General features: G+C 51.8%; 103 protein-coding genes and 2 pseudogenes (1 of these 105 running past the window's edge). 35 read left to right on the top strand and 70 right to left on the bottom strand.

The annotated features are described in order from the left end of the window. Both PsAD46_RS13695 and PsAD46_RS13690 read right to left on the bottom strand, forming a co-directional pair. A protein-coding gene (locus tag PsAD46_RS13695; protein WP_208981843.1) for an adenylate/guanylate cyclase domain-containing protein crosses the window boundary here: on the bottom strand, positions 1–1,176 show its 5' portion. It extends 597 nt beyond the left edge of the window; 1,176 of the gene's 1,773 nt are visible here — the first part of the coding sequence; the start codon lies at positions 1,174–1,176; its stop codon lies off the left edge, out of view. A 186-nt stretch (positions 1,177–1,362) separates the two neighbouring features. Further along, complete coding sequence (locus tag PsAD46_RS13690) at positions 1,363–2,538, bottom strand: CaiB/BaiF CoA-transferase family protein (RefSeq protein WP_063307152.1); 1,176 nt, start codon at positions 2,536–2,538, stop codon at positions 1,363–1,365. A 270-nt stretch (positions 2,539–2,808) separates the two neighbouring features. Between PsAD46_RS13690 and pepN the strand changes: the two genes are divergently transcribed. Both pepN and PsAD46_RS13680 read left to right on the top strand, forming a co-directional pair. Beyond that, positions 2,809–5,445 carry an aminopeptidase N gene (gene pepN, locus PsAD46_RS13685; RefSeq protein WP_063307151.1) on the top strand — a complete coding sequence of 879 codons (2,637 nt, stop codon included), beginning with the start codon at positions 2,809–2,811 and terminating at the stop codon, positions 5,443–5,445. A 192-nt stretch (positions 5,446–5,637) separates the two neighbouring features. Next, on the top strand, positions 5,638–8,013 hold the full coding sequence (locus PsAD46_RS13680; RefSeq protein ID WP_063293218.1) for an ATP-binding protein: 2,376 nt from the start codon (positions 5,638–5,640) through the stop codon (positions 8,011–8,013). Between the two features lie 73 nt (positions 8,014–8,086). On the opposite strand, the gene PsAD46_RS13675 is transcribed toward PsAD46_RS13680, so the two are convergent. From PsAD46_RS13675 to PsAD46_RS13515, 33 genes and pseudogenes are all read right to left on the bottom strand, one after another. Beyond that, positions 8,087–11,116: a bifunctional [glutamine synthetase] adenylyltransferase/[glutamine synthetase]-adenylyl-L-tyrosine phosphorylase gene (locus PsAD46_RS13675; protein ID WP_063307150.1), complete on the bottom strand. Its 3,030-nt coding sequence runs from the start codon at positions 11,114–11,116 to the stop codon at positions 8,087–8,089. Next, positions 11,080–12,576 carry a HAMP domain-containing sensor histidine kinase gene (locus PsAD46_RS13670; RefSeq protein ID WP_063307149.1) on the bottom strand — a complete coding sequence of 499 codons (1,497 nt, stop codon included), beginning with the start codon at positions 12,574–12,576 and terminating at the stop codon, positions 11,080–11,082. Before PsAD46_RS13670 ends, PsAD46_RS13675 begins: the two co-directional genes overlap by 37 nt. Continuing rightward, positions 12,560–13,240: a response regulator transcription factor gene (locus PsAD46_RS13665; protein WP_057465903.1), complete on the bottom strand. Its 681-nt coding sequence runs from the start codon at positions 13,238–13,240 to the stop codon at positions 12,560–12,562. The genes PsAD46_RS13670 and PsAD46_RS13665 overlap by 17 nt, the downstream gene beginning before the upstream one ends. A 299-nt stretch (positions 13,241–13,539) precedes the next feature. Next, the gene (locus PsAD46_RS13660) at positions 13,540–15,090 is read right to left on the bottom strand and encodes a Do family serine endopeptidase (protein ID WP_063307221.1); all 1,551 of its coding nucleotides are present in this window, start codon (positions 15,088–15,090) and stop codon (positions 13,540–13,542) included. Positions 15,091–15,262: 172 nt separating this feature from the next. Further along, positions 15,263–16,021: pseudogene (locus tag PsAD46_RS13655) on the bottom strand (alpha/beta hydrolase); the annotation flags it as partial. Between the two features lie 167 nt (positions 16,022–16,188). Beyond that, positions 16,189–16,671: a cytochrome c-type biogenesis protein gene (locus PsAD46_RS13650; RefSeq protein ID WP_199914763.1), complete on the bottom strand. Its 483-nt coding sequence runs from the start codon at positions 16,669–16,671 to the stop codon at positions 16,189–16,191. A 5-nt stretch (positions 16,672–16,676) separates the two neighbouring features. Then, on the bottom strand, positions 16,677–18,692 hold the full coding sequence (locus PsAD46_RS13645) for a heme lyase CcmF/NrfE family subunit (protein ID WP_063307147.1): 2,016 nt from the start codon (positions 18,690–18,692) through the stop codon (positions 16,677–16,679). Between the two features lie 70 nt (positions 18,693–18,762). After that, on the bottom strand, positions 18,763–19,236 hold the full coding sequence (gene ccmE / locus PsAD46_RS13640; protein WP_082830659.1) for a cytochrome c maturation protein CcmE: 474 nt from the start codon (positions 19,234–19,236) through the stop codon (positions 18,763–18,765). A 155-nt stretch (positions 19,237–19,391) separates the two neighbouring features. Continuing rightward, positions 19,392–20,552 (bottom strand): c-type cytochrome biogenesis protein CcmI, encoded by a 1,161-nt coding sequence (ccmI, locus tag PsAD46_RS13635; protein WP_063293223.1) that lies wholly within the window; start codon positions 20,550–20,552, stop codon positions 19,392–19,394. 138 nt (positions 20,553–20,690) lie between these two features. Further along, entirely contained in the window at positions 20,691–22,157 is a 1,467-nt protein-coding gene (locus PsAD46_RS13630; protein WP_063293224.1) for a hypothetical protein, read from the bottom strand. Positions 22,158–22,365: 208 nt separating this feature from the next. Beyond that, positions 22,366–22,797 carry an RT0821/Lpp0805 family surface protein gene (locus tag PsAD46_RS13625; RefSeq protein WP_208980734.1) on the bottom strand — a complete coding sequence of 144 codons (432 nt, stop codon included), beginning with the start codon at positions 22,795–22,797 and terminating at the stop codon, positions 22,366–22,368. 222 nt (positions 22,798–23,019) lie between these two features. Continuing rightward, positions 23,020–24,441: an ATP-binding protein gene (locus PsAD46_RS13620; protein ID WP_063293226.1), complete on the bottom strand. Its 1,422-nt coding sequence runs from the start codon at positions 24,439–24,441 to the stop codon at positions 23,020–23,022. After that, positions 24,434–25,099 (bottom strand): response regulator transcription factor, encoded by a 666-nt coding sequence (locus PsAD46_RS13615; protein WP_057465896.1) that lies wholly within the window; start codon positions 25,097–25,099, stop codon positions 24,434–24,436. The genes PsAD46_RS13620 and PsAD46_RS13615 overlap by 8 nt, the downstream gene beginning before the upstream one ends. 191 nt (positions 25,100–25,290) lie before the next feature. After that, complete coding sequence (locus PsAD46_RS13610) at positions 25,291–25,584, bottom strand: PepSY domain-containing protein (protein ID WP_208981842.1); 294 nt, start codon at positions 25,582–25,584, stop codon at positions 25,291–25,293. 137 nt (positions 25,585–25,721) lie between these two features. After that, on the bottom strand, positions 25,722–29,600 hold the full coding sequence (locus PsAD46_RS13605; RefSeq protein ID WP_063307146.1) for a glycoside hydrolase/phage tail family protein: 3,879 nt from the start codon (positions 29,598–29,600) through the stop codon (positions 25,722–25,724). 18 nt (positions 29,601–29,618) lie between these two features. Next, positions 29,619–30,059 carry a peptidase P60 gene (locus PsAD46_RS13600; protein ID WP_063307145.1) on the bottom strand — a complete coding sequence of 147 codons (441 nt, stop codon included), beginning with the start codon at positions 30,057–30,059 and terminating at the stop codon, positions 29,619–29,621. Between the two features lie 2 nt (positions 30,060–30,061). After that, positions 30,062–30,949 (bottom strand): DUF2163 domain-containing protein, encoded by an 888-nt coding sequence (locus tag PsAD46_RS13595; RefSeq protein WP_063307144.1) that lies wholly within the window; start codon positions 30,947–30,949, stop codon positions 30,062–30,064. A gap of 22 nt (positions 30,950–30,971) precedes the next feature. Beyond that, positions 30,972–31,616, bottom strand: a complete 645-nt coding sequence (locus tag PsAD46_RS13590; RefSeq protein ID WP_193776949.1) for a DUF2460 domain-containing protein — start codon at positions 31,614–31,616, stop codon at positions 30,972–30,974. 210 nt (positions 31,617–31,826) lie between these two features. Then, a complete protein-coding gene (locus PsAD46_RS13585) occupies positions 31,827–32,372 on the bottom strand; it encodes a phage tail tape measure protein (protein WP_063307143.1) in 546 nt (181 codons plus the stop codon). After that, the gene (locus PsAD46_RS13580; RefSeq protein WP_063307142.1) at positions 32,369–32,596 is read right to left on the bottom strand and encodes a phage tail assembly chaperone; all 228 of its coding nucleotides are present in this window, start codon (positions 32,594–32,596) and stop codon (positions 32,369–32,371) included. Before PsAD46_RS13580 ends, PsAD46_RS13585 begins: the two co-directional genes overlap by 4 nt. Continuing rightward, complete coding sequence (locus PsAD46_RS13575; RefSeq protein WP_063307141.1) at positions 32,593–32,943, bottom strand: gene transfer agent family protein; 351 nt, start codon at positions 32,941–32,943, stop codon at positions 32,593–32,595. Before PsAD46_RS13575 ends, PsAD46_RS13580 begins: the two co-directional genes overlap by 4 nt. Positions 32,944–32,953: 10 nt before the next feature. Then, positions 32,954–33,370, bottom strand: a complete 417-nt coding sequence (locus PsAD46_RS13570; RefSeq protein WP_063307140.1) for a phage major tail protein, TP901-1 family — start codon at positions 33,368–33,370, stop codon at positions 32,954–32,956. Positions 33,371–33,394: 24 nt separating this feature from the next. Further along, complete coding sequence (locus tag PsAD46_RS13565; RefSeq protein ID WP_208981841.1) at positions 33,395–33,802, bottom strand: DUF3168 domain-containing protein; 408 nt, start codon at positions 33,800–33,802, stop codon at positions 33,395–33,397. Beyond that, positions 33,789–34,127, bottom strand: a complete 339-nt coding sequence (locus tag PsAD46_RS13560; RefSeq protein WP_063293235.1) for a phage head closure protein — start codon at positions 34,125–34,127, stop codon at positions 33,789–33,791. The genes PsAD46_RS13565 and PsAD46_RS13560 overlap by 14 nt, the downstream gene beginning before the upstream one ends. Further along, positions 34,124–34,696: a head-tail connector protein gene (locus PsAD46_RS13555; protein WP_193776948.1), complete on the bottom strand. Its 573-nt coding sequence runs from the start codon at positions 34,694–34,696 to the stop codon at positions 34,124–34,126. The genes PsAD46_RS13560 and PsAD46_RS13555 overlap by 4 nt, the downstream gene beginning before the upstream one ends. A 32-nt stretch (positions 34,697–34,728) precedes the next feature. After that, complete coding sequence (locus PsAD46_RS13550; protein ID WP_084404421.1) at positions 34,729–36,060, bottom strand: phage major capsid protein; 1,332 nt, start codon at positions 36,058–36,060, stop codon at positions 34,729–34,731. An 82-nt stretch (positions 36,061–36,142) separates the two neighbouring features. Next, positions 36,143–36,568, bottom strand: coding sequence for an HK97 family phage prohead protease (locus tag PsAD46_RS13545; protein ID WP_063307139.1), 426 nt, complete (start codon positions 36,566–36,568; stop codon positions 36,143–36,145). 25 nt (positions 36,569–36,593) lie between these two features. Beyond that, positions 36,594–36,773: a hypothetical protein gene (locus tag PsAD46_RS13540; protein ID WP_063307138.1), complete on the bottom strand. Its 180-nt coding sequence runs from the start codon at positions 36,771–36,773 to the stop codon at positions 36,594–36,596. Between the two features lie 51 nt (positions 36,774–36,824). After that, the gene (locus PsAD46_RS13535) at positions 36,825–37,013 is read right to left on the bottom strand and encodes a hypothetical protein (protein ID WP_063307137.1); all 189 of its coding nucleotides are present in this window, start codon (positions 37,011–37,013) and stop codon (positions 36,825–36,827) included. Then, positions 37,006–38,184: a phage portal protein gene (locus tag PsAD46_RS13530; protein ID WP_063307136.1), complete on the bottom strand. Its 1,179-nt coding sequence runs from the start codon at positions 38,182–38,184 to the stop codon at positions 37,006–37,008. The genes PsAD46_RS13535 and PsAD46_RS13530 overlap by 8 nt, the downstream gene beginning before the upstream one ends. 218 nt (positions 38,185–38,402) lie before the next feature. After that, positions 38,403–39,689 (bottom strand): terminase family protein, encoded by a 1,287-nt coding sequence (locus PsAD46_RS13525; protein WP_063307135.1) that lies wholly within the window; start codon positions 39,687–39,689, stop codon positions 38,403–38,405. Further along, a complete protein-coding gene (locus PsAD46_RS13520) occupies positions 39,667–40,179 on the bottom strand; it encodes a hypothetical protein (protein WP_063307134.1) in 513 nt (170 codons plus the stop codon). Before PsAD46_RS13520 ends, PsAD46_RS13525 begins: the two co-directional genes overlap by 23 nt. A 457-nt stretch (positions 40,180–40,636) precedes the next feature. After that, the gene (locus PsAD46_RS13515) at positions 40,637–41,116 is read right to left on the bottom strand and encodes a YcgN family cysteine cluster protein (protein WP_057465880.1); all 480 of its coding nucleotides are present in this window, start codon (positions 41,114–41,116) and stop codon (positions 40,637–40,639) included. 127 nt (positions 41,117–41,243) lie between these two features. Between PsAD46_RS13515 and PsAD46_RS13510 the strand changes: the two genes are divergently transcribed. The 3 genes from PsAD46_RS13510 to PsAD46_RS13500 are packed head-to-tail and all read left to right on the top strand — an operon-like array spanning position 41,244 to position 44,766. Next, on the top strand, positions 41,244–43,481 hold the full coding sequence (locus PsAD46_RS13510) for a PBP1A family penicillin-binding protein (protein ID WP_063307133.1): 2,238 nt from the start codon (positions 41,244–41,246) through the stop codon (positions 43,479–43,481). Next, positions 43,478–44,179, top strand: coding sequence for a DUF1214 domain-containing protein (locus tag PsAD46_RS13505; protein ID WP_063307132.1), 702 nt, complete (start codon positions 43,478–43,480; stop codon positions 44,177–44,179). The genes PsAD46_RS13510 and PsAD46_RS13505 overlap by 4 nt, the downstream gene beginning before the upstream one ends. Beyond that, positions 44,176–44,766 carry a hypothetical protein gene (locus tag PsAD46_RS13500; protein WP_063303624.1) on the top strand — a complete coding sequence of 197 codons (591 nt, stop codon included), beginning with the start codon at positions 44,176–44,178 and terminating at the stop codon, positions 44,764–44,766. Before PsAD46_RS13505 ends, PsAD46_RS13500 begins: the two co-directional genes overlap by 4 nt. Before the next feature lie 12 nt (positions 44,767–44,778). Here PsAD46_RS13500 and PsAD46_RS13495 read toward each other — a convergent pair whose 3' ends face one another. Then, the gene (locus PsAD46_RS13495; protein WP_063307131.1) at positions 44,779–45,621 is read right to left on the bottom strand and encodes a hypothetical protein; all 843 of its coding nucleotides are present in this window, start codon (positions 45,619–45,621) and stop codon (positions 44,779–44,781) included. Positions 45,622–46,265: 644 nt separating this feature from the next. On the opposite strand from PsAD46_RS13495, the gene PsAD46_RS13490 reads away from it, so the two are divergent. Then, complete coding sequence (locus tag PsAD46_RS13490) at positions 46,266–46,922, top strand: hypothetical protein (RefSeq protein WP_208981840.1); 657 nt, start codon at positions 46,266–46,268, stop codon at positions 46,920–46,922. On the opposite strand, the gene PsAD46_RS13485 is transcribed toward PsAD46_RS13490, so the two are convergent. Together PsAD46_RS13485 and PsAD46_RS13480 are read right to left on the bottom strand one after the other, a co-directional pair. After that, positions 46,896–47,282: a DUF1491 family protein gene (locus PsAD46_RS13485; protein ID WP_063293245.1), complete on the bottom strand. Its 387-nt coding sequence runs from the start codon at positions 47,280–47,282 to the stop codon at positions 46,896–46,898. The two genes, PsAD46_RS13490 and PsAD46_RS13485, sit on opposite strands and share 27 nt — an antisense overlap. Before the next feature lie 33 nt (positions 47,283–47,315). Further along, positions 47,316–48,194 carry a peptidoglycan-binding protein gene (locus PsAD46_RS13480; protein WP_063293246.1) on the bottom strand — a complete coding sequence of 293 codons (879 nt, stop codon included), beginning with the start codon at positions 48,192–48,194 and terminating at the stop codon, positions 47,316–47,318. A gap of 528 nt (positions 48,195–48,722) precedes the next feature. Here PsAD46_RS13480 and PsAD46_RS13475 point away from each other — a divergent pair. Together PsAD46_RS13475 and PsAD46_RS13470 are read left to right on the top strand one after the other, a co-directional pair. Then, positions 48,723–49,307 carry a DUF5330 domain-containing protein gene (locus PsAD46_RS13475; protein WP_057465874.1) on the top strand — a complete coding sequence of 195 codons (585 nt, stop codon included), beginning with the start codon at positions 48,723–48,725 and terminating at the stop codon, positions 49,305–49,307. 146 nt (positions 49,308–49,453) lie between these two features. Continuing rightward, entirely contained in the window at positions 49,454–49,885 is a 432-nt protein-coding gene (locus PsAD46_RS13470) for a SufE family protein (RefSeq protein WP_063293247.1), read from the top strand. On the opposite strand, the gene PsAD46_RS13465 is transcribed toward PsAD46_RS13470, so the two are convergent. From PsAD46_RS13465 to PsAD46_RS13420, 10 genes are all read right to left on the bottom strand, one after another. Next, positions 49,848–50,594: a DUF6456 domain-containing protein gene (locus tag PsAD46_RS13465; RefSeq protein ID WP_063293248.1), complete on the bottom strand. Its 747-nt coding sequence runs from the start codon at positions 50,592–50,594 to the stop codon at positions 49,848–49,850. The two genes, PsAD46_RS13470 and PsAD46_RS13465, sit on opposite strands and share 38 nt — an antisense overlap. Further along, positions 50,578–50,988, bottom strand: coding sequence for a helix-turn-helix domain-containing protein (locus PsAD46_RS13460; protein WP_063288158.1), 411 nt, complete (start codon positions 50,986–50,988; stop codon positions 50,578–50,580). Before PsAD46_RS13460 ends, PsAD46_RS13465 begins: the two co-directional genes overlap by 17 nt. A gap of 490 nt (positions 50,989–51,478) precedes the next feature. Then, positions 51,479–51,895: a MucR family transcriptional regulator gene (locus tag PsAD46_RS13455; RefSeq protein WP_008549808.1), complete on the bottom strand. Its 417-nt coding sequence runs from the start codon at positions 51,893–51,895 to the stop codon at positions 51,479–51,481. A 463-nt stretch (positions 51,896–52,358) separates the two neighbouring features. Further along, the gene (gene mnhG / locus PsAD46_RS13450; protein ID WP_063293249.1) at positions 52,359–52,721 is read right to left on the bottom strand and encodes a monovalent cation/H(+) antiporter subunit G; all 363 of its coding nucleotides are present in this window, start codon (positions 52,719–52,721) and stop codon (positions 52,359–52,361) included. After that, complete coding sequence (locus tag PsAD46_RS13445) at positions 52,718–53,071, bottom strand: cation:proton antiporter (RefSeq protein ID WP_057465869.1); 354 nt, start codon at positions 53,069–53,071, stop codon at positions 52,718–52,720. The genes mnhG and PsAD46_RS13445 overlap by 4 nt, the downstream gene beginning before the upstream one ends. Beyond that, positions 53,068–53,547: a Na+/H+ antiporter subunit E gene (locus tag PsAD46_RS13440; protein ID WP_063307130.1), complete on the bottom strand. Its 480-nt coding sequence runs from the start codon at positions 53,545–53,547 to the stop codon at positions 53,068–53,070. Before PsAD46_RS13440 ends, PsAD46_RS13445 begins: the two co-directional genes overlap by 4 nt. Continuing rightward, complete coding sequence (locus PsAD46_RS13435; protein ID WP_063307129.1) at positions 53,544–55,130, bottom strand: Na+/H+ antiporter subunit D; 1,587 nt, start codon at positions 55,128–55,130, stop codon at positions 53,544–53,546. The genes PsAD46_RS13440 and PsAD46_RS13435 overlap by 4 nt, the downstream gene beginning before the upstream one ends. Before the next feature lie 4 nt (positions 55,131–55,134). Further along, positions 55,135–55,512: a Na+/H+ antiporter subunit C gene (locus PsAD46_RS13430; protein WP_057465866.1), complete on the bottom strand. Its 378-nt coding sequence runs from the start codon at positions 55,510–55,512 to the stop codon at positions 55,135–55,137. Then, entirely contained in the window at positions 55,512–55,928 is a 417-nt protein-coding gene (locus PsAD46_RS13425) for a Na+/H+ antiporter subunit B (RefSeq protein ID WP_057465865.1), read from the bottom strand. Before PsAD46_RS13425 ends, PsAD46_RS13430 begins: the two co-directional genes overlap by 1 nt. Beyond that, positions 55,928–58,276, bottom strand: coding sequence for a putative monovalent cation/H+ antiporter subunit A (locus PsAD46_RS13420; protein WP_063293250.1), 2,349 nt, complete (start codon positions 58,274–58,276; stop codon positions 55,928–55,930). Before PsAD46_RS13420 ends, PsAD46_RS13425 begins: the two co-directional genes overlap by 1 nt. A 258-nt stretch (positions 58,277–58,534) precedes the next feature. Here PsAD46_RS13420 and msrB point away from each other — a divergent pair, with 258 nt between their 5' ends. From msrB to PsAD46_RS13400, 4 genes are all read left to right on the top strand, one after another. Further along, on the top strand, positions 58,535–58,942 hold the full coding sequence (gene msrB / locus PsAD46_RS13415) for a peptide-methionine (R)-S-oxide reductase MsrB (protein WP_063293251.1): 408 nt from the start codon (positions 58,535–58,537) through the stop codon (positions 58,940–58,942). Between the two features lie 295 nt (positions 58,943–59,237). Beyond that, positions 59,238–61,331: a S9 family peptidase gene (locus PsAD46_RS13410; RefSeq protein ID WP_063307128.1), complete on the top strand. Its 2,094-nt coding sequence runs from the start codon at positions 59,238–59,240 to the stop codon at positions 61,329–61,331. A 168-nt stretch (positions 61,332–61,499) separates the two neighbouring features. Then, positions 61,500–61,916, top strand: coding sequence for a hypothetical protein (locus PsAD46_RS28370; protein WP_208981839.1), 417 nt, complete (start codon positions 61,500–61,502; stop codon positions 61,914–61,916). A gap of 49 nt (positions 61,917–61,965) precedes the next feature. Continuing rightward, entirely contained in the window at positions 61,966–62,349 is a 384-nt protein-coding gene (locus tag PsAD46_RS13400; RefSeq protein WP_057465863.1) for a hypothetical protein, read from the top strand. A gap of 1 nt (position 62,350) precedes the next feature. Here the strand turns inward: PsAD46_RS13400 and PsAD46_RS13395 are convergent, their stop codons facing one another. From PsAD46_RS13395 to PsAD46_RS13375, 5 genes are all read right to left on the bottom strand, one after another. Continuing rightward, the gene (locus PsAD46_RS13395) at positions 62,351–63,409 is read right to left on the bottom strand and encodes a ferredoxin--NADP reductase (RefSeq protein WP_063307218.1); all 1,059 of its coding nucleotides are present in this window, start codon (positions 63,407–63,409) and stop codon (positions 62,351–62,353) included. Further along, positions 63,406–64,566 (bottom strand): aromatic ring-hydroxylating dioxygenase subunit alpha, encoded by a 1,161-nt coding sequence (locus PsAD46_RS13390; protein ID WP_082831083.1) that lies wholly within the window; start codon positions 64,564–64,566, stop codon positions 63,406–63,408. Before PsAD46_RS13390 ends, PsAD46_RS13395 begins: the two co-directional genes overlap by 4 nt. Further along, positions 64,553–64,858 carry a hypothetical protein gene (locus PsAD46_RS13385; RefSeq protein ID WP_063296262.1) on the bottom strand — a complete coding sequence of 102 codons (306 nt, stop codon included), beginning with the start codon at positions 64,856–64,858 and terminating at the stop codon, positions 64,553–64,555. The genes PsAD46_RS13390 and PsAD46_RS13385 overlap by 14 nt, the downstream gene beginning before the upstream one ends. Further along, positions 64,833–65,441, bottom strand: a complete 609-nt coding sequence (locus PsAD46_RS13380) for a TetR/AcrR family transcriptional regulator (RefSeq protein WP_063288153.1) — start codon at positions 65,439–65,441, stop codon at positions 64,833–64,835. The genes PsAD46_RS13385 and PsAD46_RS13380 overlap by 26 nt, the downstream gene beginning before the upstream one ends. A gap of 141 nt (positions 65,442–65,582) precedes the next feature. After that, the gene (locus tag PsAD46_RS13375) at positions 65,583–66,182 is read right to left on the bottom strand and encodes a superoxide dismutase (protein WP_057465860.1); all 600 of its coding nucleotides are present in this window, start codon (positions 66,180–66,182) and stop codon (positions 65,583–65,585) included. 260 nt (positions 66,183–66,442) lie between these two features. Between PsAD46_RS13375 and PsAD46_RS13370 the strand changes: the two genes are divergently transcribed. Continuing rightward, positions 66,443–67,633 carry a YbfB/YjiJ family MFS transporter gene (locus tag PsAD46_RS13370; RefSeq protein WP_208980728.1) on the top strand — a complete coding sequence of 397 codons (1,191 nt, stop codon included), beginning with the start codon at positions 66,443–66,445 and terminating at the stop codon, positions 67,631–67,633. 47 nt (positions 67,634–67,680) lie between these two features. Here PsAD46_RS13370 and PsAD46_RS13365 read toward each other — a convergent pair whose 3' ends face one another. After that, positions 67,681–68,550 (bottom strand): branched-chain amino acid aminotransferase, encoded by an 870-nt coding sequence (locus PsAD46_RS13365; protein WP_057465858.1) that lies wholly within the window; start codon positions 68,548–68,550, stop codon positions 67,681–67,683. A 566-nt stretch (positions 68,551–69,116) separates the two neighbouring features. Between PsAD46_RS13365 and PsAD46_RS13360 the strand changes: the two genes are divergently transcribed. Both PsAD46_RS13360 and PsAD46_RS13355 read left to right on the top strand, forming a co-directional pair. Next, a complete protein-coding gene (locus PsAD46_RS13360; RefSeq protein ID WP_063303613.1) occupies positions 69,117–69,779 on the top strand; it encodes a haloacid dehalogenase type II in 663 nt (220 codons plus the stop codon). A 188-nt stretch (positions 69,780–69,967) separates the two neighbouring features. Next, positions 69,968–70,873, top strand: a complete 906-nt coding sequence (locus PsAD46_RS13355) for a DMT family transporter (protein WP_063307127.1) — start codon at positions 69,968–69,970, stop codon at positions 70,871–70,873. A gap of 75 nt (positions 70,874–70,948) precedes the next feature. Here the strand turns inward: PsAD46_RS13355 and PsAD46_RS13350 are convergent, their stop codons facing one another. Both PsAD46_RS13350 and PsAD46_RS13345 read right to left on the bottom strand, forming a co-directional pair. Beyond that, entirely contained in the window at positions 70,949–71,530 is a 582-nt protein-coding gene (locus PsAD46_RS13350; protein ID WP_063288149.1) for a TIGR00730 family Rossman fold protein, read from the bottom strand. A gap of 97 nt (positions 71,531–71,627) precedes the next feature. Next, complete coding sequence (locus PsAD46_RS13345) at positions 71,628–73,016, bottom strand: dipeptidase (RefSeq protein ID WP_063307126.1); 1,389 nt, start codon at positions 73,014–73,016, stop codon at positions 71,628–71,630. A gap of 378 nt (positions 73,017–73,394) precedes the next feature. Here PsAD46_RS13345 and PsAD46_RS13340 point away from each other — a divergent pair, with 378 nt between their 5' ends. After that, positions 73,395–73,784 (top strand): DUF2780 domain-containing protein, encoded by a 390-nt coding sequence (locus tag PsAD46_RS13340; protein ID WP_082597153.1) that lies wholly within the window; start codon positions 73,395–73,397, stop codon positions 73,782–73,784. A gap of 122 nt (positions 73,785–73,906) precedes the next feature. Here the strand turns inward: PsAD46_RS13340 and PsAD46_RS28595 are convergent, their stop codons facing one another. Beyond that, positions 73,907–74,608 (bottom strand): LuxR C-terminal-related transcriptional regulator, encoded by a 702-nt coding sequence (locus PsAD46_RS28595; protein WP_057465853.1) that lies wholly within the window; start codon positions 74,606–74,608, stop codon positions 73,907–73,909. Positions 74,609–75,355: 747 nt separating this feature from the next. Between PsAD46_RS28595 and PsAD46_RS13330 the strand changes: the two genes are divergently transcribed. From PsAD46_RS13330 to PsAD46_RS13305, 6 genes are all read left to right on the top strand, one after another. Then, positions 75,356–77,350: a methylmalonyl-CoA mutase family protein gene (locus tag PsAD46_RS13330; protein ID WP_208981838.1), complete on the top strand. Its 1,995-nt coding sequence runs from the start codon at positions 75,356–75,358 to the stop codon at positions 77,348–77,350. Then, a complete protein-coding gene (gene scpA / locus PsAD46_RS13325; RefSeq protein WP_063307124.1) occupies positions 77,350–79,515 on the top strand; it encodes a methylmalonyl-CoA mutase in 2,166 nt (721 codons plus the stop codon). Before PsAD46_RS13330 ends, scpA begins: the two co-directional genes overlap by 1 nt. A gap of 304 nt (positions 79,516–79,819) precedes the next feature. After that, entirely contained in the window at positions 79,820–80,671 is an 852-nt protein-coding gene (locus PsAD46_RS13320) for an SDR family NAD(P)-dependent oxidoreductase (RefSeq protein WP_063307123.1), read from the top strand. A gap of 230 nt (positions 80,672–80,901) precedes the next feature. Continuing rightward, positions 80,902–81,222: a heavy metal-binding domain-containing protein gene (locus PsAD46_RS13315; RefSeq protein ID WP_057465850.1), complete on the top strand. Its 321-nt coding sequence runs from the start codon at positions 80,902–80,904 to the stop codon at positions 81,220–81,222. Between the two features lie 142 nt (positions 81,223–81,364). Continuing rightward, positions 81,365–82,363: a methylmalonyl Co-A mutase-associated GTPase MeaB gene (gene meaB, locus PsAD46_RS13310; protein ID WP_063307122.1), complete on the top strand. Its 999-nt coding sequence runs from the start codon at positions 81,365–81,367 to the stop codon at positions 82,361–82,363. A gap of 19 nt (positions 82,364–82,382) precedes the next feature. Beyond that, entirely contained in the window at positions 82,383–83,753 is a 1,371-nt protein-coding gene (locus tag PsAD46_RS13305) for a TIGR03808 family TAT-translocated repetitive protein (RefSeq protein ID WP_063307121.1), read from the top strand. Positions 83,754–83,790: 37 nt separating this feature from the next. Here PsAD46_RS13305 and PsAD46_RS13300 read toward each other — a convergent pair whose 3' ends face one another. Together PsAD46_RS13300 and PsAD46_RS13295 are read right to left on the bottom strand one after the other, a co-directional pair. Further along, positions 83,791–84,813: an asparaginase gene (locus tag PsAD46_RS13300; protein WP_063307120.1), complete on the bottom strand. Its 1,023-nt coding sequence runs from the start codon at positions 84,811–84,813 to the stop codon at positions 83,791–83,793. A 219-nt stretch (positions 84,814–85,032) separates the two neighbouring features. Beyond that, positions 85,033–86,205, bottom strand: a complete 1,173-nt coding sequence (locus PsAD46_RS13295; RefSeq protein ID WP_063307119.1) for an aminotransferase — start codon at positions 86,203–86,205, stop codon at positions 85,033–85,035. Between the two features lie 1,005 nt (positions 86,206–87,210). On the opposite strand from PsAD46_RS13295, the gene PsAD46_RS13290 reads away from it, so the two are divergent. After that, positions 87,211–88,050: a hypothetical protein gene (locus tag PsAD46_RS13290; protein ID WP_063307118.1), complete on the top strand. Its 840-nt coding sequence runs from the start codon at positions 87,211–87,213 to the stop codon at positions 88,048–88,050. A 335-nt stretch (positions 88,051–88,385) separates the two neighbouring features. Continuing rightward, positions 88,386–89,972: a SulP family inorganic anion transporter gene (locus PsAD46_RS13285; RefSeq protein ID WP_057462768.1), complete on the top strand. Its 1,587-nt coding sequence runs from the start codon at positions 88,386–88,388 to the stop codon at positions 89,970–89,972. Positions 89,973–90,048: 76 nt separating this feature from the next. On the opposite strand, the gene PsAD46_RS13280 is transcribed toward PsAD46_RS13285, so the two are convergent. Further along, positions 90,049–90,984, bottom strand: a complete 936-nt coding sequence (locus PsAD46_RS13280) for an EF-hand domain-containing protein (protein WP_063307117.1) — start codon at positions 90,982–90,984, stop codon at positions 90,049–90,051. A gap of 274 nt (positions 90,985–91,258) precedes the next feature. Between PsAD46_RS13280 and PsAD46_RS13275 the strand changes: the two genes are divergently transcribed. The 4 genes from PsAD46_RS13275 to PsAD46_RS13260 all read left to right on the top strand — a co-directional run bounded on the left by PsAD46_RS13275 (position 91,259) and on the right by PsAD46_RS13260 (position 95,009). Continuing rightward, complete coding sequence (locus tag PsAD46_RS13275) at positions 91,259–91,987, top strand: response regulator (RefSeq protein ID WP_057462770.1); 729 nt, start codon at positions 91,259–91,261, stop codon at positions 91,985–91,987. After that, entirely contained in the window at positions 91,984–93,432 is a 1,449-nt protein-coding gene (locus PsAD46_RS13270) for an ATP-binding protein (RefSeq protein WP_063307116.1), read from the top strand. The genes PsAD46_RS13275 and PsAD46_RS13270 overlap by 4 nt, the downstream gene beginning before the upstream one ends. A 112-nt stretch (positions 93,433–93,544) precedes the next feature. Continuing rightward, positions 93,545–94,213: a DUF1906 domain-containing protein gene (locus PsAD46_RS13265; RefSeq protein ID WP_063307115.1), complete on the top strand. Its 669-nt coding sequence runs from the start codon at positions 93,545–93,547 to the stop codon at positions 94,211–94,213. Positions 94,214–94,346: 133 nt separating this feature from the next. Then, complete coding sequence (locus tag PsAD46_RS13260; protein ID WP_063307114.1) at positions 94,347–95,009, top strand: DUF1906 domain-containing protein; 663 nt, start codon at positions 94,347–94,349, stop codon at positions 95,007–95,009. 71 nt (positions 95,010–95,080) lie between these two features. Here the strand turns inward: PsAD46_RS13260 and PsAD46_RS13255 are convergent, their stop codons facing one another. Then, positions 95,081–97,264, bottom strand: coding sequence for a malate synthase G (locus tag PsAD46_RS13255; RefSeq protein ID WP_063307113.1), 2,184 nt, complete (start codon positions 97,262–97,264; stop codon positions 95,081–95,083). A gap of 382 nt (positions 97,265–97,646) precedes the next feature. Here PsAD46_RS13255 and PsAD46_RS13250 point away from each other — a divergent pair, with 382 nt between their 5' ends. Together PsAD46_RS13250 and PsAD46_RS13245 are read left to right on the top strand one after the other, a co-directional pair. Next, on the top strand, positions 97,647–98,537 hold the full coding sequence (locus PsAD46_RS13250; protein ID WP_063307112.1) for a DMT family transporter: 891 nt from the start codon (positions 97,647–97,649) through the stop codon (positions 98,535–98,537). A gap of 224 nt (positions 98,538–98,761) precedes the next feature. Then, complete coding sequence (locus PsAD46_RS13245) at positions 98,762–99,625, top strand: hypothetical protein (protein WP_063307111.1); 864 nt, start codon at positions 98,762–98,764, stop codon at positions 99,623–99,625. An 8-nt stretch (positions 99,626–99,633) separates the two neighbouring features. Here the strand turns inward: PsAD46_RS13245 and PsAD46_RS13240 are convergent, their stop codons facing one another. Next, positions 99,634–101,100 carry an ATP-binding protein gene (locus tag PsAD46_RS13240; RefSeq protein ID WP_057462776.1) on the bottom strand — a complete coding sequence of 489 codons (1,467 nt, stop codon included), beginning with the start codon at positions 101,098–101,100 and terminating at the stop codon, positions 99,634–99,636. Positions 101,101–101,562: 462 nt separating this feature from the next. On the opposite strand from PsAD46_RS13240, the gene PsAD46_RS13230 reads away from it, so the two are divergent. Beyond that, the gene (locus PsAD46_RS13230; RefSeq protein ID WP_057462778.1) at positions 101,563–102,207 is read left to right on the top strand and encodes a hemolysin III family protein; all 645 of its coding nucleotides are present in this window, start codon (positions 101,563–101,565) and stop codon (positions 102,205–102,207) included. Positions 102,208–102,265: 58 nt separating this feature from the next. Here PsAD46_RS13230 and PsAD46_RS13225 read toward each other — a convergent pair whose 3' ends face one another. Further along, complete coding sequence (locus tag PsAD46_RS13225) at positions 102,266–102,580, bottom strand: hypothetical protein (protein ID WP_063307109.1); 315 nt, start codon at positions 102,578–102,580, stop codon at positions 102,266–102,268. 196 nt (positions 102,581–102,776) lie between these two features. Between PsAD46_RS13225 and PsAD46_RS13220 the strand changes: the two genes are divergently transcribed. After that, positions 102,777–103,844, top strand: a complete 1,068-nt coding sequence (locus tag PsAD46_RS13220; RefSeq protein WP_063293274.1) for a dipeptidase — start codon at positions 102,777–102,779, stop codon at positions 103,842–103,844. A gap of 48 nt (positions 103,845–103,892) precedes the next feature. Here PsAD46_RS13220 and PsAD46_RS13215 read toward each other — a convergent pair. Continuing rightward, positions 103,893–104,387: pseudogene (locus tag PsAD46_RS13215) on the bottom strand (Lrp/AsnC family transcriptional regulator). A gap of 138 nt (positions 104,388–104,525) precedes the next feature. Here PsAD46_RS13215 and PsAD46_RS13210 point away from each other — a divergent pair. Further along, positions 104,526–104,978, top strand: a complete 453-nt coding sequence (locus PsAD46_RS13210; RefSeq protein ID WP_063307108.1) for a DUF2000 domain-containing protein — start codon at positions 104,526–104,528, stop codon at positions 104,976–104,978. Positions 104,979–105,090: 112 nt separating this feature from the next. Here PsAD46_RS13210 and PsAD46_RS13205 read toward each other — a convergent pair whose 3' ends face one another. From PsAD46_RS13205 to PsAD46_RS13190, 4 genes are all read right to left on the bottom strand, one after another. Next, positions 105,091–106,701 (bottom strand): ABC transporter ATP-binding protein, encoded by a 1,611-nt coding sequence (locus PsAD46_RS13205; protein ID WP_063307107.1) that lies wholly within the window; start codon positions 106,699–106,701, stop codon positions 105,091–105,093. Between the two features lie 9 nt (positions 106,702–106,710). After that, a complete protein-coding gene (locus PsAD46_RS13200; protein WP_057462784.1) occupies positions 106,711–107,838 on the bottom strand; it encodes an ABC transporter permease subunit in 1,128 nt (375 codons plus the stop codon). Positions 107,839–107,850: 12 nt separating this feature from the next. Then, positions 107,851–108,774, bottom strand: a complete 924-nt coding sequence (oppB, locus tag PsAD46_RS13195; protein WP_057462785.1) for an oligopeptide ABC transporter permease OppB — start codon at positions 108,772–108,774, stop codon at positions 107,851–107,853. Between the two features lie 105 nt (positions 108,775–108,879). Beyond that, positions 108,880–110,466 carry a peptide ABC transporter substrate-binding protein gene (locus PsAD46_RS13190; RefSeq protein WP_063288129.1) on the bottom strand — a complete coding sequence of 529 codons (1,587 nt, stop codon included), beginning with the start codon at positions 110,464–110,466 and terminating at the stop codon, positions 108,880–108,882. A gap of 385 nt (positions 110,467–110,851) precedes the next feature. Here PsAD46_RS13190 and PsAD46_RS13185 point away from each other — a divergent pair, with 385 nt between their 5' ends. Beyond that, the gene (locus PsAD46_RS13185; RefSeq protein ID WP_063307106.1) at positions 110,852–112,672 is read left to right on the top strand and encodes an ABC-F family ATP-binding cassette domain-containing protein; all 1,821 of its coding nucleotides are present in this window, start codon (positions 110,852–110,854) and stop codon (positions 112,670–112,672) included. A 174-nt stretch (positions 112,673–112,846) separates the two neighbouring features. On the opposite strand, the gene PsAD46_RS13180 is transcribed toward PsAD46_RS13185, so the two are convergent. Both PsAD46_RS13180 and PsAD46_RS13175 read right to left on the bottom strand, forming a co-directional pair. Beyond that, positions 112,847–113,167, bottom strand: a complete 321-nt coding sequence (locus PsAD46_RS13180; protein ID WP_057462788.1) for a carboxymuconolactone decarboxylase family protein — start codon at positions 113,165–113,167, stop codon at positions 112,847–112,849. Positions 113,168–113,378: 211 nt separating this feature from the next. Further along, positions 113,379–114,065 (bottom strand): potassium channel family protein, encoded by a 687-nt coding sequence (locus PsAD46_RS13175; RefSeq protein ID WP_208981836.1) that lies wholly within the window; start codon positions 114,063–114,065, stop codon positions 113,379–113,381. A gap of 479 nt (positions 114,066–114,544) precedes the next feature. Between PsAD46_RS13175 and PsAD46_RS13170 the strand changes: the two genes are divergently transcribed. Then, positions 114,545–115,012, top strand: coding sequence for a hypothetical protein (locus PsAD46_RS13170; protein WP_063307105.1), 468 nt, complete (start codon positions 114,545–114,547; stop codon positions 115,010–115,012). The last annotated feature ends 331 nt before the right edge of the window (positions 115,013–115,343 follow it).

Genomic DNA, 115,343 nt, shown 5'->3' with positions numbered 1-115,343 from the left:
GATCCCCATAGCCATCAACTTGGAATAGAGTGACTTTGGGATATACCGGCTCATGGCTTGTAAGCCGCTGGTGCTGGCATTCATTGCAGACGTAATCTGATCTACTTCACGAATATGACTGCGTGGCAGTGGTTCGAGGTGCTCAAACTCCAGAGCACCGAACTTTTGAGCGCGTGCAGCAATGCCTTTCAGCGGCGATGACAGACGACGCGCGAAGAAGATCGCCACAAGTGCGGACAGGAACACAACAGCCACGCCAGCAAAGACCGAGTTAATCAGGCGAGTAAACTCATCATAACGCGAGTTTGCCAACTGATATTCACCGACGTAGTAGACCTCGCCATCTGGTGAAAAAAGCTTTTGTAAAACAAGAACATACATGTCCTCGCCATCATAAATGAGATGCAGTTCAACACCTCGTTTGCGCGCGCGCTGACTAAATGGTTGTGCTTTACTGCCCTCAAACTTTGCAAGAACGGGATCTCCAAACTCTGTGACATGCGCCAGCAGATTGTGCTGTTGCAGCTCATTGGTTGGAGAGGAATACGCGAGCACCCGATTTTTGTCAGTCAGGATAAAGCGAGTGACATCCTCTTCGTCTACTTCGTTTCCAATTCCATCTTCTTTTGAAGAGGCGAGGACCGAGCCAACACCCTTCATCGTGATAATTGCGGAAACGTAGCCGATCGTCTCTCCATCAAACTTGATAGCGCTTGTCGCCGTTGCAAATGGGTCTTCACCAGATGCGTAGAAGTCTCCCCAGAATGGGTCTTCAGCAGTTTGCGCATCGATGCTTTGCATTCTGGAGAATTCAAACAGATCTTGTTCAGGCTGGAATGGGATCAGATCTTGCCGGTTTTCGGCGTGACGCAAGCCCCAGACTGTTCCATTGGGCAGTGACAACACTAAGCCTTCGACACTTTTCACCCCGAACAGTACGCCACGAAACGTCTGGCGGGCACGAAAGATCGCATTTTGCGCCGTTGGCTGTTCTTCCGCATAAACTTTGATTGCATGTACCGAGGAGAATGCCGGGGTCATATAGGCACTCAAGGCATTGTTGATTGCCTCGGTGGACATGATCGACGCTTTTTCGATCAAGCTTCGGGTGTTCTTCAGATTGGTATGAACAGACATGTACAGCACAATACCGCCGCACAAGGTCACAACAGTCACGAAGGTTAGGCTCACCAACCACGTCAATGACAACTTGTAATAGCACCGCCGTATGCCGATTGCTTTACGCCTGATCCTATTCCAAAGTTTCAAACCGTGACCCACCTGTGTGAGGAATGCCAGCCCGTTAAACCACTCCCCGGACCGAGGGTCAAACTGCCTTCCTGCACATGGTGTCGCTAGTCTTTATTCTACTGCTTCTTTGCCTAATTCTCTCAATATCTCATTTCTATGCTCATCGAGAGCTGGTGCACCCTTCTCCAGTTTCAGCTTAGAATTAGTAAACCGAATTGGCGTACGGACATAGGTTTGCTCGCCTTGATGCTTAGATGTTGTTGGCAAGTTGACTTTCATTTGCCGGTGTTCAATTTGCGGATCCTGCAAAACATCAGCAACTGTATTGATCGGACCTGCCGGAACGCCGCGTTCTTCCATTTTTGACAGGAGTTCATCCCGATTGAAGTTCAGCACGAGAGCCTGAAGCTTTTCTGTTAATTCCTCGCGGTGCTTCACACGAGACGGGTTGGTGGCATAGCGCTCGTCCTCAGACAGTTCTTCCTGCCCGAGAATCTTGCAGAAGTTCGCAAACTGAGTGTCGTTGCCAACCGCCACAATGAGATGACCATCTTTCACTTCGAATACCTGATATGGAACGATGTTTGGATGAGCATTGCCCATACGGCTAGGGACATTGCCGCTGCTTAGATAATTCATCGCCTGATTGGCCAAAACACCGACCTGAGCATCCAGCAAAGCCATATCGATCCATTCGCCTTCACCGATCAGGTCACGGCGGCGCAGAGCTGCCTGAATACCTATGACCCCGTATAGGCCCGTGAAGATATCAGCAAAAGCAACGCCTACCTTTTGTGGCTCGCCGCCTTGCGAACCAGTCAGATCCATAATACCGCCCATGCCCTGGATCATGAAATCGTATCCGGCGCGGTGGGCATAAGGGCCATCCTGACCAAAACCAGTCACGGAACAATAGATCAGCTTCGGATTGATCTTCTTGAGGCTATCATAGTCAAGGCCAAACTTGGCTAGCCCGCCAACTTTGAAGTTTTCGATCAGCACATCACTTTGACGTACCAGATCATAAATCAACTCAAGGTCTTCCTGCTTTGAGAAGTCAGCAGTTATGGAGCGCTTGCCGCGATTGCAGGCATGGAAGTAGGCTGCACTTTTGCTTCCGCCCTCTTCTTCGACAAACGGAGGTCCCCAGGTCCGGGTATCATCACCGCGCGGGCTTTCCACCTTGATGACATCGGCACCCAAATCAGAAAGGGTTTGTCCAATCCATGGGCCTGCCAGAATGCGCGCCAGTTCCAATACTTTTATGTTTTCCAGGGGAGCTGTCACGGAAGCAACCTCAGCCTTTTTGTATAGATCTATTTCAGGAGCTCAGTGCTACCTGTTTTTTCGGGATAGTGCTTACGAGGATCTGTCATGATCTCCTTCCAGTCCTTCCCTTGCTTGATAATTTGATTTTTGGGTGCAAAAGTGATGAGGTTTTCATTCCCTGCATTTGACCGGAACCGTTTTCAACGGTACCGCCGATCTACATAAAAATTTAGAAGCGCTGCGCCAAGGGGTGATCAAGCTGCTTTAACACTTCTTGGGAGAACAGGTATGCGATCTGAAACTGCTCAGCTCATTAGACTGCAAGACTACACAGAAACACCCTACGTCATTGAGAGTGTTTCTCTTATCTTCAAACTTCTACCAGAAGCAACCGAAGTTATCTCCACCCTTACCATTTCCAAGCGTGATGGCACCGAAGACGGCGCTCCACTTGAGTTGGATGGCGACGAGCTTACACTTATTTCAGCCGCTATTGATGGCGTGCTATTGGCAGAAGACGCTTTCGAAGCCTCTACAGACAAGCTGACAGTTCATGCACCACCTGCTGAGCGCTTCCAGTTGGAAGTTATCACCAAGGTGAACCCAACCACGAACGCCAAGCTGGAAGGACTTTACCTTTCTCAGGGCATCTACTGCACTCAGTGTGAGGCAGAGGGCTTCCGCCGGATCACTTACTACTATGACCGCCCAGATGTGCTTTCAGTATTCACGACACGCATTGAAGCTGACAAAGCGACCAATCCGATTTTGCTTGGTAACGGTAATCCGCAGGACGCAGGTGACATTGAAGGCACTGATCGTCACTTTGCAGTGTGGCATGATCCGCACCCGAAGCCAGCTTATCTGTTTGCGCTTGTTGCTGGCGATCTTGCCTGCATTTCAGAAAAGTATACGACAGCTTCCGGCACACCAGTCGATCTGAACATCTTTGTCGAGAAAGGCAATGAGGACCGCGCAGACTGGTCCATGGACAGTCTGGTCCGGTCCATGCGGTGGGACGAGAAAGTATTTGGCCGCGAGTACGACCTCGAAGTGTTCAACATTGTTGCTGTTTCTGCGTTCAACATGGGTGCGATGGAGAACAAGGGCCTCAACATTTTCAATGACAAGTTCATTCTGGCGGATAGTGACACAGCGACCGACACAGACTATGAGAGTATTGAGACTGTTGTCGCCCACGAATACTTCCACAACTGGACTGGTAACCGCATCACCTGCCGCGAGTGGTTCCAACTTTGCCTGAAGGAGGGACTTACTGTATTCCGCGATCAGGAATTTTCTTCTGATGAACGTTCCCGCCCTGTGAAGCGTATTGCTGATGTAATCCGCCTGAAATCCCGTCAGTTCCCTGAGGATCAGGGGCCTCTTTCGCATCCAGTTCGCCCGACAGAATACAAAGAGATCAACAACTTCTATACGGCAACGGTCTATGACAAAGGTGCTGAGCTGGTTCGTATGATCAAGACAATTCTTGGTGCAGACAACTTCAGAAAAGGGATGGATCTTTACTTCAAGCGACACGATGGTGATGCTTCAACCATTGAGGACTTCCTCAAATGCTTTGAAGATGCGACTAAGATCGATTTGTCTCATTTCAGCTTGTGGTACCACCAGTCCGGTACACCAGTTGTGAAAGCAAAAGGTTCTTACGACGAAGCTGCAAAGACTTTCACTCTGGAGCTGGAACAGATTAATGCTCCAACACCTGGACAAGACCAAAAGAAACCATTCTTCATTCCAATTCGCTTTGGCTTGGTTGGCCCGAATGGAGATGATCTCGCCTATTCCAATGCCGAAGGTACTCAAGTCGATGGCGATTTGCTGTGTCTGAGCGAAAACAAACAAACCGTTGTCTTTCATGGTATCGGCAGTAGACCAGTTCCTTCCCTTCTGCGCGAATTCTCGGCTCCAGTTAAGTTGGAAACAGGTCTGTCCCGTGAAGATCAAATCTTCCTGATGCGCCACGACATCGACCCGTTCAATCGCTGGCAGGCTGCTCAGACGTTGATGACCGATCTGCTTATTGAGCTGACCAATGGTGCAGAGCCGACAGGCAAGGACGCCTTCATTGAGGCGCTCGGTCACATGGCAGAGGATGAGAACCTTGACCATGCGTTCCGTGGTTTTGGCCTGATGCTGCCTAGCGAGCAGGCAATCGCACTTGAAATCGGCAAAGACGTCGATACTGATGCGATCGGTGATGCCCGTAATGCGTTCTCCAAAGAGATCGGCGTTGCACTCTATGACACCTTCAAGCGTATCTATGATGCTTTGGAGATGCCAGCAACGTTTAGCCCGGATGCTCTTTCAGCAGGCAAACGTGCGCTGAAGCTGCGTTGTTTGTCCTACTTAGCGGCAAGTAATAGTGAAGGCAGCGCTACTCTGGCTAAGGCACATTTTGATGCTGCCGATAACATGACGGACCGGATCAGCGCCTTGAACTGCCTGGTCAAGTTCAAGCTGGCAGGGGCGCAAGAAGCCATGGCTTCCTTTGAGGAACGCCACAAGGACACTGCTCTTGCCATGGATAAATGGCTAGGTGTCGCGGCCAGCGCGCCGAGCAAAGACACGATTGGCGCTCTACGTACTCTCACAGAACATCCGGCATTTTCTTGGGATAATCCAAATCGTATCTACGCGCTCATTGGCGGCTTCCTCGGTGGCAATACAAGAGGTTTCCATGCGGTTGATGGTTCAGGATATGATTATCTTGCTGAAATCACGTTGCAATTGGACAAGATTAACCCTCAGGTTGCTTCCAGAATGGTCAAAAGCTTTGGCTCTTGGAAGAATATGAATACGGAACGCAGAGTAAAGGCAGAAGCCGCTTTGAAGAGAATTCTTGCAGCTGACCAGCAACTCTCTACTGATGTCAAAGAAATAGTTGAGCTGTGTCTAGACTAAGACAGTCTACTTTGCACCCAGCGAAGTCTCTGAGAGTCCTATGAAAATTAACGGCAGCAAAAAGCGCTGCCGTTAACCATTTTTTTGTGTCGAGACTCTGGACAAGTTGATTCGGATAGATTCAAATGAATGTGATTCGGGTGAATTGCAACCCGAGTTATTTGCGGCGGAATCTGACACATGGGGGCATTCATGGCACGAGCCTTTGCAGGGGGCGCGACCGCTCGACGACTCTTGAACTCGACCAAACGGACAGGCAAAAAAGACGCTCTGACCGGACATATCAAGTTGCTCGCTCAACCAGCCTACCAACGCCTCTTAACAACGGAACCAATGATGCGCAGAATTATTCCTGCTCTTTGCATCGTGTTCATTGCGTGTACCGCTATCTTCCGCGGACTTGAGATTGCTTACAATTATGAGAATGTCAGCCAGAAGGCTCAGGACGATCTCACACTTATTGCAACTGCCCTGACCGCCAGCATTGAAATTTCCGAGCAAGAAAAAGGCTCCGCCGGCCTGACTTCTGCTTTGCAGCGTGCACTTTCTGAGGCCCTGCCCCCCCGGGCCACCAGCCAAAGCCGCCAAATTCTGTTGACTGACCCGAACGGTACCATTGTTGCCAGTGCTCCGACCCGCCCTGATATGGAAGGGTTGAAAATTACCAGCTTCCTTGGTGACACTCAGCCAATGACGTTCTTTGGAAAGCGCGCAGGTGTGCTGACGCTCAATGAGGGCACCAAAGACGCAACCCGGGCAACAGTTCATCATCTACCAAACAAAATCGGCATGGTTGCTATCATGCAGCCAGAAGACGCGATTTTCTCTTCCTGGCGTGCTGAACTTTCCGCCAATGTCACGATCTTTGTTGCAACCTCCATGGTGCTGCTGGTCATCATCTATGCTTATTTTGCGCAGGCAACCCGAGCACAACAGGCAGATGGCATCTACTCGGCGACGCGCTCTCGTATAGACGCTGCCCTCAACCGTGGACGTTGTGGTCTGTTTGACTGGGACCTTTCCCGTGGCCGCGTGTTCTGGTCCGCTTCGCTCTATGAGATGCTGGGCATGGATCCGCGTAATGATATTATGGGCTTTGCTGAGATCCAATCCCTGACCCATGCCGATGACGTTGATCTTTATGATCTTGCAAAGAGCCTGCTGGATACCGGCAAGAGCAACGTGGATCGTCAATGGCGCATGCGTCACAGCGATGGTTCCTGGGTCTGGCTTCGGGTTCGTGCTGAAGTTCAAACTGATGCGGGCACCAATGAGCCTCACCTGATCGGCATCTGTATGGATGTGACCGAGCAGAAGCGCTTGGCAGAACAGAGCCGTACTGCTGATCTACGCCTGCGTGATGCAATTGAGAACATCTCCGAGGCCTTTGTCTTGTGGGATGCTGACAACCATCTGGTGATGTGTAACTCCAACTACCGCAAGCTGCATCAGCTGCCAGACCATGTTGTGCAGTCGGGCACGCCTTATGCAACTGTCATGTCTTCCGCGAGCCAACCGATTATTTCTGAGCCTGAGGAAGGCGACCACATCGACAGCGATATGGGCAGTTCCTACAAGGTTGAGATGGAAGGTGGTCGCTGGTTACAGGTCTCAGAGCGCCGGACCAAAGATGGTGGCTTCGTTTCCGTTGGCACCGACATTACAGAGCTGAAGCGTAAAGAAGAGAAATTGCTTGAGTCTGAGCGCGGTCATATGGCGACCATTGCCGACTTGCGCCAGTCCCGCCAGAAACTTGAACTACAGGCTCAACAGCTGGTAGAACTGACCGAGAAATATGCGGATGAGAAGACCCGCGCGGAAGATGCAAACCAGGCGAAGTCCGAATTCCTTGCAAACATCTCCCACGAGTTGAGAACACCACTGAACGCGATCATCGGCTTCTCTGAGATTATGGATCAAGGCATGTTTGGTGATCTTGGTTCCGACAAGTACAAAGAATACTGCAAGGACATTCATTCCTCCGGTAACTATCTGCTGAATGTGATCAACGACATTCTGGATATGTCAAAGATTGAAGCGGGCCGGATTGAGTTGTCTGTTGAAGATGTTCAGATCCAGCAGATCGTTCAGGATGCTGCCCGGATTATCTCTGCAACAGCAGCTGAGAAGAACATCAAGGTTGTTAGCGAAAATCTGCCTCACATGCATCTGCAGGCTGACCGCCGCGCTGTGAAGCAGATCCTGCTCAACCTGCTTGCAAACTCTATCAAGTTCACACCAGACAATGGTGAGGTTCGGGTTTCTGCCCGCAAGGTGGGTGCCTTTGCTGAACTCAAGATCTCTGACAACGGTATCGGTATCTCCAAGAAGGATATCGACCGTCTTGCCAAGCCGTTTGTGCAGGTGGAGAACCAATTCACCAAGACGCACAAAGGGTCTGGCCTTGGTCTGGCAATTGCACGATCTCTCAGCGAGCTGCATGGCGGTTACATGGAAATCGCTTCTGAAGTTGGCACAGGCACCGAGGTTACGATCAAGCTGCCCTTGAAAGCCAAGGGACGCGACAAAGGCCGCCTGACAGGCATCAGCAACCTGAACGCTGCTTAAGAGCAAGAAGACAATCTTCAAAGAAAAGGCCGCTTCATCAGCGGCCTTTTTTGTTACTTCAGACGAAGTCAGCTCAACTAGTCTTTTCAGCTTCTTCCACTTTGCCAATGAGGTGTTCAAAGGTTCTGCGGACCATGATCTGTTGTTCCTGCATGTAGATGGTCAGACGTTCAAAGTCTGGCTCACCTCCTGCATTTACAAGAAGGTCGAGCAAGCCGCCCGGAGCTGTTTTTGGATCAAAGTGTCCAGTTTGAGCGAGTTTCAGGATCTGTGTCAGGTCCTCATAGTTTCGAAGGGCTGGAATAAGCGTGTCAGCATCCTCTTCACGCAATACTCCAAAATCACGCGCCTTAAGCAATGCATCTTCGGTACGCGCCTGCAGGACTTCAGGATGCTCGACACCGTGAGCCAACTGCAAGAACTGGGCAATGAACTCAATGTCGATCAAGCCACCCGGAATACCCTTGATCTGCCATGGGCTCTTTGCTGGCTTTTCTTTCTGGATGCGCGCACGCATATCGCAGACATCACGGGCCAGTTTTTCAATGTCTCGCTTGTCCTGCAACAACTGAGAGACCGCACAGTCGATCTGCTGAGCAAACTCAGGGCTTGAGCTGGTGATGACACGAGCACGTGTCAGGGCCATATGCTCCCACGTCCAGGCATCGTTGGACTGATAGTCTTTGAAGGATGCAAAACGCGTTGCAAGAGGTCCAGAGTTGCCTGAGGGCCGCAAACGGAAGTCAACCTCGTAGAGGACGCCCTCTGCCGTCGGCGCAGTCAGGGCGGATACAAGGCGCTGAGTGAGGCGACTGTAGTACTGGCTTGGGGCCAACGGGCGTTTGCCGTCACTTTGCACGACATCCTCGGGGAAATCGTAGAGCAGGATCAGGTCAAGGTCCGATGCACAAGTGATTTCCTGTCCACCCAGTTTGCCCATGGCAACAAGAGCAAGTTCAGCTCCTGGAATTTTGCCGTGAGCATCTTCCAGTTCCTGCTGAACACGTGGCAACAGTTGACAGAGCACTGCGTCTGCAAGTGTTGAAAGCCCCTGCCCTAACTCTGCTGCTGTGATCGTTCCTGTGATCAAGCGCAGGCCGAGCAAGAATTGTTGCTCCTGTACAAAGATACGCGCCCGGTCAAGCGCTTCTTCATAGTACCCAGCCTGATCGAGCGTCACGGCAAGCGCTGTTTCAATCTGCTCTGCAGACGGCGCCCCACCAAAGAATGCCGGGTCGAGAAGTGCATCCAGAACGTGGACGCGTTTGGAGACGATCTCGGCCATACGTGGTGCGTTGCCCATCACCATCGTCAGCAAGTTGAACAGGTGCGGGTTAGACTTAAGCAATCCGAAGAGTTGCACTCCCATTGGCAGTTTGGAGAGGAAGGAGTCAAATGTGAGCAGTGCTTTATCTGCATTTTCAGTACGCGCCAATGCATCCAGCAGAATTGGGGTGAACTCGGTCAACCGTTCACGAGATTTTGGCGCACGGACCGCCGGATATCTGCCGTAGTGCCATTGGCGGATCGTGCGGATTGCATCAACGGGCCTTTGGAAGCCAAGCTGGCTGAGAGTTTCGAGCGTGTTGGGGTCTTCATCATCTCCTGTGAAGACCAAATTGCCAAGGTTGGTTGCCAGATCTGGCTCATGCTCAAACAGGCCTGAGTAGTGCTTTTGCACCAACTCAAACTTAGAGCGGATCATGTCAGCAAACTCAGAGCGGCCTTGAATGCCCATAAGATGATAGACACGTGCCAATGCCTCTTCATCCTTAGGCAGGATGTGGGTCTGCTCATCGTTGATCATCTGAATGCGATGCTCAACCTCGCGCAGGTAGCGATAGGCTTCTTCCATATCTTCTGCAGCGGATTGGTCGATCCAGCCACAGTCAGCCAGTCTTTCCAGTGTGATCAGTGTTCGCCGGTCGCGTAGTTGCGGGTTGCGGCCACCTGCGATCAGCTGTTGGGTCTGCGCGAAAAACTCAACTTCACGAATGCCACCTCGTCCCAGCTTTACGTTATGACCAGCAACTGTGATTTTGCTGAAGCCTTTGTGAGCATGGATTTGGCGTTTGATGGAGTGCACATCTGAAATGGCGGCATAGTCCAAATATTTGCGCCAGACGAATGGGCGTATTTCTTCAAGGAAGATCTCACCGGCTTCAATATCGCCTGCACATGGGCGTGCTTTGATGAGCGCTGCACGTTCCCAGTTCTGGCCCAGGCTTTCATAATAGACCAGCGCTGCAGGAACAGAGATTGCCAGCGGCGTTGCTCCAGGATCAGGTCGCAAACGCAAGTCAGTTCTGAAAACATATCCATCCCCGGTACGCTCGTTCATGAGCTTCACCAGTCGGCGGGTGATACGGACGAATTCAACAGGCGCTTCTGCACCACCAATCAAGCGGCTCCGCTCAGGATCATAAAGAACGATCAGATCGATGTCAGAGGAGTAATTAAGTTCACCTGCACCATGCTTGCCCATGGCCAGAATGAAGAAGCCTGCCTCTTTTTCCGGTTCATCATGATCAACCGGAATAAATTTACCTCTGACTTCAAGCTCGCGAAGGCAAAAGCGTAGGCAGGCGGTCAATGATGCATCTGCGAACTTGGTGAGAGCACCCGTTACATTTTCCAACGGCCATGCACCTGCAATATCCGCCAGCGCAACCGTGAGAGCCATTTCCTGTTTTGCCAGACGCAGCGACTGCATAAGTGCAGCTTCGCTTTCAGGTCGGGCATTCAGGCAGTCCTGTAAAAGGATCGCAATGGTCTCTTCCGGCGGTGTATTCAAAATACGCAGGAAGCGTTGAACATCGCGCAGCATGGTCTCGCGCAGGAACGGCGCACTGACCATGAAGCCTTTTACAAAGCTGCGCAGATGGGGGGCGCCCTGACAGAGCTGTTCAAACTCAGAAATGAGGTCCTTACGTTCCAGCTTCTCAGTAAGATCTTTCAGGTGCCGATCACCCAGATCATCATCTGCACAGATGGGCTGGCGTTCCAAGCGCTCAAATAAAGGAGCAAGAGCTCCTTCACGATGTTCGCGCTTCAGAATGCTGCTTTTTAGCTGGTGGCGTTCTTCTTCCGAGCCTTGTCCCATGCTTCGTTGCCCTCTCCCTCATCTCTTTGCCCTTTGTTTAAAGGCAGAACAATCCGGGCCCGCAGGCCAGATTGCTTATCACTTTCAGAATCATCTGCTGTCCCAGCCGATGTTAGCTGCAATTCTCCATGATGGAGAGTTACCACCGCCTTGATAAGTGACAATCCAAGCCCAGAACCCGGTGCATGGCGAGAGCTATCAAGCCGAACGAAGCGATTACACACCCGCTCACGATCAGCAGCAGCAATACCAGCACCATTATCTTCTATGCTGAGTATAGCCTGCTCATCATTTCCAGACAGTACGACTTTGATTGTGGGTTTGACATTCTCTTCGGTTGGGCGACCGTATTTGAGAGCATTTTCTATCAAGTTTGCGAGAGCTTGCGCCAGTAACTCCCGATCGCCTTCGATGACAGGCTCATCTTCCAGTAAAACAGAGAACTCGACACCATCATCTTCGGCAACGGGTTCATAAAGTTCGCACACGTCCTTGACGATGTTGCCCAGCTTGATTGATTGCAGCTCCGCTCCAGTGGAACCAGCTTCCACACGTGCAATGCGCAGCAGTGCGTTGAAGGTGTTGATCAGCTCATCGGTCTCAACCAGTGTCTCTTCCAGACATTCGCGGCCTTCATTTTCACTCAAGTTTTGCCGCAGTGCAGCTTCCACGCGCCCTCGCATACGTGTGAGCGGTGTTTTGAGATCATGGGCAATATTGTCGGAGACTTCCTTAAGGCCCTTCATCAGCTCTTCAATGCGATCCAGCATCACATTGAGGTTGCTTGCCAGACGATCGAACTCATCTCCGTTACCAGTCACATCGAGGCGACCGGCAAGATCACCTTCCATTATCAGACGGGAGCTCATGGACAAGTTATCGATGCGTTTCAGGATACGGCGATTGAGGAAGAACCATGTGATGCCAGCCAAAACGACCATTCCGACCAACCAGAGGGTCAAAGCGTCACCGAGCAAGCTTTTCAGATGGACCTGATCTTCCAGATCACGTCCGACCAGCAGCTTGAAGTTGCCGGGCAATTCGAAGATGCGGACGATCGCTTTGGCTTTGTTCTGGTCCGTCTCAGCAAACCCTAGTGGTGTGTAGGAGACAAACTGAATTCGGCCATCGGACACTGAGAGAACTTTCTCAGGAAGGTAGGCGATATTGCCCGTAATGACGTTTCCAGAGTAGTCCAGAATGAGGTAGAGGTTTGAGTTCGGGCTTCGGACGCGGCGCTCCACACCAACTACGAGCCCGTTGATGCCGTTTTGTGCATATTGTTCGGCAAGGCCCTGAATTTCTGCATCAACCGTCTGCACCACCTGCTTGTTCATCAGGTCATCGGTGTTCTGCGAGATGAAGATGAACAGAAACACAGAGAGCGCCGTAAACGACGTCAGGTAGATTGCGGCCAGCTTGAAGGCTGTGGTTGAGAGGATCCTAGTTAGAGCTGTCACGGATGGAATACCCTGCACCACGAACAGTATGAAGCAACGGGAAGTCGAACCCTTTGTCGATCTTTGACCGAAGCCTTGAGATGTGAACGTCAATCACGTTGGTCTGCGGATCGAAATGATAGTCCCAGACGTTTTCCAGCAACATGGTGCGTGTCACTACCTGTCCGGCATGCTTCATGAGGTACTCAAGAAGGCGGAACTCACGGGGCTGCAGCACGATCTCCTGCCCAGCACGGCTAACAGAGTGCGCGAGGCGATCCAGCACAAGATCAGCAACTTGCAACTTGGTTTCAACTTGTGGGCCAGCTTTACGGCGGCTCAGCACTTCAACGCGGGCGAGCAGCTCAGAAAAGGCGTAGGGTTTTGAAAGGTAGTCATCTCCGCCTGCGCGCAGACCGGTAACGCGATCATCTACTTGCGAAAGCGCGGAGAGGATCAATACGGGCGTTTCATCACCAGAGGCGCGCAGTGTTTCGATGATGGAGAGGCCATCACGTTTGGGCAGCATGCGATCAACGACGAGCACGTCCCACGTGTTGGAGATTGCCAGCTCAAGTCCGTCTTCGCCATTGTCTGCGTGATCAGGTGAGTGCCCTGCTTCTTTCAGTGCTTTGAGCAGATAGTCTGCCGCTTCCCGATCATCTTCAATAATCAAGATTCTCATTTTTTCATTTCCCAGAGCAAGGCATTGGTCGTTTCCTCACATTGACGGGAAACGATAAAAAAAAGCAAATGCTGTTGGGGGTAACCGTCAGCATTTGCATGAGTTTTATAGGTGAAGTTGGCAGATGATAAGGTCCCTGCCTTTTCTTCCAGCATTGGTTTTTAGGACTGACATCAAGTAGAGGGCTACCCTTGCTATCAGCCCCTCAAACAACCGAAACACCTGTGAGGGTATCTTTGGTGTTTCGACGAGGGATCACGAGAGGGGCGTTTCTCGTGATCCGCATTCTTGTAAGTGGCTTATTCTTCACCCTTTTCCAGCGGGATCGCTACAAAGAGTGTGTTCTCACCACGGGTGACACGCAGCAGAACTGCCTTGCGTCCTTGTTCACGTGCTGTTTCAACCTGTTCTGCAACATCCGTTGGTGTTTCAACTTTAACACCAGCAACTTCGGTGATGATCGCACCAGGTGCGAGGCCTTTGTCAGCAGCAGGTCCATCTGGATCTACTTTGGTGACAACAACGCCTTCTTCATCAACACCTGCCTGTTCAGCAGTTGCCAGTTCCAAGCCAAGGCTGTCTACCAATGCGGTATTCGCATCCTTGCTTTTGCTCGCTGAGGCTTGTTTTTTCTCTTCAGGAATAGTGCCGAGCTTCACAGTCGCGGTCTCGATTTCACCATTGCGCCAGTATTCGATCTTCACTTCGGTGTTTGGTGAATATCCGGCGATGACCTTTGCCAGTTCACGTGGGCCGTTCACTTCTTCACCATCGACCTTGAGGATGATATCACCAGCCTGGAAGCCAGCTGCTTTTGCAGGGGTATCGCCCTGAACTTCGGCAACCAGCGTGCCGTTTTCGTTTTCGAGACCGAGGGATTCAGCGATGTCCTTGGTCACAGGCTGGATCTGAACGCCAAGCCAGCCGCGGGTTACTGCGCCGTCTTCTTTCAGGTCAGAGATGATCTTTTTTGCAGTCTGCGCCGGGATCGCAAATGCGATTCCCACGTTGCCACCGCTTGGAGACACAATCGCAGAGTTCACGCCGACAACTTCACCCTTCACGTTGAATGCAGGACCACCGGAGTTGCCACGGTTTACAGAGGCATCAATCTGAAGGAAATCGTCATAGATGCCAGCGCCGATGTCACGACCACGGGCGGAGACAATGCCTGCCGTTACAGTGCCACCCAGACCGAACGGGTTGCCAACTGCGACGACCCATTCACCAACCAGTGGTGCATCATCTGTAAAGGCGACGTATTCAAACTTTTCTTCGCTTTCCACTTTCAGGAGAGCCAGATCAGAACGCTTGTCAGAACCAACCAATGAGGCTTCCAGTTCTTCGCCTTCACTGGTTACGATTGTGAACTCTGTTCCACCTTCAACCACGTGTTCGTTGGTCACTACATAGCCATCATCAGAGATGAAGAAGCCGGACCCTTGAGATTGATCGAAGCGCTTGCGTGGTGGGGCTTTCTTTTTTTGCTCACCACCTGGTCCACCAAACTCGCGGAAGAACTTCTGCAGTGGGTGATCATCCGGCATATCGCGGAACATTGGAGGAATGCCCGCCAGACGATCATTCTCTTTAACCTCAGAGCGAACACGCACAGAAACAACTGTTGGCTGAACGGCTTCGACCAAACCAACAAAGCTCGGCATTGCTGGCGCGTTTACGCGGACAGGCTCGGCTTGAGCGGTTGCCGGAACAAGTGTCAGCGGAGCAACCATTGCACCTGCAATTGCCAGTGCCATGGTGCCATTGAGAAGACGGGAACGACGTTTGGAAGTGGTTTTTGCAGCAGACAGGGAAACAACGCTGGAACTTGCGTTCTTGGTCAACTTCATTTGGCTCAACTCCATTTAGTCAATCTCAGCCCAACCGGGGAAAACGGGCTTTTGCATTTCGTTGAGAATGACTATGCCAGAGCGAACCTTACAAACACCTATCTGCCACATTAATCTTCTGTAATGATGGGAAAACTTCGTAGTTGCTCCCACCAGTCTTTTATTAGCCCTGCATGTAGCGGCTTGCCCATGCTGCAATCACGCGTGCTGCATAATCTGCATCTTTGTATTTAAACAGCAGGTGATCGGCATCATCCAAAGACACAAATGATTTCGGATGCTTCGCTGCTTCAAAAATCTGAGCAGCATTCTCAATGCCAACCGTGGCATCAATTGGCGAATGAAGAACCAACACTGCCTTTTTCAGCACAGCAACGCGCGACCGAACATCCTGCGCTTCAAGGTCTTCGATAAACTGGCGTTTAATCTTAAACGGTCGTTCACCGAGCTGGACGGTAGCTTCGCCCTTCTCTTTTATCTCATCAAGGGAAGCCCCAAAGTTATGAATCACATGATCTGCTGAGGCTGGTGCACCGATTGTTGCAACTGCTTTTACCTCTGGCACCTCAGAGGCTGCTGCAAGCACAGCTGCGCCGCCCAGAGAATGCCCTACAAGCAGCTTTGGTGCTTCATAATGCTCTCGCAGGTAATCAGCGGCGCGAACAAGATCCTGAAGATTTGATGAGAAGTTGGTGGAGGCAAAGTCGCCGCCGCTGTTGCCAAGACCAGTGAAGTCAAAGCGCAGAACAGCAATCCCGTCTTTGGTCAAAGCAGATGCAATGCGTCGTGCTGCGGAAAGATCCTTGGAACAAGTGAAGCAATGGGCGAACAGGGCATAGGCCTTTGGTTCACCGTCTGGTGTGTCCAGACGCGCTGCAAGATGCGCTCCCTGAGAGCCTTCAAATTCCAATTTAATGGGATCGTTTGCCATTTGAACTGTTCCTGTCATTTCCTGCGCAGCTGGCACATTCGGAATATATATTAAGAGACAGGTATCTAGTGCGCGCTTACAGGCGTCTTTACAATTCAACTGGTTGCAAGAAGATGTGATTAAACGTGAGCCCCGCAAACCATGTCTGCGGGGCTCTGTTATTGGTCTTATTTAGAAGACATGAGCTTGTCGAGTTCGGCCTGTTCTTCATCCGAGAGCGGTTTGACACCCGCTGTGCTGCTCTTCAGCGGTGCATGCTTTTTCTTTCGCGATGTACGCCACAGGAAAAAGCCTCCAAGCAGCAATGCGAGAGGTCCGCCGCCCCACAAAAACAGGGTGTGGAACGCAAAGCGCGGTTTGAGAAGGACAAACTCACCATAGCGGTCAACAAGATAGTCCATGACTTCCTTGTCACTGTCCCCTTCTACCAGTCGCTCACGCACCAGCAGGCGTAGATCCTTCGCCAGTTTAGCGTTGGAGTCGTCAATGGACTGGTTCTGGCAGACCACGCAGCGCACTTCCTTGGAAATTTCGCGTGCACGTTCTTCCAGAACAGGATCTTTCAACACTTCATCCGGGTTGACTGCATAAGCAGCTGGAGTTCCCAGAAGAACAGAAGAGATCAATACCAGTACGAACTTCATCTTCATGGTCATTACTCCGCCGGTGTTGGGGTTGCTGTTGCAACACCGCCTGCTACGCCTTTGCGCTTGCGGGCTGAAACAGGAGCACCAACACGCAGGCGACGATCAAAGAGAGCAATACAACCACCCAGAGACATAAGCAGAGTACCAATCCAGATCAGCGTGATCAGCGGTTTGAAGTAAATGCGGGTAACAATACCACCATTTGCGTCAGAATCACCTGTTGCAAAGTACACCTGCGAGAAGCCGAAGGTCGCGATGGATGTTTCACTCATTGGCATTCCACTGGCATTATAAGCACGCTTGGATGGCTCCATGATACCGACGACATTGCCACCTTTACGAAGAGTATACCGGGAGACCATCTCCTGATAGTTCGGACCATTTTGGGTCCAGCTCTTCTCATAGGTCACATTGTAACCGTTCTGTTCAAGCGTATCGCCTGGTCGCATCACTTCAACGCGTTCAGATTCAAACGCCATTGTCGTCACAATACCCAGAACCGTAATCCCAAGACCAGCATGGCCCAGAACAGTAGACCAGACGGTTGGTGCAAAGCCTTTGATACGGGCCATGGAACGACCAAAACCAATTTTGAACAGCTGGGAACGTTCAACGATTTCCCAGAGGGAGCCAAAGATCGCCCAGAATGCCAAACCGAAGCCAAGCGCTGTCATAATGCTTGTTGTGCTGACGCCCATGAACCAGATCAGGCCGAAAGTCGCGAGCATTGCGATCACAAAAGCAGAGGTCAATCGTTGGGCTACACCCCATGCATCACCACGCTTCCATGCCAAAAGCTGGCCAAATGGCATCAGGATCAGTACTGGCACCATGATTGGGCCGAATGTCAGGTTGAAGAATGGTGCACCCACGGAGATCTTGTCGCCAGAGAAGGCTTCCAGAACGAGTGGGTAAAGCGTACCGACAAAGACCGCAGCACAGGCTGTTGTCAGGAACAGGTTGTTCAGTACCAGCGAACCTTCGCGACTGATTGGTGCAAACAGGCCACCTTGACGAAGCAATGGTGCGCGCCATGCAAACAGTGTGAGTGACCCACCGACAAAGATTAGCAAAATCGCAAGGATAAAGAGACCACGTGCCGGATCAACTGCGAATGCGTGTACGGAGGTGAGAACACCTGAACGGACGAGGAAGGTCCCCAGCAGCGACAAGGAGAATGTCAGCAGTGCGAGGAAGACAGTCCAAACCTTCAGTGCATCCCGACGTTCCATTACGATTGCGGAGTGAAGTAGCGCTGTACCGGTGAGCCATGGCATGAAAGATGCGTTTTCAACCGGATCCCAGAACCACCAGCCACCCCAGCCGAGTTCGTAGTAAGCCCAGTAAGAACCCATTGCGATGCCGAGGGTCAGGAAGATCCAGCTTACGAGGATCCAAGGACGTACCCAACGCGCCCAGGCGGCATCAAGTTTGCCAAGAATGAGCGCAGCTGCAGCAAACGCGAACACGATGGAGAAGCCAACGTAGCCAATGTAAAGAATTGGCGGATGGATCGCCAAGCCGACATCCTGCAGCATTGGGTTGAGACCTGAACCTTGCAATGGTGCAGGGCTGATACGGGTAAACGGGTTTGATGCAACAATGACGAAGAGCAGGAATGCAAAGGAAACCCAGCCCTGAGCGCCAAGAGTAGCAGCCCGGAGGCGCTGTGGAATGTTGCGTGAAAACACTGCAACCAATGCACCGAACAGCACCAGAATAAGCACCCAGAGAAGGATAGAGCCTTCGTGGTTGCCCCACACACCGGAGATTTTATAGACCAGCGGCTTGTCACTATGGGAATTCTGATAGGTATTCAGAAGCGAGAAGTCTGAGTTCAGGTATGCCCAGGTCAATGCGGCAAAGGCAACGCAAGTCAAAAGGAACATAAGTACGGCAAGGCCAGGTGCCATCCCCATCAGACGGTGGTCTGAATTCACTGCACCCCACACTGGAAAGACCGACTGAACAGCCGCGACTACCAATGCCAGAATGAGTGCATAGTGGCCAAGTTCAATTATCATTACGATATCCTAGTATCCATTTGGCGCTGGATAACCGGCCCTTTTGGGCAGAGCCGGTTGATTTTACTTTTTAGTTTACTTTGGTGCTTTGCTCTGCGGAGGCGGCCTGTTCCTCCTCCATCCAGTGGCCATCTTCCTTCAAGGTCTCGTAGACCTCTTTTGGCATATAGCTTTCATCATGCTTAGCCAGAACTGTGTCTGCAATAAAGACACCCTTCTCGTTCATGTGACCTTCAGCGATGATGCCCTGTCCTTCACGGAACAGATCTGGCAAAATGCCCTTGTAAGAAACCGGAATAGCTTCAGCCTGATCGGTTACACGGAAGAGGATCACTGAGCCTCGGCTCTTATCAAGAGAATCATCTTCAACCAGACCACCAAGACGGATGCGTTGCCCAACTTCAACTTGCTGTTCAGCGATGTCGCTTGGGCTCTGGAAATAAGTCACGCTGCTGGAGAGTCCATAAAGAACCAAGCCGACAGCTGACCCCAGCACCAATCCCGCAAGACCAATAAGCCCGAGTCTTTTTTGTTTACGTGTCATACTCGTAGTTCCGTAGATACGTTGCCAACTAATGCCTTACGGCGTTTGTATTCTGCAGCTCAATAGAACATCAAAAGAAGCTCTATCTCTTTGTCCTAGGCATATCTTATTTCCGAAAACCGCTTGGCATTCATCAAAGATATGTAACCCCTGCTTTATTCGACAGGGCTCAAATTCAGGCTCGTGGCCAGTTGGTTGATCTGTTCCAGTGCAGCTGCATCGTCCTTGAGATTTTGCTTTGCGCGGGCGACTGCTTTTGCGGCCTCCACCTGCTCCCCGAGGATAATGCGGGCCTGTATCAAGCGTCCCCACTCGGAAACAGAACCACCTTGTTCATTAAGGCGTTCATCCAGCTGAACAACCATCTGGTTGATCATTTCATTGCGATCTTCCGCACTCATCTCAGCTGCTGCTTCAACTTCATCAGCAGAAGGTCCTGCAGGCTGTCCAAGTGCCGGGATTGCCGCAGCCTCACCAGATACAACAGCGCCTCGTGCGATCAGTTCATCACGCTGTGCTTTTGCCGCGTCCACCCAAGGAGCATTTTGATCTGCAGTCTTCAGCAGAGCATTCCAGGCAGCCAGCGCTTCGTTTATCTGGCCCTTCTGGCCCATAGCCATTGCCAGATAGTAGTAGGGTTGCAGCATTTCAGGCTTAGCAAGATTGATCCGACGCAAAACCTTTTCAACTTCATCGGACACTTGTCCTTCATTTGCGAAAATGCTTGCTTCAGCCCAACCAACCATAAAATCGAGATTTTCAGGGAACTGGCTCAACGCCTGCGCATAGGCGCGGCGAGCCTTATCAAACTGGCTCGTACGCATGTAAACAGGTGCGATTACAGCCCAACCCTGTCCGTCGTTGGGGTTTTCTTTGAGGTGATCCTCAGTCCTGGCAATCAGAACTTCAAGATCAGCCTGCCCTGCGGTTTCAGCCAAACGCTCAGCGCGTGGCTGGTCAGGGATTTCCGGAGAACCGTATTGTAAATACATACCTAGCGCTGCCAGAGGTATCAAAACAACCGCTGTCAGCTGCACAATGCGCATGCGCATTTTAGAGGGAGCTGACTGGTGGTCTCCCTGGTTTTGCTTGTGCGCGGCTAACAAGCGACGCGACACTTCAATTTTGGCGGCTTCTGCCATGTCCGGCGCGATTACACCGCGCTCAAGATCTTTTTGTATTTCTTCGAGCTGGGCACGAAACACAGCTTCATCATTGCGCTCATCAGGACTAACCTTGGGAGAGCGAGCCAATGGAACGAGTACGGCCAATGCGACCGCCGCCGTCAAAATTGCGAGAACTAACCAGAATGTCATAGTGGCTTAAATAGACAGGTTCTAAATGTGAAAGGCAACAGTTCCCCCCCTGCGACGGGCAGTCGCACAAGCCATATACCCACAAAATACCTATGAAGTTGCACTTATTTTCTAAAAGACGCATGCACTACTAGGGGGTTAGGCGGCATCTTTCAGATAAGTCTTCTGCCTGCGGATGAGGTTCGCGGTGTCTTCCGGCTCCAGCGAGATCTCACTCATCGAGATTAAACGGCTCAATTTTCTCGAAATTTCGCCATAATTCGGAAGGTTTTCAGTCTTGTTTTGCTCGTCTTTGGGAGCTGTCAAAAGCTTCTCGGAGTTGCGATCGATGAAACGTTCGACATGATCTCTGGTTGAGATTTGCAGCTCGTTCAAGCCAAGCACACCTGCATATTGCGACGCTAACTTGGCGAGTTTTAATCCCCTCAAACATTTGTGATATGCGCGCTGAATCTGCACCAGCCGATAACCACCCTGCAAATCTGCAAGGTCAGGTTTTGTTTCTGAAGCAATTGCCTCCTCCAGTTGTGCCGGAAGGTTGCGCAGTTCATCGCGTAGCAGAATACACAAACGGTTTTTGAGCTGTACTGCGCGTTGATTCCATTGACCACAAGCGCTGAAGCCTTCAAGGTCTTCCAGTTCCTCAAAATGCAGCAAGCAGGCGTTGGCTGCTTCCGGAAGCCCAACAATGGCCTCCTCTTCCATGCGCCAACCTTCAACGACAGACACACTTTGCTCCAAAGAAGACAAAGCAAACTCTATAAAGGCTGCGTAAGGGGTGCCCGTAACATCTTTCAGAGCAGGAACAGCAGCTAGGGTTTGAGCCAGTTTAATGAGATCAACAGGCGCTTCGTCCAGACGAAGGAATGACAGCGCTGCAAGATAATTGGCCTCAGCTCTGTACTGCTCCATATGGGCACGCATGTTTTCCAAACTGTTACCGGAGGTCATGGACAGGATGTCTTCTGCAAAAGGTGGAGTGTCTGCTATCACCTTTTCCCATGCAGGCGCTCTTTCCAAAATTACCAGAACGTCACAGAAGAAATCAAAATTGACATGGCCTCCAACCTTGCGGCGAAGCTTTGTCTTTATCTGAATGTCTTGATCTGCTGCTTCCAGCTCTTTTTTTGCAGCAGCAACCAAACGCAGACGGAGACCTTCAGCGCATGTATAGAGTGCTTTCTGGATAGTTTCGTGGGTCGTGGGCAAATCTTGTTGCTGACACAGCTCTTCCAAGGCCTCTACCGCTTCGGTAAACTCATTAGAAAGAAGCACCTGGCGCATGTAGGTCCAGAGCGGCTCCATTACTGTGGCATCGATCCGACCTTGTTGTGGCGTGCTCAGCGGTATTTGAATGAGGAATGGTTGAAGGGGGCTTAGAATTGCGCGCTTGAGTGGCGTATCCAGAGACAGCTTATTCTCAGGAATGTAGGAGGCTTCACCAAGGAGCCTGCGAATAGTGAGCAGCATGAGTTCGGCATTTGGCACGGATGTTCCGCTTTGCACGGTATCATCGACAGACCGTTCCAACATCCGCAAAGCAGATTGAGACAAGGCTCCTAACACCTTCTCCATTTGCAATGCTTTATGGTTGACCTCGTGCATCCAAATCTCTCTGGTACTCAGCTTTACACTGGTTGAGCTTATACACGCTCAACCCTCACAACTCGCAGCAGACGACAACTGCTAAAATTGTATTTGTTGATCAAAACTATCGGCGGAATTGCTTAATCAAATCTTGATAAGCAGCCTTTTCCGCATGCGAAAGGTGTGTTTCCTTCAGCAAAAACTGCTTATAGCGAGGGATTTTGGGCTAATTCAGCGCTGCCCAGCGCTCACCGTCCTTACAGGCCGCACCTTTGATCAGCTGCGTTTTCTCATCATACGCAATGGTATGTTGGAAATCGCGGCAACGGCGGTCATTCACGTAATAGACCGGACCAGACTTAACTGTGCCTTGCGCGCCAGAGAATCGGTTGCGCCAGACAACTTTGTTGCCTGCATCAGAGGCATTCAACGCTTTGCTCTGTGCTTTATAGACGGTGTCGAGGTCACCGCTTCTGAGCAGTTGCTTCAACTCGCCTTCTGTGGCGCTGTCGATTGCAGCCTGAGCTGCTGCATTCTGCTCACTATCAGAAGACCAGAAACCGAAAATAGATGAGGATTCGGCATCGGTTTGAGCACTGGTGGCATGATCAGATGTCGCACAGCTGGCTAAACCGCCAACAACGACAGGTAAGACCATCAGTTTTTTCCAGTTTCGCACCAACATGCATCCTCTTTGTCGCTTTTGCGACTTATCCGTTTTCGGAAAGGCTCTTTGTCCCTTCCAAGGTCTTCCAGTAAGGCCTCAAACCAAAGCAGCGTCATTAGCTTGAAAACGCTATCGTGGAGCAACCCCTTAAAACACAGTTACACTTACTATCAGGACTGTTTGAAACAGATGCAACCCCTGCCCCAAAACAGATCAGATTGTCAGAGACGGCAAGATCACCGTTGCCTTCAATCCACCTAACTCGCTATCACCAAGTTCAAATGAACCACCGTAAATACCTGCAATGTCAACAATTATGGATAAACCCAAACCCGTTCCTGGAACAGTTTCATCCAATCTTTGCCCTCTGCGCAGTGCACGTTTTTTCTCTTCAGTCCCCAACCCAGGGCCATCATCTTCTACGATCAGAGCGATGAGTGACGCAGAGGAATTGTTGCTTTTCAGCGCCACTGACACTTTTTTATCACACCATTTGCAGGCGTTATCCAACAAGTTCCCAAGGATTTCTTCCAGATCTTGTTGTTCCCCGCGGAACAACAGAGTCTCATCCATATCAACCGTGATCTCCGGCTCTTTGTCGCGATGGATTTTTTCCATAGCGCGCGCCATGCGCGACACGACAGGAGCAGCCTCACATGATACTCCGATCACCCGGCGCTGAGCCGCCATTCGTGCTTTTTCCAGATAGTGCTGAACTTGCCCTCTCATAAGATCCGCTTGCTCCGAAACCTTCAGGGCGAGCGGTTCATCTGAACTTCTAGCCTCGTTGGTAATGACAGAGAGAGGCGTTTTCAGGGCATGGGCAAGATTTCCCACCTGAGTTCTGGAGTGTTCCACTACTTCTCTATTTGAGTGGATGAGAGCATTGAGTTCAACAGCGAGCGGTTTCAGCTCTTTTGGCAGATCTTCCTGAACTTCTTCCTCTTTTCCCTGACGGACCCGACCAAGGCTCTCCTGAAGTTCTGTTAGCGGCCGCAAGCCAAAGCGCACCTGCAGGAAGATGGCGGCGACAAGACCAAGACCGAGAACGCCCAGCGTGATCGCCGCTTGCCATGCAAAGGATGCGGTACTTTCACCAAGCTCTCGCGTGCTTCCGGCAACTGCAATTGTTACAGGTTGGAGACCACCAAACTGGATACGCTTTTGCAAGAGGCGCAGATCGCGACCAGCTGGGCCAGTGATATTTTGTTTGAGTTCCAGTTCGCCCTTCATGTTTTGCAGGCGCAGCGTGTCACCAAAAAGAGATTCGCTTTCAAACAGAACTTTGCCACCGCGCTGTACGGTCCAGTACCATCCCGACAGCGGCATGTTAAACCGTGGATCACCGATACGGCTTAATGCAGGGTTCTTCTGCTCTCCTTCCGCAGCAAGCGCACTGACAATTGCTGTCATGTGGACTTCAAGGCGCTCATCCAGTGCTTTCTCACCCGCCTCACGAAACAGAGCAACAAGAATAGCACCCGCAACCACAAGACTGACAACAGCCCACAGGCCTGCAACAAAAATCAGACGCCATGCCAATGACGCCTGTTGCTTCTTGCGAATGAACCTGATGGGGTTCCAGTTGAGCAGCCCCTGCAAGTTGTTGGTGTCTGCGCTGTTCTTATCAGGCATTTTCTTCCTGTAACCTGTAGCCCAATCCACGCACGGTCTCGATCAGTGAACTACCAAACTTCTTGCGCAATCGGCCTACAAACACCTCAATGGTGTTGGAGTCGCGGTCAAAGTCCTGATCGTACAGATGTTCAACCAGTTCGGTCCTGGAAATCACTCGGCCTTTGTGGTGCATGAGGTAAGACAGCAGGCGGAACTCGTGAGAGGTGAGTTTTACGGACATGCCGTTTTTCGTCACTTTGCCTGCTTTGGTGTCCAGAACAATGTCGCCAATGGAGATCTCGTTGGAGGCCAGACCGGCGGCGCGGCGCACCAGTGCCCGCACCCGTGCCAGCACTTCTTCCATGTGGAAGGGCTTTGCAACGTAATCATCTGCGCCAGCATCAATGCCAGCGACTTTATCGCTCCAACGATCACGAGCCGTCAGGATAAGGACTGGCATGGAATGGCCGTCTCTGCGCCAACGTTCCAATACGCTGAGACCATCCATCTGCGGCAAACCAAGATCCAGAATGACAGCATCATAAGGTTCAGTATCGCCGAGGAAATGGCCTTCCTCGCCATCATATGCTTTGTCGACAACGTAACCGGCGTCTTCCAACGCTTCAGACAGTTGTCTGTTCAAATCCCGATCATCTTCAACGATCAACATTCGCATAAGATCTACCCCACACAAGCACTCAGGCTCATAAAGCAGTTCAGACTGCTTTAATTTTTCAGTTGCGCATTCCTATCTGAAAACCGTTACCCACTTTTCAGATAGGAATGCGCAGTATCGCCTAATATCGCTTCCAAAATTCGTTCAAATTCAGGCAGAAAAATCTCTATCCAGAGTTCTTCTCAGCTCGGTTACAACCGGCGCCCAGTTCGTGCATCCAGCGTCACTTGCGAGACGTTGCCGTTGTTGAGTACGGACAGCACATAGACCAACCCCCCTCCTCGCTCACAGAGTTTGGCTGAAAGTATCTGCCCATTGACCCGCAGCGAACCCAAAGGTCGCGCCTGACCGCTGGCAACAGCTTGCCTGGTCTGGCTGGAGGACAAACACGCGGCCTGCGCAGGTGCAGACCATGTAAAAACCGTTGCCGCCAAAGCCAGTGCCATCAATGAGCGAAAAAAGAGGTTGTGGAATTGGTGTCTCATAGGGCGTCTTCTAACTGGCACTGGCTGAACCTCACATGAACGAGGTGTTATATATTTCAAAACAAAGACCTAGCAGATTCTCTGGGGTCTGTGATGTTTCTTGGCTTGGTTTGCAAATAATCCGGTAAAAGCAATTGTTAAAGTGTTACGCTCGCCAAGCAATCTGAAGTTGTCCCCAAACCGAATTTCGTTGAGTTTTGAGCAACTTCACAGGCCACCAGATGCTGACCTGCTCCAAATAGCGATTGCAGCTGGGTTTGTGGGATTGTCAGGCTTTCCTGTGTGGCCTCGTATTCACGCAAGGCTGTTCGTTCATTTTCGCCTTCATCCTGACGATAAAGCGTGACAGAAAACTGAAGTTTATCCTCTTGGAGGGGAATATCTGGCGTTGCCCAACTGTCCGCCTCCCATCTGGCTCTGCGAATCCATTTAAGTTCCAAATCCCCATTATCTGCTTGGCTTGCACTCAGATGAACCGGTGCGAATGGTTTAAGTGAGCTTTGTTTTCCGGCATGGCTTGTGTTCACGGCCCATTTAAAGCCCAGAGGTTTGCCAGCTGGAACGACACGATATGAGAGCGCAACATCAGCTTTGTCGCTGGTCCATGGCATTTTCAGCAGGGATTGATCTAACAGGATGAAATCAGCGTTCTCAGCGCTCGACGAAGCAACCAGATGCTCCGTACCCAATTGTCCTCTGAGCAACTGCGTGAGTTTGTAGGTCATGGGGGCGATCAGTTCTGCTTTACAGAACTGTATCACTTCCCACTCATCATTTTTGCGAATGGCACAGGCATTTGCGCCTGACAGCACATCGAGTAGCATTCGGCTTTGTAACTGGCCTCCGTAGAGTTTTACGGTGATATGAGAGACCAAATCCCATCGCCAAAGTGGGCCGGGGCTGAGAGGTTCTTGCAATATGCCCATGGTGGCTGGTTCTGTCACCTGCACTAGCGGTGTGAATTCTTCACCTGAGCTGGAGCTGTACAGCTGATAGGCACTCGGCCAATTCGCATTGTAGATAGCGACCACCGGGCTTCCATCATCCGCTCCCTCACTGTGGAACCTTGGCAAATCCAAGACGCTGACAATTGGCGGACCTGAGGTGGTGTCGTTGAAAGATCGTTGTGATGATCCCTCCGTGACTGCTGCAGCGATATTAGGATATCCGTTGAGCCGTATGGCCTGAACGTCCAGATGAGCACCAGATGAGATCTGATCAATCCGGCACTGAACGGAAGTGGTGCCATCACCCAGAAGCTCGCCGGGAAGTTCAAGCACATCCCCCGGTCTCAGAGCAATTTTACTCAGAGCAAGTTTAAACTGAAGGGCCTCCCGATCCAGCCACACGCTCTGGTGCATTTTTTGAACCAGCTTTTTGGCTGAGGAGAGCGAAGCTGTGATGGGGAGCTGGATATTGGAGGTGCGCCTGTCCATGCCTTCCAGACGGCGGGAGGAGACGACGAGAGGCTCATAATTGTTATTGGGGTCCATTCCCCGCAGTCGGAGTTCAGCTGGCAGGTCGCTACCATCATTGCGGCTGATGGAGATGTAGCCCTCCTCCTCTTCAGCTTCCAGCAGGTCAGCAAGGCTCAGTTTTCCATAATCTGTGGCCTTGGCGTATTTGGGGAGGATGGCCAGATGGGTTCCGCGATCAACGGCGATGCCTCCGGCGAGTTGCAGGACGGGAGAAAGCGCAGAGCGTAAGGACGTTGGGCCTGTCACGATCAGGCCTTCGAGGGTTTCGCCCAGTTCAGCGATCTCTGTCAGCTCTTGGGTGTGTCCAAAATCATCACGCATGGTACGGATGAGGCCTGAGAGAGAGGTTGCACCGAGACGACCTGTCAGCCAATGGCCGAGCTGCCAGTTCTGACCATCTGCCCAAACATCGGAATATGTCGGGAACTCAGGGAACGGGCGGGCGTCCCATGTCCAGAGGAAGGCGTTGTCCGCATCGACCATCGTACCTGCGTAGGCACTTGAGGCTGGATTGTCGCCTTGCGGCCAGTCCGGATGGTCTGTTCCCCAATAACTGAGGCTTGCTTCCAATGCGCGACGCTGGACAAGGTCATCCTGCCGCCCGCTGGAGAAGTGCGGCAATGCGCTTTCGGCAGATTTGGGGTCCACGAAGACATTGGGCTGGTTCGTTCCTTTATCTACTGCAGGAAAGCCGAGTTCGGTGAACCAGATGGGTTTGGATTGCGGCACCCAGGGGGTTGGCGTGTTCTGTTCAGCACTTGCAACACGTTCAAAATGTTGGTTCTGCCACCAGTTCTGAAGGTCCTTTTGCCGGAACACCCATGGCTTGTTGTAGGCTCCGTCCGTAATCGGGCTGCGGGTTTTCTCAGCTCGGTCTGAGTCATTGGCATAATACCAGTCGTAATATTCGCCGGAGGCTACTCCCTCCCGAAGGTCCTTGAGGTTGTAGGCTGTTTGCGGGTCATCGTTCTGACGCAAGTCCGATAATGGCAGGTAGTTATCGATGCCGACAAAATCGATGTCTGCATGTGCCCAGTGCGGATCCAGAGGAAATCGCAGGTCACCGGATTGAGGGGTGTGGCCCGCGTATTCACTCCAGTCGGCTGCGTAAGAAAGTTTGGTCTGACTGCCGACAATCTGACGGACCTCAGTGACCAGTGTTTTCAGGTGATCAACGAAAGGAAACGTGCCGCCGCCTGCCCAACATTGGGTGAGACCGCGCATTTCTGAGCCGATGAGAAACGCTTCCACACACCCGGCCTCTTTTACCAAATTGGCATAGTGCAGGATGAAACGGCGGAACCGCCAGTCACTGCCTAAGCCGACAAAAGCGTCTATCTGAGGCGTAACTGCGCTGGTTCCCTGCTGCGTTCCGGGTTGTCCTGCTGCGATGTCAGAGGTGATGCGTCCGCGCCAGGGGAAGCTGGACTGCTTGGTTGCGCCATATGGGTCGGGCAGCTGGTTATCATCGGGGATGTCCATCATCACGAACGGGTAGAACATGACGGCAAGGCCACGGCGCTTTAGTTCCTTGATGGCTTCAGTGACGGAGGCATCGGAGGGCGTGCCACCATAGGCAGGTCTGTCATTGATGCGGGAGACCTCCTGCGCTTCAGCGCGGGTCAGGCCTGCAACGCTCCAGTTCTCAGGTAAGTGCTTTGTGGTCTGGTAGGTCACTTTGGGCTGAATGGTGCACTGGGAAGCGCGTAGGTCATCGCCAAACCAGGCGACGACAAGCGCGACGCTTTTCAGGTTTGGGCACAGTGCCTGAAGTTCATCCAAAGAGCAGACCAGATCGGTTTCCTCTCCCTTGCCATGGCGGTTGACGCTCCGGGTGTTGCCGGGGGCAAGTTCCTCGATGACTTCCTGCGGATGGTAGGCGAACTCGCCTGCTCCGGGGATGAGCGTGACCGCCTTGATCTGCTGTTCCAGTGGTTCAATGGAGCGGAGCACTTCGAAGGCGAGTTGAGGGATCCGATTACCGAACTCAGTCAGCGGGAGACGTTCGAACACCACATACGCGGTGCCTCTATAGGCTGGTGCAGTGCCTTGCTTGGCTTCTATTAGGGGGTCCGGTTGTTGCTCTTCTGCCCCCAGATACACCCTCATGTTAATTGCGCTGGTGTCCAGCTCCGTACCGTTGGCCCAGACACGGCGTACTGCGGTGATAGGGCCTTCACAAAGGGCGACGGCGAAATTGGCGAAGTAGCTGTGGCTGGTGATACTGGTCGATGAGCCAGTGGATTTTCCACCCTGCTTTTCTTCGGAGACCACCTCTTCGAGCCGCGTTGCCCAGATGATGTTGCCAGTCACGCGGACACGGCCATAGACAAAGGGAAGAGATGCGCCTTCAGCTGCGGTTTGCAATTGCAGGTCGCCTAGCTTGCCGACAGAGAGTTCCCGGTTTTCACCGAAGATCTGCTGATCGATCCACGCCCCGCCAATAGCCCCCAGCGTTTGTCCTATGATAGCGCCGAAAGGGCCACCGACTGCGCCGCCAACGGCTGCACCAACACTTGATAGCACCATTGTTGCCATGGTCCTGTCCTTTCCGGATCACTGACTTGAGAAAAATGAAAAACGCCCTGCAATCTTGTTGCGCCACATGGGCACCAGCGGGCTTTCAACCACTCCCACCGCCTCGTAGGCATGGATGAAGCGGTCTTTGCTGGTCATGAAACCGAGATGTTTGCAGGGAGACTGCGGTGCCCAGCGAAACAGAATGACCTCCGCTGACCTTGGCTTTTGCAAAGGGCCTTGCACCTCGTTCAGATACTGGTGCGCAGCAATGAGCAACTGGTCTTCGCCGTTCAGCTCCGCCCATTCAGGTGCGTAGCTGGCGGGAACGGGCGGCTCGGTATGGTGCAGAAAGCGATAGAGGCCGCGGATAAGGCCAAGACAATCGCAGCCGGCACCTTTGGTTGTTGCCTGATGCTGGTAAGGCGTTCCGACCCAGCTGCGCGCTTCCTTCAGGAGGGTTTGGGGAGACTGCTGCATGATTACCCCACCAGCTTTTCGCCGTTGTTGGCGGCAGATTGGCTTTCAGGTCCGGCAAGGATGAAGTCGTTGCCCGGCATATGAGGAAAGCCCCGGAAGTTCTCGGTGTTCTGGAACTTAGTCTGGCAGCTGCTCCAGCTTTTATCGCAGCCTGCGGAAACGGACGCGAATAACGGATAAGTTTGCTCCAGTAACAAGGGTGCCCAGAGCGTGAGTTTGTGCTTGCCTTGCTCAATGAGGTGACTGGCAATGCGCAGGGGTTGATTGGCGTAGGGGCCGGATTGAAAGATGAGCTTGCCGAAGGACCACCAGTCTGTGCCGATATCGGTGTTGCCTTCGATGACCAACCGATTGCCGCCTTCTTTGCCTGTGATACTCACTTGTCTTGTGTAGGCAACGGCGTCCAGACTGATCCTGCAGTTGGTATCTCCCAGATCTGCATGACATTGGTGGGAGAGCTGCCTGCCTTTTGGCTCAGAGAGTTTGGTGGCCAATGAGCGGAACTCGGCGCGGAACACATCGGCATCTCTTGTGATTTCACCAAGGGAGCCGCGCCGGAGCAACTCGTGCTCCTCCGGGTTTTGCCAGTTGACCAGATAGACCTCGACTTCGGCATTGTCCCAAAGACCCGCACTCAACTCCTTCTCGTTTAAGCTGTCAGAAGAGAGGACGCCCAGCGCTTCTTCCTGTCCGGCTTGAAAGTCAGATTGAGCCATGGCCTGAGTGCCATCCAATCCGATGCCGGGTTCATAGGTTTTACCGAGCAGTGTGATTGGATGGTCGTGGGTGGTGAAACCGAGGCTGAGATCGGATGGAGCGGTTAAGCGCCAGCAGTAGGCCACGGTTGTGCCCTCACCGGTCAGGTGTTCTTTCAAAGCAGCATTGAACATGGGTTTGCTCGCAGAGTTGGTTTCAGATGAGAAGTTCGACGAGTGGGATGGATGGCACCTGCCCTGCCTCAAAGTGCAAGAGGTTGATTTCCAGCTGGTCGTTTTCAAAGCGTGTGGGTGTGTCGAACAAGAAGCCCGCCGTGATCAACTGATCGTTTGAGGGAATGTGACCTGCCTGAAATTCAAGATTGCCTGTCAGAGGATCGAGAAGCACATCACTGCCGACGGTTTTCAATTGACCGGCGACCGCAACCGAGACAGTTCCTGCCACTGGTTTCGTGATTTTGCGCTGCCAGGCAACGCTTGCTGCTCCCACTTGCTTGATGAGTTGGAACGTCTTTATTGTCCCGTCGCCAGTTCCGATCGTCACATCGGTTGCAGATGGGCTCGCATCAAAGGCGCAGGATTTATGATCCATGGGGTCACGAAACCGGAATCCGCAGAGGCGACCCCCCACTTTTTCGAAGAAGGAGAGCACTCGTTGCAGGTCTGCCGCGCTGCGCAATCCGGTTCCCACATCAAAATGCCGTCGCGTTCCCTTCCAGATGGCGTTTCGGGTTTCTGCGCCATTGAGTAACCTTGTGACCTGACTGCGTTTTTCTACTCTGACAGAAGCCCCTAGGGAAATTCCAAGTGGGAATGATTCATCAACAAAACATGGTTGCATTTCACCCTCCTGTTTGACTTGGCTCAAGGCTGGGCGCCCGCGAAGCATCTAATAGGTTTGACATGGGAAAGTTATCTGCGTGATTTGCGTAGACCCGTTGTCGATGCTCCTCCCTCTTTGCAAAGCAACGGATTTTTCCAAAAAGTTTGCTACCACCGTCCGGTAGCAAAGCCACGTCGGTCCTTGAGTCCCTCCTCTTCAATGCCGACGTCATAGCCCGCGTCGCCCCCGTCCGGTGGCGCGGGCCATTATCATCGCAATCTGCCCCTGAGATCTTTCAAAGCTGCGCACATCCTGTGTCGCCACATTTATTGTGACGTTGGGCTGCGTGTTGCCCGCATTCATGGCAACGCCCAGACGACCATCATTGCCGCGCTGCAAAGGCAGGATTGCCTCTGCCCCCGCCTCTCCCATCACCCCCAAGCCCGTGTTGCCTGCCGCGAACATCGTCGTGCTGGAAACAACACCGCCTTTTGCAAAGGGCGTCACGCCTGCCACATTACCAATAGCTGATGAAATTCCAGCAGAAAGCAGGTTTTCAAGTGGTTTTAAGGCACTGTTGAGAGCAGAGCTGGACATGTTGAGCGCGACTTGTGAGAGGATCGATTGCAGGTCTTTGCCAGAGGTGACTGCGCTTTGCAGGCCTTTGCCAAGCTCTGAAGAGAACTCTTTGGCAAGGGCGTTGACCTCCTGCATGGTTGTTTCCAACTCACGCGCGTCTTCTACATTCAGCGGTTTATTAAAACTATCGGTCATGGTGTTTGTTGATCCTCTTTGTCTGGAAACTGGGCCAGCAGCCCTTCCAGTACACCTCGTGTGATCGTGCGGGCATTACGGGTTCCCGGTGGAGTGAAAGCCATTTCCAGCTCAACCAGTGTTGATTGCCAGAAGGTGGGCGGTGACCAGCCAAGCTCCCGGCAGGCTTTGTGCATCAGGTCATGCCAGGGCACCGGTTGGTTTTCAGATTGCTCATGCTTCACGATTGAGACTGCTGAGGTGGAGAGAACGTGGCGACCAGGAGCTCACCTGCCAGCTTGGCAAGGGCTGCAACGCCGCCTTCATGGGAGAGTTCTGCGACTTCTTCGTTCTCAATGATAAGTCCACCCCCGCGAAGGCCTGCACCGAGCACTTTGATGATGTCGGCAGCACTCAGCTGCCCAGAGGAAAACCGCTCGGTCAGCTGCTGTAATGTGCTGCAGCTGAGCGCGTCCTCCAGCTCTGCCAGTGCCCCGAGAGTGAGCACAAGAATGTGCTTTTGACCGCCAAGGTCTGCGAGGACTTCACCGCGCCTGCGATTAACACCTCTGCCATAGGTTTTAGGTGGCATCCTGTACTCCTCAGGTTAGCGGGGTGAACGTGAGAGCCCCGGCGGATTCCAGCGAGATCTCGAAGGTGACTTCAGATCGGTAGTCGCCGGAGTATTCCAATGCAGACAGGTGAAACGGGCCTTCCAGTGTTCCAAAGCCGGGCAGGATGACCTGCCATGTATGCAGCTCTCCAGCAAAGAAAGCGGTGCGGACTTTTTCTGCGGATGCTTTGTCGCGAAACAGGCCACTGCCAGAGAGCGAGGCGTGGCGGGTGGAGGCTCCTGCCAGCAGCTCGCGCCAGCGGCCTGCGCTTTCGGCATCGGTGATATCAATGGGCGTGGCGTTGAGGGCGAGGCGTCTTGAGCGCAGACCTGCCACGCTTTCAAAGGTGCCATCTCCCACTGTGTCCAGTTTCAACAGCAGGTCTTTTCCGGCCTGAGCGACCATCTGTTTTCCTCTCAAAGGTTGGTGTTAAGCAGTCTTTTGCAGCAGGACGGAGAACTTGATGCGTCCGTACCATGTGCGACCATCGCCCAGACGGCGGCAGCTGGTTTCAGTCATGGTCAGGCCTGAGGTTTCAAGTCCGGCAGGTGACGTGACACCCGTCTCCAGCAGTTCGTTGAAGATCTGGAGGATCTCCTGGGTTTGAGCCCGGTCTGCATGGCGGGAGTAGATGCCTATGGAACCTGTGAGCCTGCCGCCGTCGTCCAGATGGCCTGTCAGCAATTGTGTGGTGACAGCCTCCAGCGTTGCATAGGGCAAGGTTGCTCCCCTTGGCACGCCGTCAAACACCCGCATTGGATCTCCCAGATAGGGTTTTAGCGATGCCTTGGCGTGGATTGCCTGAAACAGGGCTTTGCGGAATTCAAGCTCCCCCATCATCGCCCTCCTCTTGCTCACAAAGGATTTGCATGAAGGGCTCCTGCTCTGAGTGCGGGAGAACTGCTTTTACCCTGAGGCTCTGTCCATCCCGCTCCACCCGCCAGCCCTCTGCCACATCTGTGCGGCGGCGGAGGGTGAGCGTGAGCGGGTAAGCGCTGGCAATGCGGCCTGCCACGGTACTCTGTGAGCCAGTGGATGCCTCTACCAGCCCCCAGACCATGGCGACTTGCTGATAGCTTTTGGTGATAGAGCCATCCGTGCCGTTGGTGATCTCAGGTCTAAGCAGCAGCAATGGCTCGTTGAGTGTGCCTGCTGCTCTCATATCCTGAGCACCTTGTAAGGCGAGAGTGCTGCCTCGAAGCCGTGGGGCATGAGGCCTGTGAGGCGATCTTCTTCCAGCATGGAGCGGCGCTCGTACCAGAAGCCGACCAGCATCAGAATCGCGGTTTGCAGGCCTGCGGGAACCGAGGTTGCTGCTGAGCCGTAGCCAGCTTTGAAGTCAACCTCGATGCCGTTGAGGTCTCGCAACGGCCCAACCGCGCCTGCCTTGAAGCGCAGGCGGGCGGGATTTCCGGCCAAATCCACCTGATAGTTCGACGCTGGCACCAGCTGTTGGTTGCCTTCCCTGTCATAGGTGTAGACCTGCAGGATCTGTGCGACCGGCGCGACAGGCAGGCGGATCAGGCGGTCTGGTGAAAGATCATCCAGAAGCAGTCGCCACTCCTGTTCTATAAGGGCCCGCCGTGTGAGTGTCTCCACCTGTTCCCGTGCGGCTTTGATCAGACGCTCGATCAGATCATCCTCGTGGGTGTGGGAGACCCTGAGCTGCGCATGCGCCTGGGCAAGCGAAACCGGCTCCAGAGCCGGTGGCACTGTGAGTATAGCCGTCACGGCGGCTCCTCCTCGATTGTTGTTGAAGATGATTAGGCGCTGAAGTTCAGCAGTTTGTAGGCGTCGAAATCCATGATGCCGCCGCCGACGCGCTTGGTGATGTAAAACAGCACGTTTGGTTTGCTGGTGTACGGATCACGCAGAACAGAGATGCCGACGCGGTCCACCACCATGTAACCACGATGGAAGTCACCAAACGCGATGGCGTATGGATCAGAACCTGCGGTCATGTCCGGCATGTGTTCAGCTTCAGTGACCGGGAAGCCCATGAGGCTTGGGTCTGCGCCTGCAGCTGCAGGTGGTTGCCAGATGTAGTTGCCCTGCCCGTCCTTCAGCTTGCGGATGGCAGCTTGCGTTCTGCGATTGAAGAGGAAGCGGGCGTTGCGGCGGATGGCGGTTTTGACCCCGTAAATCAGCGAGATCAGCAGATCGCTTCCGTTGGAAGAGGGAAACGCCCCTGCCTGTCCTGTCTTGATGGACCCGATGGAAAGGCCCGTATCATCCAGCGAGCCGTGAATTGTGCCTTTGAGCAGTCCTTGCGGCTGACTGGTGCCGTTGCCATTGAGGAAGGCGGCGGATTCCTTTTCTGCAAAGACCGTTTCCACCTCTTCCGCCAAAATTTCCCCGATGTTGACCGCTGCGTCGTCCAACAAGGTTTGGGTGACGGCTGGCAGAGCAGAAAGCTCGAAGATCTTTACCTCCCGCATCTCAAATTTCATTGCGTTTGTGGGCGTGCTGCGGACATCGGTTTCGCCTTCCCAGTCCGCATCCGGGTTCACCGTCACAACGGGACGGCGGTAGGATGCGCCTGAGATTTTGCGGTTGGACGCGATAGAGCGGATGGGGGACAGGGCCGTGATGCGGCGCAGGATGTCCGTTTCCAGCTGCTCCGGCACCAGATATCCGCCATCGCCAGCAGTGCCGGAGGACATGGCCTTTTGCTCCAGCGTTTTAAGGCGGGTCTCCTGCCCGTCACGCATGTAGGTCTCAAACGCAGATTTGTGCTCCACCTCAGCTGATGGGCCGCCGGTGGTTTCTGGCGTTGAGCGCGGCAAGCGCTGGGATTTGAGTTGAAGCTCATTCAGGTGGCGCAGCTGACCGTCGATAATCTCGTCCAGACGGGCCAGTTTTTCGTCCAGGAGCACATCCGAGCCGGATTTTTGCTCCAGCTCAGCCAGGCGGATGTCGTTGGTCTGGGTGTACTCAGAATAAGCGTGGTTCAGCTGGTTAAAGCTGCCAGAGGCCTCCATTCCGGACACAAACTGCCCTGTTGCCGGGCCAGAAAGTGCGGGATGAGCTGATTTTCCTGCAGCTTCCCTTGCGAAGTCTTTGGTTTCCAATGCTGGATTGCATGTGTTTTTCATAGGATTATTTTCCTCGTAAAGCATATAAAAAACTGCGGCGCCGATTGGAACCACAGATCGTACTTTCAAATAGTCAGAAGCTTCAGGAGACCATAGTCAGCCGTGCTGATGGCAGCAACGGGAACGTGACCAGCGAGATCTCCCAGAGGTCTACTGCCAGTACATCCCGTCTGCCGGTTTTGCTGTTGCGCTGGGCGCGGCGGGTTTTGAAGCCGATGGACAGTCCGTCCAGAATACCCGTTTGCACCATGGCGATGGCTTGTCGGCCCTGTGTGATGCCCGGATAGAGCAAGCCCTTTACAAAGAGGCCAATGCTGTCCTCCTGAATGTGCAGCCACTTGCCGATGGGGTGAGATGGATCGTGCTGCCAGAGCATTTTTACATCCGTGAGTTTTTGCTTTTGCAGCGTATTTTGAAATGCACCTTTGCGCATCACGTCGCCGCCCTGATCGCTCAGTTCAAACCGGCTGGCGTAGCCCTCAATGGCGATGGGGTGATCTGTGTTCAAATTGATTGCCTCCCTTAGCGAGCTTTCAATTGTTTTTTCTGCCGGAGTTTGCTCCCTCCGACTTTGCTGCGCGTCGTTCCACCAATGCTCCGGCGAGTGCCTTGGTGAAGTTGGCGAAGGTTTGTGCAGGGGCTTCATTGCCGCGCTGTGTTGCTTGCTTTTTTTGCTCAACGGGCACGGCGTGTGTTTTGTGATTTTGGGTCAAGGCTTCACCTTCAACCTTTCAAATTATCTCAACAGTTAGAGTGCGCAGTTTTCAAAGATCAATGCGCAGCAGCTGGTTGAGTTTTTCCAGTTCACTCATGAACTCCTCGAACCTGCGATTGAACCGGATGACTTGCTTTAATGCCCACAAGAGCAGTGATGTGGAAGTGCCTGCCCAGGCACCAAGCGCCACATGGGCGAGGTCCCCTTTTGCAGCGAGCGCTGCCAGTAACTCATTCATCTTTACCCTCCGCCCCATATCCAACGGCGATGCGTTTTTCATCGCGGGAGAGGAAGTCTGCTGCGGTGATGCGATCCCACAGTGCTTTGCGTTCCAGCGCCAGCGCTTCGACAGCATCGAGATCCAGCTCCAGCGTGACCTGCTCGTCATAGGCTGCAGAAAGCCAATTGGAGAGCTCGGAGAGAACCCGCGCGGCGAGTGGCACAACCGTCAGGCGCCAGAAGGCACGGTTGGCTTCCTGATAGTTGGCGTAGGTGTTGTCTCCCGGAATACCGAGCAGCATGGGCGGCACGCCGAAGGCCAGTGCGATTTCACGGGCGGCGACATTCTTCAGCTCAATGAAGTCCATATCCTTGGGCGACATGCCCATCTGTTTCCAGTCGAGCCCGCCTTCCAGCAGCATGGGGCGGCCAGCATTTTTCGCACCCTGATAGGAGCTTTCCAGCTCCTCCTTGAGGCGGTGGAACTGGTCGTCCGTCATGTTCATCGCATCGCCTGCACCATAGACCAGTGCACCGGTTGGACAGGCGGCATTATCGAGCAGAGATTTGTTCCACTCTCCGGCTGCATTATGAATGTCGAGGGCAATTTGCGCGGCCTCGATGGGCGCGAAGCCGTAGTGGTCGTTGAGCGGGTTGAAGAGCTTGATGTGCAGGACGGGCTGGACCTTGTCACCGGGCGCTTTGCGCAGTTCCACTTTGCGGCCTGCCACCTGATACTCGTAGGCCTCCACCCAGCCTGCGTCATCCACCAGCACCTTCATGCGGTCGGGCCTGAGAGCGTGGAGTTCGCGCGGTGCGCCTTCCAGCGAGACGGCCTCTATATACGCATTACCGGAGACCAGCAGGAAGCCGTAGACCTCCTCCAGAAATGAACGCCGTGTTTGCATGGGGGTGGGCTGGTTCAGAAGTTCCATCAGGGGATGGGCTTCCAGCTCTTCATCGCCCACTTTCACAGTGAGGGACACGTTTGCGGCGGCTTCGGAGATGAGCCGTACGCATCTGTAGGCGATAGGATTTCGTAAATACCCTTGGTTTATAAGTGATTCATAGTTGCGCGGGGTCCAGACGGCCCCTTCACTAAATCGCATGAAGGCGACTGATTTTGCCCGTGATGCCTTTTGCTCAGTTACTGGTGAAAAAACTGAATCAAGAAGTCTGCGTAACCCCATGAGATCAGAGTCCTTTTCGCTCTAACTTAATGTTTTGATTCATGTATTTGAGTGCACAAAAGCTGTTTGCTTTTGGTCTGCCTTGATAAACAGCTTTAACTCATTTTCTCGCGTATCCTTATCCGAAAACCGGTTCCCACTTTTCGGCGATACACGGAGGGCTAATCCTCACAAACAGATTCAAGTTTGCGAGCTAACCCTTCAAATTATTGGTGTTTTTACAGTTTGCGCAGGCGTGGTTTGCCTGCCGGGCGGCGGTTGAGTTCTGTTATGGCCCAAACCAGTGCATCCAGCCGATCTGGTGATCTTCCGTTGCTCAGTCCACCACCCCCAAAGTCGGAGAGTTCATCTTCCAGCTCAGGAAAGACACCGCAGTGATGAACGCGCCCTTGCTCGTACAACAAGGCGACTGGCTCTGCTCTGCGGCGTTTACTTTTGGTTGCGTGGACGGACTTTACCGGCACGCTGGCATCGACACTTTCAATGACCTCACGCACCATCTCGCCACCCTGATTGACCTCTGCCAATAAGCAATCCGCCTCCAGCTCATGATAGAGTTTGATGGCTTGCTCAGCCCATGCAGCGGGGCGCAGGCCCTGGGCGGTTCTGTCTCGCAAAACATACAGATCACCTGCCTCTGTGATACCTGCTGCGACGATGCCACAGGAATCTGCAGTCCTGCCTGATGTGGCTGGCGGGTCCACGGCAACAACAATGCGCTTCAGTTCGGGAGCATCCCGCACCCGGCCCATCTCGAACCATTTGCGGGCGAACAATGCGTCTTCCCGGTCTTCAATCAATTCGCCATCCAGCTCCTGCCGACCCAATCGCGTGCCACCATACCGCTCTGCCATTTGCAGCAGAAACACCTCTGCCAGAAACGCGGCATTCGCTTTCGTTCCGGCCTTTGTCACCACGGTGCCTTTGTCTTGCAGCAGCAGTTTTAACAGCGGCGTGGACTTAGGTGTTGTGGTCACCAGTTGCTGTGGCTGCACCCCAAGACGCAGACCAAACTGGAGCATGTCGAAGGTTTCTGTTGCGTTGCTCCACTTGCCTGCTTCATCACACCAGGCGGCATCAAACTGGGGACCGCGCAAAGCCTCAGGGTCTTCTGAAGAAAAGGCCCGAGCGACCGCGCCGTTCGCCCACTCCAAACGGCGCCGTGATGGGTTCCACTGCGGCTTGTGGCCTGCCGGGTGGACGGTGAGCAGACCGGAAATGCCTTCGATCATCACCTCCCGCACATCTGCATAGGTTTGCCCGACGAGCGCAATATTGCCAGCCGCCGGACCAGCCCATACCTCCCCAGCAACCTTGCCTCTGACCCATTCTGCCCCTGCTCTGGTTTTGCCTGCACCGCGTCCGCCCATAAGCAGCCATGTGGTCCAACTTCCCTCAGGCGGTCGTTGATGGGCGTGCGCGAACACCTGCCAGTTATATTGAAGATAACTCAGTTCATGTGCATTCAAGGAGGCGACAAAGTCATGAAGTTTGCCCTGCGCCACACAAGCTTTCAATGCGCCGCGAAAGCTGTTGTCGCATCTGGTCATCACTCACCTCTTCTGCGTTGTCCTCACCGTGTGCTTGCTGCAGGTCGATCAACATATCCAGAGTCTTGGCGAGGCTGGTAATGGCTTTTGCTGTGGCATCCATCTCTCCCGCTGCTGATTGCGGGTCGCCGCTTAGCTTTTTCAGTTTGGCTTCCAGTGCGCTGACCTGCTTTTCAAAGGCAGCATAAAGTCGGGCAATCAGGCGCCTACGTTCTTCCGGCTGAGAGCTTGCAAGCTCCTGCGCCAGCTCCCACTTGCGCAGCCATCCTTCTCGTTTAATCTTGGTGGTGATGGTGCTGCTTGGCAGGCCTGTTTTGCGAGCGATATCAGCAATTGAGATGGCCTCTTCTTCCACCATGCGGCGGACGACCTGCCAGACCTCTAATGGCACACGCAGTCGTGCTGCCTGCTCATCCTCCTGTTGGGGCTCTTGCTCCTCCGCCATCGTTCCTCCTGTCGCTAAAGCTGTTTGTGCATCTTGATCCGAAAACCGGGTCCCACTTTTCGGCGATACGCTGTAGGCACAAAAAAAGCCGCCCATTGAAACAAGGAGCAGCTGGTCAATTCTCTAAAATGTAGTGCAGATAGAAAGGGCAAGATTGCCTCTACAGGCACCGTCACACTTTCTCTAGCATGCCAAAACCCTATCAAAACAGCGGTGCGCTGTCAAGATTATATTCCTAAGGCAAGTCGTCCAAAGAGGCATGGACACTTATCCCCGTTTCACGTTAGGATTGAAACTCGTTCAACTTTAAATAAAGAAAGCTGTAAGGCTTTGATGCGACATTCAAAAAAGCGCAGGCCCAGGGGCACTGCGCTGGCTTTACAATTGCTTTGAATTTTGACTTATACCCGCTTCTCACCTGTGGAGAAGTAATTGAAAATAAACATATTTTGCAGGATCAGTCTTTGGTGTATTCCTCATCCGGCCAGTCGACGAGATAGTTTTCGAACTCTTCTGGCTCCATTCCATCTTCGCTGATGGTTTTGTCTTGGACTGAGATTCCGGCGTCATGCACGCTTTGCGGATCTTTGGAAACAAGCGGATGCCACCAGTACAGATCCCTGCCCTCACGGATTAGACGATACGCACATGTTGGCGGTAACCATTTCAAAGTTCTTACAGTTTCCGGCGAAAGCTGTACGCAATCGGGCACTGTGTCGAAGCGCTGTTCATAGTTTTTGCACCTACATGTGGTTCCATCCAGCAGAGTGCACGCAACGTTTGTCCAGTAGATTGCGCCTGTGTCCCAATCTTCAAGTTTGTTCAGGCAGCAGCGTCCACATCCATCACAGAGTGACTCCCATTCTTCATGGGTCATCTCATCTAGGGTTTTGGTCTGCCAGAAAGGGCGGTGACTCTCAGAGTTTACGGATACCATTTATGTCGTTCTCATTGCAAAATTCCGATGGGAATATCGCGAGGATGTCGCTTAGCTAGTTCTTCGGTTTGGTTCATTGTCCCCCTTTGCGCATTCAGGGGTGTGACCGGTACTACGGGTAATCAGTTTGGAAGAGAACTCTGATAACAGCGAAAAGCAGAATGTCACGGAAAATTCTGCTGAAAATGTGAAAAAAAAGGGCAAGGAGCGATCTTTTACCCTTCAGGATCTATCTCAGCGGATGCTTGCAACCGATGCATGGCTGGATTCTGCGCTTTGGCACACCTCACAGTTTTTGGGGGTGTTCTTTCGTGAGTACTCGGCCTTCATGCGCCGGTTCTCCCTGCGCGGCCCCTCCAAGTTTATTGCAGGGCTTGCTTCTGAAGGGCTGACCTATTGCGCGTTCGGCTTTCTGATCGTGCTGACCTTTGCGCAGCCGGCCTTTAAAGCAACAGAACGCTCTGACTGGAAAACCACCTCCGACTTTTCCGTGAGCTTTTTTGACCGGTTCGGAAACCCGATCGGCAAACGCGGCATTTTGCTGAACGACAAAATTCCACTGGATGAAATTCCAGATCACGTGATCCAAGCTACCCTTGCTACCGAGGACAGACGGTTTTTTGATCACTTGGGAATCGATTTTGTTGGTACCTTCCGCGCCATGGTTGCCAACGTGAAAGCCCGCTCTGTTGTGCAGGGTGGCTCGTCGATTACACAGCAGCTGGCAAAAAACCTGTTCCTTTCAAACGAACGCACATTACAACGCAAAATCAAAGAGGCTTATCTCGCTTTATGGCTTGAGATGAACCTGACGAAGCAAGAAATCCTCAAATTGTACCTCGATCGCGCTTATATGGGCGCGGGGACATTTGGTGTTGCCGCTGCTTCTGAATTTTACTTCGGCAAAGACGTGCGCGAAATTTCGCTGGCAGAAGCTGCAATGTTAGCAGGGCTTTACAAAGCCCCCTCCAAATATGCGCCGCATAAAAACCTGCCTTCTGCCCGTGCTCGTGCCAACGAGGTGCTGACGAATATCGTGCAAGCGGGCTTCATGACTGAGGGACAAGTTATCGGCGCGCGGCGTAACCCGGCAGAAGCGATTGACCGGACCAAGAGCCGGGCACCAGATCATTTTCTCGACTGGGCGTTTGAACAGGTAAAAGACCTTGCCGAACAGTACCCAGAGCTCAGTAATGACAGGGTTATTTCTGTTCGCACCACGCTAGATCCGGGCATGCAACAGGAAGCCACCAACCAAATCGAGAGCACCTTGCGTCAATACGGTGACCGTTACGGCGTTGAAGAAGCGGCCATGACAGTTATCACCACCGAGGGCGCCGTGCGCTCCATGGTTGGTGGACGCGATTATGATGAAAGCCAATTCAACAGAGCCACTGACGCACTTCGCCAACCAGGTTCCTCGTTCAAACCGTTTGTGTACATGACAGCCTTCCTGAATGGATATGAGAGCGAGAGTGTTGTCCCCGATCGTCCAATCAGTATTGGCGGCTGGAGTCCACGCAATTATACCCGCAGCTATGCAGGTGCTGTGACGCTCAAGACGGCGTTGACCAAGTCAATCAATACCATTCCCGTTCGTCTGGCACAGGCCATCGGGCGCGATAAGATTGCAACCACCGCCTACATGATGGGGATCAACAGCGAACTGCGTATTACCCGTGCTATGCCGCTTGGAGTCTCTGAAGTTACGGTTCTTGATATGACAAGTTCCTATGCGGCCTTCGCAGCTGGCGGGAAGAAAATTGACCCCTACGCCATATTAGAGTTGCGCAATTCAAAAGGTGAGTTGCTTTACAACCATGATCGTGACGCTGGCCCTTCTCTGCGGATTCTGCCGTTTGACAAGGTCTCGATGATGAATGATATCCTGGTGAATGTGGTGGAACGTGGCACTGGCCGACGTGCCCGGCTGGATGGGATTACTGCAGCCGGTAAGACTGGTACGACACAGGCTTATCGCGATGCCTGGTTCATTGGCTACACGGGCAACCTTGCGGCTGCGGTCTGGTACGGAAACGACGACTTCTCCTCCTCACGCCGCATGACCGGGGGTAGCTTGCCTGCGATGACCTGGGGCAACTTTATGAAGTATGCGCACCAGGGGTTGGAGCTGAAAGCTATGCCCGGTGTGGAGCCGCCTGAAGGAAAGGATGTTATTGCCGCGAATGGTCTCAGTGATGTTGAGGTGACTGGCCCGCCAGAACTGCTCAACAGAACATCACAGCAAGTTCTGGAAGCGCTTGGGAAGCGGCTGCGTGCGCTTCCATTCAACAGTATTTCTCAGTCAAACGTGCAGGCCCAACTGGGCTCTGGCGCAAAGGCGGATGTGACTTATACCCGATGACCCACACCCCTCACATGCCTTTGGTGGCGGTTCGCGAACCAGAAACCACCCAGATTTTTGATGGAGAAACCTCCTGGCAAAAGCCTTGGCCTCATATTTCGCCATTGCTTTTCAAAGCCCCGTTTTTCTCGTTCGGACCGTTTTTATTCTCCATCATGATTGCTTTGATTGTGGGGATAGGCAGTGCTTATCTGTCGCTCAACAGAGGCTCTCCGTTCAGCGCATTGGAAAGCGGCGTGTGGGTTGCGCACCCGCATGCAGGGACGATTGACAGTGATCCTTACAGTACAGCCATTTTTGCACGAACCGGGCGCGTGCCGCTTGGAAGCGGTGAAGGCATTGCATTTTACGCTGCCTTTGATGACAGCGGACGGGCGCTAGACCCTCAGTGCAATTACCGAATTGCCGGTAAAGTACCAACTACACGGCTTTGGACCATTACTGCTTTGAACAACGCCCTGGAGCTGCTTGCGACTGATGCTGGTCGCGCCTCCTTGCATAGCCATGGCATTTTAACGGATCACACAGGCGCGTTTGCAATACAGGTTGCTCCTGAAGCCCGGCCGGGGAACTGGTTGCCAACCGGGGGGAGTAACGGGCTGGTGTTTGCCATGCGTCTTTACGATATCCCCTACACCACAGGTGCCGGATTGAGTGCCCCAGTGATGCCTGCTGTTGAATTGGTGAGCTGCAAATGAATGATCTCCTCAAAAAACTGCAGGACCTTTACATTTCCCCCCGCTGGATCTTATGGGGTGTCGGCGGATTGCTCGTCGCGGGGATAATTCATGTGGCCATTGTTTTGAGCGTTCCTGCTTATGTTCCGCATTCCCCCTATGAACGCGTTGGCGGCTTTGGTGCGGATCGCAGTTTTCAGATGCTGCCACCGATCCTGCCACGCAGTGAGCCTTTGCCGGATCTTGATCCATCTATGCGCCATGCGATCTGTCGTTATTCCCTTGAGAACGGCCCATTGATAGTGAGCGCGGTTGCTCCCTCTCCGTTCTGGTCTCTTGGCCTGTTCAACGAAAAGGGACAGGTGACTTACAGTCTCAATGACAAGACATCTGAGGGTGAAGCTGTGCGCATGTTGGTGCTGACACCACAGCAGCTTTCGATCCTGCGTGAGAACCCGCCTGAAGACCTGGAAGAGATGATTGTGGTTGAGACGAATGAGCTGAGGGGGTTTGCGCTGTTCCGTGCCTTTGCACCGTCCAACGCGTATCTGCCACAGATCTCCGCCGCACTGCGATCTGCAACTTGCTCTGATCTGCCAAAGATTTAGAGCACCACTCGGCTATTTTTGCGGGACAGCGCTCTCCAAGCCCCATCCGGTAAAGATGCGGGACGGTTTCTCGACCTGTTCTGCCGGACGTTTGACCTCAGCATAACATTTGGAGGGCAGTTCTTCGTAGGTGCGACGCAGCTGCTCATAGCCTTTGCTCGCGTCCCAGATTTGCTGGGCAGACGGGGTTTCCACTTCCAGCGCGTTGATGGCGATCTGATAGGCCTGCAGGCGGCGGCCTGTGGCGCGGAGTACCCAATCCACAAAGGACTTATTCTCGCGGACCCTCGCCTTTACCCCCGTTGCAAACTGCGGGTTCACCTGAGTTTGGCGGCTCAGTGCGTCCAGACGCTCATGATCACTCACCAGAACCTGACGGGCAATTTTGCAAAACGGCAGGAGGAGCTTTTGATCAGACCTCATGTCGTCAATCAGACGGGTATAACGGGTTTCGCTGGAGCGGTATTTATCCGAGCGCAGATAAACGTAATAATTTGATGGATTGATCGCAGCGTATGGATCTTTCAAAAAACCCTGACGTTCCAACTGAGCCTTGTTGGCTCCAATCCAATCCTCAGAGGCCGGAGGAACAACCAGTGTCCATCCGCGATCGCGCAGTTCATTTTCCTGATCTGTCAAATTGAGGTTGGAAACGTCTTGCTTCTGGGAATAACGATAGAGCATACCCAGATCTTTTGCGACGCGGTCATGAAGGAAATTGGGCTTAGCGCGGCCAAAATCTCCAGTGGGCTTGGCGCATGCAGACAACAGCAGGGTGGCTGAAGACACAAGTAAGAGACAAGTCGCAAAGGTGCGACCTTTGCTGATCAACTCTGTTTTCCCGAATTTGCCCATGTCTCACAATCCCACTGCTTGCAGCAATGGAGATACAGGCAAAAAACGTAGGAAGCTAGTCCCTCTCGTATTCCGAGTGCTCTTCTACAACGCGAATAACACCAACTCTGCTGCGGCAGGCTAATCCTGACGGCATTTTGTAGACACCCGGGAATATATGGATCTGGGCTGATGAAAGCTGACGATCAAAGCCTCTGCGTATCTCTAAGGGTTGCCTGCGCGAGCGCTCAATCACGAGATCATGAAGTGTACCCATAGTTTGTCCTCTGGCACATTTACCGGTCAATTCTGTGGTTCTTCCAAGCCTCAGTTAAGCGGAGTTTCAGTTAATGAGCTGTAAAGCATTTGCTCCTAAATTTAGCTAGTAATTATATTCGATGTCATATGTGTCGCTGTGTTTTTCTGGCGATTGCGAAAAACATCGAGAAATCATTGTTTTGCGTATACAGGTTCCTTCACTCATGGAAGACAGGTCTCAACTCCTAATTGCAGCAACAGAGGCTTTTGCTCAAATCGGCCATTCTCATGCAAGCTCTCATATGTATGAGGAGTTAGCGCTGCAGCACCTGTCATCAGCCACTGCGGCAAGTCGATTGAAGGTAGCGCACCTGTTGTGCCCGATCTCTCATGCTCCGGAGGCTTTGATGAAAGCTCTTGCAAATGACCATGACCAGATGATTGGAGAATACGTTGCTCTCAATTCCAGGAGCACCGTTGCCCCTTCACATCCAGCCAGTTCCTCTGATGAGCTTGCAGAAGATCTGCTTGGTCTTTTCCTGGAGAGCGCGCCGATCTCATCATACAAAGACCTCTCAGCAAGCCTGTCAGATGCCTCTGCTTCAGATGACACGGTTGACGCTCTGACGGAAAATGAGGCGCAGGAGCTAACACTTAGAGGGCTAAAATTTGGCCATACGAGCATGGTTGGCCAGTTGGCGCACGCCTGCCGCATGACTCCAGATCAGATTCATCAATGCTGTACGCATTCTTCTCCGGACGGATTCATTGTCATGCTCGTTGGTCTTGGGTTCTCTTCCCGTCTTGTCGATCAGCTGCTCGTCCGGTTTTGGGGCACACTCATTGAGACGGATCGCATGAGAGACCTGCAAAAGTCTGCTGCTGGTGTTAGCAAGAAGATTGCGCGACAGTTGCTCTGCAGCTGGAGTGGAGAGATTTCTCAGCCTCGCTACCACACGATTTTTGAGGCAACCGAGACAGTTGTGCGGGAACTCAAAGCCCAGGGCACGTCTTTAACGCGGCCCTCACATTACCATTCAGAACTTGCGACCCTTAAAGCCTGAAAATAAATCTTCAGGCCCCGGCTCTTTTGGCAGTGACAGGAAGCTTCTGGCTTCCTTATCTTCAACTTCGACAACCCAGAAGTCAGGGTCCATGCGTTCTTCGCGTGTGAGTTTGGCTTCAATTTCCTCTCGTGAAGTTTTTTCCATCAAACACTCAAACTCGCGATCAAGTGGCTTTTCCTCTTCAAAGAAAGACTGTGGGGCAGGACCGTAAAAGTCGTAGGTCGTGTCCAACCGATCAACAATGATGAAGATTGCACCTGCTTCCAGCGCGCCTTTGCGGCGTATGCCTGCGAAAGCACCTTCCCCGAAGCACCGGCGTGTGTAAGCAGCGACCCAAAATTCAGAGGTTACTCGCATCAAGTTGTCTTTCTTATTGAATTAGTCGCGCTATCAGATCCGCGTGCCACTGACGGTAGCAAGCTTAGAGAAGAGAGCTTCGCTCATTTGCCCGTCTATCTGCAAAGCATTATCGCGTTGGAATGCGGCAATTGCAGAAGCGGTCTGGCCACCCGGAATACCATCAATTGTAAGCGGGCCGTACCCCAGATCTGCCAATGTTTTTTGCAGGCGCTTGATACGCTCAGTCATTGCATCCGTTTGACCGGAGACTTGTGTCAGATTGGAGCCACTTTGCGTCAATGCTTCAATTTCCTCAGGACTTGCCCGAGGAATAGGAATCTCAGCCCCTTCAGCAGACGCGGTGTTTGGAGACGGCGCAAACGCGGCAAAGTCCATTGTCAGCCGTGCGAGCAGCGCTTCGGTCACCTGCCCGTTTTCACTCATTGCGCGTTGTCTTTGATAAGCACGGACTGCCCGTTCTGTCGCGGGACCGAACTGGCCATCCAAACTGCCCGGATACACCCCTAAACGGCGCAGTTCTTTTTGCACTTCAGCAACCAGCTCTTGCTGTCTCAATCTCTGAGTTGCTCTTACAAGTTCTGAGCTATCTAACTGGCTTTGAAAAACCCGAGTGGCGACTATTGGAGAGGGATGCTTGGCATCTTGCAAAAAGGCAGCGTTCACCGCGATCAGCGATGCCATGCCAACGAAGCCTAACAGCACCAGTGTAGAGAGCTTGTTCATGCCTGGAGACTTTTTGGAGGCAGCGTTAGCAACAGCAGCATGATCGACTTCGCCATTTTCATAGAAAACACCGTCTTCGTCATAGTCTACGTGCATTTGGTAATCACCATCAGGCTGCGTATGTGCAGAACCCCGACGGGCTCCACCTTTGCTCGCTTTTTTGCCGTTTGGCTTTCGCCCCACCATCAAGCACTACCTCTTTCAACGCAATTTGTGTGTTACCCGAGTACTCGGTCACTACCAATTTTAACTGGTGTCTTCCTGAGAGGTTAGAGATATCGCCCTCACCTCAGCAAGTCCACTTTGAATAGCTCTCTGCCCACCGAGAACCACCATAAAACCTTGGGTTAAATTGGGCTCGTTTCCAGTTTTCCAGCCCTACTGTTTCTATCAAGTTTTGCTTAAAAAAACTCTTATGTGCACTTTTGAGTTTTAATTGTGAGCTCCATCTGGTGGCTTTTCAGTTCAATAAGATACCGCTGGGATACTTTTTCTACACCTTTTATTAATCATAGATACGCTTCGCCAACTTTTCGAAAGACCAAAAATAGCCATAAATTTCAGTAGTTTTCCAATTTACATAAAATTTGATTCAATTTTATTGAGAACAATATATGTTATATTTGAGAGTAAACCCTATAGTTTCAACAAGTTAAACGACTATCTAAAAATTGTCAGCCTATTCGGCGCACTTGAAACCCACGGGCGAAGCCAATGTTCTTTTTGCTTAGAACTACATTTTGGATCGGACTTGTACTGCTTCTGCTTCCAATTGGAACTGGCAGTGATGAGGACGCACCATCTATTGGGATCGTTCAGGTTTACCTTGCTGCTCAATCCACCGTGAAGGATCTTGGGGGTTTTTGTGATCGTAATCCCAATGCTTGCGAGATGGGCGGCTCGGTCATCACTCTCGTCGGTTTAAAGGCAAAAGAAGCTGCTCGCTTGACCTACAATTACCTCAGCGACAGTGAGACAGAAGATCTGCAACCCACAAAGTTTGCTGCTCTGCCGTCAGCTCAGGATGCTATCGAGGCAATACCGTTTGATGAAGTTGCAGCTGGCCAGCTGCTGCCGAGCCTTACAAGCCCATCAGACGAGCCTGCACATTCCGGTACACTTAGTTCAGCTGATCGGGACATTCCATGGCAACTCGATCAAGACCAGCAACAGAACAGCTCTGCGCAAGCAGATCCGTCTGAACAAGGTCTATTTGCTGAAGTTCAGCCAATCTATGCAACTCCAGTTGCTGCTGTTCCGTTACCGCGTCCTAATCCGCTGTATTACGGCCGGAATTAAGGTCAATTTCCATAAATCTGAGCTATTTATGGCCTATACTCTCATCTGGAGTGTGGGCCGTTATATATTTTGAATCCAATCGTATTGCCCCTAACCGGTTGGCGCGGTAGAAACGCCCTCAAAACCCTGAGTGAGAGAATAGTATTATGACCACTGCGATCGCTGATATTCTGGAAGGCTTTGAGTTCCTCGAAGACTGGGAAGACCGCTATCGCTATGTCATCGAGCTGGGTCGAGAACTTGAGCCCCTGACAGATGATGAACGCAGTGAGGAAAACCGCGTTCATGGCTGTGTTTCTCAGGTCTGGCTTTCGAAGAACATTCAGGAAGATACCGATAAAGGCCCGATCCTGTTCTATAAGGGCGACAGCGATGCACACATTGTTCGCGGTCTTGTTGCTATCGTTCTTGCGCAATACTCCGGTGTTTCTGCAAAGGAAATTCTTGCTACGGACATCGAGAGTATATTTGGCAAGATTGGCCTCAAAGAACACCTGACGCCTCAGCGTTCCAATGGCTTGAGTTCCATGGTTCAGCGTATCAAGGATGATGCATCCGATGCTCTAACTCCGAATTAGACGCTGCCCAACTCGCCATTCGAGCGTTTTCGGGACCGACCGCACGACTACGAGACGAGCCGTAATGTGTAGCAAGTCGATCTAGCGCCAACCCCAGAACAATCTTGGCTGTTCGTTGTGGCCATTGACGCTCGCTCTCAACCTGTTTCAAAGGCTTCAAGAAACAGCACACATCCATGAGAACGCCGGAGAGCTCTGGTCCGACAGTTGAGAGAGCTCTTTGAAGGCGATCTCTGGCATCGTAAACGCTGTCGGATACATCATCTATCTTAGTACTCGATCTTGATGATTGCTCGCTGCGCCAGTTCGATCTAACGGTTCCCCAAAGTTGCGCGTAGGTGAAATCTTCTCTTAATCGCTCACCTGCTTCAAACTGGAGCTCCGAGATGTATCCTCTCCCCTTTTTGTCCTTTCTACTCCTTAGCCAAGCCAGTGGACTTTCTGAGTTGATGGTATTGATCTGAGATTGCTCCGTTTTAGATTGAGTTTCCAACCCTCCAAGGCTTAATTTTCGCCGCAACCAGCTTTTGCCCTTTTTGGTCAGCTGGTAGCCCTGCGCATAGGGAGCAACCAGCGACAGGGCTATTGCACGCGATAAGACAGCTTTAGCTTCCCCCTCAGGTTCCGCATGCTGCTTTGCAACTGCTAGCCCTTTGCAGAATTTGATGAGCTGTATTTCAGATACTGCTTCCTCAGGCTGGGTAGGCATCAGGCTGACCTCCGGAGCTTAGGGAAGAATGCATGCGCGCACTGGCAACAGACGCAGACAGCTGCCCCTCTATCTCTGAGAGGACAGCATCAAATTTCGGATCTTCTCTTAAATCTTCAACCACCTTGCAGGCATGAGCTGCTGTTGTTCTGTCACGCCCAAAGACTGCACCTGCTTGGGACAGGGTCATCCCCATTGAGACGTGAAGAATATACATAGAGACTTGGCGGGCCTGTGCAGCTTTTGCATAACCGCGGGAGGCAGAATGAAGCTCCTCTGGCTTCAATCCAAATGCAAGTGCAACACGGCCTGTCGCCATCCAGTCCACCGCTGACAGAGGCTTTTGGGACAGTCCAGAATGAACCGAAGACTCCGAACACGGACTCTTGGACATTTCATTTTTCTCCCCCTCAGAAAATCTTGGCATTTAATTACTCCAATGAACTGATTGGTTATCGTCAAAGAACAATTGATTGTTGCCCTAGCGATACTCGGGGGGGATAAGATTGGTACCTCGCGGTCTCAAAGCATAAATTTTTCTAAACGACTGGCAGACTTAAGCGATTTTTGAGTCCAGCTTCGAAATTTCGAAAGCTGCCCTTAAAACCTTATCGAATTATTTTTTTGAATTAACTCTTGAGACTTGCAGGTGTTTTGAGATCACAACTTAGTAAAGCACAAGAAAATTAGAACTTAAGCTCTAGTGTCAGATGAACTAATTTTACCTTTACGGAAGGTCGAAGAAGGCGTGCCAGGGCACTATGCACAACACGTGCACCCTTAAGGGAAATTCATCAATAATGAGGGGATAAGAAACAGCAGAAGGGGAATAAAAAAAACCAGCCCCGATTGAGGCTGGTTTTCTGTCAGGATATGTCCTGAAATTACTTAGCGCGTTTACGCTGCTGGCCGAGACCCATTTTCTTAGCAAGCTCAGAACGAGCTGCCGCGTAATGAGGAGCAACCATTGGGTAGTCTGAAGGCAGACCCCATTTTTCACGATATTCTTCAGGTGTCATATCGTAATGCGTGCGTAGGTGACGCTTCAGGGACTTGAACTTCTTACCATCTTCAAGACAGATGATGTAATCGTTCGTAACAGACTTCTTCACCGGCACAGCTGGCTTGAGTGGCTCTGGCTCTGGCTCGGAAAGATCACCACTGGTTTTCTGCAAAGCGACGTAAACGTCGTTGATCAGCACAGGCAAATCGGCAGAGGCCACAGTGTTATTACCAACATAGGCTGACACGATATCAGCAGTCAGTTCCATCAAATTATTATCTGCAGGGATCTCGCTCATCTCTAACCTGTCATCTTGTGGATCTAAATTTCGTAGGTGTGCTTACTTACTACAGAGCTAATACTTCAATCCGAAGATTAAACGTTAGATCCGTACTTATCTCAGCTAAGCTTCGACTCTAAACAAGCAAAAACCATAGGAGGCTTTTATAGAGACAGGAAATAAGGATAACAAGTTAAATTCGGTATGAAAAAGCAGATTTACTATGGTTTTTTGTGCATTGTGATTTAGAAGGACCTTACAGACTTCCAACAAACTTGAGAAATCATAGAAGTAAACTAGATAAACTGCTTGCCCTAATGTACAGGTAAAAGAATGAGACTTTGCTGTGTAATTGGCTGTTGGCAAGGCGGTGCCGGTGAAACTCACGTTTCTAGTCAACCGCCTTCCCAAAGGGCATTGTCGATTATTTCTGGTGATTTGGTTGCACTAAACCCCAGAAACTGTGATCGAAGCTGACATATTATTGCGGTGTTTCAGGCTCCGCAGACTTCTTCGTCACACTCAACTCGTCCAACTTGGTTTCCTTACAAGGTTTGTAGCCCACGACATAGGCTGCGCGTGCGATGAGGTGTGCAGAAACCGGAGCCGTCAACAGAAAGAAGCAGACGGTCGCGACAGCACGCATGAAGTCATCCCACTGTTGCGAATAGAGGCCAAGCGCCAGCACCATCAAGCCAGACCCTAAGGTACCCGCCTTGGACGCTGCGTGCATGCGTGTATAGACGTCTGGCAGACGATTGATGCCAAGCGCTGCGCCAGCTGCGAAGATTGCTCCTATAATGAGCATAATCCCAGTCAGGATAGAGATAACTGCTGACATCATTTCTGCTCCTCCTGCTTTTCGGAATCTTTGATTTCCTGCATGATAATAAAGTCTTTGGCCTGCCCTCGATTTAAGATGAAACGGGCGAAGGCAACGGTTGCCAGAAAGCCGACAAGACCGAGTGCAAGCGAGATATCGATATAGAGCGTGTATGATGACCCAACACCCACAGTCGCTATCAGGCCGATAGCGACAACCACCAATAGATCCAGTCCGACAATACGGTCAGGCAAGGTTGGGCCTTTGATGATGCGATAGACAATCAGCAAGAATGTCAGACCGAGAATAAAGAGCGCGATGCTCACACAGGCATACAGAAAATCTGATGCGAAAGCCTCAAATCCGTTCATCGAAACGCCTCCAAGATCTGACGTTCAAAACCATTCTTGATGCCATCAATTGTTTCTTCTGGGTCTGGCACGTTGAGGCAATGCACAAACAAGACCTTTCGATCTTCCGAAACATCGACGGAAAGCGTTCCCGGTGTCAGTGTGACCATGTTTGCCAGCAATGTGATCTCAAAGTCTTCGCTGACTGAGAGCGGCACTGCGATGATACCCGGATGGAGCTTGATCTTCGGTTTGATGACAATCATCAGCACACGCCATGAGGACAGAACCAACTCTTTGAAGAAACTGCCTGCAAGAATGAGGACCTTCCCTCCGCGTTGAAAGTAATCCCGAAATGAGATTTGCTCCCGGATCAGGAACAGTGCGATGCTGGACAAGATAAAACCAAAAATCAGATTCAGTGGTGTGAATGAGCCGGTAACAGCGCCCCATGCTGCTGCAAGCAGCAAGTTCATGAGAAAGACCTTGTTGTTCATCGGATGCCTCCAAATACGGAACCGATATAGGCTGTCGGATTAATCAGCGTTTTTGCTCCATTTTCAGTTATGGACATCATGGTTTCCGGCAAAATTCCTATTACGAAGATCAGCGCAGTCAGCACGATGAGCGGCAACCAAATGCTCCACGATATCTCAGAGGCATCAGAGCTTCCGGCAATGGGGAGAGCTTGAATGCCATCCACAGTGTGCTCGTTCCCGCCCCGCCAGAATGCAAAGATCCAAAGACGTCCTACAGCGATGGTCGTAAACAATCCTGAGACCAGAATACCAGCTGCGACCCAGCCACGACCAGCTTCTAGCGCGCCAGCTACGAGCAACAGTTTTGCCCAGAAACCAGAGAAAGGTGGCAAGCCTGCAACTGCGAGCAAGAGGATCAAGCCTATTCCAGCGCCCAGAGGCGTGCGGATGTAGAGACCTCCGATTTCCCGCAAGGAAAATGTTCCGCTCATCTGGAACATAAAGGCGACCAGTAGGTAAAGCGCGGTCATGATGAGAACGGAATGCATGGAGTAGAAGATCGCACCAGATACAGCAACTTCATTGCCAACTGCGATACCAGCCATCATGGCACCGATACCAGCGATGACGAGATAGGCCATCAGCCGTCGGATATCTGTTTGAGCCAGCGCACCAAGTGAGCCGGTCAGCATCGTTGCGATGGCGACTATTCCAATTAGAGAGGCGAGCCAGTCACGACCTTCCGGCATCAGCAGAAGCATCACTCTAAGCAGCGCATAGACACCTACTTTGGTGAGTAAGCCTGCAAAGATTGCGGCTACCACCAAACGTGGTGTGTGATAAGAGGCGGGAAGCCAGAAATTGACTGGGAACGCTGCTGCCTTCATTGCAAATGCAAGGAAGTACAAGGTTGCCAAACCAAGCATTGGACCAGAGCTGTCAAAGGCTTTCAGCTTGCCAGCGATGTCCGCCATGTTCAGCGTACCAACCAGACCATAAAGCAGGCCAGTTGCGGCAAGGAATAGCGTTGTCGCAATCAGGTTCAGCACTGCATATTTTACAGCACCGTCGATCTGCACCTTTTCATTTCCGAGGATCTGCATACCGAAGGATGAGATCAACAGGACTTCAAACCACACATAAAGGTTGAAGATATCTCCTGTCAGAAATGATCCCGTGACACCGCAGAGCAGCATCAGGAGGAACGGATAGAAACCGTAGCGTCTTTCGTTTTCAGCAATTGAGTTCATTGCGAAGACGGCGACACACATGGTTGCGACAGAGGCTGTCAGTGCCAGCAACGCGCCGAGCGGATCAGCTGTAAAAGCGATGCCGAATGGCGGGAGCCAACTGCCCATCACCATCGTCACAACACCGTTGGTGAGAACGTGGTTGAGCAAGCCGATGTTTGAAAGGATCACCAGTGCGATTGTTGTGATCGCGATCCAAGGTTGAGTAGCCGATTTCTTTCGGAAAATAATTGAAATTGCACCGCCTGCCATGGTGAGCAGGACAGGAGCAACCAATAGCCAGTCGGCAAGAGGCACCGCCTCCGTCACCATAGCCGCTGTAATATCAACTGTTGTTTTCGTTGCAGCCATCTACTTAGTACCCCAGCGGCGGTTCAGAATGTTCTTTGGGTTCTGCGACGCGCATATCAAGCAAGTCATCTGTTCCCAGCTCCTGATAGGCCCGGTACCCGAGGACCAGGAAGAATGCCAGGAAGGAGAACGAGATCACAATTGCGGTCAGCACCAATGCCTGAGGCAGAGGGTTCGCTGTTGCTTCTACGGGGAGATAGCTTTGAAGCGGAATAATTGGCGGTACATCCCGTGTCAGGCGTCCTGCCGTGAAGATCAAGAGATTCACGGCATTTCCAAGAATGGCAATGCCCAGCAGGATCCGTACAAGCTTGCGAGACAAAAGCAGATAGATGGAACCTGCAAAAAGGATCCCGACCAGAACAGAGAAAAGCGTTTCCATTAGTCTGCCCTTTCTTCCAGAGAAAGAGCGATCGAAGAAATCGCTCCTACCACCACCAGATACACTCCAATATCAAAGAACAGCGGTGTTGATAGATCAATCACCGTGCCCAAAAACGGAAGCGCAAGCCACTGACTTGTCATTGCTGGCTGACTGAAGAACAGGCTCGGCAACACAGAGACAACTGCGAGGAGCAGGCCTGACGCAGCAATGGACATAGGATGAAACTTCATTGCCCGGCGAACTGCAGAGACACCGCAGGCAATGCCATAAATTGCGAAGGCGGAAACGGCAATCAGCCCGCCGATGAAACCTCCACCGGGCTCGTTGTGCCCACGGAGCAATACGAAGACGGAAAAAAGCATCATCAGGGCAGAGAGATACGGAGCGACCGTTCTGAATATAAGCGTATTCATTAGCGATTTTTCTCCGAGTTCGAGTTTCCGTTTGATTTAGGTCGCACTCGGATAAGTGCAAGGACCGCCAGACCCGTTACCATCACAACGGAGATCTCTCCGATCGTATCGAAGCCGCGGAAATCAACGAGAATAACGTTCACGATGTTCCGACCGTGCGCAATCGTCCGACTGTACTGTGTGAAGAACTCAGAGAGTGTTGGGTCAAACGGCAGTTGAATAATGGACATCAGCAACATGCTGATACCCGCACCACAAAGCACTGACAGGCTGATATCAAAGGCTTTGCCACGCGATGACCGGGCATCGGTTGGCTTCAGATTCAGACGGGTCATTACCAACGCAAGGATCACAACCGAGAGTGTCTCAACCATAAACTGCGTGAAGGCCAGATCCGGCGCTCCAAAGAGCAGGTAGATCAGTGCCACTGCAAAACCTTGAATACCAAGCAGGACAATCGCCGTTACTCGGTAGCGTGCTGTTAACACGGCATAAACGCCAATCACCGCAATCGCGGCAATAAACCACTCATAAGCGTAGAAGCTGCCTATACCTTGCAGTTTTGGCCAATTGCCTGTGAGGGTCATTGGTACAAACAGGACTAGCGCGATTACGGTAAACGTTGCACGCATATAGGTGACCATACTGCCAGTTTGAACTGTTTGTGTCAGCGTGGTTGCAAAACGAATGATAATTTCCAGGACCTGGTCGAAGCCTTTATCCGGTCCCCACCCAATGGTTCGCAGAGCATCAGCAACAATCACACGGAGCTTATCCATGTACATGAAGATGATAATACCAAGGGCAATTGTCGCTAAAGACAGGTAGAGCGCTGGTGACAGGTATGTGGGGAACAGATGCAACTCTTCATCAAATGGTGTTCCCAGAATTGCAGAGGTCATTGGTGACAAGAGCTGATGACCAACTGATGCGATGAATGCACCGGCTGCCAAGCCCAGAACCGCAAGAGTGATTGATCCTGCAACAAGTAGGACAGTTCCTTCATGAGCAACTTTTGGTGTTTTCACCTTGGCGCCGAAGAACGGTTTAATGGCAACGGTTGCAGCCAGAGCAAACATCATCGCGTTGCCCAGTACGGCAAAGCCAGTCCAAAGCCCACCGTTCACAGCGTGCCATGTTCCGTCATAAAGAACTTCTTTCGCAACAAAGCCGACCAGAGGTGGCAAACCTGCCATTGACAACGCAGAGAGGACCGCAGCTGTACCGGTGATCGGCATCAGTGAGAACAAGCCCCCTACTCTGTTCAGATCGCGTGTACCTGATTCATGGTCGACTGTTCCGACCACCATAAACAAAGAGCCCTTAAAGAGTGAGTGCGCGAAAAGGTATATAACGGCGCCTTGGATCGCCACCGGGTCAGATGTGCCTGTTAGCATCACCAGCAACCCGAGAGACGCAACTGTTGTGTAGGCCAGAACAAGTTTGAGGTCTGTCTGCCGAATGCCGAGAATGGTGCCAACGAGCAGTGTGATGCCACCAAAGATCGGAAGTACGGTCATCCAGAGTTCTGTATCTCCCAGAACCGGATGCATGCGCATGAGCAGGTAAACACCGGCTTTCACCATGGTGGCAGAGTGCAAGTATGCAGAAACAGGTGTCGGAGCTTCCATTGCGTTTGGAAGCCAGAAATGGAACGGAAATTGAGCTGACTTTGTGAAAGCGCCCAGCACCACCAAAATGAAGATCGCGGTGTAATATGGGCTTTCGCGTAAAACGTCACCAGAATTGAGCAACTCACTTAACTCGAAACTGCCACCCTGGTAGCCAGCCAGGATCAAACCAGCCATCAGAGCCAGACCACCGCCGCCTGTCACAACAAGCGCTTGCACAGCAGAGCGACGAGAGGCGCGGCGCAGGTGGTCAAACCCGATCAACAGAAAGGACGTGATAGACGTCAACTCCCAGTAGACGAAGAGTGTGATGACGTTGTCAGCAACAACAACACCCAGCATGGCTCCCATGAAGAGGAACAGGTAGGACAGAAACTGCCCAAGGTTCTCATGGCCTTTCAGGTATCCACCTGCATAAAGCGTAATGAGCGTTCCTATTCCCGAAATCAGAAGCGCAAATAAGACAGACAGGCCATCCAGATAAATCGAGAAATTTACGTTGAAGGTGGGAACCCACTCCAAGCTCGCCTTGAATGTTTGCCCCTCGGCAATGCCTGGCACAAATGAAAGAAACTGTAGGAACGCCAATGCAGGAATAACAGCGAGAAGCCACGCAGCATTGTGTTTCAGAGTCTTTGCCAGAAAGGGACTAAGCGCAGCGGCAACAAACGGGCCTAATAACGCCCAGAACGTTGCCTCGACACCGAATAAAGGCATGTAGCACTCCGTAAATTTATTAGTGTGGTTAACCTATAAGACCGAGTCGAATTTGCCAAACACGCTCCCCCGACCACTCCAAAGACATAATCTGCCCACCCATGCAGGGCAAGTTCATCACATTCTAGTTTTGTCAGGCTCCAATAAACTTTAACCTCACCTAATTGTAACTTGCCTTATAGGCATTGGCTGTTTGTTTATGTCTTGGTAAACTTAACACGGCCCTACCATTGAGCCCGGTGAATAAGGATTTCTATCATGTTTAACAAAAAATCACCTAAGGACATGACCGAGTCGGAATGGCGGGAACAACTGACCCCTGAGCAATATCGTATCCTTAGGGAAAAAGGCACCGAACGAGCCTTTACAGGCCCTTATTGGAATACCTTTGAAACAGGCACCTACAGCTGCACAGCATGTGGCTCTAAGCTATTCAAATCAGACACAAAATTTGATGCAGGCTGCGGCTGGCCAAGTTTCTTTGAGGCGGTCTCTCCCGATGCTGTGACAGAACATAAAGACGCTACGCTTGGCATGGTCCGCACAGAGATTTGCTGTGCAAGTTGTGGAGGACATCTCGGACACGTTTTCCCTGACGGCCCACCACCAACAGGACTTCGCTACTGCATGAATGGTACTTCGATGACATTCACACCTGACACGTAGTTTTGATCAAATCCAAGATAGGTGTTATCGCGAGGCAAAAGAGCGACGTTTTGAAGCTGTGGAAGAACAACTCTAATTACATTGAAATAATATTATCTGCTCTCTTCGAAAGACATATGAGCATGAAAATTATCGGTGTAAAAAGCTTCAGGTTCAAATTTATACCTTCGATTCAGCGCATATCTTCTCAGGGATAAGTTTTAATCGGGAACTGGCTTTATGCCCATTCCCGATTAAAATGCTGAAGAATAGAATTCAGATTTCAAAATCATAAGCGTAAACTCAGTCAGGTATAATGAAAAAGTCAGCTCCACCAAACGCGCAGATGCGCACTCATGAAACCAGCCATCATGGCTTTACTCGCAACGAGCCTTATGCCTGGCTGCGCGCAGATAATTGGCAGGAGGTAATGCGAGACCCCACTCTGCTTGATCCTGAGATCCGTGCCTATCTTGAAGCAGAAAATGCTTATACCGAAAACGAGATGGAAGACACTAAAGAGCTGCAAAAAGCACTTTTTGCAGAGCTAAAGGGTCGTATCAAAGAAGACGACAGTTCAGTTCCTTCTCCTGATGGTGAGTACGCCTATGCGACGAAGTTTGTTGAAGGTGGTCAACATCCCAAATTTGTGCGCAGCAAGCGTGATGGAAGCGACCCCATAGTTCTTGTCGATGGAGACCTTGAAGCTGATGGCAAAGCATACTTCAAATTTGGCGGTGCATCTCACAGCGATGATCATAGGTATCTGGCCTGGGCCTACGACGACAAAGGCTCCGAGTACTACACACTGAAAGTGCGCGACACGACGACAGGACAGGATCTGGAAGACACCATACCAGACACTGGTGCAGGCGGTGTTTGGTCTACGGACGGTCAGTATCTGTTTTATGTTCAGGTAGACGCGAACCATCGCCCTTCCAAGCTCTTCCGCAACAAGCTTGGTACAGCACCGTCTGAAGATGTTCTTGTTTATGAAGAACAGGATACAAGTTTCTTTGTTGGGCTTGGCAGAACACAATCCGGACGTTTCATTTGTGTTGGTTCAGGTGACCATGAAACCACCGAGGTTTGGCTTATTCCTGCAGATGAACCTTTGGCAGCCCCTACGTTGGTTGCCAAGCGTGAGACTGGTGTGGAGTATTCCGTTGAAGACAATGGTGACCGCCTGCTGATCTTGACCAACGCTGGTGAGGCTGAAGATTTCAAGATTGTCAGCGTGCCGCTCGTCGCTCAACTTGCTCTTCCGGGTAAGTCACACTGGGTTGATCTGATTGCTCATAAGCCTGGCCGTCTGATCCTATCGCACGATGTTTACAAGGATTATATGGTGTGGCTTGAGCGCGTTGATGGCTTGCCGCGCATTGTCGTCCATCGTTTCATCGATGGTATTTCACACAGCATTGAATTTGATGAAGAAGCCTATAGCCTCGGTATAGCCGCAGGGTTTGAATACAACACCACAACCATCCGGTTCACGTATTCTTCCATGACAACACCAAGCGAAGTATATGACTATGACCTTGCTACGCGCGATAGAGTGCTGCGCAAGCGGCAGGAAGTGCCATCTGGTCACGATGCTTCTGAGTACATTACGCGCCGCCTGATGGCTCCTTCACATGATGGCACACTGGTTCCGGTTTCTCTGCTCTATAAACGCTCGACAGTTCTGGATGGAAGTGCTCCTTGCCTGCTTTACGGGTATGGGTCCTATGGCCTTTCAATTCCTGCCAGCTTCTCCACTAATGCCCTGTCGCTTGTTGATCGCGGATTTGTTTATGCGATTGCGCACATTCGTGGTGGCAAAGACAAAGGCTATGCCTGGTACAAGAACGGGCGTCGTGAATTCAAGAAGAACACCTTTTATGACTTCATCGCAGCCTCGAAGTTTCTGGCTAGCGAAGGCTTCACCGCTCATGACAGGATCGTTGCGCACGGCGGCTCTGCCGGTGGCATGCTGATGGGTGCATGTGCAAACATGGCACCTGAGGCTTTTGCTGCAATGATTGCTGAAGTGCCATTTGTGGACGTGCTAACCACTATGCTCGACGATACGTTGCCGCTGACCCCTATTGAATGGCCGGAATGGGGAGATCCGATCCGCGATAAGAGCGCGTATGGGTATATCGCCTCCTATTCTCCCATCGACAATGTGGAAGCGAAAGACTATCCGGCGATCTTCGCACTTGGCGGCCTGACTGATCCGCGTGTTACCTATTGGGAGCCTGCCAAATGGGTTGCAACACTGCGTGAGAAGAAGGCCAATGATAGTCTGGTGATGCTGCGCACCAACATGGATGCAGGCCACGGCGGCGCATCCGGTCGTTTCGATCGCCTGAAAGAGGTCGCCTTGGTCTATGCCTTTGCCTTAAAACAGACCGGCAAGGCCTAATCTAACTTCACTAAGTAATGTAAAAAGGCGCCTCAAACAGGCGCCCTTTTTATTTAATATAGCTGCAAGTTTGCCTTAACCTTATTCTCAGTTCAAAAACTCCGTTAAGAATACTGGAACCAACATAGGACTAAGATTACATGGTCGAATGAGGAGCTTTAACTCCTCTTGGCGCTCAATGTTAAAGACATAAACAACAAAAAAAGTCTGGAACATCCTGTGCGTGCCATTCTGGTTATCTTGCTTCTTATCCTTATGCTTCCTGCGTCTACAGTCGCTCAGGTCAACAACAAGCTTTATCCGTTTAATCATCTGATCCCGAATGACTTGCGGTCGGCGCCGCGGATCTATGGGTCACAGTATGATTGTCGGATCCGGGTGAAAGAGGATGGGGCGGAGAATGTTTATCAGGCGTTTGTGACCGGGTATTTCAGCGATCCCAGCCGCAATATCTCCAGCGTTGCCTGTTTTCGGACAATGAAGAAGTGTCAGGCTTATCTGAATTTCATGCGTGGGTATTTAGAGCTTACGCGCAGTGCCAGTTGCCAGCACGGGTATTACAAAGGACTTTTTGGCTGGTTTTAAAATACACTTTTGACAGAAGAGGCCGATAAGGCCCGAAAGCGTTGATTAAATGAAGACAATTGCCCCACTCGCCTGCTTTGCAGCGGCGTCTCTGTTTCTGGTCAGCTGCAGTCAACCACCAAGCACCAATTATCTGGAACGGCAACTGATACCTCGTACAGGGCCAATCATGCCGCGTGTGAAAGGCACTCAGTATGATTGTTCCATTGCGACTGCTGAACATGGCGCCTCCAATATCTGGCAAGCAAATGTTGGTGGGCGCGTTTTGAGTGATAATCAGCCCTATAACGTCTCAACCGAGGCTTGCTTCACAACTCAGAGTGAGTGCGAAGCATTCCTCTATCTGATGAACGGGGTCTTAGACCAGATCATCACATCCCGTTGCCAGCTTGGATATGAAAAAGGCTTCTTCGCCAAACTGTTCGGATCCTGAACTACTTAAAACTGATCGATAGTTCTGCGGTTTTTGCATAGGATTGGCAGGTCAGAATTGCCCCTTTGGCGACTTCAGAGTCTTCCAAAGCCATTCTGGCCTTCATGTTCACCGCACCGCTCTTGATCTGAGCCCGGCATGCTCCGCAGATTCCTGACTGGCAGGAATAAGGTGGCTCCAAACCCGCTGCCCGGACAGCATTCATAATCGACTGCCCTTTTGCAACTTCCAGCTCTATGGTCTCGCCGTAGTAGTCGAGCTTCAGCAGAGCTGGCACGCTGGACACGTCTTTTGGCGTATCAAGGTTCCCGCCAAAGCTCTCTGCATGGATACGATCTGTCGGAACATCGCAGTATTGAAGAGCCTCGCGCACATCTGCGTTCATGGTACCGGGACCGCAAATAAAGTATTGCGTATCCTGAGCAACCGGGCGGCATTCAGACAAATACTCCAAGGCCACATCTTTGGTTATCCGGCCAGATTTCCATGGTGAGAACATAGACCACAAGGATGGTTTGGATAGAATATACCTGACTTCCAACTGAGACGGGAAGCGCTCTGCCAACAGCTCCAATTGTTCCTTAAAGATGATGTCATCAGCTGTCCGGTTCGCATAGAGCAAGAACAGTTTTGAACGTGGTTCTCTTTCCAATGCAGCTTCAATCATTGCGACAGCCGGCGTAATTCCGCTGCCACCGGCAAAGAAGTAGAGCGTTCTTTGCTGGTCTTTTAGAGGCTCAAGCGTGAAACCTCCGAAGGGTGGCATCACATTTAGCTGCTGACCTGCCTTCACCTTTGTGCAGAGGAACTTGGAGACGATGCCATCTGGATTGGATTTGACCGTGATCTGTAGTGCGTTGCCGTGACTGGGGGTCGCTGAAATCGTGAAGGGACGACGCACTCTCTCGCCGTTTACATCCAGCTCAATCGTGATGTGTTGTCCTGGCTTCCAGAAAAACTCCTCCTTCAGCTCTGCAGGGACGTCAAATCGGATGGTTTTCACGTGCTTTGTTTCAGTGATAACCTCTGAAACCCTTAGCGAATAAACAATATTTCTCACGGTTTGCGCTCCACCCATTCAGCCACGACACGCTGATGATCGCGAACGGGCTTTTCACCGTGTTTGGAGGATGGGCCGTGTTCAAAGAAGGGACTCTGCAGGGACTTCTGCTGCTGTTCGCAGGCGTAAATATCTTCCTGCATAAAGTCACCAGACGACATCGGATCTACTTTGGGGTCTTCGTTGTATTTGGCACCTAAATGTTTATCCCAGAAGGAGGCTGATGCCATGGCCGCTTTTGTGAAGGCCCAAGTGGATTCATTCGCCACACGGGTCCGTATCTCAACTACGGATCTGTCCGGGGCGATTGGCGTTATATGGAAGGTGGACCATGAATTCTCAGATTCACCCAATCCAATCCCCGGAAACAACATTGGCACCCAGGCTCCCATCTTGTCTTTCGGGATGCCCGGAATGAGTGGCATTGGTGTGACCTTTTCCACTTCAGCTGCATAGAAGTCTGCAAGAGGCTCCCAGAAGGCGAAGTGCGGGCCGATGAACTCGCACTCAATCTTTGAGTGGTCATACATGTTGAGCGTATGAGAATGCAGGTGTGACAGATGATACCCGTCGATGTAGTTCTCGACGATAATCTTCCAATTGGCCTTGATTTCGTGCTTTGAGTAGCCCTCTTCCGTCTCAATTAGTCCAGCTGGATCATATGGCGCAAGATATGGCTCTACCTCTCCAAACCAATTGATGATGGATGGAGCGTTTTCATTAGGGTGCACCCAGAGCATTCCGCGCCAGATATCGACAGATGCCTTTTTCAAACCATTGCAGGACAAATCTATCCCGGGAAACTCTTTTTCTTGTTCCGGGACAGAAATCAGGTTGCCTTCAAGATCATATGTCCAATCATGATAAGGGCATGTGATCGCCTTTTGCGTCTTGCCTTCAGCTCGCAAAAGCTGGGTGCCTCTGTGGCGGCAGATGTTGTGAAACGCACGCAAGCGATGATCACGACCCACTACGATAAAGATATTGTTCAAACCAGCCTGAACGGAAATGTACTGGCCAGGTTCAGTGATATCTTCCTGAAAGCCTGCGAGTGACCAGGTTTTGGAGAAGATTTCGGCCTGCTCTCGATCAAACCATTCTTGTGAGGTGTAGGCCTCTTTGGGGAGAACGGGCATACCGTTGCTATGAGTAGACATAGGGAACGCCTCCTAGCTTCATTATTAGATCTGCGAGGATGAGATAGAGCGAAAGCGTCGCCCACAGGATGATTGTGATCCAGAACAGGAAGGGGTTATCACCGCGAGTGAGAGTTTCGACAACATAGACGGATTGACTCCGCCACGCTCTAACTGTCCAGAGGAGGAAAAGCGCACCCCAGACCCACTGCCAGCCGTAGTAAAGCGAGGCAGCAATCAGGATCAGAGCAAAAATGGTTCGCCACTTGCCGTAGCTGATTATCTTTCTAAGGAGCTCTTTGAGTACCTGCATTATCTTCCAAGGACCTCAGCAGCAGCAATGCTGCATTTTTTGCATAACGCCTCCACGCGTGTGGCGGCTTGAGGGGAGCCAAGGAATCAACGTTGAAGTAGAGTGCCACGATGCCATGGGCAACGGTTTCGGCGGCTTCACTCTCCACTTCAGGAAAGTCTCGTTTAATTGCCTCGACGACAACTGCTGTAAAATCACCAACCCATTTCAGAAGAGCTTCTGCCTCAGCAGGAAACCTGTCTGCTGCTGCAACAATGGATTGGAACACCATCATCTCAGCTGGATCAGAGTGGCCGTGATCATCAAACAGATGATCAACGGCAGTGTAGGAACCACGTTTTGCTGGCAATGCGTTTGCGAACATTGTCGTCAACTCACCAAAGCCTGACAGAACATGGGTTACAACAGCGTTTATTATCTCTTCCCGATTACCGGCATGGTGCCTGATAAGCGGTCGTTTCAGTCCGGTTTCTTCAGCAATGCGTTCCAGCGTCACGCCTTCCAAACCATATTGAGCAACGCATTTCGCAGCAGCTTCAACAATTTCATTTAGTCTGGCGGATTGAACACTAGGACGCGGCATGGGTATGTGCTTTCACTCATCGGACACGAGTAGAGATAGGCTTCAAATAATTAACTGTCAATAGTGACAATTTAAAAAATCAAAGCCATCGAGACAAAAAAGGCGGCACGAGGCCGCCTTGATTATAATCTGTCTTTGGGATTAAACAGCTGCAGAGTACAGCTCTTCCACGTATTCCCAGTTGATCAGGTTATCAACGAACGCTTCCAGGTACTTAGGACGCGCGTTGCGGTAGTCGATGTAGTAGGAATGTTCCCATACGTCGCAGCCAAGAATTGGGGTTGCGCCGTGTACGATTGGGTTTTCACCGTTAGGTGTTTTCATCACTACGAGCTTGCCGTCTTTAACAGCCAGCCATGCCCAACCGGAACCAAACTGGGTTACACCAGCGTTGATGAAGTCAGCGCGGAACTTGTCGAAACCACCGAGGTCTTCGTCAAACTTCTTAGCCAGAACGCCCGGCAGAGAAGAACCGCCGCCATTTGGTTTCATCCATTTCCAGAAGTGCAGGTGGTTAAGGTGCTGACCAGCGTTGTTGAACAGGCCTGCATTTGTGCCGTAGCTTTCCTTGACGATCTCTTCAAGGCTTTTGCCTTCAAGACCAGAACCTTCGAGCAGCTTGTTGCCATTGGTTACATAAGCCATATGGTGCTTGTCATGGTGGAACTCGAGAGTTTCAGCAGACATATAAGGGGCCAGAGCGTCGTATGCGTATGGCAGGTCTTCAAGAGCAAAAGACATGGTATACCTCCATGGGAAAGGAAATTTTGGGCGCAGTACTTTTCAGTTTTACAACCGAGCAGCGCTGCAACTCATGGTGCAAAATAGTGATGTTTTTCCGTATGAGCAACGGGTGAAGAGCATAATTTGCAAATATTTTTCTTGTTTTTTTGTAAGTAGAACTTCTAAGTTGGAAATTACAGGAGCTGTGAGGTCACATTATTGGCTGTATTCTGCGGCTTGTAAGGAATCAATTTGTGTCAGATGCCTCCGAAAAACTCATGAAAACATCCACTACGACCGAAAAAGACCAGTTTGCAGTCCTTTCTGCGGTGGGTGGCTGCCTTGCTATGGCTGCAGTCATGGGTATCGGAAGATTTGTCTATACTCCGGTTCTGCCGTTCATGTTGCAGGACGGAACTTTGAATGAAGTCAACGCAGGATTTGTCGCCTCCTCTAATTATCTTGGTTATCTGCTCGGAGCACTGCTGGCAGCTCGCGCTCCCCTGCCCGGCGGTCCCTATCGTATCTTCATGATCGCGTTGATCACGAGCACTGTAGTCACTTTTTTCATGGCGTTTAGTCTTGGCGTCTACTGGTTTGTTGTCATTCGCTTTCTAGCTGGGCTGGCAAGCGCTTATGCATTTGTTTTGGTCGCAAATATAGTCATGCAGCGGCTGGCAGAGACCCGTAGCCTTCATCTCTTTCCGATCCATTTCACTGGTGTTGGCATCGGCATTGCAGGTTCGTCCCTTATGATTGAATGGCTCGGCACAAGCTTAGAAAGTTCATCACAACTTTGGATCGCAAGCGGTGCGCTCAGCCTGTTGCTTTCGTTGTGCGTGCCGTTTCTTCTACCCCCAAGAAAAGAGCTTGCTCCTCAAGCAGCTTCTCACGCCACCCAAACGAAGACCACGACCAAGCCACTGAACCTGAGCGCGTGGCGGTTGATCTTTGCTTACGGTTGCTTCGGTTTTGGCTATGTCATCACCGCCACATTCCTCGGCGCATTGGCTAGTTCGACGCCTGAACTGGCTCCAATGAAATCCCTTGGCTGGCTGCTGGTTGGACTTGCGATCATCCCTTCCGTTTTCTTTTGGGAGAAGCTGGCAGTTCGTATCGGGTATGGCCGTGCAATTGCAGTCGCATGCACACTTGAAGCCATTGGCGTGGCTTTGAGTGTTCTGACACCGACTATCGCCGGGCTTTCCGCGGCTGCGATCCTATTGGGTGGCACATTTGTTGGTATTACATCGATCGGACTTGTTGAGGCGCGTCGTCTTGCAAGTTCTAACCCTCGCCAAATTGTCGGCCTGATGACCGCTGCCTTCGGTTTAGGCCAGATGTTTGGCCCGAGCTTTGCCGGTTATCTCTATGAGCTGAACGGCGACTTTTTGCTTGCCTCGCTTGTGGCTGCAGGTGCTCTCATTCTTGCTGCTTTGCTCACGATCAAGCGTTTCACACCGGCATAAAAAAGGGAGGCGACAGCCTCCCTTTAAAACAAACAATCCCTATGGGGTTATGCAGGCACTTTAGCGTGTGCAAACTCCCAATAGAGTTCTCTTGCTTTTGCAGCAACAGGACCATGGTCCATTGTACGATCTTCCAGTTTGTGGACTGGAACCACCTTGCCATAGTTGCCGGTTGAGAAGATCTCATCTGCCTCAAGGAAGTCCTTAAAGGTCAGCGTTGTTTCATGCACATTATAGCCAGCGCTGCTGAGCAGTTTGATAATGCGCTGGCGGGTGATGCCATTCAGGAAGGTGCCGTTCCAGTAAGGGGTGAGCACCTCACCATCCTTGACCATGAAGATGTTGGCTGAGGTCAGCTCTGCAACATTGCCCAGAGCATCCAGCATGATCGCATTGTCAAAGCCACGGGACTTTGCTTCACGCGATGCCCGCGCATTGTTTGGGTACAAGCAGCCAGCTTTCGCATTCACTGGCATGGATTCCATTGTTGGTCGGCGGAATGGAGACAATGTCAGGCTGTTGGAAGCACCTTTGGGCGGCATTGGAGCTTCAAACAGGCACATGCAGAAACGAGTAGATTCCGGATCACCGTCAATGATGCCAGGACCATCGTGTTCAGCCCAGTACATCGGACGGATGTAAACTGCTTCGTCCGCTTCAAACTTGGTCATACCTTCTGTCGCGAGTTCAACCATCTCTTCAAAGCGCATGGTTGGTTTCATACCAAGGTTTACGGCAGACCGGTTTAGACGTTCACAATGCAAGTCAAGGTCAGGCATAACGCCTTCAAATCCACGGGCACCATCAAATACGTTCGAACCCAACCAAAAAGAATGCGTACGCGGACCGATCAGTGGCGGATTGCCCTCGTACCATTTGCCTTCAACCCATGTCCGAGTCTTCGACATTTCGGCCATAATTAATCTCTCCTCAAAAGTCGGCTTATGAGCCTGAAAGGCCCCGCCCAATTATCTATTGTCAGTCGACCTGAGAATTCAAATGGGGTCAACCATACTCTCGACAAAGAAGACAAAGCACCAAGGTGCGGTCATCACGCCCAACACAAACGTGGTCAAAGTTATATCCCGCAGCTATTTTAGCTCTGAAGCGCAACTAAATGTCACTGCACGCGAATAAATAGTGAGAAAACGCAATTAGATTGCGGCTTGTGACTTGCGTGTAGTTTTCAGGCTTGACGCCTCTTCTTTGTTCTTTTGCACAGTTTTAACGCAATCATGTTTTGAGGACTTTTGAGATTGCCGCAACCTTCGTGAGAGCTGGCTAAAGATTCTGGCCGTGTTTTGTGCGTGTACGAGCAATTTTGGAGTGAAATGTTGTTTTCATGGAACAATTGTTAAATTTTTGCGTCCAAAGCATAGGGGGCACGTATTTACCATGCCTTGACGAACACGCATGACATCGCTTTCTTAGAGGTATTGGAATTTGCCAATCTTGACGCTTGGTGCAAAGCCGGAGAGCAGAGATGAGCCACTCAGTTTATGTTTTTGATGCCTATGGAACTCTTTTTGACGTGCATGCTGCCGCCAGAAAACACATGGGTGCTGTGGGTCCTGAAGGCAAAAAGCTCTCATCCATCTGGCGTGAGAAGCAGCTGGAATACTCCTGGGTTCGTTCTCTTATGGGGCAGTATGTAGATTTCTGGGAGCTGACAGTTCAGGCTCTGGACACTGCATTTGCGCTTGTACCAGAAGCAAACAAGAGCGCACGCGATGAGCTGTTGGCCGCCTATTGGGAATTAGATTGCTATCCGGAAGTTCCTCAGCTGCTGAAAGATCTGCGCGAACGCGGTTCCAAGCTTGCGATCCTGTCAAACGCTCCTATGAAAATGATGGATGGCGCTCTTAAAAACGCTGGTATCACGGATTCCTTTGACGAGGTCTTCTCGGTTGATCCGGTGCAAACCTACAAGCCGCATCCAGATGTTTATGATCTTGTGACTACTCATTTCCGTATGTATCCGGAAGCGATTTCATTCCAGTCCAGCAACCGCTGGGATATCGCAGGTGCAACAAAGTACGGTATGCGGACGGTCTGGATCAATCGCTCTCAGATGCCAGATGAATATACAGACCTGGCGCCATCTGCTGTTTTGAAAGACCTGAGCGGGCTTCCTGCACTGGGTTGAACCTTGAGTGCACCTGACCCGAATTGGCATAAACCTCATTACAGGCCTATTTTCTGTGGCCATCTGAGCTCAAACTCAGCTGGCTCAGCGAATAAACTTGCTCTTAGTCCGTGCAGGTTTCATATTTGTGGCGGCTTTGAGGCCAGAACCTATTTCAGAGTAGAAGCAATCGGCGTTACTTAGACTTCATGTTTCATGGATTTAAAAGTGGAGGCAAAGGCCACAAGCTTGTGAGCCTGATTGCATTGGGTTTGGGCGCCGTCTGCTTCGGAAGCATCCCGTATTTTGCAAAGATTGGTTTTGAGGCCGGCATTTCACCTGGTGCCGCAGTTCTCTTGCGTTACATTCTGCCAGCCGTGTTGCTTGCTCCGTACCTGCCACAAGCGCTTAAATCCGGCCCAAGCAGCCGACATTATGTGCTGTTCGGAATGATTATGGGTCTTGGGGCATGGAGCTATTTTTATGCTCTGAGCATGCTACCGATCTATCTGGCAGCTAGTCTGTTCTTCTCCTATCCTGCGCTTCTGGTGACCCTGAGAGCTCTTGGCGGCGAAAAATTGAGAAGCAGTGACAAGCTCACGCTTGGACTGGTGTTTGGCGCACTGCTGATCATCATTGCCTCAACACCTTTGCCTGATGTGGATTTTGTCGCCGTTGCAATCGGGTTGATTGGGCCATTGTGCTATGGCGGTTTGCAGATGGTTAGCCGTAAAACGCCGAGTTACCTGCCTTCTTTATCCATTGCTGCCTGTATTTTTGCCGGGGCGGTTTTGACAGCAGTTCCTTTTGCTCTTGTCGAACTCAAGGTGTGGCATGGTGAAGGTTCCATGCCGAGTACCCTGCCAATTCTAGGGCTGGCACTGATTGCAGGATTGTTGCCGCAGCTTTTGCTTGCCTATGGAAGTTCTGACAAGTCTGGCAGGAAAACGGCCTATACCACCGGCTTCATTGAGTTCGGACTGGCGATCCTGACAGGGTATTGGGTTTTTGCTGAACCTATAGGTATTGGGCAGGCCGTTGGCTTCGTCTTTTTGCTGGCTGCGCTTTACCTGACAAACGAACCTTCTCGCCTTCCACGATATCTGCAGGACTAAAGCATGCTGCGCTCATTTTCATTTGCGTAGCATGCTTTAATCAAGTGATATTCAGTCCTGCAGAGTGTCAAGCCATCAAGTTTCAGCGCGCGTGATCCACTTATGACCGATCGGCGCCTGATAGTTTTCAATCTGATCCAGCAGCTGGGTCGGATTGTCACCAACCAACAGCATCTCACGGTGTGTTTTCTTCATGAACGCTTCTTCTTCCATGAAGTCCAGAAATGCCAGCATGCGCCCGTAAAAACCGTTTGCGTTGTATAGACCACATGGCTTGTTGTGGTAGCCGAGCTGCCCCCATGTCCAAACCTCAAAGAGCTCTTCCATGGTGCCGATGCCGCCTGGCAGTGCCACAAACGCATCAGACAGATCAGCCATCATCGCTTTACGCTCGTGCATAGAACCGACAATGTGGAGATCCGTCAGAGATCTGTGTGCCAGTTCTTTTGCTGCAAGTGCTTCTGGCAAGACGCCAACGACTTCGCCACCGGCTTCCAGCGCTGCATTTGCAACGACACCCATCAATCCAACTTCAGCACCGCCATAAACGAGACGATTGCCGCGCTTTGCAATTTCGGTGCCCAAAACGCGGGCAGCAGCTTCATATTCCGGACGTTTCCCGATTGATGATCCGCAAAACACGCAGATAGATGCCATTTCAATTCTCCAGTCGGCTGAGCCCAAAATACAACTTCAATTCAAAGATGCTGGCTCTGAACTAGACAGTCCAGAGCCAGAAATTTTCAATGGCTGATTACTTCGCCAGCTCTTCCAGAACACGCGCCCAGGAGCGGATGCCTTTGTGGAAGCTCTTCAGCTCGTATTTTTCGTTTGGTGAGTGGATCTGGTCTTCATCCAGACCGAAGCCGATCAGCAGGCTGTCCATGTCGAGCGTTCGCTTGAAGCTGCCAACAATCGGAATGGAACCACCACAGCCAACCAAAGCCGCTGGCTTGTCCCACTCAGCAGTGAGCGCAGCGCGGCCTTTGGCCAGAGCTGGTGCGTCAAAGTCCATGCGTAGCGCACGATCGCCGCCATGCGGGTGCAATTCCAGCTCAAAATCCGCTGGAGTTTTGGACTTGAGGTAAGAGTGGAACGCGTCTCTGATTTTCTCAGGATCCTGATCGCCCACCAGACGGAAGGAGATTTTTGCGTGTGCTTCTGCAGGGATAACTGTTTTGAAGCCGGCACCGGTGTACCCGCCCCACAAGCCGTTTACCTCACAGGTTGGACGTGCCCAGATCTGTTCCAGGCCGGAGCGATCTTTTTCCCCGCCAAGATCTTTCAGGCCGATACCACCGAGGAACTCCTCAGTAGAGAAGCCAAGATTATCCCACATTTCTTTTACGTCTTCCGGCAGTTCCAGAACACCATCGTAGAACCCAGGAAGCGTGATGCGCCCGTTTTCATCGCGCAGGCCAGCAACCATATCAGAAAGGACGTGAAGTGGGTTGCGTGCTGCGCCCCCATACATACCGGAGTGAAGGTCTTTGCTTGGGCCCTTCAGGGTGATTTCTTCACCAACCAAACCACGCAGCATGACGGAGATTGCAGGAGTATCTTTGTCCCACATGGAGGTGTCACAAACGAGTGCCAGATCCTTAGACAACTCTTCTTTGTTTGCATCCAGGAATGGCTGAAGGGATGGAGAACCGCTTTCTTCCTCACCTTCGAGCAGAACAGAGATGTTGATCGGAACATCACCAGATTCTTCAACCCAGGCGCGGACAGCTTCAACAAAGGTCATCAACTGGCCTTTGTCATCATTTGCCCCACGAGCGACGATCATTTTAGAGCCGTCTTCACGGGTAACAATCTGCGGATCAAACGGGTCTGCGTTCCAAAGCTCAATCGGGTCGACTGGCTGCACATCATAGTGACCATAAAACAGAACGTGTGGGCCCGGCTTTCCATCAGCAACACGATGCCCAACAACCATTGGATGGCCAGTGGTATCTCTGACCTCTGAAGGAATGCCAATTGCAGTCAGTTCTTTAGCCATCCATTCGGCTGCTTCGCGGCAATCCCCTTTGTATTCAGGATCAGTAGAAATGCTTTTGATGCGCAGGAGGTCAAACAACCGATCGAGACTTTGATCCAGATTTTGGTCAATACGATCAAGGACTTTGTCGAGATTCGACATGGTTCATTCCTTTGTAGTGCAGGCTCGTGTGTATCACCTGTAAGATGGGATCGGACGCAGGTCACTGCGTAGATATGAGGCTGTTAGAAGCTCTAACATAATTTCCAAAGTCAAAGCTACGGTTTTGCCTTGGTAACCACTTGTAATTCCGCTGCACTGTTTAAGCGGCTCGGTTAAACTCTTTTAAGGTGCCTGAGCGATACTTCGTACAACGAAGGCACGTAAGAGGCCATGCGATGCGGAATTTGAAGGAAACACACGGGATTAGGCCTGTTTTTTAGTGATGGTAACACAGAGTTGCCCTGCGCCTGTTTCGTTGTCTCTAACATTGCACCCAATGATCACTATATTAGATTCATTAGGGGACAGGAGATTACAATGCACGTACTTGTTGATCGCATTACCGAAAGAACCGGACTGGATCCTGAGAAGGCTCAACCTGCTGTTGGGATCATGCTGAATTTCATCGCCAAAAACAGCAGTAAAGAAGAAGTCGAGGCTTTGCTTGAGGCCTTCCCTGCTGCAGAGGGATTTCTTGCAATCGATGAAGCCACTGAGAACAAGGGGCTTCTGGGCGGCCTTGCCAGCAAAATGAATGCTAGTGTCGGCGTATTGGCTGCCTTGAATGAGATGACCAGCCTTGGGCTCTCAGTTGAAGAAATTCAACAGGTTGCGAAAGAAACCGTTCAATATACTCGCGAAAAAGTCGGTCCAGAAATGACAGATGAAATCGTCGCCCGTGTACCAGGGCTTGCTGAAATTACATAGAAGCCTCTTGTGAGGTTCATCAGTCCTCACAAGTATGCGCCTTTGCATATAATTCAATCACGCAAAAAGCAGACGCATTTGAAATGAGCCTGCTTTTCACCAGTACTGAGAGAACGTTTTGGTCAGATTTTGATCTGCCCGTAACGCAATGCCTCAACCACAGTGTGGGTCTTATTTGATGCATTGAGTTTGGCACTTGCGTTTTGCAGGTGCGCATGAACCGTTCTTTGTGAAATCTCCAGAAGTTCCGCAATCTCATGGGCAGTTTTGCCCAGCGCAGTCAGTTCCAGAACACGACGTTCGCGTGCAGATAGGTCTCCCGGTCTTTGATCAGAGATCACACCCAGCTCAAACAAGCGCCGGAACGCTGCCGAGCATACAATTTCCAGTGATGCCAGATCATACGGTTCAGCGGCGATTTGATGCCCTGCACCAACCACCATTGCCTGAAACGGATGAAGAGCATCCACCGGGATCACCATGACCCGCGCACCTTCACCAATTGCTGCAAAGAGCTCGGAGTTGCCTGTGTCCGTGCTGGACACCGACCAGACGACCGGACGATTGCCGGATAGTCCCAACATCAATGCGCTGTCACCAGCACTCAGCGTTGTCCGCTCGACACCGCCATTTCTTTCATCAGGCCATCTGAACCTATGGACCAAACTGTCAATTGTCCTGTTTGGCATAGGTAGACCTGTGATCAGGATATGGGACGCACCCAGTCGCCTTAAATAGGACTCCACAATATCCAGAACCGGTTTCGCTGCCCGTGCTTCTGAAATCGCTTTTACCTTTGCTTCGATATCTGAAGTATCGTTCATTTGCCCTGCCTTCCCGTTTCTATCCGCCTGGCACTCGCTCGTGTGCTGCTGGATTGAAGACGCACTTGCCCACCTGACATACCGAAGGCATGCCAACTAACTTTCGCAAACCGATGGTTTGCGCAGGTAAATTCGAAAACTCTTCATTTTGAATGGTTATTCAGCGCAGGACTGCATCATCGCGGAGTTATGGCAGTTGCCTTATCTCATGCTCAGAAAATATATTGCACGCCTGTTAATCGCTGTATTTTGTAGTTTGCTGGCAATTCTTTGAGTTGCCTCGCTTCTACAAGATGTAACCATCTCTTGTATTTTGCATTACTCTTAGACCACTTGTTATTACAGCAATCTCGGCAATACCGTCATTCTCATTTTCGGAGGTAGATCAACTGACCTCCAAGTATTCAGAGTACTTGTAAATAGTGGCCCCACTGTTGCCCCAGAAACGCATTACCCCAACAGTTTAACTAGGAGCTATTTCGCAGAAACTCCGAAATATCTATAGTAAGAGTACGAAACTACTGCTTAGCTCTCGGCAATAGTAACAGCGTTACATGCCCTAGGGTCAATTGCGACAAATTTAGGATAAATTAAGCTAATGCGAAAACTGTCCAACCATTGTCACATCAGTAGTTCTGCAATTTACGCAGTGTTTGAGGCAGTTGTTTTCCAATCTCGTCCTAACGCATAGCTTGAAACCATCAAAGGTTCCTTCGTATAAAGTTATCAGAAGGACATGGGATGGACATGCAAAACATTGATTTTCCAAGCAATTTCCTAGAAGCGACGCACAGCGACTGGGAAGCATCTGCTCTGCGTGCCCTCAAAGGCGCGGCACTGGATGCATTAAACACACCAATTGCCGGCGGCCTTGAGAATAAGCCATTATACCAAGGGCGCACGGACAGTGCTCCACTGCAATTGAGGGAGCGCTCTCACCCTTGGAAGATCATTCAGAGAAGTGATCATCCCATCGTTTCCGAGGCCAACGCCCAGATGCTCGAAGACCTTGAGGGCGGTGCTGACAGCATCGAGCTGGTTCTTCCTGCCTCCCCGCGTGTTTTGAGTGGCGGACTGAGTGTTCAGCGCATAGATGATATGCTGAGGCTCCTTGAGGGGGTCAAACCTGACCTGATCGATTTCCGCCTTGAATGTGGTTATGAGGGCAGCGCAACACTCGCGTTGCTCGTTGAAGCCTGCAAGCGTTTGGGTATTGAGCCAAACCAGCTGACTGTTCATGGTGTTTCCGATCCGTTGAGTGTGTTTGTCAACTCCGGGCGGGTTCGTAACTCCTTTGAGCGGCTTGAGCTGCGTGCTCAGGATCTTGCGGGATACGCCCGCAACAACGGTATTCAGGGCAGCCTCTTGCGCGGTGACGGGCGTTGCTATCACGATGCGGGTGCCAACAGCGTTCAGGAACTTGGCCTCATCCTTTCCAGCCTGCTCTATTACATGCGTACGTTGGAAAAAGGCGGAGTGCCTGCTAAAGACCTTCCAACACATGTTTCGGCCTGCCTGAGTGCAAGTGCTGACCAGTTCGGCACCATCACCAAAGCCCGCGCGATGCGCCAGATCTGGTCTCGTTTGCTGGATGCTGCCCAGTTGCCATCCCTGCCGCTCCATCTTCATATGGAAACCAGCTGGCGGATGATGACCAAGCGCGATCCCTGGGTGAATATGCTGCGCACAACAGTTGCCGCGTTTGCTGCCGGGATTGGCGGTGCTGACAGCGTGAGCGTTCTTCCCTTCACAAGCGCTCTTGGTTTGCCGAATGCCTTCGCGCGGCGTATTGCGCGAAACACGCAGCTCATTTTAATTGAAGAAAGCAATCTGGCGCAGGTGAGCGATCCTGCTGCCGGAAGTGGTTTGGTTGAAGAGCGCACTGAAGACCTTGCCAATGCAGCTTGGTCGTATTTCCAGAAGATAGAGAAAGAAGGCGGGGTGCTTGCAGCACTGGCATCTGGCGTAATTCATTCTGATGTTACGACAGCCAGACGTGAAGAGGACAAGTTGATCGCAACAGGTCGTCATCCGTTGACCGGCACAAGCGCCTTCCCGAACCTTGGCGAGCTTGATGTTGACGTACTGAAAGCGGATGCTGACCAGATTGGTGAGATCGCAACACGCATGGATCTGCCAGAGCCAAGCACAGATGGGCAGTTGCTTGAGGCGGTTGCCAAAGCATTGACTGAGGGGGCCGGTCTTGTTGACATTCAGGCCAGCCGTAAGCAACTGGGTGACAATGATTGTCAGGCTCTGAAGCTTTCTCGTCTGGCGGCACCATTTGAAAACCTCCGGGACAAAGCCGAGGCTTTCCAGGAAACGCAAGGCAATCCGCCAAAGGTCTTTTTAGCAACGCTTGGACCGGTTGCTCAGCATACTGCTCGTGCAACATTTGCAACCAACTTTTATGCAACTGGCGGGTTTGTCAGCGGGGGTGGCAAGCAGTTTGACAGCCTTGATGACATGATCTCCTGTTTCCGTATCAGCGATGCCAAGGTTGTGTGTTTGTGCTCCTCTGACAAGGTTTACGAGGAACAAGCCGTTGCCGTTTTGAAACAACTGAAAGCTGCCGGTGCTAAACGCATTACGCTGGCCGGGCGTCCGAAGGATCTTCTTGCTGAGCTGACTGAGAATGGCCTTGATGGAACCATATACCAAGGCTGTGATATGCTTGCTGAACTGAAGACATGTTTTGAAGTGGTTGGCGTTTCGCTGGCTGATGAAGTGGAGGCAATTTGATGAGCTTGTTTCCTGACTACACCCAGATTGAATACAAAGACTGTGCCGTGTCGGCCTCCACTGATGCGCAAGCCACATGGAACACGCCAGAAGGTATTGCTGTTAAGCCTGCTTATGGTCCAGAAGATCTTAATGGTCTGACGCATCTAAACACCTGGCCGGGTTTGCCGCCGTATATGCGCGGGCCATACCCAACCATGTATGTGCAGCAGCCATGGACTGTGCGCCAGTATGCCGGGTTCTCGACTGCGGAAGATTCCAACGCCTTCTATCGTCGCAATCTGGCTGCTGGACAAAAAGGCCTTTCCATCGCGTTCGATCTGGCAACCCACCGCGGGTATGACAGTGATCACCCACGCGTTGCCGGTGATGTGGGCATGGCGGGTGTGGCCATTGACTCCATCTATGACATGCGCACGCTCTTTTCCGGCATTCCACTGGACAAGATGAGTGTGTCCATGACCATGAACGGTGCGGTTCTGCCCGTTATGGCGCTTTATGTGGTGGCTGCCGAAGAGCAAGGCGTGCCGTCTGAAAAGCTTTCCGGGACCATTCAGAATGACATTCTGAAAGAGTTCATGGTGCGGAATACCTATATTTATCCGCCCGTGCCTTCCATGCGTATCATCTCCGATATTTTTGCCTATACATCGGAAAATATGCCGAAATTCAACTCGATCTCCATTTCCGGTTATCACATGCAGGAAGCGGGTGCGACGGCTGATCTGGAGCTGGCCTTTACCATTGCGGATGGCATTGAATATGCCCGCGCTGGTGTAGCTGCGGGCATGGATATTGATGCTTTTGCCCCTCGCCTTTCCTTCTTCTGGGCGATTGGCATGAACTTCTTCATGGAAGTTGCCAAACTGCGTGCAGCGCGCCTGATCTGGGCGAAGCTGATGCAGGAGAACTTCCAGCCGAAGAACCCGAAGAGCCTGTCGCTGCGGACACACTCGCAGACCTCCGGCTGGTCTTTGACGGCACAGGATGTGTTCAACAACGTCATCCGCACCACCGTTGAAGCTATGGCAGCGACACAGGGACATACCCAGTCTCTGCATACCAACGCTTTGGATGAAGCTTTGGCGCTGCCGACGGACTTTTCCGCTCGGATTGCACGTAACACGCAGCTGTTCCTGCAGCAGGAAAGCGGCACCACCAAGACCATCGACCCATGGGGTGGCTCCTACTATGTTGAACGCTTGACCGCTGATCTGGCCTCTAAAGCACTGAAGCACATTGAAGAGATTGAAAGCCTTGGCGGTATGGCGAAAGCCATTGAGAAAGGCATTCCGAAGCTTCGTATCGAGGAAGCAGCTGCAAAAACGCAGGCCCGTATCGACAGTGGTCATCAGACTGTTGTTGGCGTGAACAAGTTCCGCCCTGACCGCGAAGAAGAACTTGAAGTTCTGAAAGTGGACAATGAAGAGGTTCGCGCCAAGCAGATTGAGAAGTTGAAGCGTTTGCGTGAAGAGCGCAACGAAGAGGATACTCAGGCCGCGCTTAAGGCTCTTGAGGACGCGGCTCGCTCTGGCGAAGGCAATCTGCTGGATCTTTGTGTGAAAGCCGCTCGTGTGAAAGCTTCTGTTGGTGAAATGTCTTTGGCAATGGAAAATGCGTTTGGTCGCCACAAAGCGGAAATCAAATCCATTGCTGGCGTTTATAAGCGCGAGGTTGGTGAAATGTCTGAGAGCATCTCCAAAATTGAGCAGCTGGTTGAGGCGTTTGAAGAAAATGACGGTCGTCGTCCGCGTATTCTTGTTGCCAAGATGGGACAGGACGGTCATGACCGTGGGCAGAAGGTGATCGCCTCTGCCTTTGCTGACCTTGGCTTTGATGTAGATATCGGCCCCTTGTTCGCCACACCTGAAGAAGCAGCCCGTCAGGCGGTTGAAAACGACGTACATATCGTTGGCGTTTCCTCCCTTGCCGCAGGTCACCTCACCCTCGTCCCTGCTTTGAAGAAAGCACTGGCTGATGAGGGACGCGAGGACATCATGATTGTTGTGGGCGGCGTGGTGCCTCCGCAGGATTATGATGAGCTTTATGCATCTGGTGCTTCCGCAATCTTCCCTCCGGGAACCGTAATCTCCGAGGCCGCTGAGGGACTCATCCACGAGCTCAATGGCAAGCTGGGCTACGAGCCTCAGCAAGCGGCAGAGTGAGCGCCGATAGGCACTCCCACAGTTGATGACCATTTATAGCTAAGCCTGAAGGCGAGACTTTTGTTCTCGCCTTCAGGCTCTTCAACATCGCTGAACCCTATCGGTGGATAGGCAAGTCAGCTTTGCCCGAACACCTCCCCCAAAATTCGTTATCTCCTGCTGCGCCAGAAGGTCGTGACAGACCGGCTGTCAGATGCGTGCGATCTGTGTGCAATGAACCCTTAATGAATAAAGCTCATACAGGTGAGGTAGAAAGAGCAGGTCTCCTTCCATAATAGAACTTCCAGTCATGAGGCGAACAACAATGTTTAAAGAAGCTCTTGAACTCGGTGGTTTGGCGGTCGTTACTGGTGCAGCAAGTGGTGTCGGCAAAGCATCTGCCCTTCGATTTGCCCAACAGGGGTTAGGTGTAGTTCTTGCAGATCTGCCCGGACCGCGACTTGAGGAAGCTGTAAAGGACGTTCGCGCTGTTGCTTCCAGTTCTGCGAGCGTGTTTGGCGTTCCTACAGATGTCTCTGTTGAGAGCCAGGTGAAAGCCTTGGCCGACAAAGCCTTTGAAGCTGGTGATGTGGCCGTTCTTATGAACAACGCCGGGATTGAAATTCCATCTTCAAGCTGGGGTGAGATGGAGAACTGGCGGCAGCTAATCTCGGTCAATCTGTTTGGTGTAATCCACGGCGTTCATGCTTTCCTGCCGCGCATGGTGGATGCAAACCGCCCGTCTGTTGTGGTCAACACAGGCTCGAAACAAGGGATCACCACACCTCCCGGCAATCCTGCCTACAACACGACCAAGGCAGGCATAAAAGTCATAAGTGAACAGCTTTGCCATGAGCTCAGAGAGGCAAATGCGCCTATTTCAGTGCATCTCTTTGTACCAGGCTTTACTCACACGGGTATAAACTTGGCCCAATACCCGGATAAGCCGAAGGATGCGTGGACCAGCGAGCAAACGGTTGACTACTTCCTCCAGCGTATGGCTGAGGGTGACTTTTACATTCTGTGCCCTGATAACGCTGTGGACTCCAACACCGACAAGCTACGGATCGCCTGGGCAGCTGGTGATATTATCGAAAACCGTCCGGCTCTTTCACGTTGGCATCCAGACTATTGCGAAAAGTTTGCCAGTTTCCAGAAAGCTGGGAAGATCAGGTAGTCCTGCATGACATACATGCCATCGCGAGTTTGCTGATGCTTGTTGGAGTTGGCTTACTAAAATTGCGGGCGCAGGTTGCAAGCTCTGGAAATTTAAAGATCCTTTCCTACATGAGTTAAGCGCCCATACGTTTTATGGGCTCGGGCACTTCGATCATAGCTTGTTGGTTTTGATTGAACGGATTGATGTGTGTCTGGCTGAGGGCCATGGCACGGATTTGAGGATGACATATGCTTACTACGACCACTAACACTCTGGATGGCAAAGAGATTTCCGACTACAAGGGAATTGTTCACGGTGAAGCAATTCTGGGTGCGAACGTCTTTAAGGATCTGTTCGCCGGTATTCGCGATATCGTCGGTGGTCGTTCCGGCGCCTATGAGGGTGAGCTGAAGAAAGCCCGTCAGATTGCGCTGCATGAGATGACTGAGGAAGCGGCTCGCTATGGCGCAAATGCTGTGATTGGCATCGACATCGATTATGAAACTGTTGGCAGCAACGGTTCTATGCTGATGGTGACTGCAACCGGTACTGCTGTCACCTACCGCTAACGCGTTTTTCTTTGCGTATCCTTCCAGAAGAACTGGCGCAGGGTTCTGCTCTGCCCCACAACTTCTCCAAGTCGCTGACTTGCAAAGGGGCGTCATCTGTTCAAGGTTGGCAGGAGAGATTCTTCTGACCGGATTTATTTGAATGAATGCACGCCTCGCTTCTTCCAGAGACAACATTGATGATCTTGCCGAGCGGCTGCTGAATGGGCAGCGTGCAGCGCTTGCTCGCGGCATAACGCTTGTTGAATCTAAGAAGCCAGCGCATCGTGAGCAAGCCGAAGCGCTGCTGACCAAGGTGATGGGCTCCACCGGAAATGCATTCCGCATTGGCATCACTGGCGTTCCGGGCGTTGGCAAGTCCACCACCATTGACACCTTTGGCTCCAATCTCACAGCAGCCGGACACAAAGTGGCCGTGCTGGCTGTTGATCCCTCTTCAACGCGGACTGGCGGCTCCATTTTGGGTGATAAGACCCGCATGGCGCAGTTGGCTATAGATCGTAATGCCTTCATCCGTCCTTCTCCTTCAGCCGGTACACTTGGTGGTGTTGCTGCCAAAACCCGTGAGAGCATGCTTTTGTGTGAGGCGGCTGGGTTTGATGTGATCCTTGTTGAGACTGTGGGTATCGGGCAATCGGAGACGACCGTTGCGCAGATGGTTGATTTCTTCCTCGTGCTGATGCTGCCGGGTGCCGGGGATGAGCTGCAGGGGATCAAGAAAGGCGTGCTGGAGATTGCCGACCTTATTGCCGTGAACAAGGCAGAAGGTGACGGGCTGCTGCGGGCGCGGTCTGCGGCATCTGAGTATCGTGCCGCCCTCAATATTCTTGCGCCGCGGTCCAAGCACTGGTCTCCCCCTGTTCTGACGATCTCCGGCCTTGCCAATGAAGGCCTTGATGAGGTGTGGGGGCAGCTCGGCATCTTCAAAGAACGGATGCAGGCGAGCGGTGACTGGGACAGCAAGCGTGCTGAACAGCAGCTTGCATGGATGTGGGGCTTGCTGAACGAGAAGCTTCAGGCAGCTTTGAAGGCAAACCCGGAAATTCAAGCGGCGCTGCCTGATGTTGAAAGCGCGGTGAAATCCGGCGATCTGCCAGCAACGGCTGCGGCGAGTAAGCTGGCGAGCTTGTTCGGTATTTAAACCAGCGTTGGGGGACAAGATGGCTGAGGATCAAGAGAGACTTTCACGACGTACCCTTCTTGGTGCTGGTGTCATTGCCGGAGCTGGAACGCTCGTGGCTGCTCAGGACGCGCAGGCGGCAGCGCCTTTGAAGCCGGTGATTGTGGAGTTTCCTGCACCTCCTTTACAGCAAGATGTCTCTTACACACTGCAAGCCGCGATGAATGAGGCTGCAGCGCAAGGGCAGATCCTTCAGCTTGGTGCGGGCAATTTCTTCTGTTCAAATCTCTCTCTGCCCAGTGGGCTGAGCTTGCGCGGCGTGCCCGGACATACACGCCTAGTGCTTAATGGAAGTGGCCCTCTTCTGCAGGGTATTCAGGGTGATCGAGTTTGCCTGAGCGATCTTATTTTTGACGGCAATGCCCTCTCTCTTTCTGAAGAGGCTTCGGCGCTGCTGTGGTTTTCTCAGTGTGAACGGCTTGTTCTCAATTCCTGCGAATTAACCAAGAGTAGCAAGTCTGGTCTGGTGCTGGAGCAGTGTTCAGGCTCTGTTATTGGTAATCACATACATGCAATCGGAGATGTTGCTCTTCTCAGCTACAATGCTAGTGCACTTCGGATTGAGGGGAATATCGTTTCTGATTGTGGCAATGGCGGTATTCTGGTGCATCGGTGGTCTGAAGGGCATGATGGCTCTACCATTTCCAGCAATCAAGTCTCCAACATTCGAGCGCAAAGTGGTGGAACCGGTCAAAATGGCAATGGCATCAATGTGTTTCGGGCGGATAATGTCACCATCTCCAACAACAAGGTGAGCGACTGCACGTTTTCCGCAATCCGCGCCAATGCTGCGTCTAATGTTCAGGTGCTTGGCAACACCTGCCATCGTTCTGGCGAGGTGGCCTTGTTTGTCGAGTTTGGCTTTCAGGGCGCTGTTGTCAGCAACAACCTGATTGAGACAGCGGCCAACGGGATTTCCATTACCAATTTCCGTGAGGGCGGACGTCTTGCCGTGTGTTCCAACAATGTACTTCGGGACATCACCGGCACGGGGCCTTATGAGAAGGACAATCCTACCTTTGGGGTTGGTATTGCGGTTGAGGCGGACACCAGTGTGACTGGCAATGTTATCGAGGATGCACGGATCATTGGCATCAATCTGGGTTGGGGACCGTATATGCGGAACCTTATTGCTACTCAGAACCATGTGCGCTCAGCCCCTATAGGCATTGCCATCAGCTTTGCGGCTGACAAGCAGAGTGCGCTTATTTCCCAGAATATCATTGCGGGCTGCCCCGTGAATATCGCTGGCTTCAAGTGGGAGGAGCAAGTGAGCGGGGATCTGGCGATTTCAACAGAGGATCTGCCACACTCCATTCGCGTGATAGACAATCTTGTCAGTGCAGTTTAGGTGAGACGGCAGGAAGTGGACTTCCTGCCCTCCATCATCACATGGCGTTCAACAGACGCTTGAAGTCTGCAACGGGGCGCACTTCGCCGACGAGAACATCGCGGCGGTTCTTCAGTTGCTGGTGTTCCCAGGCGTTCAGGCCTTTTTCCTCATCATCGGAAATATCCAGAAGCGATCTGATGGTGGATGCCATCATCACTTCTGCACCGCGTACGGAACCGTCTTCACATTTCAGCGTTACGCCGAAGCCTAGTTCTGGCAGGGCTGCACAGAAGACGCCTTCTGCACCAACTTTCACGAAGACGCGACCTTTGAAGATATCCATGATCTCGGTGCAGAAGCGGTTTTTACCTGCGACCATATAAGGTTCGTTGACGCACGCTTCATAGAGTGTTTCTGCTGCACTGGCGCGGACTGGGTCAAGACCAACACCTGTTGCGAAACGGGCGAAGGCCAGCGCTGTTTTCTGTTGGTCCATGGCGTAGGTCGGGATGGAACACCCATCTGTGCCACATACATCACGGGCTAGAATACCACCGCTCATCTGTTCCAGAACGTTGCGGATTTCCATCTGAACAGGGTGTTCAAAATCGATGTAGTTTTCGGTTGGAATGCCGAGGGTCTTGGCCATGGCCAGGAAACCGGCATGCTTGCCAGAACAGTTGTTGTGCAGCTGGCATGGGCTGTCATCGGTCTTCACAAGGCCGACGCAATCATCCATGTGCTTTGGCCATTGCGGGCCACACAGCAGGTCTTCTTCTGTCAGGCCCGCTTTGAAGAGCATGATGCGTGCGGAGTTGGCATGGGTCTCTTCGCCGTTATGGGAGGCGCAGGCCAGAGCCAGTTCTGCATCGTCAAAATCAAGAGCTTCAGCCGCGCCGGATTCCACCATTGGAATTGCCTGAAGAGCTTTGATCGCGGAGCGCGCAAAGATGCCCTGCTCCACGTCACCTGCGCTGAATGCCAGCTTACCATCGGCATCAACAATAGCGATTGAACCACGGTGACGGCTCTCGACAGTGGTGCCACGTGTCACTTCAACGAGTACGGGATTATCCATTCACTCAAACTTCCAAGGGTTGGATTACAGGCTAATTGATTATTTGCGGAAGGCTGTCAGTCGTCCTTGCCTGACCAAGCAGCTCCGGTTTGTTGTCGTCTGCATACTCTATTTTTGAGCGCAGAGCTACTTTTGCGAATTTGTCTTTATTTTTACGCGGTTTCCCAAAAGCCAGAACTGCTTATTAGTGAAGCAGCGTCTTCAGTTTGGTGCGGGCCCTTATGAAATCGCCAGTTCTCCCATCCAGACGCGCAAACGGCCCAGAGCTTCTTGCAGGACTTCATCTTTTTTGCAGAAACAGAACCGGACGAAGGTTTGCGGGCCTTTGGTACCGTAAAATGCTGAGATCGGAACGGCAGCAACGCCTGCCTGTTCCACCATTTTCTGGCAGAACTCCACGTCATTGCCTTTGAAGCCAAGTGAGGAGAAGTCGCAGGTGACAAAGTAGGTACCTTCGCACGGCAGCACCTTAAAGCCCATGTCTTTCAGTGGTTTGGAAATCAGGTCACGCTTTGCTCTCAGGTCGTCTTCCAACGAGGTGTAGTAGTCATCTTCTTTGCTCAGACCGTAGGCGACTGCTTTTTGCAGGTTTGGCGGTGTGGTGAAGGTGATGAACTGGTGCGCTTTGGCAATTGGCTCTAACAGGTTTGGAGCGGCTGTGATGTAGCCGACTTTCCAGCCTGTCAGTGAAAACGTTTTGCCCGCAGAGCCGATGCGGATGCAGCGATCACGCATCCCCGGAAGGGTCATGAGTGGTTTATGCTTGTCCTCGGAAAAGACGATGTGCTCGTAGACTTCATCGCAGATCGCATAGCAATCAAACTCCAGACACAGGTCTGCAATGAGTTGCAGTTCCCCCGTGGAGAAGACCTTTGCGCTTGGGTTCATTGGGTTGTTGAGCAGAATGACCTTTGTTTTGCTGGAGAACGCCTGGCGCAATGTCTCTTCACGCAGCTCCCAGTTTGGCGGTGTTACCTGCACGAAGACCGGGGTGGCGCCTGCCCGTTTGACCAGCGAGAGATAGCAGTCGTAAAGCGGCTCAATGAGGATGACTTCATCACCCGGCTCAACCAGCGCACAGATGCTGTCTGCCAGCGCTTCAGTGGCGCCTGAGGTGACGAGTACTTCGCTCTGCCAGTCTACATCCAGATCATAGAAGCGCTTGTTGTTGTCCGCAACGGCTTGTCGCAACGCCGGGACGCCCAACATGGGCGGGTACTGGTTAGGCCCTTCCATCAAGGTGTCAGCAGCAACCTGTCTCACATCCTGCGGGCCGTCTACATCCGGAAAGCCCTGCCCCAGATTGATGGCCTGATGTTCCATAGCCAGACGCGACATGCGCTCAAATACCGTTGTTTCTATTCCGGTAAATACTGAGTTTGTCGGTTTCATCCAGGGTGCTCCTTGCCTGACACGCTTCTTCGCAGGACGACAAGCTAACGATTAGGCGGCATCCTGCAAAGTCTGCATTAGATGCATTTCCTGCGTATTTCCACATAAAGCGGTTTCATCTATTGCGGATTTTTGTGCCCAAACCGTTTCTCAGGTTTCAGCGATACGCTTTGGAAATGCAGAAGCACCAGTAGCACCACATGACCTCTCATGCAGTGTTGAACCAGAATTCCCGATAGTCGGGGTGAGCAAGGCGGCAGGCAATACCTGCGCTATTTATTAGTAATGTTTCTTCGGCATTGGCTACACGCCTTGCCCGGGCTTTCTTTAAATGAACAACGTCGCCTCTTTTGCCTATAAGGCACGATAGCCGGTTTCCCGGAAAGACAGTGGCTTATCCAGACACGTTTCCATGCCCAAACAGTTCCTCCGTCTTTGACAAGCACATCTGCAAAAGCAGGTTTTACTGCCGGTACATCTGCACCTGTCACCGCGTGATACCCTATAGTCCTGGGCCCTTCCCCTCAAACCATGCGGTCACGTTTGAAGTTCGGTTCACCGGACCACTGAAAGGTGCGTTACGTCTTCCAATAGCCCCGCCCAGCCTACGACAAACTGACGGTCGCTCCGCCAGCAGCCCGTTACGTAGGCATGGGATTAGAATATGGGAAGAGTTCAGGAGGGGGATAAGTTTTTCGCGTGGACTTGGTGGCATCTGCTTCGCTTTCTCTTCCAAAATCGAGAAAGCAGTGCCTTTGGCTCTGGGTACCGGATCTCCACTCCGCTCCGTCCGGCATGACGGCGGTGGTGCAAGCGAACCTGACGGCTCATTCTCAACCGTCTTCCCGCACGTGATGCGGGATCTAGAGCGATTAGATTTTTATCAATCCAATTTAGAATTGCCTTGATTGCGTCCTTTATAAACTTCAAATACAACTAATAATTGCAATAATTAATTTATACCGCATAATTAGCATTAGATTTATCTAAAATTGGCGAAGTGAAATGTTCTCTATAAAGGTAAGATACGAGGGTGGTGATGCGGATGAACACCGGCTTGATCTTTATGACGGCACGACATCCATACAAGGTATTGCCCAATCAATGCAAATAGCTACACACGCGTTTGTAAATGGGAAATTGATCACTAAAGCTCCCGCAATAAAAGGGGCGAAACTCTATCTTAAGCCTTCAAGACAAGGCAGTTTCCTAGCTGACCTTGCCGTTCATATTACAGCAAATCCTGAAACTACATTAGCAGTAGGTGGGATCTTTGCTGCTTACACTGCGAGCCCATTTTATGATTTCTTAAAATTGCTATTTAGAAAAGCAAACGGATTATTGGATGTGGAGCCAGAGACACCTGCTGTTCGCCGAGCTCTCGAAAAACACGAACCATTCTTTGATGAAGTAGCGGAAGTAATGGAAGGTAGTCTACAGCGAACACACCGCCCGATTGGGGAAGGTATTGATCAGATTTCGATTGAGCGGCCTAGGTCGAATTTAATCACTCTAGATGAAAATACCAAGGACTGGGTAAACACGCGAGAAACCTCACCAAAAGACGATAACATGTCTGGAAATGTCACACGATATAATGCAGTAACACGCAATGGTCGGATGTACGTTGACCATTTGAATCGGATCATTCCATTTAGACTAGGGGAAGATTTCCCTCTAGCTGTTTTAGGGAACCTCACTTGGTCTCTGCATGGAAGTAATTCGGGTATGGGAGGAACTCAAGAGCTCCCAAAGAAACTGACTTTTGCGGCAGTAAACGTTTTGTCAGCCTCAGAAAAAGTTAAGAGAGTAATTTTGTCGGACTGCGCGCGCGCAAATACATAATCTTTGCAATCAAGCGAAGTGTGGTTTTGATGGTCAACTAGTTAAACTAAAGCGATACAGAGTATCATCATGTACCTCTGTTCTCTTCCACCAGGCATCCCTCCCCGCACCCCGTGCATGGCTATTATGCGTTGGGGGGATGGTGTTTTTGACGATATTCCCGTATAAGCGCGTCAAAAGGGAGACAAAAACCGCTCAAATTTTAGCGGTGTCCTGGCTGAATAGCTCTTGTCCTTGAGCAGGAAACCTCTTGGTTTCACACGGACTTCACAGTGCGTGCCTAGGATTTGCCCACTACTTTAAAACAGTACCAAGAATCCCATTGGAGGTGCTACTTGCATTCGTCCTCGAAGGCGCACGCGCCCGAAAAGACTGGCTTTACAGCCAATACTATTAAGGTTGAGCTCCTCTCCGGGCTTACCGTTGCTCTTGCTCTGGTTCCAGAAGCTGTTGCATTTGCATTTGTTGCTCAGGTTGAACCGCTTGTTGGTCTGTACGCGGCCTTCATCGTCGGCATTATTACTGCTGTTTTCGGTGGTCGTCCGGGCATGATCTCTGGTGCAACCGGCGCGCTTGCCGTTGTTATGGTCTCACTCGTGGTGACCTACGGCGTGGAATACCTGTTTGCGACCGTTGTGCTGATGGGCATCCTTCAGCTGATCTTCGGCGTGATGCGCTGGGGTAAGTTCATCCGCATGGTGCCGCACCCGGTTATGCTTGGATTTGTGAACGGCCTTGCGATCGTGATCTTTCTTGCGCAGATGGGCCAGTTCCAGACCGTTGATGAAGTGACTGGCACAGCAAGCTGGCTTGCAGGCATGGACCTGACGTTGATGCTTGGTCTTGTTGCATTGACCATGGCTGTAATCTGGTATCTGCCAAAGCTGACCAACGCTATTCCTGCTCCGCTTGCAGCTATTGTTGTTGTTTCTGTGATCGTGATTGGCCTTGGGCTCAACGTTCAGACCGTTGGCGATCTGGCTCCGATTTCTGGTGGCCTGCCTGAGTTTCACATCCCAATGGTTCCACTGAACCTTGAGACGCTGCAGATCATCCTGCCATACTCCATTATTCTTGCTGCAATTGGCCTGATTGAAAGCCTTTTGACGCTGAACCTTGTTTCTGAAATGACAGATACACGCGGTGGCGCCTCCAAAGAGTGTCTTGCTCAGGGTGCTGCAAACGTTGTGACTGGCTTCTTCGGCGGCATGGGTGGTTGTGCGATGATTGGTCAGTCCATGATCAACGTGAAATCCGGTGGCCGGACACGCCTTGCAGGTATTGCTGCAGCGCTGTTTTTGCTGAGCTTCATTCTGTTTGCGTCTTCACTGATTGAGCAGATCCCGCTGGCAGCTTTGGTTGGTGTGATGTTCATGGTGGTGATTGGTACCTTTGCGTGGAACACCTTCAAGATCCTGCACAAGATTCCACGGACTGATGCGATTGTTATTGCGCTGGTGACTGGTGTGACTGTGTATTCTGACCTTGCTGTTGCTGTTGTGGTTGGCGTGATTGTTTCTGCGCTTGCTTATGCATGGAACGCATCCAAACGTATTGATGCACACACAACAACCAACTCTGAAGGCCAGAAAATCTACAAGCTTGAAGGCCCGCTGTTCTTTGGCTCTGCTGCTGGTTTCCAAGAGATCTTTGATCCTCAGTCTGACCCGGATGATGTGATTGTTGACTTCATCAATTCCCGCGTGGTGGACCATTCCGGTTTGCAGGCAATTGATGCACTGGCAACGCGCTATGAGCAGGTTGGCAAGACCTTGCATCTGCGTCACTTATCTCCGGATTGTAAAGACCTGCTGCACAAAGCTGGCAGCATGGTTGAGGTCGCTGTTCTGGAAGATCCGCATTACGGCATTGCAGTTGATTATGATGCAGAGATGCAAGAGACCAAGCCAGCCACAAGCTGATGCAGGTTTCCTAAGCTGATACAGAAAAGGCGGAGCACGATGGCTCCGCCTTTTTTATTCGCTCAAGCGGGTTGGTTTATCCGCGCTGGCCTTGTCCCTTGCCGTAACCATGACCGTGGCCACCTTTGCGGTCCTTCTGGCCTTTGCGCCAGTCTTTCTTCATCTTCGTGAAGTCTGCAGAGGTGATGACGCCGTCATTGTTACGGTCCATGCGTTTCATCATCTGAGCAGTTGGTGCAAAGAACTCTTCCTGTGTGACTTTCAGATCGCCATTAGCATCCAGACGCTGGAAGGAACGAACGTACATTGGCTCTTTGAATTCAGCTGCGATGGTTCTGAAACCAGCCAGATCAACCGGGCCATTTGCGAAGAGCTGGTCAGCGAGTTTGCTCAGTTCATCCTTGGAGATCTGGCCGTTCTTGTCCAGATCAACCTTGGCGAACATTGCGCCCATCATTTCGCCGCGCATGCCTTTGCCGCCTTGCTTACCGTCGCGGGGGCCTTTCTGCCAGCCGTCCTTGCCTTGTTTGCCATCACGTGGGCCATCGCCCCAGCTGCCTTTGCCGCCCTTGCCGTCCTGCATCTTGGCCATGCGGTCGCCCATGCGCTTTTTCATCTTGTCCATGCGCGCTGTCATGCGTTCTGCCTGATCAAGGAACTCTTCGCGGGTCACCTGACCGTCGCCGTTGCTGTCAAAGCGCTGGAAGATGCGGACGGAACGGTCCTTGCTGCGCTCGGATGAACGATCTGCTGCAAAGACTTTCCATTCTTCCAGAGTGATTGCGCCGTCGCCAGCTGTGTCTGCTTTTGCAAAGTCTGCTTTGCGTTTTGCTTCAATCTCAGCTGTGGTGACTGAGCCGTCCTTGTTTGTGTCAAAATTTGTAAAAAACTGGGAAGACATCTTCTTACCAAAGCTTCCGCCAAAACCTGGAGCAGCCATGGCGGGAGACAGAGCGGTACCAGCAATCAATGCAGCTACAGAGCCAGCCATAATCGTTTTGAAATTCATCATGTCGTGTTCTCCTAAAAATCAAAGCCTAAAACGAGGGGAAGGTTTGTGTGAGTGTGCTTCGATAAACAGAAGGTAGGAGCGAACTGTCGCAAAACTACACCAGAAAACACGCTGTTTTGTCACAGTATTTGCCAGAATATCGGGTTGGGACAGTTTGATACATTTTTGGGTCCTGAGAACCTTTCGCAGGCCCCGGGAATACGGCATAAGTTAGGCATCGGATACTATATGGTCTTTCACAGGTAATGGGAGACGAGACTTACAGCGAGGATGCATGTCTCAGAGTACAGCACATATTCTTATCGTCGATGATCATCGGGATATCCGGGAAAGCCTTGCCCGGTATCTGACGAAGAATAATATGCGTACGACCGTGGCAGAAAGTGCAGCTGCTGCACGTAAGACTCTGAGAAACTCCTCCATTGATCTTGTGGTGCTGGACATCATGATGCCGGGTGAAGACGGTTTGTCACTCTGCCGGCATCTGGTGGAAACCAATCAGGCCCCTGTGATCCTGCTGACCGCGATGGCTGAAGATACAGACCGCGTTGTGGGCCTTGAGATTGGTGCAGATGATTATGTGACCAAGCCCTTCAATCCGCGTGAGCTGCTGGCCCGCATCCGCGCTGTGCTGCGCCGTGCCACCAGTGTTCCGCGGGAACGTGACCCCATCGATACAGAAAAACTGGCATTTAACGGCTGGGTTCTGGATACAGCAAGGCGAGAACTGATTGATCCGGAAGATGTGAGCGTGCCTCTGTCCTCCGGTGAATTTCAGTTGCTGCTGGCGTTTTTGAAGCGGCCCCGTGTGGTGCTGTCACGCGAGCAACTGCTAGATCTGACCTCTGGTCGGTCACTGGGAGTGTTTGACCGGTCTATCGACAATCAGGTTTCCCGCTTGCGCCGGAAAATCGAGATTGATCCCAAAAATCCGGAGTTGATCAAAACTGTCTGGGGGGGCGGTTACACCTTTACCGGTGAAGTCAAAGAAGTCACCCAATGAAATTTCTCAGATACCTGATCCCCCGCCGTCTTGCTCCCCAACTCATTTTGCTGCTTCTGGCTGCGCTTATCTTTTCGCAGGTCGTCAGTTTTGTTCTGCTTGGACGAGAGCGTCAGGTGGCGCTTGCCAATCTTGCCCGCGATAATGCCTTGTGGCGCACTGCGAATGTGGTGAAGCTGCTGGAAGCGACGCCGCCACGCTTGCAGAAGCAGGTTTTGCGTACGGTCTCTAACACACGCACGCGCTTTTCGATTGGAGACACTCCGGTCGTCGCCGAAACGGGTGGTGATGAAAGCATGGAGGCTCGGCTTGCTGACTACCTGAAGCGCAAGCTGGATCATGACCGACAGGCCCGTGTTGCCGTTATCTACAATGAGCGTTTTCAAGAAGAGAAGTGGCGTGAGCGGTCTTCTCCGCCTCCAGATGGACGTGAGCGATCTTCTCATGGTTCCATGCAGGCGATGCATGACCGCCGCGATGATTATTTCAAAAAATACCGCTGGTTTTCTCTAAAAGGCGTCCAGCTCTTTGCTGCTATTGAGCTGAAGAATGGCCAGTGGCTGAACATCGAGAGCAACTTCCGGCTTCCGAAACCCTCGTTTGTACCGATATTGCTGCCGATCGTCATCATGGCCTTGCTGACCATTTTGATCATCTGGGTCTCTGTGTACCGCCTGACAAAGCCACTTCGAACGCTGGAAGCGGCTGCCAATGATCTTGGCCGCGGTGCAGATGTGAAGCCGCTGAAAGAAGCAGGTCCTGCTGAAGTGCAGGCTGTGACGCGCTCTTTCAACCAGATGCAGGAGCGATTAACGCGGTTTATTTCTGACCGTACCCGCATGCTGGCGGCGATCAGCCATGATTTGCGTACCCCGATCACCTCGCTGCGTATTCGTGCCGAGTTTATTGATGATGATGAAGACCGCGAACGCATGATCGCCACGCTGGATGAAATGCAGGCAATGGTGGAGGAGACGCTTGCCTTTACCCGTGAAGATTCCAAGCAGGAAGAGTTGCGTTCTGTCGACCTTGGCGGTTTGCTGGAGAGCATCGCCAATGATCAGGAGGACATGGGCAACCAGGTGAGCGTTGAGGCACACAACCGTGTTGTGCTGAAGTGTCGTCCGATGTCTCTTAAACGTGCTTTCCAGAACCTGATCGGCAATGCGATCCGTTACGGTGAGCAGGCTGAGGTTTCGTTCCGAGTTGACGAGGCTCATGCAGAAGTTCGTATTGCAGACAAAGGTCCGGGCATCCCGCAGAACCGCCTTGAAGATGTGTTTGAGCCGTTTGTACGTCTGGAAGAGTCCAGAAATGAAGAAACAGGTGGCATCGGTTTGGGCCTTGCGATCACACGCAGCATCATTCATGCGCAAGGCGGTACAATCCGCCTTGAGAATGGCGAGGAAAACGGCCTTGTCGCGATTGTGAGACTGCCGCTTTAACATCCAACAGGCGTGAGGGATTAAGGCTTCTGTTACCCTAGCAGAACGCCCTCACTCACGTCGTTGCTCTCCGCTTCGTCACTGCTCTGCATAACAACAAAAAGCAGAGCAAATGATAGATCCAACCTCCCCTAAACTCTTGCTGCCAGCACTTGATACAGCATCAAATGCCGGTAACTCCGCCGAAACACTTGCCCAAGATGGCTACAAAGCCGTGGGACGTTATTACTCCCAGTACAGCTGGAAACAGTTGACCAAAGCAGAAGCTTCAGAACTCTTCGCAGCAGACCTGAACATCTTTGTGGTTTATGAAGACAGCAATAATGCTCCGTCCTTTTTCTCACCCGAAATTGGAATTAAACAGGCGTTACGAGTACTTTATCAGGCAGATGCCGTCATCCATCAGCCAAGGCAAACCGGCATCTATTTTGCTGTCGATTATGATGCATCAAGCTATGACTACACCCATTACATCAGGCCTTATCTGAGAGCGATCAACGATGTTTTTGCTTCCTTTGGCTATCCCTACCATGTGGGCATTTATGGCAATGGTCTCGTCTGTTCCTGTGCCAAAGGTGATGGTCTTGCCAACCTGACATGGCTTTCTCAGTCAACCGGTTACTATGACTATCAGGAATATAAACAATCTGGTGACTGGAACATTCTTCAGGGTCCTTACGTGACAATTGCCGGCACTCAGTACGATCAGGACACACTCAATCTGAACCGAGGCTCTTATGGTGGCTTTGGAAGCTTTGCACCTCCCTCCTGCTCCAAATGAGGGATAAACCTTCCATTGGTTCATCCTTCCAAACCCAGCGTATAACTTCGCTAACCATTGGAACTGGTAGGCTCTCACGGCTTTTCTCTCATGTTCGTCATCACTCTGCATAACAATAAGAAGCAGAGAAGCAATGACTGACGATAAAGGCATCAAGACCGAACCTGCCGTTGATACAGCTGAAGGTGTGGAAGTGCTGGCGAGTGCGATCGCCAAAAAAGGGTATAAGGCCGTTGGGCGTTACTACTCTTTTTCCAAGTGGAAGCAATTGCAGCCGACTGAGGCCCAGCAGCTAATTGCTGCGGGCCTTTCCATCATCACTGTTTATGAGGACAGCAATGACAAGCCATCCTCCTTTACGAGTGCTGCAGGAACACAGCAGGCTCAACAGGCGCTGCATCTGGCACAGGATGTAATCAGGCAGCCCAAAGGCTCTGGCATCTACTTTGCCGTTGACTATGACGCGTCCTATTACGACTACGTGCACTACATCACGCCCTACTTCAAGGAAATCCAGTCAGTCTTTGAAAAGGCTGGAAACCCTTACAAGATTGGCGTCTATGGAAATGGATTGGTTGCTGCCAATGCCTTGCAAGACGGGCTAGTTGACCTGACTTGGCTGAGCCAGTCACAAGGTTTCCGCGACTACAAAAAGTTCCGTGATTCCAGAAAATGGAACATCCTGCAAGGACCGGCTGTGAAAATTTCAGGAACTGAGTTTGATAGTGATACGCTCAATCTGACAAACGGCGATTTTGGCGGATTTACGTATCTTACACCGAAGGATGTCAGCTGAATTCTGGCTCATGAAGTGCCAATCAAGCAAACCCTGCGCAATCGTTTGGGACTGCGCAGGGTTTTATTTTTTTAAGCAGAAACGCCGAATTTGGCTTTTGCTTCCAAACGGCGTTTGTGCAGCACTGGTTCGGTGTAACCGCTCGGCTGGACGCGGCCCTTGAACACCAGATCGCAAGCGGCTTGAAAGGCGACGGAGTTGTCGAAGTCTGGTGCCATGTTGTGGTAGGCCGGATCGCCTGCGTTCTGTTCATCCACCACAGCGGCCATACGCTTCATGATCTCCATCACCTGTTCTTTTGAGCAGACACTGTGATGCAGCCAGTTGGCGATGTGCTGAGAAGAGATGCGGCAGGTGGCGCGGTCTTCCATCAATGCCACATTATGAATGTCCAGCACCTTGGAACAACCTGTGCCATGTTCTACCCAGCGGACAACGTAACCAAGGATGCCTTGTCCGTTGTTTTCAACTTCTGACCTGATGTCTTCCGGTGTCCAGTTTGGATTGGTCGCAACCGGAATGGACAGGATGTCATCCAGCTTGGCTGGCTCGCGGCTTGCCAGTTCTTCCTGAACGGCTGGCACACAGACCTGATGGTAATGCATGGCATGCAAAGTTGCTGCGGTTGGAGATGGAACCCAAGCGGTGTTGGCACCCGCTTTTGGATGCCCAATCTTCTGCTCCAGCATAGCGTGCATAAGATCCGGCATGGCCCACATGCCTTTACCGATTTGTGCATGCTCTCTCAGACCGCAGGCAAGACCGGTATCCACGTTGTGGTTCTCATAAGCGTTGATCCATGCTGCTTGCTTCATGTCCGCCTTGCGGATCATCGGGCCAGCTTCCATGGAGGTGTGAATTTCATCACCAGTGCGATCAAGGAAGCCGGTGTTGATGAAGCAGACACGGGCTTTGGCTGCACGAATGCATTCTTTGAGGTTGACCGTTGTGCGGCGTTCCTCATCCATGATGCCCATTTTCAAAGTGTTGCGCGGCAGTTCCAAAACATCTTCAACGCGGCCAAACAGCTCGTTTGCGAAGGTGACTTCTTCCGGACCATGCATCTTTGGTTTCACGATGTAAACCGAACCAGCCACAGAGTTCATGTTGCGGGCTGTTGCACCTTTACGCAGGCCAATGTCATGCACTGCGCAAAGAGCTGTCACCATGGCGTCCATGATGCCTTCGAAGACCTCATTGCCGTCCTCATCAAGGATTGCCGGGTTGGTCATCAGATGGCCGACGTTGCGCACCAGCATCAGGGAGCGCCCTTTCAGAGCCAATGCATCACCCTGCGCATCTGTATAGAGGCGGTCTGCATTCAACGTGCGGGTGAAGGTTTTGCCACCTTTTGCGACTTCTTCCTTCAGATCGCCGTTCATCAGGCCCAGCCAATTGCGGTAGGCCAGTGCTTTGTCTTCGCCATCGACGGCAGCAACAGAGTCTTCGCAGTCCATGATTGTGGAGATGGCGGATTCTAAAATGATATCGCTGATGCCAGCTTTGTCCGCAGCACCGATTGGGCTGGTGCTGTCAAACAGGACATCAAAGTGCAGGCCGTTCTTCTGCAGCAGGATAGAAGTTGGCGCGTCTTTGTCGCCTGCATAGCCAACAAACCCGAGCGGGTCCTGAAGGCCAGCCATATCTTCATTTTCAAGGGTCAGCGCCAGAGAACCACCCATAATGGCGAATTCTTTGACATCAACCCAGCTGCCTTCATCCAACGGCAGAGCTTCATCCAGCTTTTTGCGGGCGTAAGCGATCACTTCTGCGCCGCGCTTTTCGTCATACCCGCCTGCTTGTGGTGTCGTACCCATAGCATCGGTGCCGTAAAGCGCATCATACAAGGAACCCCAGCGTGCATTGGCTGCGTTAAGGGCGTAGCGGGCATTCATCACCGGCACAACGAGCTGAGGGCCTGCAATTTCTGCGATTTCCGGATCTACATTGTCTGTCTCAACTTCAAAGCTGTCACCCTCTGGCAAGAGGTAGCCGAGCTCTTTGAGGAATGCCTTGTAGCTTTCAAGATCAATGGTACCGGGATTGGCTTTGTGCCAGTCATCAATCTTGGTCTGGATATCTTCACGGATCTGGAGCAACTCGCGGTTCTTCGGTGTCAGATCCTTGATAATCTGCGAAAAGCCCTCCCAGAACTGATCGGATGACACACCGGTTCCCGGAAGCGCTTCTTTTTCGATGAAGTCATGGAGCTCTGGTGAAACCTGTAGTGATGCAACACTTACTCTTTGCGACATGGGTCCCCCTCGTATTGTCATTTTTTAGCAGGATATGCCGTCACTTCCTGCCGCTGAGTTTTTCAAACCAAACCCTTGCAAATTCAATCTCAAGTTTCAATGCATCAATTCGTTTCCGGCTCTTTCAAAACACAGGTGATTGAATGGCAAGCTTTGGTCACGCGGTCTAATGCTTTGATTTTGGGTGGATTTGCGTGCATTTCAAGACGGCATGCCAAGCAAAACGGCATACTTGATGAAACCTCTACAGCCCTTGCGGAAATTCACCTTGCATTTGTTAGGGGGACGGTGAAGGGTGGCTGCTCCTTTTCAGCGGTGCTTTCTGCCCGCTCACCGACGGACTTTTTACATGCCTATTTTCACCTCGCTGTACAGCAGGCCTATGCTGCTTCTGGTGTTGACCACACTCATGTGGAGCGGCAACGCCGTGGCCAGTCAGCTTGCTGTGGGGCATGTTTCACCTATGGTGATCGTGTTCTTGCGATGGGGGATTGTGGCCGCGCTCATGAGCCTGATTGCCTGGCGGGATCTTGTCGCCTCCTGGGCGGACATCCGCCCTCACCTGATCAGCATCGCTTTGATGGCCGCGTTCGGATTCTCCGGTTTCAATGGCCTGTTCTATCTGGCAGCTCACAACACCACGGCGGTGAATATGGGCATCTTGCAGGGCTCCATTCCGATGATCGTGGTGATTGGGGCTTACTTTCTATTTGGCGCACGGGTGACGCTTATCCAGTTCATCGGCATTTTGCTGACGTTGCTTGGGGTTTTTGTTGTGGCCAGTCAGGGCAGCCTTCAGGTTCTGCTCAACTTGCACATCAACCCGGGTGATGCGCTGATGCTTGTTGCAGCAGTGTTTTATGCTGGATACACGCTGGCTTTGAGAAACCGACCCAAGGTCCCTGCACTCGCCTTTTTTGCGATGATGGCCTTTGTGGCTTCCCTGGTGTCACTGCCGATGCTGGCGGTTGAGTACAGTCAGGAAACGTTGGTCTGGCCTTCTGTGCAAGGTTGGCTCGTTATTTTGTACATCTCACTTTGCCCATCATTCCTTGCCCAAATTTTCTATATGCGCGGAGTGGAACTGATTGGTCCTAACCGGGCTGGTGTCTTTGTTAATCTGGTTCCGGTGTTTGCATCGGTGATGGCAATTGTGCTGCTTGGGGAAGTGTTTGCGTTTTATCACGGCGCTGCTCTGGCGCTGGTGCTGGGTGGCATCTGGATTGCAGAGAAATTTGCCTGGGAGAAGCGAGCCAACAAGGCGAAAGCCTGATCCTTTTGCAACAGACAGGTGCATTACTCACAGACTTCAAAGTCTACCATTTCAGTAGACTTTGTTTTTGTGCTAAGTAACGCGAAAGTGTTGTTGTGTCGTGTTCAGCCAACTGTCAGCCAAACATGCGCGCCTCGTAACTATAAGTTTCAGCGTATCCATTTCGGAAATTCAATTCCACTTTCCGGATATGCGCAGTCGTAGATCCAGAGGTTTTGCAGGCAGTGTCCACCGGTCTATCGCCCTTAGATATTCCCACTTTCGAAACAGCGGGCATCCCCGCACGTTTTGCAGGCCTCATTGAGGCTGCTCTACCTGAAGGTGGTGAGCTGGTTGCTGCGCGGGCAATCACCGCGCCTGCACCACACGTGGTGGCTGCAGAGCTGCGGGAGTTTTCCGGTTTTGACAGCAACTTCGGTTTGGTCGCAAAGCGTATGATCGACTACATCAAGGAAGATCGCGGCGCACCGACGACAAAGATTGCCGCAAGCCTTGCCCTGAAGACAATCTGCCAGATCCTGCTCAACCGGATTTCGGTCAGTTACCTGCTGAGTGGCCGTGCACCCCGCATTGATGAACTACGGTTTGTCCTACATGGCAAGGGCCCCTGGGTGGAGGTATTCTTTGACCCTCGCCTTTCGGAAGAGGATTTCGAGCTTAATCCGGATCAGGGTCCTGCCGAGCTGTTTGCGCTATCCATTTGCTTTGAGGAAATCATTCAGGTCTTCCACCGGGAGCTTGGGCGGCGGAAAGTGGCGCCTTCGGTGTTTTATTCCACCGTGGCTGTTTCCATCATATCGCCGTTTCTTGTCTTGCGCCGTCATGGTGCAAAACCATCAGATGTGGCGAGCCTGATGCGTGCCTATCTTGCGAGCCTTGGGAAGAAGATCAATGGCGGGATTGTCTGGCGTCAGCGTCAGCAGGAGGGGCTGACAAAGTATGCTCCGCGGCGCAAAGCGTGCTGCCTGAAGTATGTTCTGCCATCCAAACCGCATTTGTGCTCCACCTGCTCGCGAAGCACCGAGACAACCTTCTTTGATGAAGTGGATGGGCCTGCGGGCGGCCATTCCTTGCCGGATGGCCGCTGACCTGCAGCTTATTTGGTTGCGGTTTGCTTGCCGATATCCGGCAGGGTCACGATACGGTTTCCACGCAAATCACTGGCACAGATGATGAAGCCCTGCTCTTCCATATGGGTGAGCAGCCAACGCGCTCTGCCCGGTGAGCGGGTGCCATACGCTTTCGCGATGTCCAGATCTGCCGGGCACGGCTCATCTGCAAAGGCAGCTTTGGCCAGCAGGAGATAGACGCCGCGCATTTCTTCTGGCAGCTGTCCAGCAATCACTTCTGCTTGCTGCCAGTCGCCTTCTTCGACTTCTTTTTTATCGACACCAGCACGGGCCACAGAAAGAAATTTACGGAACTTGGCAAGATCCTGAGACTTCAACCGATCAATACGGCAGCGGACCTGAAAATCCTGATAGAGCTGTGAGACCGGTGCGAAGGCAGCTTCAGGGTCTTCAAGGATCTTGGCGATGATCTCCTGATACTGCTGGTTCTTCTCTTCCAGATTGAAGAGGTCCTCCGGCTCGGCTTCAACAACTTCCTTATGCTGTGCCTGCATGTTGCTGGCAGCTGTTTGAGACAGCTGCAACATAACGTCTTTTGCAGAAGGCGCGGCCACACGGTTGTTGTGCAGCACCGGATCATTGTCCGTTGCTGTGAAGATCAGTTCAGCAGCTGTTTCAACTGGCTGGTTCGGCATTGGCATCAGCTTTGGCGAGCCGCCACGACTGCCCGTGACAACTTCGCCAATCACCACCTTTTGCGGGCGGCGGGTCATTGCCGGGCCGAGGGAGATGAACTGTCCACGCTCAAGGTTACGGAACTGTTCTGCCTGACGCCGGTCCATGCCGAGCAAATCGGAGGCGCGGGCCATGTCAATATCGAGGAAGGTACGGCCCATCAGGAAGTTGGAGGCTTCCGCAGCCACGTTCTTGGCAAGCTTTGCCAGACGCTGGGTTGCGATAATGCCTGCCAGACCACGCTTACGACCACGACACATGAGGTTGGTCATGGCCATCAGGGAAAGGCGGCGGGCTTCTTCGCCGTAATCGCCAGAGGCGGAAGGTGCAAACAGCTGGGCTTCATCCACGACAACCAGAACCGGATACCAGTACTGGCGGTCGGAATCGAACAGGCCGTTCAGGAAGGCAGCAGCGGCTTTGAGCTGCTTGTCCGGTTCCAGATGCTCCAGGTTGAGAATGACGGAAATGCGGTGCTGGCGCACGCGAGCGGCGATCATGGTGAGTTCGCGATCATTCATGGTCGCCTCAATCACCACATGCCCAAACTCATCTGCCAGCGAGACAAAGTCGCCTTCCGGGTCAATCACCACCTGTTGCACCCATGGTGCGCTTTGCTCCATCAGGCGGCGTAGCAGGTGCGATTTGCCCGAGCCGGAGTTTCCCTGCACGAGTAGTCGCGTTGCAAGCAATTCTTCAAGATCGACAACAGAGGAGGTGCCATTAGGTTTGACACCCATTTCGATGCTGACCGTCATTCAAAATCTCTTGTTGCGCCTCGCAAGAGGCAGGTGATTAACCGGGTATCGGCAATAAACGTTTTTTAAAGTGCGCTGCGGTTCGCTTCTCAGATTTCGACGCTGGCAAGAACCAACGCTTACAAACCCGAAAATGGCATCGACTGCTGCTTGGGAAGTCAGCGCAAAATCTCCGATTCTAGGGAAAATTGCAAAGCAGCTGTTTCGCTTTCGCGTTCTTTCCCACAGAGCCCAAAGGGTCCTTCAAACCAGAGCAGCTTCTTTTGGGAAGCCGAGAGAGGCAATGCCACATCTGGGCGAGACTGGCAATTGGATATGCCCGATTTCCAAGGGCATGACCTTCAGAATTGAGAATTGCCCAGTAAATGACCAGATTGCAACTTAGTTACAGTTGAGTTTACGAGCTTGGACCTGCATTATAGAAGAGGGTATATATTGGATTAATTGGGGGATTGTCCGCGGATGAGGGAAGAAACCTACGCAGAACGAGTGGTTGACGGCGTCATCCACGTTGTGGGCATTGCGTTTGGAGCAGCTGCGACAACTGCCTTTGTTATGGTCTTGTGGGCAGCGGATGATTACGCCCGGCAAATCAGCATCTACATATATGCTGGTACGCTGTTGGCCATGCTTGTCTGCTCTGCGACCTACAATATTTTGCAGAAAGATAACAAGATTGGCATCCTGCGCCGTCTGGACCATTCCGCAATCTATTTCCTTATTGCCGGTACCTACACTCCCCTATGCCTGATGGTCCTTGGCGGGTGGCTTGGGATTTCCATGCTCGTTGGGATCTGGATTTGCGCGGTGGCAGGTGCGGCCATCAAGATCTTGCACATTACTTCCATGGATAAGCTGGCTGTGCCTATTTATCTGGCGATGGGCTGGGTGAGCTTCTTTGCAATCGTTCCTATTTACAATGAGCTATCCCTGGCAGGCTTCACGCTGCTTGCCACCGGCGGTGGGCTCTATACGGTTGGCACCCTGTTTTACATCTGGAAGAACCTGCCATTCCAAAATGCGATCTGGCACGGTTTTGTGTTGTCAGCAGCGGCCTGTCATTTCGCAATGATCATGGTAGATGTGGCCTTGCCCGGCTTGGCCTGACCCATTCGCTTAAGATCGAGGACGGGGACAGCAGTCCCCTTCCCCAAATCGCCTGGTATCAGACACTGCCCTCAGTCTCAACGACCAGCACACGCGCCTCACCTTGGGGCTGTGCTATATGTTCAGTGCCGATTGAAGCATAGAAAATATCGCCTGAGTTCAATAGAGCGGAAAGTTCCTCGCCGTTTTGGCGATACTTCATCTCGACGCATCCAGACAGTACGACAAACACTTCCACCCCCTCATTCACATGCCACTTGTAGGGCTGATCCGTCCAATGCAGCCGTGTGGTAATGCCATTCATGTTGGCAATCTGCTGTGCACCCCAGGCTTTGTCTGCCGTAAAGTCAGAGCTTCTGATCACTGTCGCCATTGCGCTGTTCCCTCATAAAACCATCCAGAAATATCCGCTGATCCTATTGATTTTAAGGGTTTAATATTTAACAGTGTAGTTTCAAATTCCGCCAATGTGACCTAGCTTTGTGCCAGTGGCCTTGGGCTTTGCGTAGATCCCTTTTGCTTTTCACATTTGGTTTTTCTCATAGCATTTTTCATTTTCGGAGTTCTTCATGACAGATACTGCCTCCAACCTGGTTCCGGTTTTTGACGGCCATAACGATACGCTGCTCTCGTTGGAGCGTCGGTCGAATACTCCCAAGGAACGCAGTTTCTTTGAGGAGGCTGGTCACGATCACATCGATCTGCCACGCGCCCGCAAAGGCGGTTTTGCTGGTGGGCTGTTTGCCATGTTTACCCCTTCTGTGCGAGCCAAACCGAAGGAAGGTAAAGAGGTTGACTTCAAAAGCCCTGAGCATTTCAAAGGCGTGTCCCAACAGGAAGCGCTGGATTATACTCTGAAGCTTCTTGATATTGCAGAGGACCTTGAAGCCAAGGGGAATGGTGAGGTGAAGATCTGCCGTTCAACTGTTGCAATCAAGGAGGCAATGGCAGCTGAGCAACTGGCGATGATGCTGCATGTTGAAGGCGCCGAGTGCATCGATAAGGACTTTGAAGCGCTAGAGCTGCTGTATAATCGCGGTTTGCGCTCTATCGGTCCTGTTTGGAGCCGTGAGACCATCTTCGGATATGGCGTGCCGATGGAGTTTGAGCATAGCCCAGACATTGGCCCAGGTCTTACTGATGTGGGTAAAGAGCTGGTGCGCCAGTGTAATCACCGTAAGATCCAGCTGGACGTGTCTCACTTGAATGAGAAAGGCTTTTGGGATCTGGCCAAGATCACCGACAAGCCGATCGTGGCGAGCCATTCCAACGTGTTCAAGATCTGTCCGATGAGCCGGAACCTGACAGATAAGCAACTGGATGCGATTGCTGAATCTAAAGGACTGGTGGGTATCAACTTTGCGGTCTTCTTCCTGCGTCCTGATGGTCAGCTGAACTCTGACATGCCTTTAGACGTGATCTTGCGCCATGCGGACTATCTGATCAACAAACTGGGTGAAGATGGAGTTGCGCTTGGGTCAGACTACGACGGCTGTCTGGTTGCCAACGACATCAAGGATGTGGCTGGTTTGCCAAACCTGATCGAAGCCTTCCGCAAAGCAGACTTTGGTGAGGACCTGATCGCCAAGATCGCGCATAAGAACTGGATCAGCGTTTTGGAGCGAGCGGGGATTTAATTCTCCTTCCCTGCCGCGAAGATGTGAAAAAATGGGTTGGCATGTCAGTCAAACAGGCCAGCCCGTGAGCGGCTTTAGCTCCTTGAGCACAAAGTTGCTTTCCATAGCTTTAATGCCCGGAAGGCGCCGTAGGATGTTCATCGAGAATTCGGCATACGCATCAAGATCTTCGCAAACCACTTGCAGCACGAAATCAACTCCCCCTCCGACTGAGTAGCAGGCAATGACCTGCTCAAGCTTCAGCACAGCCTTTTCAAACTCCACGGCCTGTTCTGCATTGTGCGCATCAATCTGGATCATCACGACAACGAACACACCAAGGCCCAGAGTTTTTCGATCCAGACGAGCGGCGTAATTACTGATCACCCCTTCCTACTCTAACCGTCTGACGCGCCGCCAGCACGGCGAGGTGGACATACCCACCTTTTCGGCAAGCTCAGTATTTGAAAGGCGTCCCTCCTTCTGCAAAACCTGAAGGATTTTCCTATCTGCGGCATCCAGCTGAACAGCTTTCTTTTGTTGCCCGCTACTTTCAAGAGACATTTTGCACTCCCATTGGTAGAGTATACCTAACTTTGGCGATTTTCAGGTAGTACCTACCTATATATAGCTCATTTTAGGGTAAGATAGATCAACCTTCTCTTCTGCGTCCAGATATTGTCCCCCATAAAGGAGACAAGGATGCTTACTAATCAAATCAAGAAACAACCACTTCGAGGTGAACAGGATTTGCGGCTTGCGATTGTGGCGGACCCAGATTTACCTACGGGTCTGCTCGCAAATACGGTCGGGGCCATATCAATTGGGATTGGAACAGAAAACACCGGGCTGGCCGGAATAACCTTAACAGACCGTGAGGGTGTGTCCTTCAAGTGCAGTGCGGATCGTCCTGTCCCTATCCTGCAGGCCAATATCGATCAAATGCAGAACTTATTGACGAAGTCCTCCGCACACCTTGACGAAATTACTCTGGTTGTTTTTCCCGCCTTTGCCAGATCAATCCATTCTTTCGCTGAGTATGACGCTCTGGTGCCCACGCAGGCTCTGAAGACAGAGAAGATAGACGGGATAGGGATTTGCGGTCCAAGCAAACTGGTGCGCTCACTTGTGGGAGCGCTCAAGCTGTTAAGATAGTTTGAGTTCAAACGATGCGGTGCACTTTGACAGTGAACCTCTCACGCCTCATGCAAAAACCCCGGCGCGTTGCACCGGGGTTTTCAATTTTAAAAGCTTTGACCGCTTAGCTTCAAGCTGGCTTCAACGCAGCAGCTTCGAGCAGTTCTTTGGTGTAGTCTTCTTTCGGGTTGGAGAAGATTTCTTCTGCCAGTCCCTTTTCAACCACTTCGCCTTTCTGCATCACCATCACAGTATCGGACATGGCGCGAACCACAGCCAGATCGTGAGAGATGAAGAGATAGGTCAGGCCATGCTCTTTTTGCAGGTTGCGCAGAAGCTCAACCACCTGCTTTTGCACGGTACGGTCCAACGCGGAGGTGGGTTCGTCCAGCACAACAAGCTTTGGATTGAGGATCATGGTGCGTGCAATCGCGATACGCTGACGCTGACCACCAGAGAACTCGTGTGGGTAGCGGTTGCGCATGGCTGGGTCCATGGACACTTCTTCAAGCGCTTGGATAGCCCGCAGATCACGTTCCTTGGCTGAGAGCTGAGGCTCATGCACCAACAGACCTTCGGTGATGATCTGGCCCACGGTCATACGCGGGGACAGAGACCCGAACGGATCCTGGAAGATGAGCTGCATTTCTTTACGAAGCGGCTGCATCTTCTTTTTGGCTGCACCGGTGATGTCGTTTCCGAGGTAAACAACACGGCCACCTGCTGTTGGCAGAAGCTGAAGCACAGCACGGCCCAGAGTGGATTTGCCGGAGCCGGACTCGCCTACGATGCCGAGTGTCTGGCCTTCACGCACTTCCATGGAAATGTCGTTTACAGCGCGCAGCACGTGGTTTGGCTTGAGGAAACCAGTCTCGGTTTCAAACTCAACGCGCACGTCCTTTGCATCCAGAACAATCGGATTGCTGTCAGGCACAACGGCTTTTGAACCGGTTGGCTCTGCATCCAGCAGCATCTTGGTGTAATCATGCTGAGGGTTACCAAAGATCTCTTTGGTGTTGCCCTCTTCAACAACTTCACCAGACTTCATCACATACACACGGTCAGAGATGCGCTCAACGATAGCCAGATCGTGGGTGATGAACACAACTGCCATGCCGAGGCGTTTTTGAAGATCTGCCATCAGTTCAAGGATCTGAGCCTGAGTGGTCACGTCCAACGCAGTGGTTGGCTCATCCGCGATCAGGATATCCGGATCGTTTGCGAGCGCCATTGCGATCATGACACGCTGGCGCTGACCGCCAGACATCTCATAGGGGAACGCCTTCACTTTGCGTGCAGGCTCAGGAATACCCACGAGCTCCAGAAGCTCTACAGCGCGCTTTTTAGCTGTTGCCCAGGTGTATTCACCGTGCTCAACCATTGGCTCACAGAGCTGGCGCTCAATGGAGTAGAGCGGATCCAGAGAAGTCATCGGCTCCTGGAAGATCATGGTCACTTTCGCACCACGGATCTTGTTGAGCTGACGAATGGAAGACCCAAGGATGTTCGTGCCGCGGTAACGGACTTCACCATGGGTGATGCCGTTGCCTGCCAGAAGCCCCATGGCTGCCATCATGGTCTGGGATTTACCAGAGCCAGACTCGCCCACAATCGCGACAGTCTCGCCGGAGTCCACATGGATGTTCACGCCTTTTACTGCGTGAACCATGCCGGTGTTGGTTTCGAAATCAACTTTAAGAGTGTCGATCTCAAGAACAGTGTTTTCGTTAATCTTGCTCATTCTGTCCTCTTATCGATCCTTAGGGTCCAGCGCATCGCGCAGACCGTCGCCGATGAAGTTCAGCGCGAACAATGTGGAGGTGAGGAAGATTGCCGGGAACACCAGCATCCATGCTGCACCTTGCAGGTTACGCGCACCTTCGGAGATCAACACACCCCAAGAGGTCATTGGCTCCTGAACACCAAGGCCCAGGAAGGACAGGAAGCTTTCCAGCAGGATCACTTTTGGTACCAGCAGGGTCATGTAGATCACAACCGGACCAAGTGTGTTTGGAATGATGTGGCGCTTCAGAATACCGCCACCTTCAACACCCATAGCTTCCGCAGCCTGTACGTATTCCTGGCGTTTGATGGACAAGGTCTGACCGCGCACAATACGCGCCATATCCAGCCACTCAACAGCGCCCACGGCAATAAACATCAGGACGAAGTTACGGCCAAAGAACACAACAAGCATGATCACGAAGAAGATGAATGGCAGTGAGTAGAGGATATCTACAACACGCATCATCACCAGATCGACCCTGCCACCGAAGTAACCGGAGGCAGCCCCCCAGAACACACCGATGCTGATTGCAACGAAGGTTGCCAGCAGACCGATGGTCAAGGAAACACGACCTGCAATCAGTGTACGGGTGAGCATGTCACGGCCGTTTGCATCCGTACCGAAGTAGAAGTGCATGTACTGAATGTCAGCGGTTACAGTCGCGCTCTTTTTATCTGAAGAAATGTTGCTGATTGCAGCACTCTCAAACAGATCAGAACGATCGAAGTAACGTGCATAACGCTCATCCAGTTTGCGACGGGATGTTACTGTTGCAGTCACCTTGCCATCGTTCAGCTCATAGCTGTCGACGGTCATACGAGCACGCTTTGCAATTTTTGCAAAGGCTGGCTGGATCTCATCCTGCTTCGGATAAGCTTCCAGGCTCGCAGGCTGCTTCACGTAATCGCGATAAACCTGATCGTATGGGTGCGGCGTCAGCATTGGCCCGACGACGGACAGCAGTGTGATCACTGCCAGCACGATCAGAGAGGTCACTGCTGCTTTGTTTGCAAGAAGACGATCACGGGCGTCATCCCACAGCGAGCGGCCCATTTTCGGGGCTTCTTTCAGCTGGTCGGAGGTAACACTCATAAATTCGAGTCCTCAGTCAAAACGCACACGAGGATCAAGCATTGCATAGAGCAGATCCACGATGAGGTTGAAGATAATGACGAAACAAGCGACGACTACGACAGTACCCATTACGAGTGTGTAGTCACGGTTCAGAGCGCCTTGTACGAAGTAGCGGCCAATACCCGGGATACCGAAGATGGTTTCGATAACGACGGAACCGGTCAGCAATGCAGCAGCTGCAGGGCCGAGGTAGGACACAACCGGCAGGATTGCCCCACGCAGAGCGTGAATGACAACGACGGTGTATCCGGACAGGCCATAAGCGCGTGCTGTGCGGACGTGGTTGGAACGCAGTGCTTCAATCATTGAACCACGGGTCAAACGGGCAACAACTGCAATCTGCGGAAGAGCCAGCGTTACGACAGGCAGAACCATGTTGACAAAGGCGCCACCGCCCCAGCCCCCGACAGGGAGCCAACCAAAATGCACACCCAGTATGAGTGTCAGAATTGGTGCCACAACAAAGTTCGGGATGGTCACCCCGAGTGTCGCAACGGCCATCACAGAGTAGTCGACGCCTTTATTCTGGCGCAGCGCTGCGATAACCCCCAAAAACCCACCAACAGCCAGGGCAAGAGCCAGTGCAGAAAGACCGAGCTGCATGGAGATTGGAAGACTTTGGGCGAAAAGTTCATTGATCGAGAAATCTCGGAAGAAGAAACTTGGACCAAAATCACCGGACAATACGCTCTTGAGATAAATGAGGTACTGCTCCCAAAGAGATTTGTCCAAATTGTAGATCTTGTTCAGATTCTCCATAACCTTTGCTTCCAATGGACGTTCCAGATCGAACGGACCACCTGGCGCTACGCGCATAAGGAAGAAGGAAATCGTAATGATCAAGAACAAGGTCGGTATCGCGCTGAGCAATCTGCTCAGGACATAGCGTAACATGGGCCTTGCTTCTCCAGTTGTTTATCGTTTTTATTTACCGATAGTTCACAAAAATGCCAGCCATGAGCTATCCTGCATGACTGGCATTTTCTGTCGCGTTAAAGATTACTTGTTAATCTTGACGAAGCGGCTTGGATGCACGTCCAACAGGTTGGTTTCGAAACCGGAAACCTTATCAGAAACAAGGTTTTTGGAGCCGTAGTACATCAAAGGCAGGAATGGCAGATCACGCATGAAGATCGTTTCTGCTTTCTTCAGGATCGCTGCACGCTTTTCGAGGTCAACAGTTACAGCTGCTTCATCCATGAGCGCATCGTACTCAGGGTTTTCATAGCGAGCGTAGTTGAAGCCTGTGTTGTCGCTTTCAGTCATGAACAGGAAGTTCTGCGGGTCGGAGTAGTCACCGATCCAGCCTGCGCGAGCAACATCGAAGTCACCACGGTCACGCAGGTGTGCATAGTGGGTCTTGGTGTCAGTGTTCAACATGGACACTTCAACGCCAAGAGGCTTCCACATGTCTGCGATTGCAACAGCAGTGTTCTTGTGGTTCTCAGAGGTGTTGTAACGGATTTCAACCTTCAGAGGGTTGCTCTGGTTGTAACCTTTAGACTCAAGAATCTTCTTAGCTTCTTCCTCACGGTCGAGCAGGTCAGTTTCTGCCCAAGGAGCGTAAGCTGGTTCGCCGTAGTTGTCGATTCCAGGAGGCACGAGGGAGTAAGCAGCAACCATAGTGCCGCCCCAAATGTCTTCTGCAAGGAATTCACGGTCGATTGCCATGGACAGAGCCTGACGAATATCAGGGTCTTTCATAGCTTCAGATTCATGGTTCAGCGCGTAGTAGTAGTTGCCGAGATATGGCGCGACTTTAAACTGATTGCCCAAAGTGCCACGAATGAAGTCGATCTGCTCCAGTGGGGCATCGTTGTTAGTGTCCAGTTCGCCAGCCTGGAAGCGGCGAAGAGCTGCACCACGGTCTTCAGTCGGGTAGAACTTAACTGAATCCAGAGCAACGTTTGCTGCGTCATGGAAGTAAGGGTTCTTAACTGCGGTCACAGCATCGTTTGGTACGAAGCTGGACAGTACAAATGCGCCGTTGGTTACGATGTTGGCTGGCTTTACGAAGTCAGAACCAAACTTTTCAACGGATGCAGGGTGTACCGGAAGACCGGACTGGTGCGCCAGAAGCTGGATGAAGTAAGGAGTTGGAGCGTGCAGCTTGATTTCAAGGGTCTTGTCATCAATTGCTTTAACGCCGAGCTTCTCACCTTCCATGTCGCCTTTGTTAACGGCTTCGGAATTCAGGATAGGATAGAGAACGTTTGCGTATTTCGCACCGGTCATTGGGTTCATGATGCGGCGCAGGGAGTAAACGAAGTCACCAGCCAGAACTGGATCGCCGTTTGACCACTTTGCGTCGTCACGCATCTTGAATGTGTATGTCAGACCATCGTCAGAAACAGTCCAGCTTGCGGCCGCGCCGGGGATGATTTCACCCTTCGCGTTGTAAGCAACAAGACCCTCATAAAGATCACGCAGAATGTGAGCTTCATAAGTTGTAGATGTCTTGTGCTGGTCAAGTGTTTCTGGGTCAGCGGAATTACCACGGTTGTATACGGTTTCAGCCGTGGCAGATAGCGAAGTAGCAGCAATTAGGGCTGCAGCTAGCGCTGACATACGAATGGACTTGATCATGCAGATCTCCCCTCTCCTCAAGTTACATTCCGCCAGATTTGGAGACTGGCAGTTCGCAGCAACATTTCACTGTTGCGTTATTATAGCAAGTGTCGGAGGATCAAAATTTCCTCGTAATCGGAGATTATTTTAATCTCTTATTTACATTATGAACGATTACGGAAGCATTATTTCCAATATAGACTAAATTTGGAACAATTATTTCAAATTACGTTACTGAATCTTTTGCAATCGCGTCACTATGACGCCCGGCATTTGTGCTCCCCGTTTTTTCACAGGAGCGGCAAAAAACTTTCACCTTGGCTCATTTGTGGTAGAGCACTACCAACAAATCTACTCCTAGCGTTGAAATGCGCTGTTTTGGGAATCTGGAAAGACAAGCTTAATGGCACCACCGCTTCTTCATGTGCGAGACATACACCTTAACTTTGGAACAACACCTCTTCTGACTGGTGCAGAACTGCAAGTCGGGGAAGGCGAGCGGATCTGCTTAGTTGGTCGAAACGGGTCTGGCAAGTCGACACTGCTGAAAATCGCTGCGGGATTAACAGAGCCGGATAAGGGCGAGTATTTTTTGCAGCCGGGGCGGACGATCCGGTATTTGCCTCAGGAGCCGGATCTTTCGGGGTATGCGACGGTTCTTGCCTATGCTGAAGGTGGGCTGGCTCCTGGTGATGATCAATATCGGGCCAAATACCTATTAGAAATCCTAGGCTTAACGGGTGAGGAAGATCCGGATACGCTTTCGGGCGGAGAAGCCAAGCGGGCGGCGATTGCGCGGGCTTTGGCGCCGGAGCCGGACATTTTGCTCCTGGACGAACCGACCAACCATCTGGACCTTCCGGTGATTGAGTGGCTGGAATCTGAGCTTAAGCAGATGAAATCTGCCATTGTTCTGATCTCGCATGACCGTCGTTTTTTGGAGAACCTGTCCCGCGTAACCTACTGGATCGACAGGGGTATCTCCCGCCGTATGGACCAGGGGTTTGCCAAGTTTGAAGAGTGGCGGGACAAGGTTTTTGAAGAGGAAGAAAAAGAGCAAGCCCGGCTGAATGAGAAGATCCGGCAGGAAGAGCATTGGATGGTTTATGGCGTGACTGCGCGTCGTAAGCGGAATATGCGGCGGGTGCGGGAGCTGGCTGACCTGCGTCAGAAGCGCAAGGAGCATAAAGGACCGCAGGGCAGCGTGAAGATGGCTGCCACTGAGGGGGATATCTCCGGCAAGCTTGTCTCTGAGGCCAAGCACATCGGCAAGACCTACGAAGAGCGCGCGATTGTCAAGGATTTCTCCACCCGCATTTTGCGTGGGGACCGGATTGGCTTTGTGGGACCGAACGGGGCTGGCAAGACCACCTTGCTGAAGATGCTCACCGGAGAACTTGCACCGGATGCGGGCACGATCCGCCTTGGCGCCAATCTTCAGATGATCACGCTGGACCAGAAGCGCGAGAAGCTTGACCCCAATGACACGCTCGTCAATGCCATGACGGGTGGCAGCGGGGACATGGTTATTCTGGGTGATACCTCCAAGCATGTTATGAGTTATCTCAAGGACTTCCTGTTTAAGCCGGAACAAGCGCGCACCCCTGTGCGTGTGCTTTCAGGCGGGGAACGGGGACGTTTGCTGCTGGCGCGTGCGCTGGCTGCACCTTCCAATTTGATGGTGCTTGATGAGCCGACCAACGATCTGGACCTTGAAACGCTGGACCTGTTGCAAGAGCTGATTTCTGATTATCCCGGCACCGTCCTGCTTGTGAGCCATGATCGTGACTTCCTTGACCGCATCTGCACCAGCATCATTACGATGGAAGATGAGAGCGGCAATTGGGGTGAGTATGCTGGCGGGTACACCGACATGGTGCGCCAGCGCGGTGAAGGTGTGCAGGCGCGTAAAGTTGCCAAGGCGGACAAGGCTTCCAGTGCTGCGAAGGAGGATAAGTCCTCTACTGCTGCGCCGAAGAAGGAGACCAAGAAGTCCGGCCTCAACTTTACTCAGCAGCACCGCCTGAAGGACATTCCGAGTGAGATTGAAAAACTGGAAGCGAAAATCACTAAGGGCCAGAAGGAGTTAGAGGATCCGAACCTGTTCAGCTCCAATCCGGACCGTTTTCACAAAGTGATGACCGCTGTTGGGAAGCTGCACGAGGACCTTGCTGCGCTTGAAGAAGAGTGGCTGGAGCTGGAGATGCTTGCCGATGAGAGCTAAGTACCTCATATCTCTATGATTTTAAGAAAGGCTTCGGAGGTTTCCGGAGCCTTTTTTGTTTGCGTTATTTTGTGCGTTCATTTGCGTTACTTGCGAGATACCAGCGTTTTTTATGAATCTGGTCGCGTGGTACCGCTGGTGTTCAGAGGCCGGCTTATCCCCCTGCCCGCGGTGTTATTCATCATGCTCTATCATGTGGGTGCCGTGGGTGATGGCGCTGCTGGCGCGGATAGCGGCGGCGATGAAGACGACTTCGGCGAGCTCTTCATCTGTTGCGCCGCAGACCTTGGCGTTCTCGCGGTGGATCTCGATACAGTACGGGCATTGGGTGGTGAGTGCGGCGGCCAGTGAAATGAGCTGCTTGTTCTTTTTGGAGATCACGCCGTCGGACATGGCCTCTGCATTGAAGGCGATGAACATCTTCCAGGTTTTACCGGTTGCCAAAGAACTGAACTTCTTCAGCTTGCGCATATTGTCCATGGAGAACATTGGCATGGGCGACCTTCCGGTTGGCTCAGGTTTTTCCGGGCAATTAAAACAGGCTGCGCTTAATAACCACCAATGAAACCCGTTCAGCTTTAATCAGGATCAGACGGGTCGCTTTCATTCTTTATTTTGGAAAAAGCCGCAGGCGCTATTTTTTAAAAGGGCTGCGGGCGCCATTTTGGAAAAAGCCGCAGGTGCGGGTTTGCAGCTGTAGCGCACGTCAGTCCTTCTTTTTCGGTTGTCTGTATTTGAGGAATTTGCCGACGATGATGGCGGTGAGCACGACCATATAGAACTGGCCAGCCAGCCCAACAATGATTGCGGCCTTTCGGGCGATGGGTGTCAGCGGAACGATGTCGCCGTAGCCGATTGTCATCAGCGTGATGAAGGCGGCGTACATGAGGGCTTCTTCCTGTGAGTGGGTCTCTACATTTTCTATGGGCAGGCCTTTGAAGGAGCCCGGGTGCACGTGCTCTATGAGTATAAAGAGAAAGAACGAGACCATGCCGATTGAAATGTAGCCGCTGAGCACGCCCAGCACCACGCGGTAGTTTTCTTCAAACGTCCTGAGCATCTCATCAATCAGCACAACGGCCACCACAGCATGGAAGGCAAAGAAGATCACAATTTGCGGGACCAGCGGATCGATTGTCGGAAAGATTGGCGTGTCAAGAAACGACAGGATCAGCGAGCAGGCAAGCAACACGGCGACCAACCTGAAAAACTGCCTCCTTTTTAACGTGATGAGCATGCCGGTTGCGATGTTGAAGCTATAAAACGCGTTGAAAACAGGCGTGTCCAGTGTCTGGCCCGGCAAGATCAAAGCGCCGAACATAAGCATCATCTGACTGAAGAGAAACACCTCAATCCGATAATCAAACAGACTCTTTAGAGATTGCGACCGCACCGGGGACCCCAGTTTTCTTTGTTATTTTGCGCTAATTTTCGCAAAAGAAGGCTAAAGAATGGGAAATCTGGCGAGTGGGTTTGCCCTTGAAATTTGGGAGTGTGTCAGCGCGCAGCAATCTTGCCTCATACCTTTCTGTCTCACTCCCCGCATGCGACGTTGAGCCGAGTTATGTGTTTGGAAAAACACACGTTCTGCATGTCTACACTTAAGAGTCTCAAGTTCACTTATGTATTATTGACTCAGATCAACAATAAACCACTAGAAACACAACTTATTTCCGACAAGCTTGAAGCAAGTTTGACTATAATATTCTCAAAAAAGACACATACAAAACTACATTGCGTCACTTTTTCCTACAGCAACTTACTAGATCGATAATATGCAGGATAAACTTAAAAGTTTAACTTACTCATATTTTCGGACAGCGCGAAATTACTAAATTTCGTATTTCTAATAAAGTAAAAGGAAAATTTTATATGCGGTACAACTTCAATCCTGATTACTTCAATTTCGGCGGTGCTCCTAATCCTGGCACCAACAGCATTTCATCTGGCAACAACTCGGTTGCACCAGGGAACACAGTCAACACCACTGGAAACACGATCACGACCCCAAGTGGAACCATCACAGATGGCCCTGCTCCAATTTCCTATGACAATCCATATGATGATTTTGACTTCGGCAACCTTGGCGGCAACAGCATCAACACCGGCGGCAACCATGTTACCGGATCCGGCAACTCCGTCACAACCGGTGGCCACCATGTTACTGGTTCCGGTGTTAATCTTGATACTGGAGGTCACACGGTCGTTGGCTCTGGCATTACTATAGATACCGGTGGCCATAGCGTTGGCAATCCAATGGATTACGATGGCGCTGATTATGGCGGCTATGACGCGGCCTCAGATTACAGCAGCTTTGATTACGGCGACTTCTTCCTCTAAGCAGCCCCCGCGCTCCAGTCTGAGCCCCTTTTCTGACTGGAGCGTACCCACTTTTGTTGCAGCTGATCAGCTGTGCCTCCGGTGCTTATTTCGAGGCTGCGATCAAGAGTTGCAAACACTCAGGAGATGACGGCACAGGTTTAAGCGCCACCACCTCACCTCTTCGCCGCCTCACCTCCCCACCGACGTCATCCCGGCCCCCGATGTTTGTCCCGGAGAGATAGTTGACGTTTGTTCGGGGACATGGGTGACGGTCATGTTATGATGTTAAGTCGATTTTTGCGACTGTGTTTGCTGCAAAACATACGTTGAAGATCTCAGGTTTGTCTTA

The sequence above is a fragment of the Pseudovibrio sp. Ad46 genome (assembly GCF_001623065.1).
Taxonomy (GTDB): domain Bacteria; phylum Pseudomonadota; class Alphaproteobacteria; order Rhizobiales; family Stappiaceae; genus Pseudovibrio.
Note: the sequence above shows the minus strand (reverse complement) of the source record. Positions and strands in the feature narration are given on the sequence as shown.

Excerpts from the sequence above, each read along its gene's own strand:
- PsAD46_RS13255 (WP_063307113.1), bottom strand. The coding sequence starts at position 97,264 with ATGTCGCAAAGAGTAAGTGTTGCATCACTACAGGTTTCACCAGAGCTC.
- PsAD46_RS13460 (WP_063288158.1), bottom strand. The coding sequence starts at position 50,988 with ATGTCCAAGAGTCCGTGTTCGGAGTCTTCGGTTCATTCTGGACTGTCC.
- PsAD46_RS13560 (WP_063293235.1), bottom strand. The coding sequence starts at position 34,127 with ATGAGAGCAGCAGGCACACTCAACGAGCCATTGCTGCTGCTTAGACCT.
- scpA (WP_063307124.1), top strand. The coding sequence starts at position 77,350 with ATGAGCTTGTTTCCTGACTACACCCAGATTGAATACAAAGACTGTGCC.
- PsAD46_RS13265 (WP_063307115.1), top strand. The coding sequence starts at position 93,545 with ATGATAGATCCAACCTCCCCTAAACTCTTGCTGCCAGCACTTGATACA.
- PsAD46_RS13665 (WP_057465903.1), bottom strand. The coding sequence starts at position 13,240 with ATGAGAATCTTGATTATTGAAGATGATCGGGAAGCGGCAGACTATCTG.
- PsAD46_RS13295 (WP_063307119.1), bottom strand. The coding sequence starts at position 86,205 with ATGAAACCGACAAACTCAGTATTTACCGGAATAGAAACAACGGTATTT.
- PsAD46_RS13280 (WP_063307117.1), bottom strand. The coding sequence starts at position 90,984 with ATGATGAATTTCAAAACGATTATGGCTGGCTCTGTAGCTGCATTGATT.
- PsAD46_RS13385 (WP_063296262.1), bottom strand. The coding sequence starts at position 64,858 with ATGCAGGTACTCAAAGAGCTCCTTAGAAAGATAATCAGCTACGGCAAG.
- PsAD46_RS13490 (WP_208981840.1), top strand. The coding sequence starts at position 46,266 with ATGAAAGCTCTTGCAAATGACCATGACCAGATGATTGGAGAATACGTT.
- PsAD46_RS13590 (WP_193776949.1), bottom strand. The coding sequence starts at position 31,616 with ATGCAACCATGTTTTGTTGATGAATCATTCCCACTTGGAATTTCCCTA.
- PsAD46_RS13315 (WP_057465850.1), top strand. The coding sequence starts at position 80,902 with ATGCTTACTACGACCACTAACACTCTGGATGGCAAAGAGATTTCCGAC.
- PsAD46_RS13475 (WP_057465874.1), top strand. The coding sequence starts at position 48,723 with ATGTTCTTTTTGCTTAGAACTACATTTTGGATCGGACTTGTACTGCTT.
- PsAD46_RS13650 (WP_199914763.1), bottom strand. The coding sequence starts at position 16,671 with ATGAAGATGAAGTTCGTACTGGTATTGATCTCTTCTGTTCTTCTGGGA.
- PsAD46_RS13420 (WP_063293250.1), bottom strand. The coding sequence starts at position 58,276 with ATGCCTTTATTCGGTGTCGAGGCAACGTTCTGGGCGTTATTAGGCCCG.
- PsAD46_RS13595 (WP_063307144.1), bottom strand. The coding sequence starts at position 30,949 with ATGTTCAATGCTGCTTTGAAAGAACACCTGACCGGTGAGGGCACAACC.
- PsAD46_RS13565 (WP_208981841.1), bottom strand. The coding sequence starts at position 33,802 with ATGGGGGAGCTTGAATTCCGCAAAGCCCTGTTTCAGGCAATCCACGCC.
- ccmI (WP_063293223.1), bottom strand. The coding sequence starts at position 20,552 with ATGACATTCTGGTTAGTTCTCGCAATTTTGACGGCGGCGGTCGCATTG.
- PsAD46_RS13530 (WP_063307136.1), bottom strand. The coding sequence starts at position 38,184 with ATGGGGTTACGCAGACTTCTTGATTCAGTTTTTTCACCAGTAACTGAG.
- PsAD46_RS13260 (WP_063307114.1), top strand. The coding sequence starts at position 94,347 with ATGACTGACGATAAAGGCATCAAGACCGAACCTGCCGTTGATACAGCT.
- PsAD46_RS13345 (WP_063307126.1), bottom strand. The coding sequence starts at position 73,016 with ATGTCGAATCTCGACAAAGTCCTTGATCGTATTGACCAAAATCTGGAT.
- oppB (WP_057462785.1), bottom strand. The coding sequence starts at position 108,774 with ATGTTACGCTATGTCCTGAGCAGATTGCTCAGCGCGATACCGACCTTG.
- PsAD46_RS13290 (WP_063307118.1), top strand. The coding sequence starts at position 87,211 with ATGTTCTCTATAAAGGTAAGATACGAGGGTGGTGATGCGGATGAACAC.
- PsAD46_RS13495 (WP_063307131.1), bottom strand. The coding sequence starts at position 45,621 with ATGGGCAAATTCGGGAAAACAGAGTTGATCAGCAAAGGTCGCACCTTT.
- PsAD46_RS13570 (WP_063307140.1), bottom strand. The coding sequence starts at position 33,370 with ATGGTCGCTCAGGCCGGAAAAGACCTGCTGTTGAAACTGGACACAGTG.
- PsAD46_RS13170 (WP_063307105.1), top strand. The coding sequence starts at position 114,545 with ATGCGGTACAACTTCAATCCTGATTACTTCAATTTCGGCGGTGCTCCT.
- PsAD46_RS13435 (WP_063307129.1), bottom strand. The coding sequence starts at position 55,130 with ATGGCTGCAACGAAAACAACAGTTGATATTACAGCGGCTATGGTGACG.
- PsAD46_RS13660 (WP_063307221.1), bottom strand. The coding sequence starts at position 15,090 with ATGAAGTTGACCAAGAACGCAAGTTCCAGCGTTGTTTCCCTGTCTGCT.
- PsAD46_RS13675 (WP_063307150.1), bottom strand. The coding sequence starts at position 11,116 with ATGGGACAAGGCTCGGAAGAAGAACGCCACCAGCTAAAAAGCAGCATT.
- PsAD46_RS13575 (WP_063307141.1), bottom strand. The coding sequence starts at position 32,943 with ATGCCACCTAAAACCTATGGCAGAGGTGTTAATCGCAGGCGCGGTGAA.
- PsAD46_RS13365 (WP_057465858.1), bottom strand. The coding sequence starts at position 68,550 with ATGGCCGAAATGTCGAAGACTCGGACATGGGTTGAAGGCAAATGGTAC.
- PsAD46_RS13615 (WP_057465896.1), bottom strand. The coding sequence starts at position 25,099 with ATGCGAATGTTGATCGTTGAAGATGATCGGGATTTGAACAGACAACTG.
- PsAD46_RS13620 (WP_063293226.1), bottom strand. The coding sequence starts at position 24,441 with ATGCCTGATAAGAACAGCGCAGACACCAACAACTTGCAGGGGCTGCTC.
- ccmE (WP_082830659.1), bottom strand. The coding sequence starts at position 19,236 with ATGACACGTAAACAAAAAAGACTCGGGCTTATTGGTCTTGCGGGATTG.
- PsAD46_RS13625 (WP_208980734.1), bottom strand. The coding sequence starts at position 22,797 with ATGGTCTTACCTGTCGTTGTTGGCGGTTTAGCCAGCTGTGCGACATCT.
- PsAD46_RS13480 (WP_063293246.1), bottom strand. The coding sequence starts at position 48,194 with ATGGTGGGGCGAAAGCCAAACGGCAAAAAAGCGAGCAAAGGTGGAGCC.
- PsAD46_RS13360 (WP_063303613.1), top strand. The coding sequence starts at position 69,117 with ATGAGCCACTCAGTTTATGTTTTTGATGCCTATGGAACTCTTTTTGAC.
- PsAD46_RS13180 (WP_057462788.1), bottom strand. The coding sequence starts at position 113,167 with ATGCCAATGTTCTCCATGGACAATATGCGCAAGCTGAAGAAGTTCAGT.
- PsAD46_RS13370 (WP_208980728.1), top strand. The coding sequence starts at position 66,443 with ATGAAAACATCCACTACGACCGAAAAAGACCAGTTTGCAGTCCTTTCT.
- PsAD46_RS13585 (WP_063307143.1), bottom strand. The coding sequence starts at position 32,372 with ATGACCGATAGTTTTAATAAACCGCTGAATGTAGAAGACGCGCGTGAG.
- PsAD46_RS13300 (WP_063307120.1), bottom strand. The coding sequence starts at position 84,813 with ATGGATAATCCCGTACTCGTTGAAGTGACACGTGGCACCACTGTCGAG.
- PsAD46_RS13470 (WP_063293247.1), top strand. The coding sequence starts at position 49,454 with ATGACCACTGCGATCGCTGATATTCTGGAAGGCTTTGAGTTCCTCGAA.
- PsAD46_RS13515 (WP_057465880.1), bottom strand. The coding sequence starts at position 41,116 with ATGGTATCCGTAAACTCTGAGAGTCACCGCCCTTTCTGGCAGACCAAA.
- mnhG (WP_063293249.1), bottom strand. The coding sequence starts at position 52,721 with ATGATGTCAGCAGTTATCTCTATCCTGACTGGGATTATGCTCATTATA.
- PsAD46_RS13410 (WP_063307128.1), top strand. The coding sequence starts at position 59,238 with ATGAAAAAGTCAGCTCCACCAAACGCGCAGATGCGCACTCATGAAACC.
- PsAD46_RS13225 (WP_063307109.1), bottom strand. The coding sequence starts at position 102,580 with ATGGCGACAGTGATCAGAAGCTCTGACTTTACGGCAGACAAAGCCTGG.
- PsAD46_RS13425 (WP_057465865.1), bottom strand. The coding sequence starts at position 55,928 with ATGAATACGCTTATATTCAGAACGGTCGCTCCGTATCTCTCTGCCCTG.
- msrB (WP_063293251.1), top strand. The coding sequence starts at position 58,535 with ATGTTTAACAAAAAATCACCTAAGGACATGACCGAGTCGGAATGGCGG.
- PsAD46_RS13275 (WP_057462770.1), top strand. The coding sequence starts at position 91,259 with ATGTCTCAGAGTACAGCACATATTCTTATCGTCGATGATCATCGGGAT.
- PsAD46_RS13445 (WP_057465869.1), bottom strand. The coding sequence starts at position 53,071 with ATGAACGGATTTGAGGCTTTCGCATCAGATTTTCTGTATGCCTGTGTG.
- PsAD46_RS13485 (WP_063293245.1), bottom strand. The coding sequence starts at position 47,282 with ATGCGAGTAACCTCTGAATTTTGGGTCGCTGCTTACACACGCCGGTGC.
- PsAD46_RS13380 (WP_063288153.1), bottom strand. The coding sequence starts at position 65,441 with ATGCCGCGTCCTAGTGTTCAATCCGCCAGACTAAATGAAATTGTTGAA.
- PsAD46_RS13320 (WP_063307123.1), top strand. The coding sequence starts at position 79,820 with ATGTTTAAAGAAGCTCTTGAACTCGGTGGTTTGGCGGTCGTTACTGGT.
- PsAD46_RS13500 (WP_063303624.1), top strand. The coding sequence starts at position 44,176 with ATGAATGATCTCCTCAAAAAACTGCAGGACCTTTACATTTCCCCCCGC.
- PsAD46_RS13330 (WP_208981838.1), top strand. The coding sequence starts at position 75,356 with ATGCAAAACATTGATTTTCCAAGCAATTTCCTAGAAGCGACGCACAGC.
- PsAD46_RS13680 (WP_063293218.1), top strand. The coding sequence starts at position 5,638 with ATGGCACGAGCCTTTGCAGGGGGCGCGACCGCTCGACGACTCTTGAAC.
- PsAD46_RS13610 (WP_208981842.1), bottom strand. The coding sequence starts at position 25,584 with ATGAGACACCAATTCCACAACCTCTTTTTTCGCTCATTGATGGCACTG.
- PsAD46_RS28595 (WP_057465853.1), bottom strand. The coding sequence starts at position 74,608 with ATGAACGATACTTCAGATATCGAAGCAAAGGTAAAAGCGATTTCAGAA.
- PsAD46_RS13350 (WP_063288149.1), bottom strand. The coding sequence starts at position 71,530 with ATGGCATCTATCTGCGTGTTTTGCGGATCATCAATCGGGAAACGTCCG.
- PsAD46_RS13340 (WP_082597153.1), top strand. The coding sequence starts at position 73,395 with ATGCACGTACTTGTTGATCGCATTACCGAAAGAACCGGACTGGATCCT.
- PsAD46_RS13550 (WP_084404421.1), bottom strand. The coding sequence starts at position 36,060 with ATGAAAAACACATGCAATCCAGCATTGGAAACCAAAGACTTCGCAAGG.
- PsAD46_RS13535 (WP_063307137.1), bottom strand. The coding sequence starts at position 37,013 with ATGAATGAGTTACTGGCAGCGCTCGCTGCAAAAGGGGACCTCGCCCAT.
- PsAD46_RS13220 (WP_063293274.1), top strand. The coding sequence starts at position 102,777 with ATGACAGATACTGCCTCCAACCTGGTTCCGGTTTTTGACGGCCATAAC.
- PsAD46_RS13430 (WP_057465866.1), bottom strand. The coding sequence starts at position 55,512 with ATGGAAACGCTTTTCTCTGTTCTGGTCGGGATCCTTTTTGCAGGTTCC.
- PsAD46_RS13645 (WP_063307147.1), bottom strand. The coding sequence starts at position 18,692 with ATGATAATTGAACTTGGCCACTATGCACTCATTCTGGCATTGGTAGTC.
- PsAD46_RS13520 (WP_063307134.1), bottom strand. The coding sequence starts at position 40,179 with ATGGCGGAGGAGCAAGAGCCCCAACAGGAGGATGAGCAGGCAGCACGA.
- PsAD46_RS13205 (WP_063307107.1), bottom strand. The coding sequence starts at position 106,701 with ATGAGCAAGATTAACGAAAACACTGTTCTTGAGATCGACACTCTTAAA.
- PsAD46_RS13455 (WP_008549808.1), bottom strand. The coding sequence starts at position 51,895 with ATGAGCGAGATCCCTGCAGATAATAATTTGATGGAACTGACTGCTGAT.
- PsAD46_RS13465 (WP_063293248.1), bottom strand. The coding sequence starts at position 50,594 with ATGCCTACCCAGCCTGAGGAAGCAGTATCTGAAATACAGCTCATCAAA.
- PsAD46_RS13600 (WP_063307145.1), bottom strand. The coding sequence starts at position 30,059 with ATGCAGCAGTCTCCCCAAACCCTCCTGAAGGAAGCGCGCAGCTGGGTC.
- PsAD46_RS13210 (WP_063307108.1), top strand. The coding sequence starts at position 104,526 with ATGCTTACTAATCAAATCAAGAAACAACCACTTCGAGGTGAACAGGAT.
- meaB (WP_063307122.1), top strand. The coding sequence starts at position 81,365 with ATGAATGCACGCCTCGCTTCTTCCAGAGACAACATTGATGATCTTGCC.
- PsAD46_RS13400 (WP_057465863.1), top strand. The coding sequence starts at position 61,966 with ATGAAGACAATTGCCCCACTCGCCTGCTTTGCAGCGGCGTCTCTGTTT.
- PsAD46_RS13305 (WP_063307121.1), top strand. The coding sequence starts at position 82,383 with ATGGCTGAGGATCAAGAGAGACTTTCACGACGTACCCTTCTTGGTGCT.
- PsAD46_RS13605 (WP_063307146.1), bottom strand. The coding sequence starts at position 29,600 with ATGGCAACAATGGTGCTATCAAGTGTTGGTGCAGCCGTTGGCGGCGCA.
- PsAD46_RS13505 (WP_063307132.1), top strand. The coding sequence starts at position 43,478 with ATGACCCACACCCCTCACATGCCTTTGGTGGCGGTTCGCGAACCAGAA.
- PsAD46_RS13375 (WP_057465860.1), bottom strand. The coding sequence starts at position 66,182 with ATGTCTTTTGCTCTTGAAGACCTGCCATACGCATACGACGCTCTGGCC.
- PsAD46_RS13190 (WP_063288129.1), bottom strand. The coding sequence starts at position 110,466 with ATGATCAAGTCCATTCGTATGTCAGCGCTAGCTGCAGCCCTAATTGCT.
- PsAD46_RS13200 (WP_057462784.1), bottom strand. The coding sequence starts at position 107,838 with ATGAGTGTTACCTCCGACCAGCTGAAAGAAGCCCCGAAAATGGGCCGC.
- PsAD46_RS13230 (WP_057462778.1), top strand. The coding sequence starts at position 101,563 with ATGAGGGAAGAAACCTACGCAGAACGAGTGGTTGACGGCGTCATCCAC.
- PsAD46_RS13240 (WP_057462776.1), bottom strand. The coding sequence starts at position 101,100 with ATGACGGTCAGCATCGAAATGGGTGTCAAACCTAATGGCACCTCCTCT.
- PsAD46_RS13630 (WP_063293224.1), bottom strand. The coding sequence starts at position 22,157 with ATGCACGAGGTCAACCATAAAGCATTGCAAATGGAGAAGGTGTTAGGA.
- PsAD46_RS13355 (WP_063307127.1), top strand. The coding sequence starts at position 69,968 with ATGTTTCATGGATTTAAAAGTGGAGGCAAAGGCCACAAGCTTGTGAGC.
- pepN (WP_063307151.1), top strand. The coding sequence starts at position 2,809 with ATGCGATCTGAAACTGCTCAGCTCATTAGACTGCAAGACTACACAGAA.
- PsAD46_RS13185 (WP_063307106.1), top strand. The coding sequence starts at position 110,852 with ATGGCACCACCGCTTCTTCATGTGCGAGACATACACCTTAACTTTGGA.
- PsAD46_RS13440 (WP_063307130.1), bottom strand. The coding sequence starts at position 53,547 with ATGAACAACAAGGTCTTTCTCATGAACTTGCTGCTTGCAGCAGCATGG.
- PsAD46_RS13390 (WP_082831083.1), bottom strand. The coding sequence starts at position 64,566 with ATGTCTACTCATAGCAACGGTATGCCCGTTCTCCCCAAAGAGGCCTAC.
- PsAD46_RS13250 (WP_063307112.1), top strand. The coding sequence starts at position 97,647 with ATGCTGCTTCTGGTGTTGACCACACTCATGTGGAGCGGCAACGCCGTG.
- PsAD46_RS13270 (WP_063307116.1), top strand. The coding sequence starts at position 91,984 with ATGAAATTTCTCAGATACCTGATCCCCCGCCGTCTTGCTCCCCAACTC.